88 protein-coding genes (2 of these 88 running past the window's edge) are annotated in these 115343 nt (G+C 66.5%); 66 read left to right on the forward strand and 22 right to left on the reverse strand.

Features of this window, described 5'->3' with window-relative positions:
• The 18 genes from GW587_RS18200 to GW587_RS18285 form a co-directional block, all read left to right on the forward strand.
• Window positions 1–523, forward strand: partial view of a LamG domain-containing protein gene (locus tag GW587_RS18200; RefSeq protein WP_166105806.1) — the final stretch only. 626 nt of this gene lie to the left of the window's left edge; only the last 523 of its 1149 coding nucleotides appear in the window; its start codon lies off the left edge, out of view; it ends in the stop codon at window positions 521–523.
• A gap of 10 nt (window positions 524–533) precedes the next feature.
• Entirely contained in the window at window positions 534–1628 is a 1095-nt protein-coding gene (locus GW587_RS18205) for a sensor histidine kinase (RefSeq protein WP_166105808.1), read from the forward strand.
• Window positions 1615–2412 carry a LytR/AlgR family response regulator transcription factor gene (locus tag GW587_RS18210; RefSeq protein ID WP_207393549.1) on the forward strand — a complete coding sequence of 266 codons (798 nt, stop codon included), beginning with the start codon at window positions 1615–1617 and terminating at the stop codon, window positions 2410–2412. Before GW587_RS18205 ends, GW587_RS18210 begins: the two co-directional genes overlap by 14 nt.
• A gap of 16 nt (window positions 2413–2428) precedes the next feature.
• Window positions 2429–2911 (forward strand): nuclear transport factor 2 family protein, encoded by a 483-nt coding sequence (locus tag GW587_RS18215; RefSeq protein ID WP_166105812.1) that lies wholly within the window; start codon window positions 2429–2431, stop codon window positions 2909–2911.
• A 109-nt stretch (window positions 2912–3020) separates the two neighbouring features.
• Entirely contained in the window at window positions 3021–4910 is a 1890-nt protein-coding gene (locus GW587_RS18220) for a CocE/NonD family hydrolase (RefSeq protein WP_166105814.1), read from the forward strand.
• A 122-nt stretch (window positions 4911–5032) separates the two neighbouring features.
• Window positions 5033–7549: a TonB-dependent receptor gene (locus GW587_RS18225; protein WP_166105816.1), complete on the forward strand. Its 2517-nt coding sequence runs from the start codon at window positions 5033–5035 to the stop codon at window positions 7547–7549.
• Window positions 7549–9795, forward strand: a complete 2247-nt coding sequence (locus tag GW587_RS18230) for a serine hydrolase domain-containing protein (RefSeq protein WP_166105818.1) — start codon at window positions 7549–7551, stop codon at window positions 9793–9795. The genes GW587_RS18225 and GW587_RS18230 overlap by 1 nt, the downstream gene beginning before the upstream one ends.
• A 21-nt stretch (window positions 9796–9816) precedes the next feature.
• Window positions 9817–11814 (forward strand): serine hydrolase domain-containing protein, encoded by a 1998-nt coding sequence (locus tag GW587_RS18235; protein WP_166105820.1) that lies wholly within the window; start codon window positions 9817–9819, stop codon window positions 11812–11814.
• A gap of 7 nt (window positions 11815–11821) precedes the next feature.
• On the forward strand, window positions 11822–13147 hold the full coding sequence (locus GW587_RS18240; RefSeq protein ID WP_166105822.1) for an MFS transporter: 1326 nt from the start codon (window positions 11822–11824) through the stop codon (window positions 13145–13147).
• Window positions 13144–14790: a serine hydrolase domain-containing protein gene (locus tag GW587_RS18245; RefSeq protein WP_166105824.1), complete on the forward strand. Its 1647-nt coding sequence runs from the start codon at window positions 13144–13146 to the stop codon at window positions 14788–14790. The genes GW587_RS18240 and GW587_RS18245 overlap by 4 nt, the downstream gene beginning before the upstream one ends.
• A gap of 1 nt (window position 14791) precedes the next feature.
• A complete protein-coding gene (locus GW587_RS18250; protein ID WP_166105825.1) occupies window positions 14792–16255 on the forward strand; it encodes a M81 family metallopeptidase in 1464 nt (487 codons plus the stop codon).
• A gap of 78 nt (window positions 16256–16333) precedes the next feature.
• On the forward strand, window positions 16334–17053 hold the full coding sequence (locus tag GW587_RS18255; RefSeq protein WP_166105828.1) for a helix-turn-helix domain-containing protein: 720 nt from the start codon (window positions 16334–16336) through the stop codon (window positions 17051–17053).
• A gap of 147 nt (window positions 17054–17200) precedes the next feature.
• Window positions 17201–18334 (forward strand): NAD(P)/FAD-dependent oxidoreductase, encoded by a 1134-nt coding sequence (locus GW587_RS18260; protein ID WP_166105830.1) that lies wholly within the window; start codon window positions 17201–17203, stop codon window positions 18332–18334.
• Window positions 18335–18343: 9 nt separating this feature from the next.
• Complete coding sequence (locus GW587_RS18265; RefSeq protein ID WP_166105832.1) at window positions 18344–19156, forward strand: APH(3')-I family aminoglycoside O-phosphotransferase; 813 nt, start codon at window positions 18344–18346, stop codon at window positions 19154–19156.
• 79 nt (window positions 19157–19235) lie between these two features.
• Complete coding sequence (locus GW587_RS18270; RefSeq protein WP_166105833.1) at window positions 19236–21821, forward strand: glycoside hydrolase family 3 C-terminal domain-containing protein; 2586 nt, start codon at window positions 19236–19238, stop codon at window positions 21819–21821.
• A gap of 200 nt (window positions 21822–22021) precedes the next feature.
• Window positions 22022–24982, forward strand: coding sequence for a TonB-dependent receptor domain-containing protein (locus GW587_RS18275; protein ID WP_166105835.1), 2961 nt, complete (start codon window positions 22022–22024; stop codon window positions 24980–24982).
• A 13-nt stretch (window positions 24983–24995) separates the two neighbouring features.
• The gene (locus tag GW587_RS18280) at window positions 24996–26303 is read left to right on the forward strand and encodes a GntT/GntP/DsdX family permease (protein WP_166105836.1); all 1308 of its coding nucleotides are present in this window, start codon (window positions 24996–24998) and stop codon (window positions 26301–26303) included.
• 18 nt (window positions 26304–26321) lie between these two features.
• A complete protein-coding gene (locus GW587_RS18285) occupies window positions 26322–29345 on the forward strand; it encodes a glycosyl hydrolase family 28-related protein (RefSeq protein WP_229259527.1) in 3024 nt (1007 codons plus the stop codon).
• Window positions 29346–29412: 67 nt separating this feature from the next.
• Here the strand turns inward: GW587_RS18285 and GW587_RS18290 are convergent, their stop codons facing one another.
• The gene (locus GW587_RS18290; RefSeq protein WP_166105838.1) at window positions 29413–30198 is read right to left on the reverse strand and encodes a hypothetical protein; all 786 of its coding nucleotides are present in this window, start codon (window positions 30196–30198) and stop codon (window positions 29413–29415) included.
• 271 nt (window positions 30199–30469) lie between these two features.
• On the opposite strand from GW587_RS18290, the gene GW587_RS18295 reads away from it, so the two are divergent.
• The 5 genes from GW587_RS18295 (at window position 30470) to GW587_RS31045 (ending at window position 32460) form a co-directional block, all read left to right on the forward strand.
• Window positions 30470–31072, forward strand: a complete 603-nt coding sequence (locus GW587_RS18295; protein WP_166105840.1) for a transposase — start codon at window positions 30470–30472, stop codon at window positions 31070–31072.
• On the forward strand, window positions 31063–31284 hold the full coding sequence (locus GW587_RS31875; RefSeq protein ID WP_371875614.1) for a transposase: 222 nt from the start codon (window positions 31063–31065) through the stop codon (window positions 31282–31284). The genes GW587_RS18295 and GW587_RS31875 overlap by 10 nt, the downstream gene beginning before the upstream one ends.
• Before the next feature lie 196 nt (window positions 31285–31480).
• The gene (locus GW587_RS31035; protein WP_207393550.1) at window positions 31481–31879 is read left to right on the forward strand and encodes a hypothetical protein; all 399 of its coding nucleotides are present in this window, start codon (window positions 31481–31483) and stop codon (window positions 31877–31879) included.
• A 3-nt stretch (window positions 31880–31882) separates the two neighbouring features.
• Entirely contained in the window at window positions 31883–32071 is a 189-nt protein-coding gene (locus GW587_RS31660) for an alpha-L-arabinofuranosidase C-terminal domain-containing protein (protein WP_371875622.1), read from the forward strand.
• Entirely contained in the window at window positions 32062–32460 is a 399-nt protein-coding gene (locus tag GW587_RS31045; RefSeq protein ID WP_207393552.1) for an alpha-L-arabinofuranosidase C-terminal domain-containing protein, read from the forward strand. Before GW587_RS31660 ends, GW587_RS31045 begins: the two co-directional genes overlap by 10 nt.
• Before the next feature lie 326 nt (window positions 32461–32786).
• Here the strand turns inward: GW587_RS31045 and GW587_RS18310 are convergent, their stop codons facing one another.
• Window positions 32787–33416, reverse strand: a complete 630-nt coding sequence (locus tag GW587_RS18310; RefSeq protein WP_229259528.1) for a response regulator — start codon at window positions 33414–33416, stop codon at window positions 32787–32789.
• A gap of 161 nt (window positions 33417–33577) precedes the next feature.
• Here GW587_RS18310 and GW587_RS18315 point away from each other — a divergent pair, with 161 nt between their 5' ends.
• Window positions 33578–34522, forward strand: coding sequence for a LysR family transcriptional regulator (locus GW587_RS18315; protein WP_166105844.1), 945 nt, complete (start codon window positions 33578–33580; stop codon window positions 34520–34522).
• Window positions 34523–34525: 3 nt separating this feature from the next.
• Here GW587_RS18315 and GW587_RS18320 read toward each other — a convergent pair whose 3' ends face one another.
• The 3 genes from GW587_RS18320 to GW587_RS18330 all read right to left on the reverse strand — a co-directional run bounded on the left by GW587_RS18320 (window position 34526) and on the right by GW587_RS18330 (window position 42149).
• Window positions 34526–37489 (reverse strand): sensor histidine kinase, encoded by a 2964-nt coding sequence (locus GW587_RS18320; RefSeq protein WP_166105846.1) that lies wholly within the window; start codon window positions 37487–37489, stop codon window positions 34526–34528.
• 43 nt (window positions 37490–37532) lie between these two features.
• The gene (locus GW587_RS18325; protein ID WP_166105848.1) at window positions 37533–38945 is read right to left on the reverse strand and encodes a glycoside hydrolase family 28 protein; all 1413 of its coding nucleotides are present in this window, start codon (window positions 38943–38945) and stop codon (window positions 37533–37535) included.
• A gap of 114 nt (window positions 38946–39059) precedes the next feature.
• Window positions 39060–42149, reverse strand: coding sequence for a TonB-dependent receptor domain-containing protein (locus tag GW587_RS18330; protein ID WP_166105850.1), 3090 nt, complete (start codon window positions 42147–42149; stop codon window positions 39060–39062).
• Between the two features lie 204 nt (window positions 42150–42353).
• Here GW587_RS18330 and GW587_RS18335 point away from each other — a divergent pair, with 204 nt between their 5' ends.
• The 4 genes from GW587_RS18335 (at window position 42354) to GW587_RS18350 (ending at window position 49587) form a co-directional block, all read left to right on the forward strand.
• On the forward strand, window positions 42354–42938 hold the full coding sequence (locus tag GW587_RS18335) for an RNA polymerase sigma factor (protein ID WP_166105852.1): 585 nt from the start codon (window positions 42354–42356) through the stop codon (window positions 42936–42938).
• Window positions 42925–43923 (forward strand): FecR family protein, encoded by a 999-nt coding sequence (locus tag GW587_RS18340; RefSeq protein WP_166105854.1) that lies wholly within the window; start codon window positions 42925–42927, stop codon window positions 43921–43923. Before GW587_RS18335 ends, GW587_RS18340 begins: the two co-directional genes overlap by 14 nt.
• 86 nt (window positions 43924–44009) lie before the next feature.
• On the forward strand, window positions 44010–47345 hold the full coding sequence (locus GW587_RS18345; protein WP_166105855.1) for a TonB-dependent receptor: 3336 nt from the start codon (window positions 44010–44012) through the stop codon (window positions 47343–47345).
• 91 nt (window positions 47346–47436) lie between these two features.
• The gene (locus GW587_RS18350; RefSeq protein ID WP_207393553.1) at window positions 47437–49587 is read left to right on the forward strand and encodes a galactocerebrosidase; all 2151 of its coding nucleotides are present in this window, start codon (window positions 47437–47439) and stop codon (window positions 49585–49587) included.
• Here GW587_RS18350 and GW587_RS18355 read toward each other — a convergent pair.
• The gene (locus GW587_RS18355) at window positions 49569–51131 is read right to left on the reverse strand and encodes a family 43 glycosylhydrolase (RefSeq protein WP_166105858.1); all 1563 of its coding nucleotides are present in this window, start codon (window positions 51129–51131) and stop codon (window positions 49569–49571) included. The genes GW587_RS18350 and GW587_RS18355 overlap by 19 nt on opposite strands.
• Before the next feature lie 100 nt (window positions 51132–51231).
• Window positions 51232–52119, reverse strand: coding sequence for a LysR family transcriptional regulator (locus GW587_RS18360; RefSeq protein WP_166105860.1), 888 nt, complete (start codon window positions 52117–52119; stop codon window positions 51232–51234).
• Window positions 52120–52220: 101 nt separating this feature from the next.
• On the opposite strand from GW587_RS18360, the gene GW587_RS18365 reads away from it, so the two are divergent.
• Together GW587_RS18365 and GW587_RS18370 are read left to right on the forward strand one after the other, a co-directional pair.
• On the forward strand, window positions 52221–53096 hold the full coding sequence (locus GW587_RS18365) for an SDR family oxidoreductase (protein WP_166105862.1): 876 nt from the start codon (window positions 52221–52223) through the stop codon (window positions 53094–53096).
• A gap of 11 nt (window positions 53097–53107) precedes the next feature.
• On the forward strand, window positions 53108–53584 hold the full coding sequence (locus tag GW587_RS18370) for an AtaL-like protein (RefSeq protein ID WP_166105864.1): 477 nt from the start codon (window positions 53108–53110) through the stop codon (window positions 53582–53584).
• Window positions 53585–53613: 29 nt separating this feature from the next.
• Here the strand turns inward: GW587_RS18370 and infA are convergent, their stop codons facing one another.
• Window positions 53614–53832: a translation initiation factor IF-1 gene (infA, locus tag GW587_RS18375; protein WP_166105866.1), complete on the reverse strand. Its 219-nt coding sequence runs from the start codon at window positions 53830–53832 to the stop codon at window positions 53614–53616.
• Window positions 53833–54003: 171 nt separating this feature from the next.
• Here infA and GW587_RS18380 point away from each other — a divergent pair, with 171 nt between their 5' ends.
• The 5 genes from GW587_RS18380 to GW587_RS18400 are packed head-to-tail and all read left to right on the forward strand — an operon-like array spanning window position 54004 to window position 59214.
• Entirely contained in the window at window positions 54004–54459 is a 456-nt protein-coding gene (locus tag GW587_RS18380; protein ID WP_166105868.1) for a MarR family winged helix-turn-helix transcriptional regulator, read from the forward strand.
• Entirely contained in the window at window positions 54456–56648 is a 2193-nt protein-coding gene (locus tag GW587_RS18385; RefSeq protein ID WP_166105869.1) for an FUSC family protein, read from the forward strand. Before GW587_RS18380 ends, GW587_RS18385 begins: the two co-directional genes overlap by 4 nt.
• Complete coding sequence (locus tag GW587_RS18390) at window positions 56645–56854, forward strand: DUF1656 domain-containing protein (RefSeq protein ID WP_166105871.1); 210 nt, start codon at window positions 56645–56647, stop codon at window positions 56852–56854. Before GW587_RS18385 ends, GW587_RS18390 begins: the two co-directional genes overlap by 4 nt.
• Before the next feature lie 13 nt (window positions 56855–56867).
• Window positions 56868–57755, forward strand: a complete 888-nt coding sequence (locus GW587_RS18395; protein ID WP_166105873.1) for an HlyD family secretion protein — start codon at window positions 56868–56870, stop codon at window positions 57753–57755.
• A gap of 13 nt (window positions 57756–57768) precedes the next feature.
• Window positions 57769–59214, forward strand: coding sequence for an efflux transporter outer membrane subunit (locus GW587_RS18400; protein WP_166105874.1), 1446 nt, complete (start codon window positions 57769–57771; stop codon window positions 59212–59214).
• Here GW587_RS18400 and GW587_RS18405 read toward each other — a convergent pair.
• Window positions 59208–60296, reverse strand: coding sequence for an NADH:flavin oxidoreductase/NADH oxidase (locus GW587_RS18405; protein ID WP_166105876.1), 1089 nt, complete (start codon window positions 60294–60296; stop codon window positions 59208–59210). The two genes, GW587_RS18400 and GW587_RS18405, sit on opposite strands and share 7 nt — an antisense overlap.
• Window positions 60297–60385: 89 nt before the next feature.
• Here GW587_RS18405 and GW587_RS18410 point away from each other — a divergent pair, with 89 nt between their 5' ends.
• Window positions 60386–60688, forward strand: a complete 303-nt coding sequence (locus GW587_RS18410; RefSeq protein WP_166105879.1) for an ArsR/SmtB family transcription factor — start codon at window positions 60386–60388, stop codon at window positions 60686–60688.
• Window positions 60689–60702: 14 nt separating this feature from the next.
• Here the strand turns inward: GW587_RS18410 and GW587_RS18415 are convergent, their stop codons facing one another.
• Complete coding sequence (locus GW587_RS18415; RefSeq protein ID WP_166106213.1) at window positions 60703–61404, reverse strand: GntR family transcriptional regulator; 702 nt, start codon at window positions 61402–61404, stop codon at window positions 60703–60705.
• A gap of 144 nt (window positions 61405–61548) precedes the next feature.
• Between GW587_RS18415 and ilvC the strand changes: the two genes are divergently transcribed.
• The 7 genes from ilvC to GW587_RS18450 all read left to right on the forward strand — a co-directional run bounded on the left by ilvC (window position 61549) and on the right by GW587_RS18450 (window position 72761).
• A complete protein-coding gene (gene ilvC / locus GW587_RS18420; RefSeq protein WP_166105880.1) occupies window positions 61549–62565 on the forward strand; it encodes a ketol-acid reductoisomerase in 1017 nt (338 codons plus the stop codon).
• Window positions 62566–62595: 30 nt separating this feature from the next.
• A complete protein-coding gene (locus GW587_RS18425) occupies window positions 62596–64122 on the forward strand; it encodes a Rieske 2Fe-2S domain-containing protein (RefSeq protein WP_166105882.1) in 1527 nt (508 codons plus the stop codon).
• Between the two features lie 53 nt (window positions 64123–64175).
• Window positions 64176–65174: a PDR/VanB family oxidoreductase gene (locus GW587_RS18430; RefSeq protein WP_166105883.1), complete on the forward strand. Its 999-nt coding sequence runs from the start codon at window positions 64176–64178 to the stop codon at window positions 65172–65174.
• A gap of 22 nt (window positions 65175–65196) precedes the next feature.
• Window positions 65197–66039, forward strand: coding sequence for a class II aldolase/adducin family protein (locus tag GW587_RS18435; protein WP_166105885.1), 843 nt, complete (start codon window positions 65197–65199; stop codon window positions 66037–66039).
• Between the two features lie 118 nt (window positions 66040–66157).
• Entirely contained in the window at window positions 66158–67471 is a 1314-nt protein-coding gene (locus tag GW587_RS18440; RefSeq protein ID WP_166105887.1) for an MFS transporter, read from the forward strand.
• 9 nt (window positions 67472–67480) lie between these two features.
• A complete protein-coding gene (locus GW587_RS18445) occupies window positions 67481–68551 on the forward strand; it encodes a porin (RefSeq protein ID WP_166105889.1) in 1071 nt (356 codons plus the stop codon).
• Window positions 68552–68633: 82 nt separating this feature from the next.
• Window positions 68634–72761, forward strand: a complete 4128-nt coding sequence (locus GW587_RS18450; RefSeq protein WP_371875615.1) for a CheR family methyltransferase — start codon at window positions 68634–68636, stop codon at window positions 72759–72761.
• Between the two features lie 8 nt (window positions 72762–72769).
• On the opposite strand, the gene GW587_RS18455 is transcribed toward GW587_RS18450, so the two are convergent.
• Entirely contained in the window at window positions 72770–73180 is a 411-nt protein-coding gene (locus tag GW587_RS18455; protein ID WP_166105893.1) for a response regulator, read from the reverse strand.
• A gap of 256 nt (window positions 73181–73436) precedes the next feature.
• Here GW587_RS18455 and GW587_RS18460 point away from each other — a divergent pair, with 256 nt between their 5' ends.
• Complete coding sequence (locus GW587_RS18460; RefSeq protein WP_267878119.1) at window positions 73437–73817, forward strand: response regulator; 381 nt, start codon at window positions 73437–73439, stop codon at window positions 73815–73817.
• A 4-nt stretch (window positions 73818–73821) separates the two neighbouring features.
• Here the strand turns inward: GW587_RS18460 and GW587_RS18465 are convergent, their stop codons facing one another.
• The 5 genes from GW587_RS18465 to GW587_RS18485 form a co-directional block, all read right to left on the reverse strand.
• A complete protein-coding gene (locus GW587_RS18465) occupies window positions 73822–74043 on the reverse strand; it encodes a hypothetical protein (protein WP_166105897.1) in 222 nt (73 codons plus the stop codon).
• Between the two features lie 50 nt (window positions 74044–74093).
• Window positions 74094–74609, reverse strand: coding sequence for a DUF4142 domain-containing protein (locus GW587_RS18470; protein WP_166105899.1), 516 nt, complete (start codon window positions 74607–74609; stop codon window positions 74094–74096).
• Window positions 74610–74679: 70 nt separating this feature from the next.
• A complete protein-coding gene (locus GW587_RS18475) occupies window positions 74680–75201 on the reverse strand; it encodes a hypothetical protein (RefSeq protein ID WP_166105901.1) in 522 nt (173 codons plus the stop codon).
• A 12-nt stretch (window positions 75202–75213) separates the two neighbouring features.
• A complete protein-coding gene (locus tag GW587_RS18480) occupies window positions 75214–75612 on the reverse strand; it encodes a BON domain-containing protein (RefSeq protein ID WP_229259530.1) in 399 nt (132 codons plus the stop codon).
• An 84-nt stretch (window positions 75613–75696) separates the two neighbouring features.
• A complete protein-coding gene (locus GW587_RS18485) occupies window positions 75697–76674 on the reverse strand; it encodes a methyltransferase (RefSeq protein ID WP_166105902.1) in 978 nt (325 codons plus the stop codon).
• Between the two features lie 158 nt (window positions 76675–76832).
• On the opposite strand from GW587_RS18485, the gene GW587_RS31665 reads away from it, so the two are divergent.
• The 4 genes from GW587_RS31665 to GW587_RS18505 are packed head-to-tail and all read left to right on the forward strand — an operon-like array spanning window position 76833 to window position 80861.
• The gene (locus GW587_RS31665) at window positions 76833–76946 is read left to right on the forward strand and encodes a DUF3606 domain-containing protein (RefSeq protein ID WP_166105904.1); all 114 of its coding nucleotides are present in this window, start codon (window positions 76833–76835) and stop codon (window positions 76944–76946) included.
• Complete coding sequence (locus GW587_RS18495; protein ID WP_166105906.1) at window positions 76943–77500, forward strand: (2Fe-2S)-binding protein; 558 nt, start codon at window positions 76943–76945, stop codon at window positions 77498–77500. The genes GW587_RS31665 and GW587_RS18495 overlap by 4 nt, the downstream gene beginning before the upstream one ends.
• Window positions 77497–78570, forward strand: coding sequence for an FAD binding domain-containing protein (locus GW587_RS18500; RefSeq protein ID WP_166105908.1), 1074 nt, complete (start codon window positions 77497–77499; stop codon window positions 78568–78570). The genes GW587_RS18495 and GW587_RS18500 overlap by 4 nt, the downstream gene beginning before the upstream one ends.
• The gene (locus GW587_RS18505; protein ID WP_371875616.1) at window positions 78567–80861 is read left to right on the forward strand and encodes a xanthine dehydrogenase family protein molybdopterin-binding subunit; all 2295 of its coding nucleotides are present in this window, start codon (window positions 78567–78569) and stop codon (window positions 80859–80861) included. The genes GW587_RS18500 and GW587_RS18505 overlap by 4 nt, the downstream gene beginning before the upstream one ends.
• Here GW587_RS18505 and GW587_RS18510 read toward each other — a convergent pair.
• Entirely contained in the window at window positions 80858–82030 is a 1173-nt protein-coding gene (locus tag GW587_RS18510) for a sensor histidine kinase (protein WP_166105909.1), read from the reverse strand. The genes GW587_RS18505 and GW587_RS18510 overlap by 4 nt on opposite strands.
• Window positions 82031–82141: 111 nt before the next feature.
• Here GW587_RS18510 and GW587_RS18515 point away from each other — a divergent pair, with 111 nt between their 5' ends.
• Window positions 82142–82630 carry a VOC family protein gene (locus tag GW587_RS18515; protein WP_166105911.1) on the forward strand — a complete coding sequence of 163 codons (489 nt, stop codon included), beginning with the start codon at window positions 82142–82144 and terminating at the stop codon, window positions 82628–82630.
• Window positions 82627–83841: an alginate lyase family protein gene (locus GW587_RS18520; RefSeq protein WP_166105913.1), complete on the forward strand. Its 1215-nt coding sequence runs from the start codon at window positions 82627–82629 to the stop codon at window positions 83839–83841. The genes GW587_RS18515 and GW587_RS18520 overlap by 4 nt, the downstream gene beginning before the upstream one ends.
• Window positions 83842–83845: 4 nt before the next feature.
• Here GW587_RS18520 and GW587_RS18525 read toward each other — a convergent pair whose 3' ends face one another.
• A complete protein-coding gene (locus GW587_RS18525) occupies window positions 83846–84256 on the reverse strand; it encodes a DUF3597 domain-containing protein (RefSeq protein ID WP_166105915.1) in 411 nt (136 codons plus the stop codon).
• An 18-nt stretch (window positions 84257–84274) separates the two neighbouring features.
• Window positions 84275–84784, reverse strand: coding sequence for a hypothetical protein (locus GW587_RS18530; protein ID WP_229259532.1), 510 nt, complete (start codon window positions 84782–84784; stop codon window positions 84275–84277).
• Window positions 84785–84992: 208 nt separating this feature from the next.
• Here GW587_RS18530 and GW587_RS18535 point away from each other — a divergent pair, with 208 nt between their 5' ends.
• The 7 genes from GW587_RS18535 to GW587_RS18565 all read left to right on the forward strand — a co-directional run bounded on the left by GW587_RS18535 (window position 84993) and on the right by GW587_RS18565 (window position 96691).
• Window positions 84993–86753 carry a glycoside hydrolase family 2 protein gene (locus tag GW587_RS18535; protein WP_166105917.1) on the forward strand — a complete coding sequence of 587 codons (1761 nt, stop codon included), beginning with the start codon at window positions 84993–84995 and terminating at the stop codon, window positions 86751–86753.
• An 11-nt stretch (window positions 86754–86764) separates the two neighbouring features.
• Complete coding sequence (locus GW587_RS18540) at window positions 86765–90616, forward strand: NAD(P)-binding protein (protein WP_166105919.1); 3852 nt, start codon at window positions 86765–86767, stop codon at window positions 90614–90616.
• Window positions 90613–91722, forward strand: coding sequence for a UDP-glucose 4-epimerase GalE (gene galE, locus GW587_RS18545; protein ID WP_166105921.1), 1110 nt, complete (start codon window positions 90613–90615; stop codon window positions 91720–91722). Before GW587_RS18540 ends, galE begins: the two co-directional genes overlap by 4 nt.
• Before the next feature lie 85 nt (window positions 91723–91807).
• Entirely contained in the window at window positions 91808–94198 is a 2391-nt protein-coding gene (locus GW587_RS18550) for a PAS domain-containing hybrid sensor histidine kinase/response regulator (RefSeq protein WP_166105923.1), read from the forward strand.
• Window positions 94195–95466: a phosphatidylserine decarboxylase family protein gene (locus tag GW587_RS18555; protein ID WP_166105924.1), complete on the forward strand. Its 1272-nt coding sequence runs from the start codon at window positions 94195–94197 to the stop codon at window positions 95464–95466. Before GW587_RS18550 ends, GW587_RS18555 begins: the two co-directional genes overlap by 4 nt.
• An 11-nt stretch (window positions 95467–95477) precedes the next feature.
• Window positions 95478–95663 carry a hypothetical protein gene (locus tag GW587_RS18560; protein ID WP_166105926.1) on the forward strand — a complete coding sequence of 62 codons (186 nt, stop codon included), beginning with the start codon at window positions 95478–95480 and terminating at the stop codon, window positions 95661–95663.
• Window positions 95660–96691 (forward strand): alpha/beta hydrolase, encoded by a 1032-nt coding sequence (locus GW587_RS18565; RefSeq protein WP_166105928.1) that lies wholly within the window; start codon window positions 95660–95662, stop codon window positions 96689–96691. Before GW587_RS18560 ends, GW587_RS18565 begins: the two co-directional genes overlap by 4 nt.
• Here GW587_RS18565 and GW587_RS18570 read toward each other — a convergent pair.
• The gene (locus GW587_RS18570; RefSeq protein ID WP_166105929.1) at window positions 96614–97549 is read right to left on the reverse strand and encodes a YihY/virulence factor BrkB family protein; all 936 of its coding nucleotides are present in this window, start codon (window positions 97547–97549) and stop codon (window positions 96614–96616) included. The genes GW587_RS18565 and GW587_RS18570 overlap by 78 nt on opposite strands.
• Before the next feature lie 125 nt (window positions 97550–97674).
• On the opposite strand from GW587_RS18570, the gene GW587_RS18575 reads away from it, so the two are divergent.
• The 7 genes from GW587_RS18575 (at window position 97675) to GW587_RS18605 (ending at window position 109784) form a co-directional block, all read left to right on the forward strand.
• Window positions 97675–99459, forward strand: coding sequence for a YbhB/YbcL family Raf kinase inhibitor-like protein (locus GW587_RS18575; protein ID WP_166105932.1), 1785 nt, complete (start codon window positions 97675–97677; stop codon window positions 99457–99459).
• Between the two features lie 9 nt (window positions 99460–99468).
• Complete coding sequence (locus GW587_RS18580) at window positions 99469–101787, forward strand: FdhF/YdeP family oxidoreductase (RefSeq protein WP_166105934.1); 2319 nt, start codon at window positions 99469–99471, stop codon at window positions 101785–101787.
• Window positions 101787–102662, forward strand: coding sequence for a cyanophycinase (locus tag GW587_RS18585; protein ID WP_166105936.1), 876 nt, complete (start codon window positions 101787–101789; stop codon window positions 102660–102662). The genes GW587_RS18580 and GW587_RS18585 overlap by 1 nt, the downstream gene beginning before the upstream one ends.
• The gene (cphA, locus tag GW587_RS18590) at window positions 102649–105291 is read left to right on the forward strand and encodes a cyanophycin synthetase (protein ID WP_166105938.1); all 2643 of its coding nucleotides are present in this window, start codon (window positions 102649–102651) and stop codon (window positions 105289–105291) included. The genes GW587_RS18585 and cphA overlap by 14 nt, the downstream gene beginning before the upstream one ends.
• Before the next feature lie 103 nt (window positions 105292–105394).
• Window positions 105395–106903, forward strand: a complete 1509-nt coding sequence (locus GW587_RS18595) for an iron-containing redox enzyme family protein (protein WP_229259534.1) — start codon at window positions 105395–105397, stop codon at window positions 106901–106903.
• Between the two features lies 1 nt (window position 106904).
• Window positions 106905–107897, forward strand: a complete 993-nt coding sequence (locus GW587_RS18600; protein WP_166105940.1) for an isoaspartyl peptidase/L-asparaginase — start codon at window positions 106905–106907, stop codon at window positions 107895–107897.
• Window positions 107898–107915: 18 nt separating this feature from the next.
• Entirely contained in the window at window positions 107916–109784 is a 1869-nt protein-coding gene (locus GW587_RS18605) for a glutamate ligase domain-containing protein (RefSeq protein ID WP_166105941.1), read from the forward strand.
• 52 nt (window positions 109785–109836) lie between these two features.
• Here the strand turns inward: GW587_RS18605 and GW587_RS18610 are convergent, their stop codons facing one another.
• Window positions 109837–111465, reverse strand: coding sequence for a sensor domain-containing diguanylate cyclase (locus tag GW587_RS18610; protein WP_166105943.1), 1629 nt, complete (start codon window positions 111463–111465; stop codon window positions 109837–109839).
• 148 nt (window positions 111466–111613) lie between these two features.
• Here GW587_RS18610 and GW587_RS18615 point away from each other — a divergent pair, with 148 nt between their 5' ends.
• A complete protein-coding gene (locus GW587_RS18615) occupies window positions 111614–112816 on the forward strand; it encodes a TerD family protein (RefSeq protein WP_166105945.1) in 1203 nt (400 codons plus the stop codon).
• A 2-nt stretch (window positions 112817–112818) separates the two neighbouring features.
• On the opposite strand, the gene GW587_RS18620 is transcribed toward GW587_RS18615, so the two are convergent.
• Window positions 112819–113442: a helix-turn-helix domain-containing protein gene (locus GW587_RS18620; RefSeq protein WP_166105947.1), complete on the reverse strand. Its 624-nt coding sequence runs from the start codon at window positions 113440–113442 to the stop codon at window positions 112819–112821.
• A gap of 135 nt (window positions 113443–113577) precedes the next feature.
• Between GW587_RS18620 and GW587_RS18625 the strand changes: the two genes are divergently transcribed.
• Window positions 113578–115343 carry the 5' portion of a serine hydrolase domain-containing protein gene (locus GW587_RS18625; protein ID WP_166105949.1) on the forward strand. Its footprint extends 208 nt past the window's final position, so the window shows 1766 of its 1974 coding nt (coding positions 1–1766); its start codon is at window positions 113578–113580; its stop codon lies off the right edge, out of view.

Raw genomic sequence — 115343 nt, forward strand, 5'->3', positions numbered from 1 at the left:
CGATACCGACCGCCGCTTTCTGCGGTTCTGGCAGGTGTCGGCGGCGACGACGCTGGCGCGCGGCGCCGAGGTCGATTATGCGCAGCGGCCGGCCGCCGACTCGCCATGGCATGCGATCAGTGCAGAGAGCAAAGGCTTCGTCAACATCGGCCGCCGCCTCGGCACCGCGCGCGGCGTGCCGGACCTGGTGTGGCTGAAGACCACCTTGCGATCGGACCGGGCGCAGGCCAAGCACGTGGCGCTGGGTTGGGCGCGGCAGATCTGGGTCTTCGTCAACGGGCACCAGGTCTACGCGGACCGCAACGGCTATTATCCGGCGTCCGCGCGCAAGCCGCCGCTGGGACGGATGGCGCTGGAGAACAGCGGCGGCGGCTTCGACCTGCCGCTGGCCGCCGGCGATAACCAGATCGAGATCGCCATCAGCAACGACCTGGGCGCAACGCGGCACTGGGGCTGGGGCTTCGAATTTCGCCTGGACGATGTCGATGGGGTTACCATGCCAGCTCCGCGATCGGCGATGTAAAAAAAACCTCATGAAAAATCTCCGCCACCGTTGGCACTGGATCGTGCCGGCGTTTTTCCTGTTCTGGACCTGCATCGGGGTGGTGTTCGCGCTGCCGTTGATGGACGGCGACGCCGGCTGGCGCCGGCCTTTGCTGGCGTCGCTGACCAACTGGTGGGCGTGGGGCGCGATGACGCCGCTGATCGTCGCGCTGGACCGCCGGCTGCCGTTCGGCAGCGCGGCGGCGGGGCGGCGCCTGTGCGCGCAGCTGGCGCTGGGTCTCGCCGCCAGCGCGTTGCACGTGTACCTGCGCGCGCTGCTGGCGGCGTCGCTAGGCGCAGCGCCATGGTCGGCGCTGGCCGATATCCATCTGCTGACGCGCGCCGCCGGGGAGGGCATGCTGTGGTCGATGCTGGTGTACGGCCTGATCGTGGGCGGCTGGTGGGCCTATCAATCGCATCACCGCTACGCCGAAGCCGAGTTGCGCATGGAGCGAATGGAGCGCAACTACACCGAGGCGCGCCTGAACGCGCTGCGCTTGCAGCTGGATCCGCATTTCCTGTTCAATACCCTCAACACGATCTCGGCGCAGGTGCAGGCCGAGCCGAAGCTGGCGCGGCAGATGATCGAACACTTGGGCGATCTGCTGCGGCTGTCGCTGGATCCGAAAAGCCGCGACGAGTTCACTCTGTCGGATGAACTGGATTTCCTCGACCTGTACTTGTCGATCCAGAAAATCCGCTTCGGCGATAAGCTGCGCGTGACGCTGGACGTCGCGCCCGAGGTGCGGCGCGCGGCGGTGCCAAGCCTGTTCATCCAGCCGCTGGTGGAGAACGCGATCCGGCACGGCATTTCGCGCCGCGCCGCCGGGGGAACGGTCGCACTCTCTGCGCGCCGCGTGGACGAGATGCTGGAGATCACAGTGCGCGACGATGGCGTCGGACTGCCGGCCGATTGGCAGCAGCGGCCGGCGGGACTCGGCCTGCGGCTGACGCGCGAGCGCATCGCCGGTTTTCATCCGGACGGAGCGACGCAGCTGACCATCGCCAACCATCCCGAAGGCGGAGCGCAGGTGACGCTGCGCTTCCCACTACAACTATTGGAGAATGTCGATGCCGCCTCATGAAAAAATGCGCGTGCTGATCGCCGATGACGAAGCGCCGGCGCGCCAGCGGCTGACCGAGCTGCTGCGCGAGGATCCGGACGTCGGCGAGATCCAGCAGGCCAGCGATGGCGCCATGGCGCTGCGCATGATCCTGGAGCGGCGCCCGGATCTGCTGCTGCTTGACGTGCAGATGCCGGAGCTGACCGGCATGGAACTGATCGCGGCGCTGGGGCCAGAGCGCCTGCCGCTGACGATCTTCGTGACGGCCTACGACCAGCATGCGATCAATGCCTTCCAGGCCAACGCGCTGGACTATCTGCTCAAGCCTTTCAGCGACGAACGCATGCAGGCCGCGATGGCGCGCGCCAGGCTGCGTCTGGCGGACCGGCAGCTGCGTGAATTCGGCGAGAACGTCATGCGCATGCTCGGTAGCGGGCAGCATCAAGCGCAGCAGCCGGCGCAGGCGGCACGGCCGGATCGCTTGATCGTCAAATCGGCGCGCGCCACGCAGTTGGTGCGGATCGCCGATATCGACTGGATCGAAAGCGCCGGCGTGCATGTGATCCTGCATGTGGGCGGCAAGGAGGTGCTGCACCGCATGTCACTCAGCGAGCTGGCGGCGCAGCTCGATCCGCTGCGCTACGTGCGGGTGCACCGCTCGGTGATCGTCAACATCGACAGCATCGCGCAGCTGGAACCGCTGTCGCATGGCGAGTTCGACGTGGTGATGACGGATGGCGCGCGGCGCCGCGTCAGCCGCACTTACCGGGCCGCGCTGGAGCAGCGCCTCGGCCATTCACTTTAATCTGGAGAAATAAACTATGAAACGCATTTTCCTGGCGCTGACGCTCGCCGTCACGAGTCTGACCGGCCATGCAAGCGTCGACAGCGATACCGTCGACGTGCGGCACCTGATGGACGCTTATCACGAAGCGGTGCTTGGCCATGACGGCGAGCGGCTCGCTTCCTTGTTCCTGCCGAAAGGCGGCGTCTGGCTCAACGTGCTGTCGGAGCAGGCGTATGCCGCCGCCAGGGCGAAGTCGCCCGATGCGGTCAAGGTCAGGGTGGGCAGCTTTGCCGATTTCGCCAAGCTGGTGTCGACGTCGAAAAGCAGCTTTAATCCGATCCACAGCGATCTCAAATTGAGCAGCGATGGCACCATCGCTTCGGTGTATTTCGACTTTGTCTTCCTGATCGACGGCAAGGAGCAGAACCGGGGCAGCGAAGCGTGGCAGCTGGTGAAGGGCGCCGATGGGTGGCGCATCGCCGCGCTCATTTACTCATCCTCTCCGGCGACGAAATAAACCGACACCGCCGGCGCGCGTCATGATCGCATTGTCATTTTTTCTGAAATAGCATACATTTCAAATATGGAATAAATTTCATATTCAGAAAATAATGATTGAGGCGCCCATGAATTACCGAAATGGATACAACACCCTGCTGGTGGCGTTGGGCTTGGCCCTGCTTGCTCCGGCTGCGGCGCAACAAGGTACGCCGGCCGGTGCGGAAGCGCCGGCCGGGCAACGCGCCAAGGCGTGGACGATCAGCGACGCCATGATTCCCATGCGCGACGGCGCCAAGCTGCACACGCGGGTCTTCGTCCCGGCCAGGCCAGGGCCGGCATTGCCGTTCCTGCTGCTGCGGACGCCTTACGGCGTGGATGATTCGGAGGAGGCGCTCAATTCCCGCTACAGGGAACTGGCGGAGGACGGCTACATCTTCGCCTTCCAGGACATACGCGGCAAATTCGCTTCTGAAGGAAAGTTCGAGATGTTGCGCGCCCGGCGTGCGGCCGGCGACGCGAACGCCATCGACGAAGCCACCGATGCCTATGACAGCATCGAGTGGCTGATCAAGAACGTGCCGTCGAACAATGGGCGCGTCGGCATGCTGGGGAACTCCTATCTCGGCTGGACCACGGTCATGGCCAGCCTCGATCCCCATCCGGCGCTGAAGGCGGTCGCGCCGATGGCGTCGCCGGCGGACATGTGGATGGGCGACGATTTTCATCACAACGGCGCGTTTCGTCTCAGCTATGGCTTCGAGTATGCGTACATGATGGAGAGCGGCAAGGGCAGCGCTCAGTTCCCGTTCGACCGCTACGACACCTACAGCTGGTATCTCGCGCTCGGCGCGTTGGGCAACGTCAACCGGCGCCTGTTCAAGGACCAGATCACAAGCTGGAACGACTTCGCGGCGCATCCGGACTATGACGCCTTCTGGAAACGGCAGGCATTCTCCGCCCACGGACGGGAAACCAAGGTGCCGACGCTGAGTGTCGCGGGATGGTGGGACCAGGAGGATTTCTATGGCCCGCTGACGATCTACCGGGAGCTGGAAAAGGGCGATCGTCGGGGCTTGAATCATCTGGTGGTGGGGCCGTGGCGGCATGGCGGCGCCCGCTTCGGGCCGGGAGACGCGCTGGGTGCGATTCAGTTCGACAGCGCCACGGCCAAATACTTCCGCGAGCAGATCGAGGTGCCGTGGTTCGGCTTTTACCTGAAGGATAGGGGCGCGTTGGACCTGCCCGAGGCGCTGACCTTCGAGTCGGGCAGCAACCGCTGGCGGCGCTGGGATGCATGGCCGCCGAAGACGGGTGTCGAGCAGCGCAATCTGTATCTCGGTGCGGCGCGCTCGCTGTCGTTCTCGGCGTCGAAGAACGACGACGGCGGCCAGTTCGACAGCTACTTGTCCGATCCGGCGCATCCGGTCCCGTACCGTCACCGCCCGATCCAGGCGACCTATTTTCCGGGCGGCTCGGGCTGGTCGACCTGGCTGACCGAGGACCAGCGCTTCGTCGACGGACGGCCGGACGTGCTCAGCTGGGAGAGCCCGCCGCTGGAAGCGGATCTGACCATCGCCGGCGACATCACGGCCCATCTGTTCGCCTCGACCAGCGGCAGCGACGCCGACTGGATCGTCAAGCTGATCGATGTCTATCCGGAACATCTGAGCAGCAACTGGGCGCTGTCGGGGTATCAGCTGATGGTCGCCAATGAGATCTTCCGGGGACGTTACCGCAGGAGCTTCGAGACGCCGGAGGCGATCGCGCCGGGCGCCGTGGTCGAGTATCCATTCAGTCTGCACGCGCAGAACTACACCTTCCGCCAGGGCCACCGGCTGATGGTGCAGGTACAAAGCAGCTGGTTCCCGCTGATCGACCGCAACCCGCAGACCTTCGTGCGGAACATCTTCGAGGCCGGCGATGGCGACTTCCGGCCGGCGACGCAGCGGATCTACCGCTCGGCGTCGCACCCCTCTCACGTGACCCTTCCGGTGGTGGTATCTCCGCAGCAATGACTTGGGTCGTGATTTTCTACAACAGAAAATAATTAATAAAATTTTCTGATTGATTAATATACTGAAAAGAATATACTAATTTGAAAATTCGTTGACCGACGTGCCATTTCCAGGAGTGCATCATGTACCGAAGCGTTTTGCAACTGTCCCAGACCACGACACCCCACCGCGTGAGCGGGCAGTCGTCCGCCGGTGCGGCTCCGCGCCGCAGGGCGGTGGCGCTGGCCGTCGCCTCGCTCGTCGCGCTGACCTGCGCCCATGTCGCCGCACAGGAGACCGTCGCCGCCAGCGCCGAACAGCAGCCGGCGCTCGCCGCGACCGTCGCCGTCAGCGCCGAGCAGCAGCCGTCACCCGCCGCGACCGTCGCCGTCAGCGCCGAGCAGCAGCCGTCGGCCTCCGCGACCATCGCCGTCAGCGCCGAGCAGCAGCCGTCGGCCTCCGCGACCGTCGCCGTCAGCGCCGAACAGCAGCCGCCAGCCTCCGCGACCGTCGCCGGCAGGGCCGAGCAGCAGCCGGCCGCAGCCAGCGCCGCCCCTGCAGCCAGCGCGGCCCCCGGCGTCGGCGCCGCGATGCGGACGGACGTGGTCACGGTCACCGCCACCCGCCGCCGCGAGCCGGTGCGCGACGTGCCGTTGCGTGTTGAAACGCTGGGCGCGGAAGCGCTTGAGCGCTCCGGCGCTGCCTCGCTGACCGATTACGTCGGCACCTTGCCGGGCGTGCACGTCTCCAGCGACGGCGGTCCCGGACGCGGCCAGGTCGAGATCCGTGGCGTCGGCGTGGGCAGCGGCGGGGCGCCGACGGTCGGCACCTATGTCGACGACGTCGCCTTCGGCTCCAGCACCGGCCTGGTGGGCGAGGCGGTCGCATCGCTGGACCTCGCGCTGCTGGACCTGCACCATGTCGAGCTGTTGCGCGGTCCCCAGGGCACCCTGTACGGCGCCGGCGCGATGGGCGGCTTGCTCAAGTATGTGACCAACGATCCGGATTCATCCGGGTTCTCCGGCAAGGCCGGCCTGGCGCTTCGCCAGAGCAAAAACGGGGCGCTCGGACATGTCGAGAACGCCGTCATCAATGTACCCCTCAGCGAGGGCGTGGCGGCGATGCGGGTGGCGGCCTTCAACGAGCATGACGGCGGCTACATCAAGGCGGTCGGCCGCGCCAGCGGCGACAACGTCAACGACGGCGATACGCGCGGCGGCCGGATCTCGATGCTGTTCGATCCGAGCAAGGACCTGCGGGTGCAACTGACCGCGACCCAGCAGAACATCGAACGCAACGGCACCGGCATCGTGCAATACGACGTCGCCACCGGCCAGCCGCTGCACGGCGACCTGACCCACATGCTGTACCGCGATGAACCGTATTCGATCAAGACCGGGCTGGTGTCGGCCACCGTCGAATACAACCTGGGCTGGGCGCGGCTGAACGTGATCGGTTCGGCCCAGCGCTTCAGGGCGCAGACGCTGCTCGACGCCACCGACATCGTCGGCAGCGACGGCTTGAATTTCGGCGCGTTGGCAAACCAGACCAAGCTTGATAAACGCACTGCGGAAGTCCGGCTGACTTCCGATCGCGGCCTGGTCGAATGGCTGGTCGGCTATTACCATACCAAGGAAACCGGTATGCGCGATCAGCGCCTGTACGCCCAGCTGGTCGACAACACGGAGATGGACTTCGTGCGCTCCGGTCAACCGTCGCGTTTCGTCGAGAACGCGGTGTATGGTGACCTGACCTGGAATCCGCTGCGGGATTGGTCGTTCACGGCCGGCGCCCGCGTGGCGCGCAACAGCCAGACCTATGGCACGCTGACCAACGGCGTCAAGGACTTCGAATCCAGCGGCAAGGACAGTTCCCGGACATACCTGGCGACCGCGCGCTATGCGATCGACAAGGTCAGCAACGTGTACTTCCGCGCCGCCAGCGGCTACCGTCCGGGCGGTCCGAACCCGCCGGCCATCGATCAGAACGGCCAGGTGGTGCCGGGCGCGCCGCTGCAGTTCGATCCGGACAAGCTGTGGAGCTATGAGCTGGGCTACAAGGCGGATCTGCTGGACAAGCGGCTGTCGGTCGAGGTGGCGCTGTTCGAGATCCGCTGGGACAAGCTGCAGCAGCCGATTGCGGTTGGCGCCACTACCTTGACCGGCAATGCCGGCAAGGCCGAGTCGAAAGGGCTGGAGCTGGCGTTGCGCTACAAGCTGGATGACAATTTCACCATCGACGGCAGCCTCGCTTATACGGACGCCAAGCTGACCGAGGATGCGCCGGCGCTGGGCCTGTCCGGTTCGCGCTTGCCTAACAGCGCCAGGCTGTCCAGCAATATCGGGGCGCGCTACACGTTTGAGGCGGCCGGCAAGCCTTCCTATGCGGGCCTGACGCTGCGCCAGGTCGGCGAGCGCAACGCCGGTTTCGATTCGCCGGGGACGTCGGTGCCGAATTTCCGTTTGCCGGGGTATGCGATGGTAGATCTGCAGGCGGGTGTCGAGATTGATGGATGGGAGTTGGGGGCCTTCGTGCGTAACGTGGCCGACAAGCTGGCGCTGAGCAGCGCCGACACCGCCTTGACGGCATTCGGCGGGCCGCTGCGCGCCACCCCGTTGCAGCCGCGCACCGTCGGCATCAACCTGTCGCGGTCGTTCTGATGACGACGGCGACCGCGCGCCCGCCGGCGATCGCCGCCTGGCCGGCATGGCGGCGCGGCGTGGCGGCGGCGCTGTGCGCGGGCATGCTGTTGCCGGCGTTGGCGCAGACGCCGTCTCACGCGCCGGCCCCCGCGCCTGCCGCCGCCGCCGTGCCGTCGGCCCCTGGGCCTGCGGCCGCCACCGTGCCACCGTCTCGCGCGCCCACCACTGCCGCCTTGCCGCCGGTCCCCGCGCCTGCGGTCGCCGCAGCGCCGTCCGTTCCCGCGCCTGCGGCCTCCACCGTGCCGTCGTCTCCCGCGCTCGCCGCCGCCGTGCCGCCGTCTCGCGCGCCCGCCGCCGCTGGTCCGCCGCCGCCTGCGGCAGCTGCCGTGCCGTCGTCTCGCGCGCCTGCCGCCGCCGCTGTGTCGCCGCCGTCGAGGGCTGCGGTGGCGCTGACCGCCGCTGACGCTGAAACCTGGCTCGACGGCCTGATGCCCACCGCGTTGCGGATCGCCGGCGTGCCCGGCGCCGTGGTGGTGCTGGTCAAGGACGGCAAGCCGTTGCTGCAAAAGGGCTACGGCTACGCCGACTGGGACAAATCCACGCCGGTCGATCCCGAGTCCACCTTGTTCCGGCCGGGCTCTATCTCCAAGCTGTTCACCTGGACGGCGGTGATGCAGCTGGTCGAGCAGGGCAAACTGAACCTGGACACCGACCTCAACCGCTATCTGGATTTCAAAGTGCCTGCCTACAAAGGCAAAGCGCTGACGCTGCGCCACGTGATGACCCATACCACCGGCCTGGAGGAAGCGGGACGCGGCTTGATCGTCTACGATGCGCCCACCCCGGACCTTGGCCAGGTCCTGCAGCGCTACATTCCGCCGTATCTGTACGAGCCGGGCACCACGCAGGGCTATTCGAACTGGGCCTCCGCATTGGCAGGCTACATCGTGCAGCGGGTCAGCGGCCAATCCTTCGACGACTACATCGAACAACACATCTTCGTCCCGCTGGGCATGAAGCATTCCACGTTCCGTCAACCGCTGCCTGCGGCGCTGCGCGGCCAGATGTCGCAGGGCTATGGCAGCGTCGACGAGCAGCCCAAAGGCTATGAGGTGGTCAACCTGGCGCCGGCCGGCAGTCTGGCGGCACCCGGTGCCGACATGGGCAGATTTATGCTTGCCTACCTGGGGCAGGGCAGCCTGGACGGCCAGCAAATTCTCAAGCCGGAGACGGTCCGGCTGATGCATACGCAAATCACGCGCGGCATGCCGGACCTGAACGGCATCGGCCTCGGTTTCTACCAGCAGGACACGAACGGCCACCGCGCGCTCGGCCACGGCGGTGATGTGAACATGTTCCACTCGGAGCTGTATCTGCTGCCCGACGACGGCATCGGCCTGTACGTGTCGGTGAATTCGCCCGGCCGTCACGACCAGGGGAAATGGCTGCGCGAACGGCTGTACCAGGGATTCACCGACCGCTACCTGCCCGACCAACGTCAGGGCGCCGGCGCCGGCGTCGACATGGCCACCGCCGAAGCGCACGCTCGGATGATGGCCGGCGCCTACCGCAACACGCGGCGCGAAGACTCGACCTTCATGTCGGCGCTGCAGCTACTGAGCCCGGTACGGGTCAAGGTCGCCGAACGAGGCCAGGTCGCGATCGAGATCGGCGGCGGCCGCAATGTCTTCCGCGAGGTCAAGCCCTTCCTGTGGGAAGAGGTGCATGGCAAGCGACGCCTGCAAGCGATCGTCGAAGACGGCAAGGTCAAGCGCTGGGGCCTGGAGCCGTATGTGTTTGCCTTCGTGTTCGAGCCGGTGCCGTTCATGGCCAGCACCCCGGTGCTGCTGCTGACGCTTGGCGCGCTCGGCGTCGCAGTGCTGACGGCGCTGGCGTGGCCGGTCGCGGCGCGGGTGCGGCGCAAGCATGGCCTGGCGCGTCCCGCCCGCCCACTGACGCTGGTGCGGGTGGCGGCCTGCCTGGTGCCGGTCAGCCTCCTGCTGTGGATGCTGGCGCTGGAGGCGACCGATGGCAGCGATCCCGGCTGGCTGCTGATGCTGGCCCAAGGCGTCACCATCGTCGCTTTTGTCGGCGGACTGCTGGCCAGCGCATGGCATGTGCGCAGCGTGTTCGCCGGCGCCGGCGCCGATGCCGGCGGCGGCAGGGCGGCGCGAGCGCTGGCGGCGCTTTGGCTGCTGTCCTTCGTGGTACTGGTGGCGGTGGGTGCCTGGCACCACCTGCTGAGCTTCAATCCCAATTATTGATATGGACCGAAAGATCACCCGATGAACGCACGCAGCCAACTCTTGTCCCTGTTCACCACCGCCGCCGTACTCTGCGCGTGCGCGGTCCCCGCCGCGTCGGCGCAGAAGGCGCCCACCGACCTGGTCGCCGCGCCCGTCCCCGGCGCCGCCGTCCCGGCCAACGTCGCGCCTGCGGTCGCGGCGCACCCGCTGGAGGCCGCCGACCTGACGGCCTGGCTCGATGGCCGCGTGCCCTATGCGCTGAAGACCGGCGACATCGCCGGCCTGACGCTGGTCGTGGTCAAGGACGGCAAGGTGCTGCTGCAGAAAGGCTACGGCTACGCCGACGTCGCGGCCAAGGTGAAGATGGATCCGGAACAAAGCCTGGTGCGTCCCGGCTCCACCTCCAAGCCGTTCACCTGGACCGCCGTGATGCAGCTGGTCGAGAAGGGCAAGATCGACCTGGACCGCAACGTCAACGACTATCTCGATTTCAAGATCGAGGAGAAGTTCGGCAAGCCGATCACCATGCGCCACTTGATGAACCACCGCGCCGGCTTCGAAGAAGGCCTGAAGGACTTGCTCAGCTACGACCCGGCCCGTTCGCCGACCACCGAGCGCTACCTGAAGGACCATCCGCGCCCGATGCTGTTCGAACCGGGCAAGGTGCCGGGCTATTCCAACTACGGCGTGGCGCTGGCCGGCTACATCGTGCAGCGCGTGTCGGGCGAGCCTTTCGAGGCCTACGTCGACCGCCATATCTTCCAGCCGCTGGGAATGCGTCATTCGACCTTCGCACAGCCGGTGCCGAAGAACCTGCCCGGCCTGATGTCCAAGGGCTACGACACCGCCAGCGGACCGCCGTCGGAATTTGAAATGGTCATCACCGCGCCCGCCGGCTCGCTCACCACGACGGCGGCCGATATGTCGCGCTTCATGCTGGCCCACTTGCAGCAGGGCAGCCTGGACGGCGCGCAGATCCTGACGCCGGCCACCACGGCGCTGATGCACAGTCCCACCGAAGACGCGGACCCCGGCTTCGGCGTGATGGCGCATGGCTTGTTCCACGAGTCACGCAACGGCCACAAGGTGATCGGCCATGGCGGCGACACCATCGTCTACCACACCGAGATGCAACTGCTGCCCGACGATGGCGTCGGCATCTTCTTCACCTACAACAGCCGTGGCAAGGACGCGGCAGTGTACGCGGCGCGCAAGGAACTGTTCGACGGCTTCATGGACCGCTACTTCCCGGCGCCGCCGAGCGTGCAGCCACCCACGCTGGCCTCCGCCGCCACCGACGCCCGGCGCATCGCCGGCCGCTATGAAGGTTCACGCCGCGTCGAACACGGTTTCCTGACCGTGCTGTACCTGCTGCAGCAGACGGTGATCACCGCCAATCCGGACGGCACCGTCAGCGCGCCCGAGCCGACCGGCGGCAGCGCGACCTACCACGAAGTCGGTCCGCAGCTATGGCGCGAGGTCGGCGGCACGCAGTTGATGGCATTGAAGGAGATCGATGGCGTCAAGACCGTGATCAACAGCGACAACCCGATTTCGGTGTTGCAGGAAGCGTCGTTCGCACGCTCGGCGCCGCTGAACCTGACCCTGCTGGTGTTCTCGACGCTGGTGTTGCTGGCGACGCTGGCGGCGTGGCCGCTCGGCGCGCTGATGCGCCGCGCCGACCGCGCCACCAGCGGCGCCTCGGTCGAGCAGCGGCGCCTGCGCCGCGTGCAACGCATCGCCGTCGCCGTCAGCGTGGTTTATTTGCTGGCCTGGTTCCTGCTGATCAAGCCGGTGCTCAGCACCGACGTCGGCGTCTACAGCTACGCCATCGACTGGCTGGTCGGCCTGCTGGAAGTGAGCGGCTTGCTGGCGCTGGCCTCGGCCGGAGCCGGCGTATGGGCCGCCTGGCGCATGTTCCGCATCGACGCCTCCGGGCTGGCGCGCTGCTGGAGCGTGGTGGCGGCGCTGGCGCTGCTCGGTGTGGTCTGGCTGGGCGTGGTGGGCCAGCTGATCACCTGGAACCTGAACTACTAAGGCGGCCATGCAGCCCATGCAGCTTGCCCAGGTCGCGCCGCGCAGTGAGGGCCGCGTCCGCAACACGGCCATCGGCCTGATCGCCCTTGCGGTATTCACCGGCACGGCGGCGCGCTACGCGCTGAGCCCGATGCAGGAACTGGTCAAGGCCGACCTCGGACTTGGCGACAACCAGGTGGCGCTGCTGCAGGGCATGGCGATCGCGCTGCCCACGGCGCTGATGTCGATTCCCATCGGCCGGCTGGTCGACCGCGCCAACCGTACCCGCCTGCTGGTCGTGCTGGCGCTGCTGTGCGCGCTGGGCAGCCTGATGACCGCGCTGGCGCATGGCTTCGGCGCCACCTTCGCCGCGCGCATGCTGGTCGGCGCGGCGGTGGTGGCGGCCCAGCCGGCGGCGCTGTCTCTGGTGTCGGACCTGACCGAGCCGGCCCAGCGCGGGCGCATGATCACCGTGGTGTCGCTGGGCCAGGCGTTCGGCGGCACCGCCGCCTACATGTCGGCCGGCGCGCTGCTGGAATGGCTGCCGCGACAGGTGGCGGCCGGTGGCCTGCTGGCCGGCCTGGCGCCGTGGCGGCTGGTGCAGCTGGCGTTCGCGCTGGCCGTGCTGGCCGCGACCGTTGCGCTACTGGCGATGCGCGAACCTGTGCGGCGCGAGGCCGGTTCCGGCGCCGGCGCCGCGTCCGAGGGGCTGGGCATGACGCTGCGCGCGCTGGCGGCACATCGCCGGCTGCTGCTGCCGCTGGCGGTCGGCATGGTCAGCATCGGCATGGCGGATGCGGCGGCCGGTATCTGGGCGGTGCCGATCCTGACCCGCGTGTTTCACCAGAACCCGGCCGACTTCGGCGCCTGGCTGGGCATGCTCAATCTGGGTTCGGGCATCGTCGGCGCCATCGTCGGCGGGCTGGCGGCCGACCTCGGCCAGCGCGGCCGGGGGCCGGGCGGCGCGCTGTTGGGAGCGGCGTTCGGCGCCGCGCTGTCGGTGCCGGCCGCGCTGTTTCCGGTCATGCCGAGCGTGGGCTGGTTCGCCTTTCTGCTCGGGGTGCTGCTTGCGGCCGGCGCCTGCGTCAACATCGCGGCCACCTCGGCGGTGATGGTGTTGCTGCCGAACCGCTTGCGCGGCATCTGCATGAGCATGCTGGTCGCCATCATCGGCCTGGTCGCCTTCGGCATCGCCCCGTTGTTGGTGAGCTTTTCCGCGCATTGGTCGGCGCGCGGCGGCGATCTCACCGCGCCGCTCGCGGTGGTCGGGGTCGCAACCAGCCTGGCCGCCGTCGCGGCCTTCGTGCGGGCGATGGCGGTGGTCCGTGATTTCAAACAGGAAGAATCGACATGACTGATCAAGATTTCGATAGCGCCAGCCTTGCCGCGCTGTTCGCACCGTTCAATCGCGGCGACGCGCCGGGCATGGTGGTCGGGGTGGCGCGGCATGGCGCCACCTTGTTCCGGCGCGCCTTCGGTTTGGCCAGTGTGGAACACGGCGTCGCCAACAGCGTGCGCACGCGCATGCGCATCGGCTCGACCAGCAAGCACTTCGCCTGCCTGGCCGCGCTGCTGCTGGCCGAGGAGGGCAGGCTGGACCTCGACGTCGGCGTCCGCCGCTACCTGCCCGAATTGCCGCAACGCCGGGACGACGGGCAGGAGCCGACGCTGCGGCAACTGATGACCCATACCGGCGGCATGCGCGACAGTCTCGACGTCGGCTTCCTGGCGTCCGGGATGACGATCAAGCCGAAAGGCGAGTCGATGGCGGTGCAGCTGCGGCAGCAGGATATCAACTTCGCCCCCGGCGACAAGACCGTCTACAACAACGGCGGCTATCACATGCTGTCGCACGTGATCGCGCGGGTGGCCGGCATGCCCTTCGAGCGCTTCCTGGCCGAGCGTATCTTCACGCCGCTGGGCATGGTGGACAGCGCATCGGTGCCCAGCGATTTCATGATCCTGCCCGGCGTCGCCACGCTGCACGTGCCGCAGCCGGACGGCGGCTGGCGGCGCGGCATGTTCCCCAGCGAGGAAGTGCTGGGCGAAGGCGGTATCGTGTCGACCGTCGACGACATGTTGCGCTGGCTGGCCCACCTGCGCGCGCCCGGCATTGTCGGCGGCGCGCACAGCTGGGAGCAGATGCTGGCGCCGGCGCGGCTGAACAACGGCCTGCTCACCACCTATGCGCTCGGCCTCATGGTGGAGCAATACCGGGGCGTCGATGTGATCCATCATGGCGGCACCGTCATCGGCGGACACTGCCAGATGCTGACCGTGCCCGGCCATGGGCTGGACGTGATCATCATCTCCAACGGCGCCCAGGTCAGCTTGTTCGACCTCGCCAACCAGGTGATCGAGGCCGTGTTGGGCGAGGAGACGTTCGCGACGGCGCCGCACACGCCGGCCGCGACGGCCGATTTCGCGCCGCTGGCCGGCGCTGTCTATGCTTCGCCGTCCGGCGACCTGGTGGTCGGCTTCGCCGACGCCGACGGCAAGCTGGGACTGCTGGTCCACAATTCGCCGCCGCTCGCGTTGCGGGTGGAGCCGGGCGCACTGCAGCTGGATTTCAATCGCAGCGCGACTGGTCCGTACCGCATCGCCATCGAGCCCTCGCGGCAGGGCGACGCCGCGCCCGCGACATTGATGTTCGAAGACGCCGGTACGCCGCATCAGCTGGAACGCCTGCCGCCTCCGCCCGCGTTGGCGCAGGCGGGCGAGGCGCTGCTGGGACGCTACCTGTCGCCGGACCTGAACGCGACCGCCGCGATTGTGGCCGACGGCGAGCGCCTGTTGCTCAGGATCGCCGGCGAGTTCGGTTCCAATGTGCTCGACCTGACGCCGTATTCGGCGGAGCTGTTCGGCTGGAAGTTCGTCGGCGACCTGGCGCCGCTGGGCGGCACCTTGCGCGTCGAACGCGATGGCGGCACGGTCACCGGCGTGCGCCTGAACACCTTGCGCACCCGTCATATGTACCTGCAACGCATCGGAAGCTGACATGAAATTTTTCATCGCCCACCTGGCCACGGAAACCAACACCTTCGCCGCCGCGCCGACCGGGTGGGGCGCATTCGAGGAAGTGGGCATCTTCCACGGCGACGCCAGCGTGCGCGAGCCCGAGGGCGCGGGCGCGTTCCTGCATTTCCTGCGCGGCCTGATCGAGGCCGACGGCAACGAGGTGGTGGAAAGCCTGTGTACGCTGGCGCAACCGGCCGGCCGCACCGTGCGCGCGGTGTACGAGGCCCTGCGCGACGAGATCCTGGCCGACCTGCGCGCGGCGCTGCCGGTCGATGCGGTGCAACTGCTGCTGCACGGCGCGATGGCGGCCGATGGTTATGACGACTGCGAGGGTGACCTGGCGGCGCGGATCCGCGCGCTGGTCGGGCCTGACGTGCCGATCGGCCTGGAGCTCGACCTGCATTGCCATTTCACCGAACTGATGCAGCGGTCCGCCGACGTGATCGTCGCCTTCAAGGAGTACCCGCACATCGACACCGACGAGCGCGGGCGCGAGCTGTATCGGCTGCTGGTCGCTACGGCGGCCGGCCGCGTCAAGCCGGTCACCGCGGTGTTCGACTGCAAGATGGCCGGCCTGTGGCACACCACGCGCGAGCCGATGCAAGGCTTCGTGCGGCGCATGCAGGCGGCCGAGCGCGAGCCCGGCGTGCTGTCGGTCTCGCTCGGCCATGGCTTCCCCTGGGGCGACGTGCCGCAGGCGGGAGCCAAGCTGTGGGTGGTCAGCGACAACGACCCGGCGCTGGCGCGCGCGGTGGCGGACAGGCTGGGCGCGGAGTTCTGGGCGCTGCGAGAGCGCATCGGCGCGCAACCGATCGGCATCGACGAGGCGCTGGACGGCACGTGGGCGGGGCAGGGGCCGGTGGTGCTGGCCGATATCGCCGACAATCCCGGCGGCGGCGCGGCCGGCGATTCCACCTTCATCCTGCGCCGTCTGGTCGAACGCGGCATCGGCGACGTCGCGCTCGGCGCGCTGTGGGATCCGGGCGCCATCCATATCTGCAAGAGCGCGGGCGTGGGGGCGCAACTGGCGCTGCGCATCGGCGGCAAGTGCGGGCCGGCGTCCGGCCAGCCGGTCGACCTGCGGGTCAGCGTGCGCGCCATCGTTGAGAACCATAGCCAGCGGGCGCTCGGCACGCGCGAGCGGCTGGGCGATTGCGTCTGGGTCGAGGCGGCGAATGGCCTGCACATTTTGCTGGCGTCGATCCGCACCCAGACCTACGGCGCCGACGCCTTCACCGGCGCCGGCATCACGCTTGCGGACAAATCCTTCGTAGTGGTCAAGTCGACCCAGCACTTCCATGCCGAATTCGCGCCGCTGGCGAGAAAAGTGCTGTACGTGTCGACGCCGGGGGCGATGAACTTCGACTTCGCCGCCATTCCGTACGCGCTGCGTTCGCCCGACTACTGGCCGCGCGTCGCCGCGCCGCACGGCGCAGGAATTTAGCGTCCTGGAAATTAGACCATGTCTGGTTTTCAATTTCCGCAAGCCCGATCTATAATAGCGGTTCTTGAGAGGACTAGCATGGCGACAAAGCGCGCGATCAATCACGGAGCGGAACGGGACGGAAACCTGGGCGAATCGCTCAAGCGGATCCGTAAGGAACGCGGCATGACGCTGATCGAGGCGGGCGAGAAGAGCGGCATGCCGATGTCCACCATCTCCAAGATCGAAAACAACAAGATGTCGCTCAGCTACGACAAGCTGCTGCGCATCTGCACCGCGCTCGACATCGACATCTCCGAGTTGTTCAGCGGCGCGCCGGCGGCTGAAAAAACGCCGCCGCGCGCATCGACCGGACGCAGGAGCATCAACCGGCGCGGCACCGGCTACGCCATCGACACCCCCAACTATTCGCACCTGTACCCTGCGGCCGACTTGCTGAACAAACGCTCGGTGCCCATCTTCGCCCAGATCCACGCGCGCTCGCTGGCCGAGTTCGGCGAGATGATCCGCCATCCCGGCGAGGAGTTCGCCGTCGTCCTCGAAGGCACGGTCGACCTGTACACCGACCTGTACGCGCCGGCGCGGCTGCAGACCGGCGATTCCATCTACTTCGACAGCGGCATGGCGCACGCCTACATCGCGGTCGGCGACGCGCCGTGCCGGATACTCTCGGTCTGCACCTCCGACGAGCCGAATTCCGAAGTGATGTTCGGGTCGCTGGCCGACCAGCCGGCGGCCGAAACGGCACCCGCCGCCGAGGCGCCCGCCGCGCCCGCCCGGAAAAAAGCCAGGAAGTAAGTCGCCCATCCCGCACGGTCGTCCTGACCAATGTGGAAAAATTTTCTAATTCGGAAATTATAAGCATAAAGTCCTTGCCTGCGCGTTCGCAGTCGCATATCTTTCATGTACAGAATAATTTTCTTAATTTGAAAATATGGGAATTCCATGGGTCACAAGACTGCAGACTTCATCGTCATCGGCGCAGGCATAGGCGGCGCGTCGGTCGCCTACTGGCTGTCGCAGCAGGCGCGCGTCATCGTGCTGGAAGGCGAGGCCCAGCCGGGCTATCACAGCACCGGACGGTCTGCGGCGTTGTTCATGGAAAGCTATGGGCCGGCGCAGGTGCGGGCGCTGACCCGGGCCAGCCTGGACTTCTTCAGGAATCCCCCGGCCGGGTTCTGCGACCAGGCACTGATGTCGCCGCGCGGCGCGTTCGTGTTCGCGGGACCCGGCCAGGAGCGGGAACTCGACGCACACGAGGCGTCGGCGCGCCTGACCTCGTCGATGGTGGAGCGGCTGGACGCGCAGTCCGCGCTGGCATTCCTGCCGGTGTTGCGGCCTGGTGAGGTGATCGGCGGCGTGCTGGAAAAGGATGCCGCCGACATCGACGTCGACGCCCTGTTGCAGGGCTTCCTGCGCGGCGCCCGGCGGCACGGCGGCCTGACGGTCAACGATGCCGCCGTGACCGGCATGCGGCACAGCGCCGGCGTCTGGACCGTGGCCACCGCCAAGGGCAGCTACCAGGCACCGGTGGTGGTGAACGCGGCCGGCGCCTGGGCCGACGAGGTGGCGCGCCTGGCCGGCGCCGATCCGGTGGGACTGGTGCCGAAGCGCCGCTCGGCCTTCATCTTCGCGCCGCCGGAGCACATCGCCAGCGCCCACTGGCCGCTGTTCCTCGACGTGCTCGAATCCTTCTACATCAAGCCGGACGCCGGCATGCTGCTCGGCTCGCCCTGCAACGCCGATCCGGCGCCGCCGCACGACGTGCAGGCGGAGGATCTCGACATCGCGATCGCGATCGACAACATCGAGCGCCTGACGACATTGCGCATCCGCCGTCCGAGCCACGTGTGGGCGGGTTTGCGCAGCTTCGTGGCCGACGGCGAGCTGGTGGGCGGTTTCGACAGCAAGTTGCCGGGTTTCTTCTGGGCCGCCGCGCAGGGCGGCTACGGCATCCAGTCGGCGCCGGGTGCGGGGCGCTGTTATGCTTCAGTGCTGCTGGAGCAGGGCATCCCCGCCGGGATGAGCGCGTTCGGCTTCGATCCGGCGCTGATCAGTCCCGCGCGCTTCCAACCCTGAGGGGGAGTAATGCAAATAAATCGAGAACGAGCTTGCACCGCCATTCCGGCCCCGCCGAGCCTGGCCGCCGTGCTGGCCGAATATGCATGGGCGCGCGACACGGTTGGCGAATCCGGCGCCGCAGTGTATCGGCTGCACGGCAAGCCTGCCGCGCCGGAGTTATTTCTGAAGCACGGCCGGGACGCTGTTGCCGACGACATCGGCCAGGAGGAGTCGAGACTGCGGTGGCTGGCGCAACATGTCGGCGCGCCGACGGTCGTACAATTCCATCGCACGCACAATGAAGCCTGGCTATTGATGACGGCGATGGCGGGCCAATCGGCGTATCAGCTTTTGACGGCACGTCCAGAAATGTCCGTCGCCGTTGTCGATGCGCTCGCGGCGTTCCTGCGCCGGCTGCACGCGATTCCAGTCAGCGCATGCCCATTCAGCGCCGATCATACCCTCCGGCTGGCGGTCGCCCGGGCACGAATCGATGCAGGTCTGGTTGACGAAGACGACTTCGATGAAGCGCGGGACGGCTGGACCGCCGAACAGGTATGGGACGCCATGCAGCGCCTGCTGCCGCTTGTGCCCGACCCGGTCGTCACGCATGGCGACTATTCGCTGGACAATCTGTTTCTCCGCGACGGGGAAATGGTCGGCTGCATCGATGCCGGGCGGGTCGGCATCGCCGATCGTTACCAGGACCTGGCCATCATGTGGAATTGCCTCGGCGAGTTCGACGCTTCACTCCAACAGCGATTCTTCACGCAATACGGCATCGACACACTTGACCAACGCAAGCTGCAATTCCACCTGATGCTGGACGAATTGTTTTAATTCGTCGGCTCCTGCGATATCGATTGTGGTATCGGCGGCGACAAATAAGTTATTGGTGCGAGCGGCGGTCGGTGCGCTCATGGTGGCGGCCGTGTTTCCGCTGGCCGCCCATGGCGCCGATCCGCAGGCCGAGGCCGAAGCGCTGGCGCGCGGACTGGTCGCGCAAATGTCGCTGGACGAAAAAATCGATCAACTGCTGAACGTGGCGCCGGCCTTGCCGCGTCTCGGCGTTCCAGCATACAACTGGTGGACCGAGTCGCTGCACGGCGCGCTCGGGCCGCTGCCCACCACCAATTTCCCCGAACCGATCGGCCTTGCCGCCAGCTTCGACGCGCCCTTGCTGCAACAGGTGGCCGCTGCGATCAGCGTCGAAGTGCGCGCGCTGCACACGCTGGGACGCGAGACCGGCCACCTGGGCCGCATCGGCACCGGCCTGGACACATGGTCGCCCAACATCAATATCTTCCGCGACCCGCGCTGGGGAAGGGGCCAGGAAACCTATGGCGAAGATCCGCACCTGACGGCGGCGCTGGGCGTCGCCTTCATTCGCGGCATGCAGGGGCCGAACCCGGACCTGCCGGACGTGGTCGCCACGCCCAAGCACTTCGCGGTGCACAGCGGCCCGGAGTCCACCCGCCACACGGCCGATGTGTTCGTCTCCGCGCACGATCTGGAAGACACCTATCTGCCGGCCTTCCGCGCGGCGATCGTCGACGCCAGGGCCGGCTCGATCATGTGCGCCTACAACCGCATCAACGGCCAGCCGGCCTGCGGCAGCGATCTGCTGATGAAGCAGCATCTGCGCGGCGCCTGGGGTTTCAAGGGCTATGTGGTGTCCGACTGCGATGCGGTGACCGATATCGCGGAGCAGCACAAGTACGCGCCCGATCCCGCCGCCGCCGTGGCGGTGGCGCTGAAGGCCGGCACCGACAACGAGTGCAACACCAGGACGCTGAACGAGACCCCGGGCCTGGGCGCGCGCTATCGCGAAGCCTGGCAGCGCGGCCTGATCGGCATGGGCGACATCGACCAGGCGCTGGTGCGGCTGTTCTCGGCGCGCTACCGCAACGGCGACCTGGCCGGCCTGCCGCAGCGCGAGCGCAAGGCGGTGCCGGTCAGCGCGATCGGCACGCCGGCGCACCAGGCGCTGGCGCTGCAGGCGGCGACCCGCAGCCTGGTGATGCTGAAGAACGATGGCGTGCTGCCGTTCAAGCCCGGCCTGAAGCTGGCCGTGATCGGCCCGCTGGCCGACGCCACCCGCGTCCTGCGCGGTAATTATTCGTCGACCTTGTCGGCGCCGCCGGTGTCGGTGGTGGACGGCCTGCGCCAGTTGCTGCCGAAGGCGCAGATCACGCTGGTGCCGGCCGGCCCGTCGATCACCGACGGCGACCCGGTGCCGGCGACCGCGCTGCGCACGCCGGACGGCCGACCGGGCCTGCGCGCCGAGTACTATAACCGCAACGGCGAGCAGTACGACGGCAAGCCGGCCGTGACCCGCGTCGAACCGGGGATGGCGTCGCGCGGGCTGGAATTCAAGGCGGTGGCGGACCATCACAAGATCGTCTGGAGCGGTTACCTGCTGGCGCCGGAGACCGGCTTGTACCGGCTGGGCGTCAGCGGCGTGAAGGGCGCGCTGAGCTCCGGCGCCGAGCGCCTTGTGGAAGCCAGCGCGTATTCGCAATGGGCCGAACCGCTGCAACTGCGTGACGTGCGGCTGGAGAAGGGACAACGCTACCCGCTGCGCTTCGAGGCGGAAAGCGGCAACAGCGGCGTGCCCGGCCTGTTTTGGAAACGCATCGCGGCCGACGCCGACGCCGAGCTCCGGCAGCGGACCGCCAATGCCGACGCCATCGTGGCCGTGGTCGGCCTGACCTCGGACCTGGAAGGCGAGGAGATGGCGCTGAAGGTCGACGGCTTCGCCGGCGGCGACAAGACGTCGCTGGACCTGCCCGCCGACCAGCGGCGCCTGCTGGAGCGCGCCAAGGCGCTGGGCAAGCCGCTGGTGGTGGTGCTGATGAACGGCAGCGCGCTCGATCTGTCGTGGGCCAGGGACAACGCCTCGGCCATCCTGGAAGCCTGGTATCCCGGGCAGGCGGGTGGGCTGGCGGTCGCCAATGTCCTGACCGGCCGCGCAGATCCGGGCGGGCGCTTGCCGCTGACCTTCTACCGCAGCCTGGCGGACCTGCCGCCGTTCGACGACTACGGCATGCGCGGCCGAACCTATCGTTACTACACCGGCACGCCGGTATATCCCTTCGGCGCCGGCCTGAGCTACACCAGCTTCCGCTATACGCCGTTGCGGATCGTGCCATTGGACGCCGCGGCGGAAAACGGAGTCGAGGTCAGCACCGAGATCAGCAACACCGGCGGGCGCGACGGCGACGAGGTGGCGCAGCTGTACCTGACGCCGCCGCAGTCCGAGGGCGCGCCACGATTGGCGCTGCGCGGTTTCCAGCGGGTGACGCTGAAGGCGGGCGAGCAGCGCCGCATCAGCTTCCGCCTGTCGCCGCGCGACCTGAGTTTCGTCAGCCGCGATGGTGTGCGGCAGCTGACGCCGGGACAGTACGGCGTCAGCGTCGGCTCCGGCCAGCCGGGCACCGGCGTGGCGGGACAGCAGGCGCAACTGGTGCTGAACCAGGGCGCGACATTGGAACTCGGGCGCTAGCCGCCACTGCAATTCTCAACACCGATGGCTGCCTGTGGTTAAACGGCAACCTTAAACGCGCGAATCGGTGAGATTATTTGTTAACGCTAACATCATTTGGAGGAAGACCGCCCACATACCCCGTAGCACCCAGAAGCATCAGCGCGCCGGCTCACCGCCGGACGACGCCGCTCTTAAATAAAATAACAGGAGATTTCACCATGCAGACACCATTTCAGCGCAGCATAATCAACCTCGCCGTGGCCAGCGCCTGCGGCATCCTGGCGATGTCCGCCCACGCCCAGCAAGCGCCGACCGACGCCGCCGCCGCGCCCGCCGCCGCACCGGTCGCCGCACCGGTCGCCGCCGCGCCGGAGGCCGACGAGGCGGTCAAGACCGTCGTCGTGTCCGGCTCGCGCATCGCCGCGCGCGGCTTCTCGCAGCCGACGCCCACCACGACCCTGTCGTCCGCCGACCTCGACAAGGCCGCCAAACCCAACATCTTCGAATCGCTGATCGAACTGCCGGCGTTGCAGGGCAGCACCGGCCGCACCACCAACACCTTCAGCACCTCCAGCGGCATCCAGGGCCTGAGCTCGCTGAGCCTGCGCGGCCTGGGCACGCTGCGCACACTGACGCTGCTCGACGGCCAGCGCGTGGTCGGCGCCAACGTCACCGGCGTCACCGACGTCAGCCAGTTCCCGCAGCTGCTGGTCAAGCGCGTCGACGTGGTCACCGGCGGCGCCTCGGCGTCCTACGGTTCGGACGCGATCGGCGGCGTGGTCAACTTCATCACCGACAAGAAATTCGAAGGCTTCAAGGCCAACATCGCCGGCGGCGAGACCAAATACCACGACGACAAGAGCGGCACGCTGCAGGCCGCCTGGGGCAAGGGCTTCGCCGACGACCGCCTGCATGTGACCGTCAGCGGCGAATTCACCAAGCAGAACGGCATCGACTCGCCCGGCTTCGGCCAGGTGGGCGCGGGCGGACGCACCTGGTACAACAATCCGGCCCTGCAGGAGTCGACCAAGGAGATGCAGGCCGCCGGCGCGCCGCGCTACAAGAGCATCGTCAACGCGCAGCACATCCAGTACGCCAAGTACGGCCTGATCGTCAACGGTCCGCTCAAAGGCACGGCCTTCGGTCCCGGCGGCACGCCGTATCCGTTCCAGTACGGCACCGATTGCGTCGGCAACTTCTGCATCGGCGGTGACCGCGACGGCAGCGTCGGCGCCGGCACCAACCTGGCGATGAACTTCAAGCGACAAGTGGCCTACAGCCGCGTGTCGTGGGATCTCGACGCCGACAATGAAATCTACGTCACCGGCAACTGGGCGCAGGTCACCTCGGTGTTCTCGCCGAATCCTGGCGCGGCCAAGCAGGGCAATCTATCGATCAAGTGCGACAACGCCTATCTGCCGGCGTCGGTGGCGGCCGGTTGCGTCTCCGGCTATCCGAGCGGTCTGATGTCGGTCGGCACCTCCAACGGTGAGTTCCCGGCCAACATCAACGTGCATCCGACCCGCACCCAGCGCCGCGTGGTGGTCGGCGCCGACGGCAAGTTCACGCTGTTCGGCAAGGACTGGTCGTACGACGCCTACGCCGAGCACGGCGAGAACAAGACCGTGATCCACGTGCAGGACATCACGCTCAATCCGCGCTACAACTTCGCCATCGACGCGATCAAGGACGCCAACGGCCTGATCGTCTGCCGCAGCGTCGCCGCCCGCGCCGCCGGCTGCCAGCCGATCAATATCTTCGGCAACGTGCCGATCAACATGGCCGGATGGAACTACATCGCGCCGAGCAACGGGCCGATGCAGCACACCGATTCGACGCAGAATGTTGTTAGCGCTAACATCAATGGCGAACTGGCGCAGGGGTGGGCCGGTCCGATCTCGATCGCGTTCGGCGCCGAATGGCGGCGCGAGGATTACTCGGTGTTCGGCGATCCGTACGGCGCCGGCGTGGCCTACGAGTCGCCGTACACGCCCGCCTATCCTGCCGATCCGACCTTGTCGGTCACCGGTGACAACTGGTTCGCGGGCAACTACCACAACGGCAAGGGTGCGTTCAACGTCAAGGAAGCGTATGTCGAACTCAACATCCCGTTCCTGAAGTCTGACACGCTGGGTGAAGCCAACCTCAACATCGCCGACCGCGAGGAGAAGTACAGCACCGCCGGCAAGGCGCGCGCCTGGAAGCTCGGCGCCACCTGGAAGACCCCGATCGACGGCCTGCGCCTGCGCGCGGTCAGCTCGAAGGATGTGCGCGCGCCGAATCTGTCCGAGCTGTATGCGGCGACCACGGTGACCAACCAGGCGGTCAACAACAACACCGGCACCTCGGTGCAGATCCAGCAGCGCAACGTCGGCAACCCGGCGCTGAGGACGGAGGACGCGCGCAACAACTCGTTCGGCCTGGTGCTGAGCCAGCCGAGCTGGGCGCGCAACTTCAACTTCTCGGTCGACTACTACGACATCAAGGTGCAGAACGTGATCAGCTCGCTGAGCGCGCAGCAGGAAGTCGACCTGTGCTACGGCGGCAACCAGGCGGTGTGCTCGGCGGTCTCGATCAACGGTCCGACCGGCACCAACTATGTGCTGGCGCAGAGCTTCAACTTCGCGTCGCTGCACACGCGCGGCGTCGATTTCGAGCTGGCCTATCGCAAGAACATGAACGACTACGGCTTGCCGGGCAGCGTGACGCTGCGCGGCCTGGCCTCGCGCATGATTCATTCGATCTCCGATCCAGGCGTGCCGGGCACCACCCCGATCGAAGGCGCTGGCGCCATGACGGGCGCCACGCCGAAGTGGAAGGCGCTGGTGTCGCAGTCGTGGGATGGCCTGCTGGGCAACAAGCTGGGCCTGACCTTGACCGAGCGCTGGATCGGCGCCGGCGTGTTCAATAACGAATACATCGAGTGCCAGACCAACTGCCCGTTGCCGACGGCGGCGCATCCGACCATCTTCGACAACCACATGCCCGGCGCGGTGTACTTCGATCTGGGCGGCACCTACAACGTATCGAAACAGGTATCGGCCTACTTCAAGGTCGACAACCTGGCCGACCGCGCGCCGGTGCTGGTGCCGCAAACCAATCTGAGCCTCGCCCTCAATCCCGCTGTGTATGACTCGGTGGGCCGTACCTACCGCGTCGGCGTCCGCGTGAACTATTAAGGGAGCGCCGGCTGTGTGGAGTTTATTTTCCGTACTGCTGGCGGTCGGCCTGCTGACCATCATGATCGCCTGGGGCAAGGTTCAGCCCCTTCTGGCGTTCGTGGTGGCGGCCATGGTCGCCGCCCTGATGCTCGGCATGCCGCTGGCGAAGATTCCCGGCGCCATCGAGAAGGGCATCGGCGATTTGCTCGGCTCGCTGGTGGTGGTGATCTGCCTGGGCGCCGTGTTCGGCAAGCTGATCGCCGACAGCGGCGCGGCGCGCCGCATCGCCGTCAGCCTGATCGGCACGCTGGGACCGGGCCGGATGCCGATCGCCATGACCGTCACCGGTTTCGTGGTCGGCCTGCCGCTGTACTACAACGTCGGCTTCGTGCTGATGATTCCGCTGATCTTCTCGCTGGTGTACCAGTCGGGACGGCCGGCGGTGGCGCTCGGCATGCCCTTGCTGGCCGGCCTGTCGATCGCGCACGGCTTCCTGCCGCCGCATCCGTCGCCCACCGCGCTGGTGGCGGCGGTGCACGCGGACATGGGCAAGACGCTGCTGTACGGCATGTTGGTGGCGATCCCGACGCTGATCATCGCCGGTCCGATCTTCGCCATGACGCTGAAGAACATCCGCGCCCAACCGGCCGCCATCTTCCGTGGAGAGCCTAAGCCGGATCATGAGTTGCCGGGTACCTTCGCCAGCTTCTTCACCGCGCTGTTGCCGGTGGCCCTGCTGGGCGCGCTGACCTTGATCACCCTGCTGCGGCCCGAGCTGAGCCACGCGCTGGCGTTCTACGCCAATCCGATGGTGGTGATGCTGGTGTCGTACGTGGTGGCGATCTATACGCTGGGCCTGAACCGGGGGCAGAGCCTGCCGCAGGTGATGGGCTCGGCGCAGGAGGCGCTGCGCGAGATCGCGCCCATCCTGCTGATCATCGCCGGCGCCGGCGGGCTGAAGCAGGTGCTGACCGAATCCGGCGTCAGCGCCCAGCTCGGCACGCAGCTGGCCAGCCTGCCGGTGCCGCCGCTGTTGCTGGGCTGGGCGGTGGCGACCCTGATCCGGGTCTGCCTCGGATCGGCGACCGTGGCCGGTGTGACGGCGGCGGGCGTGGTCGGGCCGCTGGCGCAAACCTCGGGCGTCGATCCCAACCTGATGGTGCTGGCGGTCGGCGCGGGCAGCCTGATGTTCAGCCACGTCAACGACTCGGCCTTCTGGATGTTCAAGGAGTATTTCGGCCTGTCGCTGAAGGATACCTTCCGTTCATGGACGCTGATGGAAACCCTGGTCGGCAGCTTCGGCATCGTCTTCGTGCTGCTGCTGTCGCTGTTTGTCTAAAGAATTTTGGAGACTATATTGTATAAATTATTTACCAGATTGCGCTGGTTGGCGCTAGCCATGTTCGGCGCGCACGCCGTCGTGGTCCAGGCGGCCGCGCCGCCGTCCATCTCGGCGTATCAAAGCGCGCCGGACGATCCGCGCGCGGTGACCGTGCGCGCCAAGGGCGATGGCGTGGCCGACGACAGCGACGCCATCCAGCGCGCCATCGACGACGCCGCGAACAAGGGAGCGGGCGGGCTGGTGTTCCTGCCGTCGGGCCGGTATCGCATCAGCCGCAGCATCCTGGTCCCGATCGCGGTGCGGGTCTATGGCGTCGGCAAGACGCGGCCGGTGCTGCTGCTGGCGGCTAATACGCCCGGCTTCCAGAAGGGCGTGGCCAATATGGTGATCTTCACCGGCACCGACACCTACAACATCGGCAAGGTGGCGATGCCGGTGCCGAGCGCGGTGCCGTTCAGCACCGAGTCGGGCAAGGCGGTGCGGGACGCGAACTCGTCGACGTTCTACTCGGCGTTGTCCAACGTCGACTTCGAGGTCGGCGACGGCAATCCGGCGGCCAGCGGGGTGCGCATGCATACCGCGCAGCATTCCAATTTGTCGCACATCGATTTTCATATGGGGTCCGGGTTGGCGGGCGTTTATCAGGTCGGCAATATCGCTTACAACCTGCGCTTCTACGGCGGGCGCTACGGTATCCTGGCGGAGAAGACGTCGCCGGCCTGGCAGTTCACGCTGCTCGATTCGGTGTTCGATGGCCAGCGCGATGCGGCCATCCGCGAGCATGAGGCGGCGCTGACCTTGGCCAATACCGAGATTCGCAATACGCCGGTCGGCATCGAGATCGATCGGGGGTATGGCGATTGGTTGTGGGGGCATGATGTGCGCTTCGAGAACGTCTCCAGGGCGGCGGTTGTCATCAGCAATGAGAACAATGTCTATACGCAGGTGGGGTTCGAGCGCATCAGCGCGCGCAATGTGCCGGTGTTTGCGCACTTCCGCGACAGCGGCAAGCAGCTGGCGGGCAAGGGGGGCGAGTATCAGGTGGCGGAGTTCAACCATGGGTTGAAGCTGCCGGGGCTGGGGGAGCCGGGGCGCTTCGACACCAACTACCGCGCCGTGGCGGGGGCGGCCAACGGCGGCGCGCAGCGCGTGATGCGGGCATTGCCGCCGACCGGCGACTGGGCCAGCGTGCGCGCCTTCGGCGCCAAGGGCGACGGCGTCAGCGACGACACCGCCGCGATCCAGAAGGCGATCGACAGCCGCCGCGTGGTCTATCTGCCGCTGGGCTTCTACGCGGTCAACGACACCATCCGCCTGAAGCCGGACACGGTGCTGATCTCGCTGCACCCGGGCCTGACCCGGCTGGTGCTGCCGAACGGCTCGCCGCTGTACCAGGGCACCGACACGCCGAAGGCGCTGCTGGAAAGCGCGCGCGGCGGGGACGCCATCGTGACCGGGCTTGGCCTGGCCACCGGCGAAGTCAATCCGCGCGCGGTGGCGCTGCTGTGGCGCGCCGGCGAGCAATCGCTGGTGGACGACATCCGCATCCAGTGGGGCTACGGCTCGTCCACCGACCCGTACCGCAAGGGCGAGCGCTTCGACACCTCCGATTGGTGGGATCGCCAATACCCGAGCATCTGGGTGACCGACAACGGTGGCGGCACCTTCACCGGCGTCTGGTCGCCGGCCGGGCACGCGCAGGCCGCCTTCCTGGTGACCGACACCCGGACCCCGGGCCGCGTGTATGAGCTCTCGGCCGAGCACCACATCCGCAACGAGATCGTGCTCGACGGCGTGGAGAACTGGTCGTTCTACGCGCCGCAGACCGAGGAAGAAGTGCGCGACGGCGCCGACTCGGTGTCGCTGGATATCCGCAACTCGAAGAACATCCTGCTGGCCAATTATCACGCCTACCGCGTGACCCGCTCGATGAAGCCGGCGCCGACCGCCGTCAAGCTGACCAATTCGAGCGACATCCGCTTCCGCAACGTCGCCGTCAACGGCGAGAGCGGCTTCCCCACCTGCGACGAGCAGGGGTGCGTGGCCGACGTGCGCGCCTCCAAGTACGCCTACGAGAACGCGATCACCGACGTCACCAACCGGCTGGAAGTACGCGAGCGCATGTTCTCGGTGTTGGACTACAGCGGCAAGCAGCACACCGCCCCGTCCGCGCCGCCGGCCAAGGTAACCAAGCTGGAAGAGGGCTTTTACTCCATCGCCGGCGGCGCCGTCGATTCGAAGGGCAAACTGTACTTCATCGACCGCCACTTCCAGCGCATCTTCAGCTACGCGCAGGGCGCGGGCTTGAAGACGGTCAGCGATTTTCCGGTGGATCCGGTCAACCTGGCGGTGGACGGCAGCGACAATCTGATGGTGTTGTCGTCCAGCGGCAAGGAAGGCAGCGTGTACGCGCTCAAGCCGGACGCGCCGGGCGCCGTGATCTCGCTGATCAAGCCGACGCCGCTGGCGGCGAACGCCAAGGCCCGCATCGCGCTGCCGGTGAACTACTGGAACAACGGCGAGTTCCAGGACCAGCTGAACTTCGACACCTACGAGTTCACCACGCTGGCGGAGATGTTCGCGCGCGACGCGGCGACGCCGAAGCGGCGCGAGTACGTCTCGCCGGACGGCAGCCTGGTGCTGCCGGCGTTCCGCGTCACCCGCCACGGTTCGCTCGACCATCTGGGCCACCGCTGGTCGGACACGCTCGACACCCACGGCTTCGTCTACGGACGGTTGGGCCAGCGGGTGGTGTTCACCAACAGCTCGCGCAATCTGACCTTCAGCGGACTGGTGGGCGAGGGCGGCGCGATCACCGATCTGAAACAGGTGGCCGACCGTGGCGGCGAAAGCGCGGCGCTGGGTCCAGACGGCAAGGTGTACGTGGCCAACGGCCAGGTCTTCATCTACGGCGCCGACGGCAAGCAGAGCGGCCGCATCGACGTGCCGGCGCGTCCGTTGCAGCTGATCTTCGGCGGCCCGGACCGGCGCACGCTGTACATCCTGACGCATCACGCGCTGTTCTCGACGCGCATCTGACATGTGCTCCCCGGCCTCCCCGAGGCCGTTCGCCGCTCGCCATCCGGCGTAGCGGTTTTTTTTGGGTTCATCGCGGATCGGCGGGAATTTTCCTGCCCGCGCGGCGCTTGCGGCGCGCACTGCGTCCCGAGGCTTTTTTGCGTTGAACCTGATTGCCATGCGTCGCACCCGCCGCTCCACTTGGATCGACTTCGCCTGGTTCCGGCCGGGATCGGCGCAATGGGGGTTGCGCTACCGCTCTGGCGACTGCGCCGTCACCGGCTCGCTTGGCATCTGTTCGGCGCGGCGGCGGGTGTTTGCCTTGCTGGCTGGCGGTTTGTTTGTCCGGCTGTTTGCAGGCATCTTGCGGCCCAGCCGGAACGGCTGGCATCGATTGGCCTCCCTGGTCCGCATCGCCTGCCATCAGGCGCGCGATCGCGGCTTTGCGCGCCGAGCGGCAGACATCGGCCAGCAACCATTCAGTGCTTCCCGGCAGGCGCAGCCACACGGCTTTCCACGCGTTGCGGTTGCCGCTGCCGAACAAATTCGCAAAGCACGACGGCGAGATGGCGTGCTCGCCGTATTTGATTTCCGCGCCCGCCACCACGGCGAAGTACTGCTTGCGATCGAAGCTCGCGCGCAGCCTGGTTCCCTCCGGCAGAAACACCTCCTTCCATTGGTAGCCGGACTCGGTCGGCGCCACCGCTTGCTCCTGAGCGGCAGGCGCGGGATTCATGTAGTTGCGGAGCGCTTCGCAGACGAAGGGCTCCATCGAGAACGTGTCGTTCCAATGAAGGCCGGTGAATTTCCCGAATTCCACCAGCAAATTGTCTGGAACACGAATGGGGAAAGCGAAAGGAAGGTCAGTACACATGGTGGGGGCTCCTGAAAATCGGTTTTTACTAGGTGCTGATAACCACTGCGAAGCATTACTACCGCACGCTACCGCTTACTAAAAGTTCTACAGCCTATAAACGTTAGAGCCAGATATCGCCGTTTAGTTCCCCAATTAGTGGCCACTCTGATGAAATATCGGCGGTTATCTCAAGTAAGCATGAAATCGTAAGCTTTAGAGAAAACCGAAAAAACGACACCCCTTCCACATATACTCCTCCCCCCTCCAAAAAAAGGTTCATCGCGGATTATTGCGCCTGATTGCCGATCCGGCGTGCCCGCTGATTTGCTCGCATTGTGACGCCCAGGGGGCCAGCATCCATGAAGCTTGTTGCCGCCTCGTGCGTGACTTGCCGATGGCCGGCATGGCGGTATTTCTGCATGTACAGGTTAGCCGCCTGCGCTGTGCAAATTGCTGCCGTTGCTGTATCCAACGTATTAGCCGGCTGGACCGCCATGCGCGGGTAACGCGTCGCTCGGCCGAATTCGCGGCGCGCTGGAGCGAGCATACGGCGTTCGATCTGGAGGTGAAGCGCCATTGTCGGAAGGCCAAAGTTGTCTATGACCTGTTCCATGTCATCGCCAAATATGGCCGCGAGGTGATTGACCGGGTACGGGTGGATGCGGCGAACCGGCTGCGGCACGACAAGACCAGCAGTCCATATGTGAAGCGGGCAGGTTGGCTGTTGCTGCGCAGCCCAGCCAATGTGCCGGCGGAACAAGCGCCCAAACTTGCCGAGCTATTAGCAGCAAACCAAGCTTTGATGGCAGTCCACGTGATGAGGGCGAGCTTGAGGAACTCTGGCAGCCGACGGCTCCACGGTGCTGGCGCGCGTGGCAGAACATGGCATTGAGCAGTGCCATTGAGCCACTGGTCCGCTTTGCCAAACGCCTTAAATTGTACTGGAGGGGCATCCTCCCCCGCATGCGCTGGCCCATGCATATCGGGCAGCTCGAAGGTATCAATAACCGTATCAAGGTTATGAAGTGCATGGCCTATGGGTATCGCGACTCTGATTTCTTCTTCCTGAAGATCAAAGCCGCGTTTCCCGGTAATCCGCGATGAACCTTTTTTTTAACGATCAACCGTATCCTGTGATGAAAAAAATACTTCAGCTCGTAGGGTGCCTGGCGCTGTCGGTGGCGGTGACCGCCGCCGCGGCGGAACAGGTCACCGTCCAGCATCGCCGCCGGCGCCGCCGGTCCCACCTTCGACCGGCATATCTTCGGCCGGTTCGCCGAGCATTTGGGCCACGGCGTGTATGGCGGCGTCCGGGTCGGCGGCGATTCCACCATCCCCAACACGCGCGGCATCCGCAACGATGTGGTGGCGGCGCTTCAGCCGCGACTACAATCCGCATCAGCAGATGCGGCAGATCGCGGTCGGGCCGGACGGCGCCAAGACCGAGTACACCGAGACCATCATGCGCGCCTGGAAGAACAAGGTGTGGAGCTGGAACATCGACGGTTTGTCGCTGCACTCGAACACGCTGAACGGCTGGCCGCCGTCGGTCAAGGCCACCCGCTTCGGCGAAGCGGAGTATGCCCGCTTCATCCAGCAGACGCTGGGCATGGATGGACTGATCCGCAAGCATGCGGCCATCATGGACCGCTACGATCCGCAGAAGAAGGTGGCGCTGGTGGTCGATGAATGGGGCTAGTGGCTGGCGCCGACGCCGGGCACCGATCCGGGCTTCCCGATGCAGCAGAATTCGCAGCGCGACGCCATCGTCGCCGCGCTCAACCTGAACATCTTCGCGCGCCGCGCGGCGCGGGTGCGGATGGCCAACATCGCGCAGATGATCAACGTGCTGCAGGCGATGATCCGACCGACCAGGAGAAGATGGTGCTGACGCCGACCTATCACGTGTTCCGCATGTATCTGCCGTTCCAGGACGCGACGCTGGTGCCGGCCAGCTTCAGCGCCGGCACCTACCGCCACGGCAAGCACGCGATGCCGCGCGTGGATGCGATGGCGGCGCGCGACGCCAGCGGCAAGTTGTGGGTCGCGCTGACCAACATCGACTACAACCTTCCGTTGGAGATCGCGCTGGCGGTCAAGGGTGGGGCGGTGAGCGAGGTGTCGGGCCAGGTGTTGTCCGCGCCGCGTGCCGACAGCGTCAACACCTTCGCCGCGCCGGACGTGGTGACGCCGGCCGCGCTGGACGTCAAGCTGGTGCGCGGCAAGCCGGTGCTGACGCTGGCGCCGCGCCCGTTGGCGGTGATCGCCGTGAGCCAATAAGGCTGGTGGGCGAGGTGGTGTTCTGACTTCCATCCTTAGAAAAGGATCATCGCTGATCGGCGGGTATGTGCTGCCGGGCACGGCGCTTGCGTTGCGCGCCGCGCGGCAGACATCGGCCAGCAGCCAGGTATCAGTTCCCGGCACGCGCAGGCACACGGCTTTCCAAGCGTTGCGGTTGCCACTACCAAACAGATTTGCGAAGCACGACGGCGAGATGGCATGCTCGCCATATTTTGATTTCCGCCCCGGCCACCACGGCGAAATACTGCTGGCGGCCGACAGCCGCCGCCGCTGGTGCCGTTCCCGACGATGTGATTGGCGTAGCCTCAACTCTCCCAGTATCCCCGCCGCAAGGCTTTCATCACCGCGTGGGTGCGGTCGCGGGCGTCGAGTTTCATCAAGATCGTTTTCATGTGGGCCTTGATGGTGTCCTCGCGCAAGCCGAGTTCGATGCCCACGCGCTGGTTCGACCTGCCGCCGGCGACCAGCCGCAGCACTTCGATTTCCCGCTTGCTCAGCGAGTCGGACTGGAAGCTGCGGGCCAGGCTGCAGGCCACCTGCGGCGGCAACTCGCGCTTGCCGGCATGAATGGCGATGATGTAGTCGCTCAGATCGGTGCGGGCCAGGTTCTTGAGGATGTAGCCGCTGGCGCCCGCCTGCAGGCTGCGGGTCACCTGCACATCGCCGTCGAAGGTCGACAGAATGATGATCAGCGCCTGCGGATCGAGATGGCGTATGGCCTTGGTCGCCTCGATGCCGTTGACGCCGGGCATTTGCAGATCCATCAGCGTGACGCTGGGCCGGCGCTGCTGGAACAGTTCCACGGCGGCGGCGCCGTCGTTCGCCTCGGCCACCACGCAGAAGCGCGGATCGGACGCCAGCACGGCGGCGATTCCGCTGCGCAGCAGGGGGTGATCGTCGGCGATCATCACGCTAATCGGCAGGTCTCTTTTCATATCGTCCCATCCTTTCCCCGCAACTTTACCATTCGCCGCCCGGGCCGGCATCACTCTATGGGGTGTAACCCGAAAGTGCATTGTTGCCCGATATTTTGTGCGGAATAATGATCTCCGCACAATCATGTGCGGACTGTAAGGTATCTCGTCAGGAGCAGGCCATGGATCAGATTCACCTAATGAATGTGTTTGTCAGTGTCGGCGAGGGCAAGAGCTTTGCGGCGGCCGCGCGCCGGCTCGATCTGTCCCCGGCGGCCGTCACCCGCGCCATCTCGGGGCTGGAGGATCAGCTGGGCGTGGAATTACTGTTGCGCACGACCCGCAACGTCCGGCTGACCGAGGCCGGCACCCGCTACCTCGACGACTGCCGCGGCATCCTGGCCAGCATCGCCGACGCGAACGAGGCCGCCGCCGCCGTCAACTCCGAGCTGAAGGGGAATTTGTCGGTGGCGGCGTCCGACGCGTTCGGCAAGGACTTCATCATGCCGTGCATCGTCAAATTCCTCAACCGCTATCCGGAAGTGGAGGTGTCGGCGTATTTCCTGGACCGGGTGGTGAATCTGGTGGAGGAGGGGATGGATGTGGCGGTGCGCATCGGCCACCAGCCGGACTCCAGCCTGAAGGCGCTCAGGGTGGGGCAGGTGCGGCCGGTGTTGTGCGCCTCGCCCGGCTACCTGGCGCGGAACGGCCTGCCGCTGCACCCGGCGGACTTGCTGCGGCACACGATGATCGCGGCCAGCGGCGTGTCGCCGCGTGTCGAGTGGAAGTTCGGCGCGCAGGATGATCCCACCGTGGTGCGCATCAAGCCGCGCCTGACCATCACCAGCAGCGAGGCGGCGATCGACGCGGCGGTGGCCGGCCTGGGGATATGCCGGCTGCTGTCATGCCAGGTGGGCAACGAGGTCGGCGACGGCCGCCTCCAGCTCATCCTGGCGAATTACGAAGAGGCGCCGCTGCCGGTGTACGTGCTGCACCGGGGGAACAAGTTCGGCGCATCCAAGGTGCGCAAATTCATCGACCTGCTGGTCGAGCACCTGCGCACGCATGCCTCGCTCAACGCCGGCCAGGCCATGCAAGAGCGCAAGCATGAATTGATCTGCGCGTGAGCCCTAGGCCAGGGCCTCGAAGTAAGCCAGGTTATTGTTGAGCGTCAGCTCCATCGTCGTGCCCTTGCCGCTCTTGCCGCTGATGCTCAATCGGGCGCCGATGCGCAGGGCGCGCTCGCGCAGGCCGATGATGCCCCAGTGCTGCGCCTTGATGCGGTCCGCCACTTCGGCGTCGTCGATGCCGCGTCCGTTGTCGACCACGCGCAGCACCAGCACGGCGCTGCCGTAGTCCAGGCTGACCATGACCGCGCTGGCCTGCGCGTGCTGGAAGGCGTTGTGCATCGCCTCCTGGCCGATCGCGCACATATCCTCCAGGATGCTCGGCTCCAGCGCGTGGCGCTTGCCGCTCACCGCCAGCGTGAAGGCGGTGCCGGTGTAGATGGCCGACAGCATCTCGCCGGTGCGGGTCAGGCATTGCTCGATATCGGGACCGTTGCGCAGCTGTTGCACCTGGCGCCGCCCCTCATCGATCGCATGGTCGGCGTTCTGCAGGATTTTCTCCAGCCGCTCGCGCGGCTCGCTGCCTCCCGGCAGCTTGAGCGCGACATGGTGCACATGCAGAATCAGCGCCTGCACCGTTTGCAGGATGGTGTCGTGCAAGGTGCGCGCGATGCGTTCCCGTTCGTCCTGGCGCACCTGCAACTGGTGCGAGATGGCGTCGGTGGCGTTCTTCAGCCGGTATTTATACACGCTGTACAGGACCAGCAGGCCGGCGCCGACGCAGGCCAGCTTGAACCACCAGGTTTGCGTCACGGTGGGGGCGACCTCCAGTTCCATCGCGGCGACGGCGTCGCTGACGATGCCGTCTTCGTTCACCGCGCGCGCCTGGAACACGTAGCGGCCGGGCTCGATGTTGTTGTAGTAGGCGGCGCGGCGCGTGCCGGCGTCCTGCCATTGCTGGTCGACGCCCTGCAATTGGTACTGGAAGCGAATCGCCTCCGGCTTGCGCAATCCCGGCGCCGTGTACTGGATATTGAAGTTGCGCGAATCCGGCGGCAACAGCAGCCGGCCGCCGGCGGGATGGCTGCCGGCGTCCGTGTTCACGCGCAGCAGCCGCACCGTGGGCTTGACCGTATTGGGCCGCAGCGCCTTGGTGTCCAGCCGCACCGTGCCGCCGGTGGCGCGGAACCATAGTTGGCCGTTGCCGGCGTTGAACACCGAGGGCAGGCGGTTGACGATCGCGGCCCGGCCCGGATAGCCTTCCAGCGCGTCGATCACCTCGTACACCAGCGGCGTGGACGGCTGGCGCACCGACGCTTCCCACGCATCGCGGCGGATGTGCACCACGCCGCGCGCGCCGTTGAGCCAGCGGTCGCCTTCCGGCGTGATCGCCATGCCGGTCACGTTGCGCAGGACTTCCGCATCATGCGGCGCCAGCGCTTCGAATTTCTGGCCGCGCAGCACGGCGATGCCGCGGTCGCCGCCGATCACCATCTGCGGCCCGGGGAAGATGCCCGATTCCTGGCCCACCATGCCGATGTCGTAGCGGGTCAGCTTGTCGTTGTCGTACAGGCTGAGGAAACCGTCGCTGTGGCTCAGCCACATCTGTCCGGTGCCGCCCGCCGCCGTCATATTGATGCGCTTGGGCAGCTTGAACGCCGAGCGCGGCTTCCACTCGCCGTTGACCCGGCCCATCAGGCCGGTCTGGGCCGAGGCCATCCACAGCACCTTGCCGTCGTCGGTGATGCCGAGCACGTGCAGGTCGGCCGGCTTGCCGCCCGGCGCGGGCAGGGGAATGCGGCTGGAGCGGCCCTGGTAAATCCGTTCGATGTCGCGTTTTCCCGCCAGCAGCAAGGCGCCGTCGCGGTCGGTGATGAGCGCGCTGACGTCGCGCCGGGGATCGGCCACCGCCGTGCCGTCCTCCGCGAGATGCCAGAGCCGGTTGTGCTCCTCTTCGCGCATCCACAGCCGGCCTTCGCTGTCCTTGACCATGGTGGAGATCACCGAGGGCGCGGCCAGCGGCAAGGGCAGCAGCTTGTTTTCGCGGAAGCGGTCCAGGCCGGACGCGGTCATCACCCAGATATTGCCTTCGCGGTCTTCCATGACTTCCGTGGTCGGCATGGCGCTCAGCTGCCAGCTTTGATCCAGGCGGTCGGTCGCCAGCCCGGCGACGTTGATCGGCTGGCTGGGCAAGTCGCCGGCGCGCGCGATGCGGCACAGGCCGCGCGGACAATGCGGCGCCCAGAAATTGCCGTCGCGGTCGAATTGTCCGGAGGAGCGGGATTGCAGGTGGTTGAACTCCGGCGAACGCGGCAGGGCGGCGCCGGCCGCCGGCGCCGCCACCGGATACAGCGTGCCGTCGGCGCTGGTCCAGATGCGGCCGTCCGGGGACTGGATCAGCGGCCCGCGCTTGCCGCGATCCGGCATCCGCATCAATTTCCCGCTGTTGCGGTCGTAGCGGTACAACCCTTGCCCGTCGGCGTACCAGACCCGGTCGTACTGGTCGACCAGCACCTGGGAGGCCAGCGTTGCCCAGTCCGGGCTGCTGCCGATGTTTTCCCACTGGCCCTTGCGGTGGCGGAACAGCCCCTTCATGCTGACCGCCCAGATCGCACCCTCGCGGTCGGCCATCATGCCGCTGAAGTTGCCCATGCGGTAGGTGTCTTCATTGCCGGCCAGTTCGGTGGTGCTGCCGTCGGGATGCAGCGCGATCAGGCCGTCCCACACGAAGGCGATCAGCAGATCGCCGTTGGCCAGCGCGCTCAGGGAATTGATGCGGCTGGACTTGAGCGGCACGCGTTCGAAGCTGATGCCGTCGAAACGGTACAAGCCGTCGGTGGTGCCGAGCCACAGCCAGCCGTCGACGGTCTGCGCCATGCAGCGGACGTCGGAGGGGATGCCGTCCTTCTCGCTCCAGCTGGCGTGGTTGAGATTGCCGAGCTTGATGGCCGGATTCAGCGCCAGCGCGCATTGGCACCATAGCGTCAGCACCAGTCCAACCGTCAGCCTTCTCAAACGCTTGGACATGTACCGGTCCTCTGTGATCAAAAAGCTATTTTACTTCACCTCCTCAAGCGTTGTTGATGAATCCCTCGACGTTATCGGTGCGTATCGCTTGTTCCAGCAGCTTCGTCACTTTGATGTTGGCGAGCGAGACATTCTTCACGGGCATGTCCTTCTCCGCCTTGATGCGGCAGACGAAGGCCGCCTCGCCGATCTCGATATTGCTGACATGCAGACCCTCGATCGGCGTCAGGCGGCGTTCGTAGGTCGGCACCAGGTCGCGCCACTGGTAGAGCACATCGGTCTCGACGCTGAGCGCGCCGCCGGCGATCCGGGTGGCGCTGACGTTGGAGACGAAGATGTTCTTGACGTAGCCGCCGCGCCGCTCGTTGGTCTTGACGAACAGGATGTTGTTGATTTCGCTGCGCCGGGTGGAGTTCTCCTGATCGAAATGGCAGTTGTCGACGAAGACGTTTTCCACGCCGCCCGACAGCTCGCTGCCGATCGCCATCAGCTGATGGCCGTTCTTGATCCGGCAGTTGCGCATGACGATATTCCGCGAAGGCATGCCGATGCGCCAGGCATCCTGGTCGCGTCCGGACTTGACCGAGATCGCATCGTCGCCCTGGTCGAAGACGCAGTCCTCGATCAACACGTTCTGGCTCATCTCCGGATCGACGCCGTCGTTGTTGTGGCCGTTCGCCGTGATCTTGACGCGGCGGATGACGACGTCGCGGCACAGATACGGATGCAGCACCCAGAACGGGCTGTCGACGATGCTGATGTCTTCGATCAGCACATTGCGGCAGCGGTTGAACTGCACGAACTGCGGCCGCAGGTTCGCGTTGTCGCCGACCATCCGGCGCTCGCCCACCGGAACGCTTTTGGCGGCCATGTGATACAGGCGCACCAGCGCGTCCATGTGCGGCTTGGGACGCGCGTACCAGATTTTCCAGACGTCGAGCTTGGCGGTCAGCGTGCCCTCGCCGGTGAGCGCCACGTTGTCGCAGTCGTAGGCGTACACCAGTGGCGAGTAGTTGTAGCACTCCAGACCCTCCCAGCTGGTGAAGACCGCCGGCAGATACTCTTCAGGGCGCTCGGAAAACAGCAAGGTCGCGCCGCGCGCGACATGCAGGTTGACGTTGCTCTTCAAATGTATTTTGCCGGTCAGCCAGACCCCGGCCGGGACCACCACGATGCCGGCCCCGGCCTGATTGGCGGCCGCGATCGCCTGCGCGATCGCCGCGCTGGTCTTGCGCAGGTCGCCCTGCACGGCGCCGAAGTCGGTGATGAGGAAGCTCGGGCTGGACGAGAAATCCGGCACGTCGATGCCGGGCATGTCGAAAGGCGCCGTGGCGCGGACCCGTTTGTAGCTCAGTTTGTTCGCCGCAGGCGCCCGCAGCGGCGCGCAGCCGACCAGCAGCGGCGCCGCCAAACCGGCCAGCACGGCCTTTCTGCGGGAGAGGGAGATGGTAGCCATGGATTTTTTCCTGTGTCACATGTAAAAAAAGAGTCCGATGCGCGGCACCGGACTCAAACAAGAACGCAGGCGCTGGAGGCGCATGCGTTCCGCCTGGAGGGAGACTCCGCCAGGTCAAAACAATTTTTTGAGGCCGAGGAAGAAGCTGCGGCCGTACAGTTCATAGACGCCCGGCGCCGTGCCCACGCCCCAGGTCGTGGAGCCGGAGCCGAGGATAGGCGGGGCCTTGTCGAACATATTGTTGACGCCGCCGTGGATTTCGATCTGCTGCGGCAGGTTCAGCGCGAACGACAGGTCGAAGTATTGCTGCGCCTTGATCTTGGCCGCGCTGATGTCCGCCGGGTTCGGCGCCGTGGCGCCCTGGCGCAGCGGGATCAGATAAGTGTCGCGCATGACTTCGCCGGTGTAGCGGTCATGCAGCGACAGGGTCAGCGGGCCGGTGCGCCAGCTGATGCGCGCCACGCCTTTCCATTTCGGCGCCGGCGCGCCGCAGATGGTGCCGAACGCGCCGACGCAGTAGTTCTTCAGGTTCGGCAGATCCTGCACCGGGGTGAAGGTGTATTCGCGGGTGTAGCTCCAGTTGGTGCCCAGGTCGACGCGGCTGGCGCCGCCCAACGGCGCATAGCCGACGTTGAGGGAGTAGGCCGCGTTCAGGTCGACGCCGGAAGTCTTGATGCCGCCGGTGTTGGCCAGGAATTGGTCGACATAGGCGCTGCCGCCGGTCAATGCGCCGGTGATCGGATCGCGGTGGATCGCTTTGCAATACGCGCTGCCGGCGTCGGCGAACACCTTGTAGCACAGGTCGAACACGTTCTGCAGATTGCCGCCGAAGGCCGCGACCGCGCCGTCCAGCTTGATCTTGTAGAAGTCGGCGCTGAAGGCCAGGTTGGGGATGCTCTGCGGCGTATACACCAGGCCCACCGTGGTGGTGTCGGCGGTTTCCGCCGACAGCTTGGGATTGCCGCCGGTGAGCGTGGCGATCTGCGGATTCGGCTGCACGCCGGAGCTGAACACTGCGCCGGCCGGCACGCCGGTGGCGACGCACAGCGCGCGGATCGCCGGGGTCTGGGCCGAGGAGGCGACGCGGCTGGAGCACGGATCGTTCAGCACCGGGGTGGACGGATTCTGCGCGCCGTAGAGTTCGCCGATATTCGGCGCGCGGATCGCTTTCTGCACCTGGGTGCGGATCGTGAAGTCGCGTACCGGCTGCCATTGCAGGCCCACCGAATGGGTCCACACGGCGCCGATGCCGGACAGGCTGTAGTCGGAATAGCGGGCCGCGCCGTTCAAGGCCAGCTGCTTGACGAACGGCAGGTCCTTCAGCAGCGGCACGCGGACCTCGGCGAACAGCTCCTTGACGTTGGTGCTGCCCGCGACCGGCAGGATGATGCCCTGGCCGGAGACGTCGCCGCTGGCGTTGAGCGCGTCGGGCGTCAGCACGATTTTATTCGAGCGCCATTCGAAGCCGGTGTTGAAGTCGACCGGGCCGGCCGGCAGCTCGAAGGCCGAGCCGCTGATATTGCCCGCCGCGACCTGCTGCTCGTTGGTCGAGGTGTTGGTCGAAGTCACCGTCACCGCCTGCAACGCGGCCGCCGACAGCGTGTTGGGACCGAACGGATTCAGCACCGGCGCGGCGCCGCCGACGGACAGCATGGCGTTTTGCCAGCGGCTCAGCGAGAAGTTGCCCGTTTGGGTTTCGTTTTGCGTGGTGCGGGCGTAGGAGTAATACACGTCGTAGCTGAGGCTGTCGAACAGGTCGCCGCGCACGCCGAGCACGGTGCGGAAGGCGTTGCGCTCCAGTACCGAGGCGCGCGGGCCGGCTTCGAGCGCGCGGCGGTTGATGCCGAGGATCGCCAGTCCGTCGCCGGGCGTGGTGGAGTAGGACGAGGTGCCCTGCTTGAAGCTGGTGGTGCCGGTTTCGGCCAGGTCCATCTGGCGCAGCACTTCCTGGTCGGCGGCGGACAGGTAGGGATTGTTGGTGTTGACCAGCACGTTGTTGGCCATGCCGCCCGGGGCGATCGCGATCTCGGCACGGTTGTTGGAGAAGTGGGTTTCGATGTAACCGGTGGCGCGCTCGTTGAATTTATAGTTGACGAAGCTGTTGGCCATCACGCGCCGCAACGGCGTTTGCATGAAGTTGGCCGGCGTATTGTTGTAGCGGTCGGCGGGGTCGAGCGCCGCGCGCGCCGCGTTGCTGCCCGGGTCGAAGGTGGTGCCGAAGCTGGTCATGTTGCGCAAGCCGGCCGCCGCCAGGGCCGCGTTCAGTCCCGGCGTCGATTGCGCCGAGCCGTAGGTCGGGATGTTGAAGAAACGGCCGGCGGCGGTGGAGGCGGAATTCGACGCCACGAAGCCGGCGCGGCCGCCGGCGCTGGAACAGGTCTGGCCGGCCGGCACCGCCAGCGGCACGCCGGCGGCGCTGTTGCTGAACGACGCCGGGGTGACGCAACCGTCGGCCAGGCCGGTGGCGGCCCACGGGAATTGGCCGCGGGTGATCGCGCCCCGGTTGTAATAGTCGAGCGAGACCACCGCGTTGCCCCGGTCGTCGGCGAAGTTGCTGCCCATGGTCAGCGTGGCCTGGTTGGCCGAGGTCCTGGTCTGCTGGTCGCGCTTGGTTTCCGAGGTGATCTCGACGCCCTTGAAGTCGTTGCGCATGATGAAGTTGACCACGCCCGCCACCGCGTCCGATCCATACACGGCGGACGAGCCGCCGGTCACGATCTCGACCCGCTTGATCAGCGCGGCCGGAATGGTGTTCAGGTCGGTCAGCGAGTCGGTGCCGGTCACGGTGTAGCGGCGGCCGTTGACCAGCGTCAGGTTGCGCTGCTCGCCCAGGCCGCGCATATTGAGCGCGGAGACGCCCAGGTTGCCGCCGTTGCCGGCGGCGTTGTAGGTGTTGCCGACGAATTGGGGACTCTGCACCAGCAGCGTCTCCACCGTCTGCGCGCCGGACAGCTTCAAATCCTGCGCATCCACCACCGACACCGGCGACGGCGCCTGGTAGCCGCGATTGACCAGGCGCGAGCCGGTGACGATCACTTTCGTGCCTTCATCCGTCGGCGCCGCGCCGGCGGCCGGGGCGTCGGCATTGGTGATGACGGGTTGTTCGGCGGTCTGGGCAAACGCCGTGCCGATCGACAGCGCCATCGCGGTGAGCCCCACGCCCGTTGCGAGGCTGATCGCCCGCAGGGTTTTCATTTCAGTCATGCTAATCTCCATTTGTAATTTTTTTGGCAACACGGGCAAGCTCCCCGTTATGGATAAGATGATTCGCCGGTTTTTTTCCTAGGCGTAAAATCAGCGGTCGGCGCAATCGATCACCGATCTGATCGTTTGGAATTTATTTTGTCTGCGGCCGTAGGAAATTCGCGCGCCAAGCATCTTATTCATCAGGAGGATGCGAGAGCTGTTATGGATCCAGAAATAGTTGAGTGGGTGACATCGAATTTCCTGCCGTTCGAAGCCGAGCTTCGCCGGCTGCTGCGGCGTGTCTGCAACGGATCGGCGGAGATCGACGACGTGATCCAGGAGGTGTATTACAAGGTCCTGACCATGGGCAGCATGGATCACGTCCGCGACGCGCGCCCGTTCCTGGTGCGGATGGCGAAAAACGTGGTGCTGATGCGGATCCGGCGCGACGCCATCGTCGACATCGAAGCGGTGGCCAATCTGGAGGAGCTGCAGATCGCCGACGCCTCGCCGTCCCCGGAACGGGTGGCGCTGGCCCGCGCCGAGCTGAAATGGGTGCTGGGCTTGATGGCGAACCTGCCGGACCGTTGCAAGGAAGTGTTCAACGCCCGCCGGATCGAAGGGCTGTCGCAGCGCGAAACCGCCGAGAGCCTGGGGATTTCGGAAGGCATCGTGGAACAGGAGACCATCCGGGGCATTAAATTAATTCAGAAAATGGTGGCGAACATCGGAGTCAACGACGAACTATTCCAGTCCAGGGCGCATGCCGGGAAATTCCCTCTAAGGAAAAATCATGGCTACGATTGATGATCAGGCGGCGACCTGGATGGTGCTGCGATCGGAGCGGGAACTCGGCGCCGCCGAGCTTCAGGAATTCGAGGCGTGGTACCAGGCCGACATCCGCCACCAGGGCGCCTATCTGCGCGCCATGGCGGTGAACAACGCGCTGAACCGGGCGACGATGCAGCACGACCTGCGGCCGCAGGCGTCGAGCGCCGTGCCATCCTACGACGCGCCGCGCCGGTGGCGCAGTGCGATGGCCGCCGTCGGCGGCGTCGCCGCGGCCTTGCTGGTGGCGGTCGCCGTGTTCCTGGCGCCGAAGGGCGCCACCAAGGTCGAGCTGGCGACGGCGAAGGGCGAGCTGCGCCAGTTCCAGCTCGCCGACCAATCCGTCGCCAGCCTCAACAGCGGTAGCGAGGTCGAGGTGACCTTGACCGACACCGCGCGCCAGGTGCGTCTGAAGCAGGGCGAAGCCTGGTTCCAGGTGGCCAAGGACAAGCGCAAGCCTTTCGTGGTGGAAGCGGGGGAAATCCGCGTGCGCGCGGTCGGCACGGCATTTTCCGTGCGGCGCTACAAGCAAGGGGCCGATGTGCTGGTCACCGAGGGCGTGGTCGAAGTGTGGAGTAACAAGGGGGCCGGCTATCGCACCCTGGTGTCGCAGGGGGAGCAGATCTTCATTCCGGAATCGGCGTCCGACATCAAGGCGATGCGCCTGCCGGGCGAGATCGAGCGCAAGCTCGCCTGGCGCACCGGCAAGGTCGTCTTCACCAACCAGACCCTGGGCGAGGCGGTCGCCGATTTCAATCGCTACAGCCCGCGCAAGATCATCATCGTCGACCCGGAACTGATGCGCATGAAGTTCATCGGCCAGTACTCGGTGGATGCGCCCGAGATCTTCGCCAAGGATGTCAGCACCTACCTCAATGTTCCGTTGGTCATCACGGCCGATGCTATTATGATCGGGCAAGCCAAACCGGCGCCGGGCCGCCCGCAGAGCAAGGAAATACGATGACGCGCAGCTGATAGGACGACGATCGTCGGGAGATTCTGTGAGTGACAGGGCAATATAGCCCTGCGGATACAATCAAGGAGACACGCGTGCCGGCATCATTTGGACGCAGTACGACGCTGGCATTGGTCGTCGGAGCGGGCTTGTTCGCCTGCTCTCGGCCGGCCAGCGCGCAGGAAAGCCGGAGGCCGTTCAACGTCGCGCGCGGCGCGGCGGAGCAGTCGATCGCGGAATTCGCCCGGCAGGCGGACGTCAACGTGCTGGCGTCGACGCGCAACCTCGCCGGCGTCGTGACCAACGAGGTCGCCGGCAACCTGTCGGTGAACGAGGCGCTGGCCAGGCTGATCAAAGGCACCGGGCTCTCCAGCCGGGTGAACGCCAACGGCGGTATCTTCATCATGGCGCCGCCCGCCGCTGCGGGCGAGCGCGTCCTTGCTCCCGTCCATGCTCCCGCGCATGCCGAACCGGCGCCGCCGCCCGACGAGGACGCGGAGGCGACGCAAATCGTGGTGACCGGCTCGCGCCTGGTGAGCCGGGGCTATCAGGCGCCGTCGCCGGTGTCGGTGGTCGACGGCGAGGAGCTGCGCTTGTCCGGCGCGCAGACGGTCGAGACGCTGCTGGTTCAAAGTCCTCAATTTTCCGGCAACATCTACAACGCCGCCGGCAACGGCGGCAGCCTGGGCGTGGTCGCGCTGAACATGCGCGGCCTGGGCGAGCAACGCAGCCTGACCCTGGTCAACGGGCGCCGCTACACGGTGACCGGCGCCGACGCACTCACCGACCTGAACACCATTCCCGCCGCGCTGGTCAAGCGGGTCGAGATCGTGACCGGCGGTTCCTCCGCCGTGTACGGGTCCGATGCGATCGCAGGCGTGATCAACTTCATCCTGCGCGACGACTTCAAGGGTGTGGAGCTCAGCTCCGAAACCAGGCGCGACCTGCACACCAACACGCCCGCCAACCAGCTGACCTTGACCGCCGGCGGCAACTTCGCCGGCGACAAGGGCAACGCGGTGATATCGGTCGACTACTTCAACCGTGGCGGGATGCTGCGCCAGCAGGTCGGCTGGGCCAGGGTCGGCTTCGCCGACGGTTGCGTGACGCCGGCGTCGTTCAGCGACCGCGCCGCCGGCGTGCCGTTGCCGGTTCCCGCCGGGCAGACCTGCTCCGGCGCGGGCGGACGCGCCGGCCTGATCGTGGCGAATTCCGCCGCCACGCCGGCCGGCCGCTTCTTTAACATCCCGACCTACGGCGCCGCCGAATCGAATCCGGCCTTGAACGGCGCGCTTGCCGCCGCCGGCTTGCGGAATATGTCGAGCTTTGGCGTCACGTTCGACCCCGGCAGCGATGCGGCGCGCGCGGCCATCGACCCGGACGACCGCTACAACAATACCGCCGCCAACTATATGCAAACGCCGCTGCGGCGGGCCATGGTCAACAGCTTCGTCAACTACAAATTCGACGACCGCAGCACCGGCTACATCGAGGCGCATTATTCCAGCAATCGCGCCGACACGGCCATCGCGCCGGGCGGGGTGGCCAACAACGTCCTGGTCGACACCAACAATCCTTATTTGTCGGCGCCGGACCGGGAGGTTTTGCGGCAAATGGACTTGGCCGAAAGCGGCACGACGACGATCGCACAAGGGACCGCAAGCTACAGCACCACCCCGGGCGACGGCCTGGCGGTCCTCGGCATCAATCGGCGCAACGCGGAGGCGGGGCCGAGGGTGTCGGCCTACGAGCGCAATGTGTTTCGCAGCGTGATCGGCGCCCGGGGCACGCTGCTGGAGGATCTGCGCTACGACGTCTATTACTCCTACGCCCGCACCATGCTGACGGAAAGGCAAACCGGAAATTTCTCACTGAGCGGATGGCAGAACGCCATGCTCTCGGTCGGCGGCGCCGCGCCGCTGCTGAATCCCTTCGGCGCCAATACTCTGTCGCCGCAGGCTTTGCAGGCGGTGACGGTATCCTCGAAAAACACCTCCGTGTACGAGCAGCAGGTAGCCGCCGGCAACCTCGCCGGTTCGCCGCTCGATTTGCCGGCCGGGCCGGTCGACGTCAACACCGGCTTCGAATTGCGCTCCAACCGGATCGCGTTGACGCCCGATGCGCTCAACGTCACCGGCGATATCTCGGGGCAGGGCATCATCCTGCCGGTGGCCGGCAGCACCAATGTCAAGGAGCTGTACGCCGAGATGCGCGTGCCGGTGCTGCGCGACGCGCCGTTCGCCAGGCAACTGTCGCTGAACGGCGCGCTGCGCTATTCGGACTACAGCATGAAGGGCAGCGGCGGCGTCTGGACCCACTCGCTCGGCGCGCAATGGGAACCGGTGCACGACGTCACGGTGCGGGCGCAGATACAACGTGCGATCCGCGCACCGAATATCGGCGAGCTGTATGGGCCTCGCAATCCGCTGACCCCGGTCGCCAACGATTCCTGCTCCAACCGCGTATCGGCCGCCGCGCAGACGGCCGCGTTGCGCGCGCTGTGCGTGGCGAGCGGCGTGCCGAACGCGGCGGTGTTCACGGCCGGCGTGCAACCGAACGCGCAGGTGGCCACGCTGGCCGGCGGCAACCCCAGCCTCGCGCCGGAAACCGCCGACACCACCACGTTCGGCCTGGTCTACACGCCGCACAGCATCCCCAATCTGGCCTTCAGCGCCGACTTCTACAAGATCAATGTGGACGGCGCGGTCGCTTCGCTCGGGGGAACCCTGCAGAACCTGTTCGACCTTTGCTACAAAGTGTTTGCCGATGCGAACAGCGTCTATTGCAAGGCCATCCATCGCGATCCGGTCACCGGCGCGATGGGCGGCGGCAACGCCTACGTCGATCAATCCTTGTCCAACACCGGCGGCATCAAGACTTCCGGCATCGACCTGAACGCGGTGTACTCGCGCGATATCGGCTATGGGCCGTGGCCCGGCGCCAGCCGCATCGAGATCGGCGGCAACTGGACCTACACGCGGGAATACACGTTTACGCCGGTGCAGGAATTTCCCAACCTGAAGAATTTCTGCGTGGGTTCGTTCGGCGCGATTTGCGGCGCGCCGGCGCCGAAGTGGAAAGGCATAGGCCGGATCAACTGGCGCAATGGCCCGCTGACCTTGTTGCTGCGCGGCCGCTACACCGGCGAGGTCCTGCGCGACACCTACCTGCTTCCGCTGCGCCAGGGCAGCGCGGCGCCCGCCATGGAAGATGTCAGCGTCGCCAGGATCAAGGCGCAACAATATGTCGATCTGTCGCTGTCGCTCAAGCTTGCCGACCAGATGGTGGTCCACTTCGGCATCAACAATCTGTTCAACCGCGATCCGCCGTTGCTGGGGTCCGGCGCCGTGACCTGGGCGCTGGGCACGGCGCCTGGTACCTACGAGCTGTATGGCCGCAGCATGTTCTTCGGGCTGGCCAAAAGCTGGTGATCAGCAACATGACTATTTGCGTGCGGCGCATAGGAAAGCTCAAGCCGGATCATCTTATCAATGACGTATAACTATTGATTGGAGACCGCACGTGCGTACCAGCCTGTTCCTGCTGTCTGTCGTGATCCCGGCCGCCGTTTGCTGCGCCGCCGAAGTGCAGACGGTGCAAGTCAACGGCGATGCCGGCGGCAAGCGCTTCGACGGCATCGGCGTCGTCGATGGCGGCGGCGCCACCTCGGTGCTGCTGAAGGATTATCCCGAACCCCAGCGCAGCCAGATCCTCGATCTGATGTACAAGCCGAAATTCGGCGCCTCGGTCAGCGCGCTGTACGTCGAGATTCCGGGCGATGGAAACTCCACCCAGGGTTCCATGCCCAGCCATATGCACAGCCGCGACGATGTGAATTACTCGCGCGGCTACACATGGTGGCTGATGAACGAAGCGCGCCGGCGCAACCCGGTCTTGTCGCTGGACGGCGCGGCGTGGAGCGCGCCCGGATGGATAGGCGACCAGGGCAAGCTGTACGCCGGCAGCGACGGCGACGCCAGATTCTTTTCTCCCGACACCACGGAATACTATGTCAAGTGGCTGCAAGGGCTGCGCGCGGTCTACGGCCTGGAGCTCGATGCGATCGGCATGCGCAACGAAAAGGGCGTGAGCTACGATCTGGTCAAGGCGCTGCGGTCGCGCCTGAACGCGCAGGGTTTTTCCGGCGTCAGGCTGCATGCGTTCGACAACTGGCCGGATGCGTGGAAATTCGACTTCGTTAAAGACCTGCAAGCCGACGCGGCGCTGCGCGACGCCGTCGATATCATCGGCGCCCACATCAATTCCGACAAATCCGTGGTGCCGGCGAGCGTGCGCGCAACCGCCGAACGGCTGGGCAAGCCGATCTGGAATACCGAAGGCCATGTCTACAAGGCCGGCTACGACGGCTTGATCGGCGTGGTCGAGTCGTTCAACGAAAACTATATCCGCAGCGGCGTCACCAGGATCATCAACTGGTACGGCATCGCCGGCGTCTACACGATGGAGCCGTACTCTGGCGAGAAGGAGGCCGCCGTGCGCGCCAACTGGCCGTGGAGCGGGCATTTCGAATCCAACCCCAGCCTGTGGGGCTACGCCCACTACGGCCAGTTCACCGGCATCGGCTGGACCTATCTGAATGGCGCCAGCGGCGATCTGGGCGGCGGCGGGACCTTCGTCACGCTCAAGTCGCCGCAAGACGATTACAGCATCATTGTCGAAACCAGCAAGGCTTCGGCGCCGCAACAGGTGCGCTTCCAGGTGGGCGGCGGCTTGTCGACGAACGCGGTCGCCGTCTGGCGCAGCGATGCGCGGGAATATTTCATCCGCCAGCCGGACATCAGCGCCGTCGATGGCGCCGTGACGCTGACGCTCGCTCCCAACGCCGTCTATTCACTGACCACCACGCGCGGGCAGCAAAAAGGCGAATTTTCCGATGTGCCCGCGTTGAAGGCATTTCCCTTCCCGTATCGGGAAGACTTCGAACGATATGCGGAACCCGCCCGCTGGGGCTATCTGCCGCGCTATTTCGCCGACATCTCCGGCGCCTTCGAGCTGGCGGACTGCCCGGCCGCCAAGGGCAAGTGCCTGCGTCAGGCCGTACCGGTGCCGACCATCTCCTGGGCGCCGGACTGGAAACCCTACACGATCATCGGCGACGATGGCTGGTCGGATTATGAGGTCAGCGCGGATCTGTACCTGGCCGCAGGGGAGTCCGCCGCGGTGATGGGGCGCATCAACCATGTCGGCACCGGTTACGGCATCATCCCCAAGGGCTATTACCTTCAGCTCGACAGCGCAGGGCAACTCAGCCTGGTCGTCGCGCGCGGCAAGGCGGACAAGAAGGCGCTGGTGGGCGACGCCGAGCAGCAAGCCCTGATCAAGCTGCGCAACGATGCGGGCGAGGGCGGCGAAAAAGTGCTGGCCACGACGGTGGCGCCGGGCATCACCGCGAACAGCTGGCACAAGCTGACACTGCGTTTCAACGGCGCCCGCATCACCGGCCATCTCGACGGCAAGCAGATGCTGGCCGCGACCGACACCCTCTACGGGCGCGGCATGGCCGGCCTGATGGCGGGTCCGTCGGGCAAGGGATTGAGCATGCCGTACTTCGATAACGTTCAAGTCGGCGCGATCGGCGCCGCGCCGTCGGACACGCGGGAAGCGCCGGCGGCGCAAAGTCCGCTGTATCCGTCCTATGGCAGCGCCCGGTAGCGGAAATTCCGGAAGCGTACCTCGCCCCGGCCGGCGGCATAGATGGCGGGGCGCAGGCTGATGAAGCCGTCGGCCACGTTGTGGTGGTAGCCGGACACCTCGATGGCGTTGCTGAAGCGCGTCCACTGCTTGCCGTCGGTGCTGGAGAACAGCGTGACGACATTGCGGTCATTGACCAGCCGCAGATGCAGCTTGCGCGGCACGGCGGCCCGCTGCGGCCGCTCCGTGCCGTAGCGGTGCATGATTAGGCCATCGCGGTCGAAGCCTAGGCCGGCGTACAGCTTCTCGTTGTAGAACACCAGCAGACCGGCCTTGGCGTCTTCGCCGATCTCGACTTCCACCTCAAGCTGGTAAGCCTGGTCGCCGGCCTGGAACGTCATCGGCGACGCATTCCGTGGTGAATCCCCTTTGGCCTGCAGCACCAGCGCGCCGTGGTCGTAGCGGTAGCGCGCGGCGTCGGCGTCGTCACCCTGATGGAAGCTCCATTGCACGCCCATTTTGTTGGTGCTGAAATCGTCCGACAGCGCCATGCCATGCGGAACGGTGTCATTGCCCGGTTTGGGAATCGGTTGGCCGACGTCATAGCCGGCCGACTTGAACCAGCCGTCGCTGGTCCATTCCACCGGTTCAAGCAGCGTCTGGCGGCCCAGCGTCCAGAAGCCGTTTTCATAGGCGTGGTACATCAGGTACCACTTGCCGTCCGGCCCCTCGACCAACGTGCCGTGCCCCTTGGACCACCAACGCTCATCCTTGCTGCGCGTATGCACGATCGGATTGTAGGGCGAGTTTTCCCATGGGCCGCGCAAGGTCCTGGCCCTGGCGGAGACCACCATGTGGCTGGTCGGCGGGCCGGCGGTGCCGCCCTCCGCGACCACCATGTAGTAGTAACCGTCGCGCTTCAACAACTTCGGCCCTTCGAGGGAAAAGCTGCCGACCACCCAGTCGGACGGATATTTCCAGCCGTCGTAGACCTTGCTCATCGCGCCTTGCACCGACAAACCGTCGTCGGCCAGCGGCACCATGTTGCCGCCGTCGAGGAACAGATAGCGCTTGCCGTTTTCATCCACCGCGTGGCCGGGATCGATCTGGCCCAGGATGTTCAGGTCGATCGGATCGCTCCACGGCCCCTGGATCCGGTCGGCGTGGATGACGTAGTTGGTGGTGCGGCCGTCCTTCAATCCCGGGAAATAGATGTAGTAGCGTCCCTTGTGCTTGATGAGATCGGGCGCCCAGACGCTGCCGACGTTTTTCTTCAGCGCCGGCAGGAGAGGCTGCCAGTTGACCAAATCCTTCGAATGCCAGATCAGCAGCCCGGGATAGGAAAAGAATGAGGAATGCGTCATGTAGTAGTCGGCGCCGTCCTTGAGGACCGACGGGTCGGGCCGGTCGCCGGACAGGACCGGGTTCAGGTAGCTGCCGTTGTTCTGGTCCGGGACGCGCTGGTTCTCGATTCCGCGCAGCCAGGGGTGCTCGCCGGCGTCCGCCGCCCAGGTGGTGGATGCGCAATAGAGAAGGACTGCGGAGGCGAGGCGAGTGAGGTACATGGCGGGCGATCCTTCGTTGTGTTGGTCTATAACGAAGATGATCGCCTGACGCTTTTCCTATGCCGAAATGCCGCGCTGGCCGAAGTAGTCAAATAATTGACTAGATGAACGCAGCCAGTTCGTCCGGCGTCCCGTTGGGAAAGGCCTCCTTCAGATAGCCGAGGAAGGCCGACACGCGCGCGCTCAGCAGGCGCCGCGACGGATACAGCGCCCACAGCGCGGTCTCCGGGCCGTCGACGTCGCCCCAGCTGACCAGCGTGCCGGCGGCCAGATCGGGACTCACCAGCGACAACGGCAACCGCGCGGCGCCGATGCCGAGCCGCACCGCGTCGCGCACCATGAAGTGCGAGGACAGCGACAGCACCGGTTCGACTTCGATTTCGGATGTTCCGGCGGCGGCCAGCACGCGCCATACCGCCGGCTGGGCGCCGGTGTCGCGCACGACCGCCGGCGCCGCCGCACCGCCGGCGGGTCGCGGCAGGGCGGGGCTGGCCGCGACCACCATGCTATCCCGGAGGAATATGCGCCCGATCAGGCTCTCGTCGGGAGCCGGGTTGACCCGGATCACCAGGTCGTAGCCTTCCTCGACCATGTCCACCGGGCGATCCTCGGTGGTCACCTCCAGCCGGATCTCGGGATATTTCAACGCGAAGCCGGCGGCCAGCTTCCCCATCGCCGCCTGCGAGAACAGCAACGGCGCGCTGATGCGCAGCCGGCCGCGCGGCCGGTCGCCGCCCAGCGACAGCGCGGCGGCCGTCTCGTCGATCTCGGTGAGCAGCACCGTGGTCCGCTCGTAGAGCGCCTTGCCTTCCTCGGTGAGCTTGAGCACCCGCGCGCCCCGTTCGAACAGCCGCAAACCGAGGCTGCCCTCCAGTTCCACCACGCGGCGCGACAGCGTCGCCTTGGGACGCCCGGTGGCGCGCGCGGCCCGTCCGACCCCTCCGTGCCGGGCGACGAGATTGAAATCGACCAACGCCAGCAAATCCATGTGTTCCACCCTTGAGACAGTATGTCTAAATATACCGTCTTTCGGACCAGCTGTGGGATGACTATCATACGAAGTACCTTAACCCACAACGGAGAAACACCATGACCATCCTAGTTACCGGAGCAAGCGGCACCATCGGCCGTCAAGTGATCGAACAACTCGTCCAGCGCGGCGTCGCGGTGCGCGCGCTGGTCCGCGATCCCGCCAAGGCCGATTTTCCGGCCGGCGTCAGCGTCGTCCAGGGCGACCTGATGGACCCGGATTCGCTGCGCGGCGCGTTCGCCGGCGTTTCCTCGCTGTTCCTGCTGAACGCCGTGGTGCCGGACGAGTTCACCCAGGCGCTGATCGCGCTCAACCTCGCCCGGGAGGCCGGCGTCGACCGCCTGGTCTATCTGTCGGTGATCCACAGCGACCGCTTTGTCAACGTGCCTCACTTCGCCGGCAAGTTCGGCGTCGAGCGCATGATCGAGCAGATGGGCTTCAACGCCACCATCCTGCGCCCGGCCTATTTCATGAACAATGAGCTGACCATCAAGGACGCGGTGCAGGCCTACGGCGTCTATCCGATGCCGATCGGCGGCAAGGGACTGGCGATGATCGACGCACGTGACATCGGTGAGATCGCCGCGATCCAGCTGATCCGGCGCGACGACGCCGGCGCGCCGCAGCCGCTGGAACGCATCAACCTGGTCGGCCCGGATACGCTGACCGGCGCGGACGCCGCCGCCATCTGGTCGGAAGTGCTGGGGCGCCCGATCGCGTACGCCGGCGACGACACGGCCGCTTTCGAGCAGAATCTGCGGCAGTTCATGCCGAGCTGGATGGCCTACGACATGCGCCTGATGAGCGAGCGCTTCCTCAGCGACGGCATGATCCCGGAAGCGGGCGACGTCGAACGCCTCACCGCGATGCTGGGGCGGCCGCTGCGCAGCTACCGCGACTACATCGCCGAAATCGCACCTCAAACCCAGGCATAAGGAGTGACATCATGATTTATTCGACTGCGACCGTTCCGGTCAATCCGCAAGGCGAAGTGACGCTGACCCGCGCCCAGGCATGGGCCGGTCTGGTCATGAAAGCCCGTGACGCGCGGCTATTCCTGCCGCCGGGCCTGTGCACGCGCTGCGACGTGGTGGAGGAAAGCGCCACGCACATCGTGCGCGAAGCGACGATCGCCGGTGACGATCTGCGCGAGATCATCGCCTTCGACGCGGAAAACAAGGTGTCCTTCTTCCAGGCCACGGGCCCGCGCGAAGGCGTGATCATCAACGAGCTGTTCGAGGATGAGGCCGGGGCGCTGCAACTCAAGTTCTATTGCTACACCGGGCTGCGCGGCAAGACCCCGAACGGCCCGGAAGAGCAAGCCGAACAAGCCTGGATGGACGGTGACAAGGGCTACAAGAGCGCCTTGCTGTCGACACTGAAGCGCACGCGCGAACTGCTCGCCGAAGGCAAGCTTGCGTAATCGCCGTGGTTTCGGTCAGGTAAGACCGCTTACTTGGTGCGGAATACGATCCGCGCCTTGCTCAGGTCATACGGGGTGAGTTCCACGTTGACCTTGTCGCCAGGGAGAATGCGGATGTAGTTTTTTCGCATTTTTCCCGAAATATGACCGAGTACCAGGTGGCCATTTTCGAGTTTGACGCGAAACGTAGCATTGGGGAGATTCTCCAGAATCTCGCCCTGCATTGCGATGACATCATCTTTTGCCATTGAATTCCTATAGTGATGCGGCTGCGCGGCGGCAGCCGAAGTTTGCCGGATGGGGACGACAGGATACCAGCAACGCGGCATTTTGGCTTGAAATGATGGATTTCAGCGCCTTCAGCACGATTTTGCGTTTGATGCTAATATTTAGCATCCTATGTAAAACCGAGCGCGCCGATGACCAGTTACGATAAAACCCTGATGTCCCTGACCCACACGCTGATCCACGTGGCGCGCGCCTACAAGGCGGCGGCGGACCAGGTGGCGGGCGACTTCGGCCTGTCGCACGCCAGCGCCTGGCCGGTGCTGATGATCTCACGGCTGGGCGACGGTTCGCGTCCCGGCGTGGTGGCCGACGCGGTCGGCATCGAGGCGCCGTCGCTGGTGCGCATCGTCGATCAGCTGGTCGGCGCCGGCCTGGTGCTGCGCCAGGACGACCCCAGCGACCGACGCGCCAAGACCTTGTCGCTGACGGCCGAGGGCCGCCGCATCGCCGATCTGCTGGAGCGCGCGCTGGAGCCGTTCCGCCGCGCGCTGTTCAAGGACACGCCGCAGGCCGACGTCGAAGCCTGCCTGCGCGTGTTGACCCGGCTGGACCAGCAACTGGCCGGCGAGGACCGGGCGCCGCAATGAAGCTGCCCAGTTCCAGCGACCTGCTATTTTCCGGCAAGTGCTTCATCGCCTCGATGCTGGCGCTGTACGTCTCGCTGGCCGCCGGTCTGCCACGCCCGTTCTGGGCGATGATGACGGCGTATATCGTCGCCAGTCCGTTTTCCGGCGCGGTGCGTTCCAAGGCGCTGTTCCGCGTCTGCGGCACGCTGATCGGCTCCGCCGCGACCATCTTCATCGTGCCGCGCATGGCCAACGCGCCGGAGCTGCTGTCGCTGGCGCTGGCGTGCTGGGTCGCCGTATGCCTGTACGTGTCGCTGCTTGACCGCACGCCGCGCTCCTATGTGTTCATGCTGGCCGGTTATACGGCGGGCCTGATCGGCTTCCCCGCCGTGACCGACCCGTCGGCGATTTTCGATACCGGCCTGGCGCGCGTGGAAGAAATCACCATCGGTATCCTGGCCGCGACCGTGGTGCATTCGCTGGTGTTCCCGCAGGGTGTGGGGCCGGTGCTGCTGGCCCGTCTGGACCGCGCGCTGGCCGACGCGCAGCGTTGGGTGGCCGAGGCGCTGGCGCCCGCCGCCGACGGCGCGCGGCCCACGCACACCCGGCTGGCGCTGGCCGGCGAGATCAGCGAATTGCGGGTGATGTCGACCCATCTGCCTTTCGACACCTCGCACCTGCGCTGGACCTCCGGCATGGTGCACGGCCTGCATGACCGCTTGACCTTGATGGTGCCGTTGCTGCTGGCGGTCGAGGACCGCTTGCGCGCGTTGCGCGAAGTCGATCCGGCCAGTCTGACGCCGCGCTGGGAACGGCTGCTGGCCGATATCGTCGCTTGGGTGGAGGCCGGCCAGGACGCCGATCCGGCGCGCGCCGCCCAGCTGCGGGCGGAACTGACCCAACTGACGCCGGCGCTGCCGTCCGACGCCGATTGGAGCGCGATCCTGCGCCTGAATCTGGCGCAGCGCCTGGATGCGCTGATCGCGGCCTGCGAAGAGGGCCTGGAGTTGCGCACCAACGTCGATGCAGTGATGCGGGGCGGGACGGCGGTCTACACGCCGCACCTGACGCCGTCGGTGCTGCATCGCGACCACGGCATGGCGCTGCGCTCGGCGCTGGCGGCGGTGCTGGCGATTCTGGTCTGCTGCGGCTTCTGGATCGCCACCGGCTGGCCTTCGGGCGCGGCGGCGCCGATGATGGCCGGCGTCTTCTGCTGCTTCTTCGCGACGCAGGACGATCCCACTCCGGCCATCAGGATGTTCATCAAGTGGACGCTGATTTCGGCGCCGGTGGGGGCGCTGTATATCTTGTGTGTGCTGCCGGCGGTGCACAGTTACGAGATGCTGGTGTTGACCATCGCGCCGGTGTTCCTGCTCGCCGGCGCCTATATGCCGCGTCCGGCGACGGCAGGGCAGGCGCTGGCTTTCCTGATCGGTATCGCCGGCACCTTGTCGTTGCAGGATACCGGCACGCTGGATATTCCGAGTTTCCTGAACGGGATGGTGGCGCAGCTGTTCGGCTATATCGCGGCGGGCGCCATCACCGCCGTGGTGCGCACCGTCGGCGGCGACTGGATGGCGCGGCGCATGCTGCGCATCGCCCGCAAGGATGTGGCGCAGATGGCGCAATCGGCGACGCCGGCGTCGCTGTTGCATATCTCGGCGCGCATGGTGGACCGTATCGGCCTGCTGATGCCGCGTCTGGCGATGGCGCAGCCGGCGCCGGAGGCGCACGCCGTCGCGCTGGAGGCGCTGCGCGAATTGCGCGTCGGCCTGCACATCGCACAACTGCGCGGCATGCAGTGGCAATTGGAGCAGGCCGGCGTGGCGCTGCGGCCGCTGCTGCAAAAGCTCGCCGGCTACTTCGGCCACGGCGCGTCCGATGCCGCCGCCACTGCGTCATCAGCGCCGCCAGTGCCATCAGCGCCTCCGACGTCGGCGTCGCCAGCGGCTCCGGCGTCGCCAGCGGCAGCGGCTTCGCCAGCGGCACCGGGTTCGCCAGCGGCTCCGGCTTCGCCAGTGGCGGCGGCATCGGCGGCATCGGCCGCATCGACGGCCCTGCTGGCGCAGTTGGACGCCACGCTGCGCGCGGTCTGCGGCGCCGCCGGCGACACCCGGCCGCTGGCCGCCGCCGCCCTGGCCAGCATGCGGCGCGACCTGTTCCCGGGCGCCGCCCTCTATCAACCCACCGCCGTGGAGCAACCCGCATGACCGCCGAACTGAGTCTGTACGGACTATACATCCCCACGCTGCTGCTGCTCGCCATCGTCGCGCTGATCTGCACCCGGGTGCTGGGCCGCTTCCTGATGCGGATCGGCTTCTATCGCCTGGTATGGCATCCCGCGCTGTTTGAATTCGCGCTGTTCTTTATCCTGCTGGGCGGCTTCTCCATGCTGCTGACCAGCCGCGGCTACTAATCGGAGCTATCGCATGAACCTCACCTCCCTGAAAACACCCCTGATGGCCACCGGCCGTCTGATCGTCACCCTGGCCGCCGTCGCCGTGGCGGCCGCGCTGGCCTGGCGCCTGTGGCAGCACTACGAAGTCGAACCCTGGACCCGCGACGGCCGCGTCAAAGCCGACGTGGTGCAGGTCGCCCCGGACCTCACCGGCCAGGTGACCGAAGTGCTGGTGCGCGACAACCAGCAGGTCAAGATCGGCCAGGTACTGTTCGAGATCGACCGCGCCCGCTTCGAGCTGGCGCTGCGCCAGGCCGAAGCCGCCGAACAGGCGCAGCGCGCCGCGCTGGACCAGGCCATCAAGGAATCGCGCCGCAACACCGAACTGCGCGACCTGGTCGCCGCCGAGACGCGCGAGCAGGGCGTCTCGCACGTCGACCAGTTGCGCGCCGCGCTGGCGCAGGCGGTGGTCAACCGCGACGTGGCCAAGCTCAATCTGGCGCGCACGCGGGTGGTGTCGGCGGTGAACGGCATGGTCTCCAACCTCGACCTGCGCGCCGGCTCCTACGTCAGCGCCGGCCACGCGGTGATGGCGCTGATCGACACCGACTCGTACTACGTCGAAGGCTATTTCGAAGAAACCAAGCTGCCGAAGATCGCCCTCGGCGACGCCGCCACCGTGCTGCCGATGGGCGGCAAGCAGCGCCTGATGGGGCACGTCGAAAGCCTGTCCGGCGGCATCGCCGACCGCGACCGCACCACTTCCGCCAATCTGCTGTCCAGCGTGAACCCGACCTTCAACTGGGTGCGCCTGGCGCAGCGCATCCCGGTGCGCATCAAGCTCGATCCCTTGCCGGCCGGCGCGCGCCTGGTCGCGGGGCAGACCGTGACGGTCGATGTGCGCAACGGACATTCGTGAGATGGAGGACCAGATGAGGACCACACTTTTACGCCGCTTCGCGCCGCTGGCGCTGGTGGCCGCCTTGAGCGCCTGCGGCACCGTCGGCCCGGAATACCGCGTGCCCGAGCAGGCTGCGGTCAAGCGCCCGGAGGCCGCCGCGCCTTTCCTCGGCACGGACGAACCGGCCTACAGCGCCGCAGCGCTGCCTGAACATTGGTGGCGCCTGTACGACGATCCGGTGCTGGACCGCCTGATCAAACAGGCACTGGAAGCCAACACCGACCTGCGCGTCGCCGCCGCCAACCTGGCGCGCAGCCGCGCCGTGTTGCAGGAAGCCGATGGCGCCGGCAAGCCGGCGATCGGCGTCTCCGCCGTGCCGTCGGTGGGACGCTCGTCGGGCGCGGCGAAAGGTTCGCCGAGCGCGTTGCCGGACGTGTGGAGCTACGACGCCGGCGTCAGCGTCTCGTACCAGGTCGACATGTTCGGCAAGATCGCGCGCGCGGTGGAATCCGCGCGCGCCGACACGCAGGCGGCGCAGGCCGGCGTCGACCTGGTGCGCGTCACCGTGGCCGCCGACACCGCGCGCGCCTACGCCGACGCCTGTTCGGCGGTGCGGCAGATGACGGTGGCGCAGCAGTCGGTCGACTTGCAGCAGAAATTCGTCGCGCTGACCGACGAACGCACGCGCGGCGGACGTGGCACCGCCATCGACGGCGCGCGGGCGCGCAGCCAGCTGGCGCAATTGCAGGCGGCGCTGCCGCCGCTGCAGGCGCAGCACCGCACCGCGCACTACCGCCTGGCCGCGCTGACCGGGCTGACGCCGGCCGAGATGAATATGCACCTGCTGACCTGTGAAGCCGCGCCGCGCCTGACCACGCAGATCCCGGTCGGCGACGGCGCGGCGCTGCTGCGCCGCCGTCCCGACATCCGCCAGGCCGAACGCAGCCTGGCCTCGTCCACCGCGCGCATCGGCGTCGCCACCGCCGATCTGTACCCGAGCATCAGCCTGGGCCTGTCCGCCGGCAGCACCGGCCTGCTGGACCACTTCGGCGCCGGCAATACCGCGCGCTGGAGCTTGGGCCCGTTGATTTCATGGAGCGTGCCGTCGAACGGCGTCGCCCGCAGCCGGATCGCGCAGGCCGAGGCGGGCGCCGACGGCGCGCTGGCGCATTTCGACGGCGTGGTGTTGAACGCGCTGAAGGAAGTGGAAAGCGCGATGACGGTATACGCGCGCGAGCTGGATCGCAACGCGGCGCTGAAGACCGCGCGCGACCAGAGCGCGCTGGTGTCGCAGCAGTCGCACCAGCTGTACCAGTACGGCCGCACCGACTTCCTGTCGGTGCTGGACGCCGACCGCACGCTGGCCGCCACCGATGCGGCGTGGGCGGCGTCGGACGCCCAGCTGGCGGGCGATCAGATCACGCTATTCCTGGCGCTGGGCGGCGGCTGGCAAAGCCCGGAGCGCAAGGCTCAATAACGTTCGAGCCAATGCGCGTAAGGCGCCGGCAAGGTCCACGAAGCGCGTTCGACGCCGAGTTCCTTGGCGGCGAAATACGCCCAGTGCGGATTGGCCAGGTGCGCGCGGCCGACCATCACCAGGTCGAGCTGCTGCTCGCGCACCACGCGCTCCGCGATCTCCGGCGTGCCGAAGCCCCAGGCCGACGACACCGGCACGCCGGCTTCGCGCCGCACCCGTTCCGCCACCGGTCCCATGAAGGCCGGGCCCCATGGAATCGACGTGTCCGGAATCGTGAAGCCGACGCTGACGCTGATCATGTCCATGCCGGCGTCCTTGAACTGGCGCACCAGGCCGATCGAATCGAGCAGCGTCTGTTCGTCGCGGCCATCGTATTCGATCACGCCGAAACGCACCGTCAGCGGCAGGTGCTCGGGCCATACTTCGCGCACCGCCTTGAGCGTCTCCAGCAGGAAGCGCGAGCGGTTTTCCACGCTGCCGCCATAAATGTCGTCGCGCTGGTTCGAGTGCGCCGAGAAGAAACTCTGCGCCAGGTAACCGTGGGCGAAGTGCAGCTCCAGCCATTCAAAGCCCGCCTCCAGCGCGCGGCGCGCGGTGTCGACGAAGTTCTGGCGCACGCGGGCGATGTCGTCCAGCGTCATCGCGCGCGGGGTTTTCGGCAGGTTGCCGCCGTAGGCGATGGCCGACGGAGCGATGGTCTGCCAGCCGCGCGCGTCGCCTTCGGCGATATGGTCGTCGCCCTCCCATGGACGGTTGGCGCTGGCCTTGCGGCCGGCGTGGCCGATCTGGATCCCCGGCACCGCGCCGGCGGCCTTGATCGCGCGCACGATCGGCACGAAGGCCTGCGCCTGCTCGTTGTTCCACAAGCCGGTGCAGCCCGGCGTGATGCGGCCCTCCGGCGCGACGGCGGTCGCTTCGACGATCACCAGCCCGGCGCCGCCGCGCGCGATGCTGGCGTAGTGCGACAGGTGCCAGTCGTTGGCGACGCCGTCGACGGCCGAGTACTGGCACATCGGCGGCACCGCGATACGGTTACGCAGCGTGACATCTTTCAATTTGTAGGGCTGGAATAAAGCGGACATGGGTTTCCTTTGCAGAGGAGAGAGAAGGATATAGTTCGAAAATATACGAACAATGGAACAAGTATAACCCAAGGTGTATGATGTTGCTTATGCGCCCTTATAAACATCCTCCCGCCAGCGATCTGGTGCTCGAACGCGTGCTGTACGCGCTCAGCGATTCGATTCGTCTGGAAATCGTCCGGCACCTGGCCGGCGTGGACAACGCCACTTGCGGCGAGCTCGATGGCGGCCGGCCGAAATCGACCGTGTCGCATCACTTCAAGGTGTTAAGGGAATCGGGGCTGGTGCTGACGGAAGGCGTCGGCACCGCCCATATCAACACGCTGCGGCGCGATGACATCGACCGCCGCTTCCCTGGCCTGCTGGCGGCGATCCTGGCGCAGCCGGCGTAACCCAGTCGCGTGGATCAGCCGGCGCGGCTGTTGGAACGTGCCGGCGGCGTCGCGCCGGTTTGTAGCACTTCGTTCAGCCGGGCCACCAGGTTTTCCCGCGCGACCGTCGAATGCGCGTCCGACAGCGACGCGGCCAGTTGGGCGTCGCCGGCCGCGATGGCGTTGACGATGCGTTCGTGCTCGTCCCAGATCGCTTCCCGCTGCGCCGATTGCAGCACCGCGCCCATCACGCGCCGCAGGTGCACCCAGTGCAGCTGCGTGGTCTGGAAGATCAGCGGATTATTCGACGCCATGTAGATGGCCGTGTGAAATGCGATGTCGGCCTCGATCATCGCCTTGACGTCCTTGCCGCGCGCGGCGACGCGGCCGGCCTTGATGATGGCCGGATCGATCACCGCCTTGCGTTCGGCGGCAAGCCGGGCCGCCAGCGCGTCGAGCGCGCCGCGCACCTGGTACAGGTTGCCGATCCATTCCGCATCCATCTCGGCGATCAGCACGCCGCGGCCGGGCGCGTCCTGCACCAGCCCGTCCTTCTTCAGCAAGCGTAGCGCCTGCAACACCGGCGAGCGTGAGACGTTCATCTGTTCCGCGATCTCTTCCTGCGTCACGCGCGTGCCGGGCGGCAGGGTGCCCGCGCTGATCGCATCCAGCAGCGATTGATAAACCTGATCCACCAGATCCGGCGTGCTTTGTATTTTTGAGAGTCCGCTGAGCATCATGTATTCAGTATACGTTTAATAAGCGCAAAGTCAATTTGAGCGGAACGCCGCTGCAAAAAGCGCTTGACTTACGCCCGATAACTGACAATACTGAACTCTGTATACAGAACACAGAACACAAAATAACCGCCAGGAGACCTCATGAAAGTGTTTTACGATAAAGACTGCGACCTCTCGCTCATCCGCGACAAGAAGGTCGCCATCATCGGTTACGGCTCGCAGGGCCACGCCCACGCGCAGAACCTGTCGGAGTCCGGCGTCAACGTGGTCGTCGGCCTGCGCAAAGACGGCGCCTCCTGGGGCAAGGTGGAAAAGGCCGGCCTCAAGGTGGCGGAAGTGAACGAGGCCGTGCGCGGCGCCGACATCGTCATGATCCTGCTGCCGGACGAGCATATCGCCCAGGTCTACAACGAGAACGTGGCGCCGCACATTCGCCAGGACGCGGCATTGGCCTTCGCCCACGGCTTCAACATCCATTACGGCCAGGTGGTGCCGCGCGCCGACCTGGACGTGTTCATGGTGGCGCCGAAAGCGCCGGGCCACACCGTACGCAATACCTACCAGCAGGGTGGCGGCGTGCCGACGCTGATCGCCGTCCACCAGGACCGATCGGGCATCGCCCGCGAGCTGGCGCTGTCGTACGCGGCGGCGAACGGCGGCGGCAAGGCCGGGATCATCGAGACCAACTTCCGCGAAGAGACCGAGACCGACCTGTTCGGCGAGCAGGCGGTGTTGTGCGGCGGCGCGGTGGAGCTGATCAAGGCCGGCTTCGAGACGCTGGTCGAGGCGGGCTATGCGCCGGAGATGGCGTACTTCGAATGCCTGCATGAGCTGAAGCTGATCGTCGACCTGATCTACGAGGGCGGCATCGCCAATATGAACTACGGCATCTCCAACAACGCCGAATTCGGCGAGTATCTGACCGGTCCGAAGATCGTCACGGCCGAAACCAAAGAGGCGATGCGCGAGTGTCTGCGCTACATCCAGACCGGCGAGTACGCCAAGAGCTTCATCCTGGAAAACAAGGCCGGCGCGCCGACGCTGCTGTCGCGCCGCCGCCTGAACGCCGAACACCAGATCGAGCAAGTAGGCGAAAAACTGCGCGCGATGATGCCGTGGATCGCCGCCGGCAAGCTGGTCGACAAGTCGCGCAATTGAAACTCAGTAATTCATTAGAGGAGACCCATCATGAACACCCGCGATAAAACCATCGAGGCCGGCCAGCCCGTCATCAAGAAACTGATCCCGTTCGGCGGCTATCACACCAACAAGGTGCCGGGCCACGATCCGGAGCTGACCGAAGTCGGCCCCGGCACGCCGATGGGCGAATACATGCGGCGCTTCTGGCATCCGGTGTGCATGTCGCTGGAATTGACCGATACGCCGCACTTCCTCAAGATCCTCGGCGAAGAGCTGGTGGCCTTCCGCGACGGCTCCGGCCGCATCGGCCTGCTGCATGCGCACTGCGTGCACCGTGGCGCGTCGCTGGAGTACGGCGCGATCCAGGAGAAGGGCATCATGTGCTGTTACCACGGCATGGTGTTCGACATCGACGGCACCTGCCTGCACGTGCCGTTCCCGAAGGGCGAGGAAAAGGAAGGCGAGAAGTACGCCTGTTCCATCAAGCAGGGCGCCTACAAGGCCTTCGAGCGCAACGGCCTGGTGTTCGCCTACATGGGACCGCCGGAAGAGGAACCGCCGTTCCCCGAGTGGGAAGGCAACTTCACCGTGGCCGAAGGCGATGAGCTGGTCCCGTACAGCAATTTCCAGCACTGTAACTGGTTGCAGGTGCAGGACAACGCGGCCGACAACTTCCACCCGACCGCGCTGCACTCGGCGAAGAACGTCGTCAACGGCAATTACCAGGGCACGACCTTCGATGAAGTCGGGGCGGCATCGATGGAGGTGGCGCCGGACATGCAGTTCATCCCTATCCACCAGGGGCGCGGCCTGGCCTGCGCCGGCGCGCGCCGCGTCAACAAGGACAAGCTGTTCGTCCGGGTCCAGCACCAGGTGCTGCCGAATCTGAGCCTGCATGCCTACACTTCCGAGGACGGTTCGCAGAAAAAACTGTTCAGCCGCTTCCACATCGTGCGCTGGACGGTGCCGGTCGACGACGTCAACGCCAAGATGATCGGCTGGCGCGTCATGGGCCCCGGCATCGACACGCGCGGCGTCGGCGACAAGAACATGGTCGGCTACGAGACCATCGACTTCCTCGAAGGCCAGGTGGCGATGCGCCGGCCGGAACGCTTCGGCAAGTACAAGCTGGAAGACCTGCCGCCGATTCCATCCGACCACCGCGCCCGCGAGAACTACAAGGACTGCCAGTACGCGCCGGGCGATTACGAGGCCATCATCAGCCAGCGGCCGATCGCGGTGCACGCGCTGGAAAACCCTACCAAGTTCGACGCCGGCGTATTTTTGTTCCGCAAGCTGCTGCGCGACGCGGTGCGCGGCACCAATCCGGCCGCCGGCCCGCAGCAGTTCGCCGCCTGGCTGCGCGACAACGCCGCCGCGCCGAACAGCTACTGCACCGGCAACGTGCTCGAAGTGCCGGAAGGCGCGACCACCGAGGAAGAAGTGGCGCGGCGTCGTCACGTCACGCGCCAGATCGTCGCCATCCTGACCGAGAGCGAAGGCCTGAAGGGCGAGCAGCGCGACGGCTTCGTGCGCGAACGTTTCGACGCGCTGGAAAAATCGACGCAGGGTTGAGGTGTGCATAAGCCCGGCCGCAGAGCCGGGCGTTTCAGGAGACTGCAATGGAAATGAGCCAACAATTCATCGACACCGCGCGCCAGCCGACATCGTTGTCGCTGCTGGTGCGCCAGGTGCGCTACGAGGCGGAGGGCATCAATTCGTATGAGCTGGTGCATCCGCTGGGCGAGCAACTGCCGCCGTTCACGGCCGGCGCCCACATCGACATCCACCTGCCGAACGGGATGACGCGCCAATACTCACTGTGCAATGCGCCGCACGAACGGCACCGCTATGTCATCGCGGTGCTGCGCGACGAAGCGGGGCGCGGCGGTTCCAAAGCGCTGCACGACACGCTGCAGGTGCAGGGCCTGACGACCGTCGGCGCGCCGCGCAACAACTTCCACCTCGCCGCCGACGCGAAGAAGGTGATCCTGCTGGCCGGCGGCATCGGCGTGACGCCGATGAAGTCGATGGCGCACGCGCTGGAGGCGGCCGGCGTGCCGTTCGAGCTGCATTACTGTGCACGCAACGAGGGCTGTGTCGCCTTCCGCGAGCAGTTCGACACCGACTGGGCGCACGGACAACTGCACTTCCACCACGATCGCGGCGTGCCGTCGGACGGGCTGGATATCGCCGGACTGCTGCGCGAGCCGGAAGCGGGCACGCACGTGTACTACTGCGGCCCGTCCGGCTTTATGAAGGCCTGCGCCGCCGCGACCAGCCATTGGGCGCGCGGCACCGTCCACTTCGAGCACTTCAAGGCGCCCGAGCCGGAGCCGGCGTCCGTCAGTCCGGCCCCGGCGCCGGGCAGCTTCCAGCTGAAGATCGCCAGCAGCGGCGTCATGCTCGACGTGCCGCCGGATAAAAGCATCGCCGAAGTGCTCGACGAGGCCGGTATCCACATCGAGACCTCGTGCCAGGCCGGCCTGTGCGCCACCTGCAAGATCCGCTACCTCGAAGGCGAGGTCGATCACCGCGACTACATCCTCGACGAGGCCGAACACGGCCAATGGCTGACCGCCTGCGTGTCGCGCGCGACGTCCGGCGTGCTGGTGCTCGACCTGTAACCCATTAACCCAAGGAGTCATCATGCTAGACAAAGTCAAAACGACGCTGTCGCCCCAACAACAGGCGGCCGCCATCTCCATCTATCAACCCAAGCAAGCGGGCCTGATTTTCCCGCAGATCCCGTCCTTCGACAACCACGCCGAGGAACGCCAGCACCGCAAGGAACGGCTGGTGGCGGCCTGCCGCGCCTTCGCCCAGCAGGGCTACGACTACGGCTTCGCCGGCCACCTGACGGTGCGCGATCCGGAGTTCCCGGAACTGTACTGGACCAATCCGATGTGCGTGCATTTCTCGCAGGTGCGGGTGTCCAACCTGATCCTGGCGGACCACAAGGGCAAGGTGGTCGAAGGCGACTATGCGATCAACCGTGCCGGCTTCGTGCTGCACGCGGCGGTCCACGAGGCGCATCCGGACATCATGGCGATGTGCCATGCCCACACCGTGTACGGCACCGCCTTCGCCGCGCTGGGCAAGCCGCTGGAGCCGATCAGCCAGGACGCGGCCGCGTTCTTCGAAGACCACGTGGTGATCAGGGACGAGGCGGGGCAGGTGGCGGTCGAGGAGAAAGCCGGGCTGGCCGTGTGCGACTGGTTCAAGGACGTCAAGGCGGCAATCCACCAGAACCACGGCCTGCTGACGGCGAGCCGCCACAGCATCGAATCCGCCGCGTTCTGGTTCATCGCGCTGGAGCGCTGCTGCCAGCAGCAGCTGATGGTGGAGGCCACCGGGCAGACGCCGCTGCTGGTGTCGCCGGACCGTGCGCGCTACAGCCGCGAGCACGTGGGCAGCGACTACATCGGCTGGCTGCATTTCCAGCCGATCTGGGACCAGTTGTCGAAGACCCAGCCCGACATGTTCGACTAAGACAAAACGCATTATCCAGGCTTCCGCCTCACGGCGGACATTCCGGGCGCCAGACTTCGGGAGCGGCAGCATGCCGCTCAAACCGGGCACGTCCGAATCAAATCTCAGGAGACAAGTAATGCTTAATTCAACCACCACCATCGGTGGCGCCTATCTATCCGACGACAAGGCGCAAGCGGTATACGCCAAAGTCACCTGGCGCCTCCTTCCTTTCCTGTTCCTCTGCTACGTGTTCGCCTATCTCGATCGCGTCAACGTCGGTTTTGCCAAGTTGCAGATGATGAGCGACCTCGGTTTCAGTGAAGCCGTCTACGGCCTCGGTGCCGGCGTGTTCTTCGTCGGCTACCTGGCGTTCGAAGTGCCCAGCAACCTGATCATGCTGAAGGTCGGCGCCCGCGTCTGGATCGCCCGCATCATGGTCACCTGGGGCCTGATTTCATGTTCGATGATCTTCGTCACGACCCCGACCTCGTTCTACATCCTGCGCTTCCTGCTCGGCGTGGCGGAGGCGGGCTTCATCCCGGCCATCGTGCTGTACCTGACGTACTTCTTCCCGGCCACGCGCTGCGGCAAGGTGACCGCGCTGTTCTTCACCGGGATACCGATGTCGGGCGTGCTGGGTGGCCCGGTGTCCGGCTGGATCATGAGTTCGATGGACCAGGTCAACGGCCTGGCCTCCTGGCAGTGGCTGTTCGTGCTCGAATCGATACCCACCGTGATTCTGGGCGTGACCGCCTGGTTCTACCTGAGCGACAAGATCGGCGACGCGAAGTGGCTGACCAGCGACGAGAAGGCGCTGCTGGAATATAACCTGAACCAGGACCAGCACGGCAAGCATCTGCACTCGCTGCGCGACGGCTTCGTCAATCCGCGCGTCTGGATGCTGAGCTTCCTCTACCTGTTCTTTACCATGGGCCTGTACGGCATCAGCTTCTGGCTGCCCACCATCGTCAAGGACAGCGGCGTCAAGAACCCGCTCGACATCGGCCTGTTGACGGTGATCCCGTACGCGGCGGCGACCGCCGCGATGATCCTGGTCGGCCGCAGTTCCGACGCGCGGCACGAACGCCGCTGGCACCTGGCGCTGGCCGGCATCGTCGGCGCGGTGGGCCTGGCCGGCAGCGTCGCCTACGCCCATGACACCGCGATCGCCATGTTCGCCTTGACGCTGGCGACGATGGGGATCATGACCACGATCTCGCAATTCTGGACCTTGCCGCCGATGATACTCAGCGGCGCGGCGGCGGCCGCCGGCCTGGCCGTCGCCAACTCGGTGGGCAGCGTCTCCGGGCTGATCGCGCCTTACCTGCTCGGCATCGTCAAGACGGTGACCAACAGCACCAACAGCGGTGTACTGGTGCTGGCTGGGTGCCTGCTGATCGGCAGCTGCATGGTGTTCGCCATTCCGGCAAAACTGGTCAACCGAAAGTAAGGCGATCCGATGAAAAAAACAATCATGATTGCGGCGCTGGGCGCCGGTTGCTCCGGCGTCGCCTGCGCGCAAAGCGCGGTCACCGTCTATGGCCTGATCGACATGGCGGTGGTGCGGGAAGGCGGCGCCGCCGCCGGCTCGGTGACCAAGTTGAGCAGCGGCGTCACCGCCGGCTCGCGCATCGGCTTCAAGGGCACGGAAGACCTGGGCGACGGCTTGTCGGCCGTGTTCCTGCTGGAGAGCGGCTTCCAGGCCGACACCGGCGCCATGGGACAGGGCGGGTTGCTGTTCGGGCGGCAGGCGTATGTCGGCTTGCAGGGCAAGTTCGGCTCCGTACTGGTCGGCCGCCAGTACACGCCGGAATACCTGGCGGTGGTGATGGCCGATCCGTTCGGCTCCGGCTACGTGGGCGACACCAAGAACATGGTGGCCACCACCGGCAACTCGTTCAGCCGGATGGACAACACGGTGAAATATATCTCGCCGAAAATCGGCGCGGTGACGGTGGAACTGGTGGCGGCGCCGGGCGAAGTGGCCGGCGACAGCGCCGCCGGCCGGCAGCTGGGCGGCTCCGTCGACTACACCGCCGGCCCGCTGCGCCTGCGCTACGGCTACCACAACCGCGACAACGACAGCGCCACCACGCACGGCGTGTCGAGCGCGCGCAACCACGTGCTGGCGGCGGTCTACGACTTCGGCCCGTTGATGGTGCATGCTCTGTACGGCGTCAATCGCGGCTTCAACAGCGCGGTCTGGCGCAACACCGCCAATCCGTTCGGCTATGCGTCGATGCCGGCCGCGTCGACCGACAGCAGGGACGCCATGCTGGGTGTAACGGTGCCGTTCGGGCCGCACGCGCTGATGGCGTCCTGGATCCACAAGGACGACCGCGACGCCGCCAACCGCGACGCCAACCAATGGGCGCTCGGTTACCGCTACCGGCTGTCGAAGCGTACCGACCTGTATGCCGCCTACGCGCGGATCGACAACCGCAACGGCGCCAGCTACACCGTCGGCAGCGCGATCGAATCCGGCTCGGGCGACCGCGCGGCCAGCGCAGGCATCCGGCACACGTTTTAAGACGGGGGGCTACCGTGCGCGCGTGGCGCACGGGAATGTTATACTTTGCTAATATTAACGCTTGGCAAACAAGGATGGCGCCGTGTCTCAACTTTTCCATCCTGATATCCCTTCCGGGAGCCTGAGCGATTTCGCCATCGTCGGCCTTGGCGCTTCCGCAGGCGGCCTGCAAGCGCTGATAAAGTTTTTCGAGCAGATGCCGGCCGATTGCGACATGGCCTTCGTCGTGATCCTGCACCTGTCGCCCAGCCACGCCAGCAACGTCTCCTCAATCCTGCGGCGGGCGACCCGCATGCCGGTGTCCGAAGTAACCGAGGACCGGCGCGTCGAGACCGGCCACGTATATGTCATCGCCCCCAATCGCCAGCTGTCGATGAGCGACGGCATGCTCCATGTGACCGCGTCAGAGAAAAAGCCCGGCTCGCACGTCACCATCAACCATTTTTTCCGTACCATGGCCGACGCACACAGGCAGCGCTGCTTGGGCGTGTTGCTTTCCGGAACCGGATCCGATGGCGCCCTAGGCATGGCCGACATCCGTGCCCAGGGCGGTTTGACCATCGCCCAGCATCCCGCCGACGCCGAGCATGGCGCGATGCCAGCGGCGGCGATCCGAGCCGAAGCGGTCGATTTCATCCTGCCGGTGGCGGAGATCCCGCAAAAGCTGCTGCAATTGCGCGACAACGCCCGCCGCATCAGCATTTCCGGTCTCAGCGACTCGGAGGTGATCGAAACCGCGCACCAGAACGCGGAACGTAATCCGAACGAAGAGGCCGCACTGCGCGAGATCATCGCGACCTTGCACGAGCGCACCGGGCATGATTTCAGCCAATACAAGCGCGCCACCGTGATGCGCCGTCTGCAACGGCGGCTCCAGGTCCGCACCGTGCCCGACCTGCCGTCCTACCGCGACCTGATCAAGACCGATCCCGCCGAGAGCGAGACGCTGCTCAAGGACTTGCTGATCGGGGTGACGCAGTTCTTCCGCGACCGCGAGATTTTCGAGGTGCTGGAGCGCGACATCATGCCCTCGCTGTTCGCAGAACGCGATCCGGCGCATCCGGTGCGGCTGTGGGTGGCCGCCAGCTCCACCGGCGAGGAAGCGTATTCGCTGGCGATGTTGTTGAATCAGCAGGCCGGCCTCGGCGCCACGCCCATCGCGGTGCAGATCTTCGCCACCGATATCGACGAGCGCGCGATCGCCATCGCCCGTGCCGGGCTGTACCCGGAGGAGAGCGCCGGCGACCTGCCGCCCGGCATGCTGCAACGCTATTTCGATCCGAGCGGCCAGGTCTACCGGATCAAGAAGCACCTGCGCGAGAGCGTTTCGTTCGCGCTGCACAACTTGCTGCGCGATCCGCCGTTTTCCAAGCTGGACATGATCAGTTGCCGCAATTTGCTGATTTACCTCGACCGCGAGGCCCAGACCAGGATCCTGGAGACCTTCCACTTCGCGCTGAAACCCGACGGCATCCTGCTGCTGGGAAGCTCCGAGTCGGCGGACATGCTGGCGGAGCATTTCGCTCCGATCGATAAGAAGAACCGCATTTACCGCGCGAAAGCCAGCCGAGTGAACATCCGAGTCCCCGCCGTGATTCCCGCGTTTAATCCGCTACGCCAACCGGTCCGGCTGCGCGACAACGCCACCGAGCGGCGCCAGTCCGCCTACGCCGACCTGCACGACCGCGCGTTGGCGAGCACCGCCGCGCCCAGCCTGATCGTCAACGCCGGCGCCGACATCATCCATATGTCGCCGGAGGCGGGGAAATTCCTGCGCCTTACCGGCGGCGAACCTTCGCGCAACGCGCTGAACCTGGTGATTCCCGAATTGCGGCTGGATTTGCGCACCGTGCTGTTCCAGGTGGAGCAGAACGGCGTCCGCGCCCGCATCTTCGTGCCGTCGGTGGTGCGGGACGGAAAAATGTGGGATGTCGAAATCTGCGCCACGCCCTACCAGGATGAGGCTTCCGGCGAACGTATCGTGGTGGTGATGTTCGAGGAGCGGCAGTCGGTTGCGCGCGTCGCCGACAAGCCGGAACAATCCGTGGAACCGAACGACGCGGTGCTGCTCAGCCTGGAAAAGAATCTGCAGCGCACCGCCGCGCGTCTGCAGGATACGATAGAACAGGCGGAGGCCTCGGCCGAGGAGCTGAAGGCGTCCAACGAGGAACTGCAGGCGATTAACGAGGAACTGCGCTCCGCCAGCGAGGAGCTGGAAACCGGCAAGGAGGAGCTGCTGGCGCTCAACAGCGAACTGCAGCGCGTCAACAACGAAATGCAGAACAAGGTCGACGAGACCACAAGGGCCAACGACGACTTGCAGAACCTGATCGTCTCCAGCGACGTCGCCACGCTGTTTGTCGACCGCGAGATGCGGGTGCAGCGCTACACGCCGCGCACCACCGACATCTTCAACATCATCCCCGGCGACCTGGGGCGACTGCTGGGCCACATCACGCACAACCTGGAGTTCGACGAGCTGGCCAGCGACGCCGCCAGAACCTTCGAGACCTTGCGCCTGGTCGAGCGCGAAGTGCGCAGCCTCAACGGCAGGCATTACCTGGCGCGCATGCTGCCGTACCGCACGCTGTCGGACCGGATCGAAGGCGCGTTGCTGACGTTTATCGACGTCACCGAGCTACGGCGCGCGGAGGAACGCCTGCGCGCGGCCGATGCCCGCATGCGGCTGGTGGCGGCCAGCACCATGGACTACGCCATCATCACGCTCGATACGCACGGCGTGATCACTAGCTTCAACAAGGGCGCCGAGCGCATGTACGGCTACCACGAGGGCGAGGTGATCGGCCAGCTGGTCGACCTGCTGTACACGCCCGAGGACAGGGAGGCCGATGCGCCCGGCGCGGAACGCCAGCGCGCGCAGGCGAGCGGCCGGGCCGAGGACGAGCGCTGGCACGTCAGGAAAGACGGCGGCCGCTTCTTCTGCAGCGGGGTCATCACGCCGTTGCTGGAGGGGCAGTTCCAGGGATACGCCAAGATCGGCCGCGATCTGACCGGACGGGTCGAGGCGGAGAAGCTGCGCAGCAGGCAGCTCGGCGACGAACAGCGCAAACGCGCCGAGGCCCAGGCCGCGAACAATCTCAAGGATGAATTCCTGGCGATCATGTCGCACGAGCTGAAGCACCCGTTGAACCTGATCCACCTTAACGCCGAGCTGCTGCGCCGGCTCGCGGGGCCGAACGCCAATCCTGCGATTCCGAAGGCGGCCAGCGCCATTCTCGCGGCGTCGGTCAGCCAGGCGAAGATCATTGATGACCTGCTGGACTTTTCGCGCATCAATACGGGCAAGCTCAGGCTGGCGATGAGCGAGGTGAATCTGTGCGAGTTGGTAAAGTTGCTGGTGCCGACCTTCGAAGCCGATCCCACCGCCAAGGGGCTCAAGATCATCTGCGATCCCGAGCATGAAGTCTGGGCGGTCGCGGACGCGGTCCGGGTTAGTCAGATGGTCGCCAACCTGCTCAGCAACGCCATCAAATTCTCGCGTCCCGACGGTTGCATCGTCATCCGCATCGAGGAAGACGGCGGGGCCGCGCGGATCGAGGTGATCGACGACGGCCAAGGCATCGCGCCGGAGGCGATCGCCACCATATTCGATATGTTCAAGCAGAGCCAGCTCAGCACGACCCGTAGCGCCACCGGCCTTGGCATAGGCCTGGCGCTGGTGAAGCAGATCGTCGATCTGCATGGCGGCAGCGTGGATGCGCGTTCGAACGGCCTGGGCAGCGGAGCGCATTTCACCATCCGCTTGCCACTGGGACGCGGGCCGGCGGCGGCCCGCGCGCCGGGCGGCGCCCTCACGGCCGGCCTGCGCGTGCTGATCGTCGACGACAGCCCGGATGTGGTCGAGTCCTTTCAGATACTGCTGGAGATGGAAGGGGTGATCGTCAGCACGGCGCTCTCTGGCCGCGAGGCGCTGAAGCTGATCGACGCGCAGGTGTTCGACATCATCATCTCGGACATCGGCATGCCAGAGATGGATGGCTACAGCTTTATGCGGCAGGTGCGGGCCAGGCCGGCTGCGGCGGGCATTCCAGCGATCGCGCTGACGGGATTCGGCAGGTCGAAGGATGTCGAGCTGGCGCGCGGCGCCGGATTCACCAGCCACCTCAGCAAGCCGGCATCGGTGGAACAGCTAATGCAACTGATGGTCTCGATCGCGAACGACGGCGCCCGCGCGCGGCCGGGCGACTAGCTGTCGGGTCAGCCGGATCGCTCGACTTGGCGCGAGGCGGCGGCGGCCAGCAGGTTTTTCAGGCGGTCCAGGTTCAGCGGCTTGTGGATATAGTCGTCGAATCCCGCGCTCAGGGCCTGCGCCTCGCCGTTCGGCGATCCGCCCGTCACCGCGATGACCAGGGCGCGCTCGCCGCCCGGCCCGGCTTTCAACGATCGGCCCAGGGTAATACCGTCCAGCCCCGGCAAGCCGACGTCGAGCAGGAACAGGTCCACGTCATCGAGATCGCGATACATCCACACCGATTCGGCGTTGGCGAAGGTAACCGCTTCGTGGTCGAGCGCGCCGAGTAGCTCGGCCATCAAATGACGCGCTTCGGCGTCGTCGTCGACCACCACGATCCGCATTGGACGCGTGGGCGCATGAACATCCAGATCCATAAAATAGCTCCGTCATAGGAATCAAGAGAGACGTAGCACAGGGTTTAGGTGCGGGGAGGGCGCGGCCAATATAACGGCGCCAGCGTAAACATATCATATTTCCATGGCGAAATGAGTGTAATTATTTGCACATGTTTAGGTCCGACGTCCACACCGCTGCGTCTCCTACGCGCGCCAAGGCGCGTCTCCTACGCGATACGCCCGGCGCTTCGCTTAAGATGTCTTTCAGACATCGCCTAGCGAACCGGGAATAACATTGAGAACGATATTAATCATAGACGACAACCAGGATGCCGCCGACATGTTGCGCGAGCTGCTGCAGCTCGAAGGCCATCAGGTCACGGTGGCGTATGGCGCGCGGCATGGTCTGGAGAAGCTGCGCGCGCTGTCGCCGGAAATCGTCTTCATCGATATCGGCATGCCGGAAATGAACGGGTACGAATTGGCGGCGGTGATCCGCCGTGATGAGGGGTTGCAACAGCCGTATCTGATTGCCTTCACCGCCTGGGACGACATGCTCTCGATCAGCAGCGCTATAAAAGCCGGCTTCGATCGTCACCTCAAAAAAACATCCAGCTTCGAACAACTGATGTCCGCCGTCCGGGAGATCGGCAATACGCCGTTGGCGACGGTGTGACGCATCAATAGGTGAGCGCGCGCGCGACCAGGTGTCTGTGCTGCAAACTCAGGAACAGAAGGTTTTCCGCGGTCTCGTTCCCATCGTCGGGTTCGTCGTTGAAGCTCAGAAAAAATACCGATTCAGCCACCGACAGGCCGGCAAGCACTTCTTCGCCTTCCCTGTCGACCGCCAGAGCGCCCATCAGGCGCAACCTCGATCGCGCTATTTCTTGTAGTGCCAGCATGGTGATAGCTCCTATACGGCGCAGGGCAGCCGGGGGCTGCCCCGGTCGCGTTATTTAACGGCCGCGTTCAGGGTCTTTGCCATCTCGCCGTGATGCGCGACGATAGGCTCCAGCTTGGTGGCCAGCGCTTTGACGTCTGCGTCCTTGGCGTTGGCGATATCGCTCTTCAGCGCCGCGTGCACCTTGGCATGGTCGGCCACGCCGGCCTTGCTGACGTATTCCTTGTCGAAGGCGGCGCCGGACAGCTTGGTCAGATCGGCGGCCATTTTCTTGTGCGCGGCATCCGGTTCGGTCGGCAGCGTCACGTTCTTTGCGGCGGCGACCTTTTTGGTCTCGTCCAGGCCCTTGCCGTGATCGTCGATCATGTTCTGCGCGAATTGTTTGACCGAGGCGTTGGAGCTTTTTTCGACCGCCATCTTGCCGGCTTCCACCTCGGCGAGGTTGGCCTGCGCGATCGCGACCAGGCGGTTCGCATCGGCCTTGTCGATGGTGGCGGTTTGCGCGCCGGCGTGCTGCGCGAACGACGCGCCGACGGCCAGGATGGCCAGCAAGTGGGATGTTTTCATTTGTAATCTCCAGGAATTGAAAGTATGAAGGGCAGCACATGGCTGCCCCGGCTGCTGGCCCAGGCTGGGCTTAGGTCGGTACGCTGGCTTCCGAGGTCGAACGGATGTCGTCGGCCTTGGCGTCCTCGAAGATCTGCTTGGCGGCCTTGACCTGGTCCGAGTTCTCGGTGTGGACCGAAATCAGGATGTTGCCGCTGCGGACTTTGCCGTCGTACAGCTTGGCTTCATACTCAGGGATGCCCATGCCGACCAGCGCGCCGATGATGCCGCCGGCCGCGCCGCCGACAGCGGCGCCACCCAGCGCCGCCAGGATAGGACCGGCCGCGATGAACGGACCGACGCCCGGAATCGCCAGCGTGCCGATGCCGGCCAGCCAGCCCAGGATGGCGCCGGTGCCCATGCCGGCGACGCCGCCGGTGGCCGCGCCTTCAGGCATCTTGGTGTTTTGCTCGTGCGCGAAGTCGCGCGTGCCGCCCTTGTCCGGGAACAGCACGGAAATGTCGCTCGGTGCGAAACCGGCATCCTTCAGGCGGGAGACGATGGTCTCGGCGTGTGGGTGGTCGAGGGCGATGCAGTAGACGGCGTTGCTCATATGAACTCCTGTTTAATTGGTTTTGATGTCGAGATTGTTCTGCACGGACGTCACGCCCGCGACCTGCTTGGCCAATGCTTCGACCTTGGTCTTCTCTTCTTCGCTGGTCACCGGACCGCGCAAGGTGACCACGCCATTGGCGGCCAGGATCTTGACGTTATGGGCGCTGATCGACAGCGATTTGTCCTTGACCACGGTGCGGCGCACGGCGGCCAGCAATTCGCGGTCGCCCTTGGCGTTCGATTGCGATTGCGCGGTGTCGCCGGTGCTGCCTTGATCGCGGTTGTTCATGCGGGTGTTGTCCGCCGACGGGGTCACCTGTCCTGCGGGGGCGACGGGCGTGGTCTGGGCCAGCGCCGAACCACCCGCCAACGCCATTGCCCAGGCTGTGGCTATTGCTACTTGTCGCATAAGATCTCCTTGGTTGAATTCGACGCCTTGTTGCCATCGATGAGACATCCTCGCTTAATTTTCGGCGTGGCTCTGTACGATGGCTTACGTTCGCTCAAATGGTTTGCTCGCCACCAGCGCCACCGCCGCGATGCGGTCGGTGCGTTCATGACCGCTCTCGCTCAACTCGCCGCCGAACACGTCGGGATCGATTTCGCGGTAGTCGCAGGTCAGCCCGGCCGCGCCCAACACCGTTTCGACATGTTCACGGAACAGGTCGACGCCGTCGACCACTGCGACGCAGGTGTACATCACCAGCCGCCCGCCGGGCGCCAGCCGTTCCAGCGCGGCATTGACGATGGCCACCGACAAGCCCTCGCCAAGCACGCCGCCGCCGTCGCAATACAGGCGGTTGCCGACGCCGATCATGAACGGCGGGTTGGCGACGATCAGGTCGAACCAGCCGTCGACGCCTTGCAGCAGGTCGCTGTGGGCGATGTGCAGGTTGCCGATGCCGGCCAGCGCCGCATTGCAGGCGGTCAGCTCCAGCGCCTTGGGATTGATGTCGACCGCCCAGACTTCGGTCTGCGGCAATTTCAGGGCGATGGTGATCGCGCCGGGGCCGGCGCCGCAGCCGATGTCGACCGCGCGCCGTACCTGGCGTGACGGCGCGAGCAAGGTTTGCTCGGTCAGTTCGGCGTGCAGCACCTGCACGTAGCGATAGGTGTCCGGGCCGAAGAACACCGAGTCGGGGTCGCGGGTGGGGAAGGCGGAGTGGAAATACAGTTGGCCGTCCAGCGTGGAGGCGCGCAGCGTGCTGCGGTGCACGCCGTTGTGGTCGTCGACGATGCCCGCCTCGCGCATCGCCGTCAGGGTGTCCGCGTCGAGCACGCCGTCGCCGAAGGGGCGGCTCCAGCCGAACACGCCGCGCGCGTCGCTCGCGGTCTCGTTGCCGTCGCGGCCGTTGACGCGGCGGTGGCTCGGCGTGGAAATGGTGACGAAGGCGTAGCCGGCGCTCTTGAGCAGCGCGCCGAGTCGCAGCAGGGCCGGCTGCGAGCGCCCCGTGTTGGGAGTAGGGAACAATTCGTTGTCCTTGTCGAGGTGTCGGGGCAGGCTGCCCGCTGTGCACGCATTATGTTGTATCGGACCTGACGCAAGGGTGTGCCGCCGCACATTGCGGCGTTCATCCGGCGTGCAAGATGGAAGCTTGTCGCATCGCACATCAAGCCAAGGAGAACAGCATGTCGGACGATCTGAATAATCGCGGAGCGCAGGACCTCAGTCGCATCAGCCTGAACGCGCCGCGCGCGCTGGGCGTCGGCGCGCAAGCCGCCAGGAAGGCCTTGACGAAATGAACGCTCCCATCCAAGTTCCGCCTGCCGGCGCGGCCATTCGCACCTACCCGGTCAAGCTGCGCATCAACGGTCAGGATCTGCAACTCCATGTAGAGGCCTGGGTCACGCTGCTCGACCTGCTGCGCGAACGGGTCGGCTTGACCGGCTCCAAGAAAGGCTGCGACCACGGCCAGTGCGGCGCCTGCACGGTGCTGGTCGACGGCCGGCGCATCAATTCCTGCCTGACGCTGGCGGTCATGCAAAACGGCAAGGAGATCACGACGGTCGAAGGCCTGGCCGACGGCGCGCAACTGCATCCGCTGCAGCAGGCCTTCATCGAACATGATGCGTTCCAGTGCGGCTACTGCACGCCGGGCCAACTGTGCTCGGCGATGGGACTGATCAACGAAGGGCAGGCCGGCAGCGCCGCCGAGGTGCGCGAGCTCATGAGCGGCAACATCTGCCGCTGCGGCGCCTATCCAGGCATCGTCGCCGCCGTCACGCAGGTGATGGCGCTGCCGGAGCGCGGAGACCATCCGGATCGTCCCTATCTGCCCGGCACGGTGCCCGCATGAACCCGGTCGCCTATCTTCCCGCCGCCGACATCGGCGCCGCGCTGGCGCATGCGGCGCCGGCTTACGACCTCGACGCCGCCGGCGGCGAGGCCCGCTTCATCGCCGGCGGCACCAATCTGATCGACCTGATGAAGGCGCACGTCGTGCATCCGCAGGCGCTGGTCGACATCAACGCGCTGCCGCTGGACGACATCGCCGCCACCGATGACGGTGGCCTGCGGCTCGGCGCCACCGCGCGCAACGCCGACACCGCCTACCATCCGCTGGTGCGGCGCGACTATCCGCTGCTGACCGCCGCGATCCTGGCCGGCGCCTCGCCGCAGATCCGCAACATGGCCAGCAACGGCGGCAACCTGCTGCAGCGCACGCGCTGCCATTACTTCTACGATCCGGCGGCGCCATGCAACAAGCGCACGCCCGGCGCCGGCTGCTCCGCCCTCGGCGGCCTGACGCGGCAACATGCCATCCTCGGCGCCAGCGCGCATTGCATCGCCACCCATCCGTCGGACATGTGCGTGGCGCTGGCGGCGCTGGAGGCGGTGGTCGAGGTGCGCTCGGCCAACGGCACGCGCCGCATCGACTTCGCCGACTTCCACCGCCTGCCCGGCGAGCATCCCGAGCAGGACAGCACGCTGGCGGAAGGCGAGTTGATCACCCATATCGAACTGCCCCCGGCCGCGCATTTCGCCGCACACTCGGCCTACCTGAAATTCCGCGACCGCGCCTCGTACGCCTTCGCGCTGGTGTCGGTGGCGGCGCTGCTCGACATCGACGCCGACGGCGTGATCCGCGAAGCCCGGCTGGCGCTGGGCAGCGTGGCACACAAGCCGTGGCGCGTGCCGGCCGCTGAAGCGCTGCTGGCTGGCCATCGTGTCGGCAGCGCCGGCGCGGTGGACGTGTTCGCCCAGGCGGCGGACCTGATGCTGTCCGGCGCGCAAGGGCAGGGCGCGAACGACTTCAAGATCGCGATGGCGCGCCGGGCCGTGATCCGCGCGCTGAAGCAGGCCTCCGAAGGCACGCACGACAATTCCCATGACTATGCAGCACCCGGCGGCAAGGAGCCAACGTGACAGATCTCATCCCAGCACTCCGCACCCCGGTCGCGGACGAAGGCACCGGCCCGGTCTCGATCGGCATGGCGGTATCGCGCGTGGATGGCCGCGACAAGGTGACCGGCCAGGCGCGCTACGCGGCCGAATATTTCCCCGAACCCGATCATGAAGCGCTGTTGTACGGCGTGGTGGTCAGCGGCGCGATCGCCAAGGGCCGCATCGCGGCGCTGGATGCCAGCGCGGCGCTGGCCGTTCCCGGCGTGGTCGAAGTGATCTGGCACGGCAACCGGCCGCGCATCCGTTCCTTCGACATCTTTTACAAGGACATGACCGCGCCGGGCGGCTCGCCGTTCCGGCCGCTATACGACGACAAGATCGTCTACAGTGGCCAGCCGGTGGCGCTGGTGGTGGCCGAGACTTTCGAGGCGGCGCGCTATGCGGCGGCGCTGGTCCAGGTCGATTATGAGGTCGAACCGCACGAGACCAGCCTGTTGCAGCATCGCGGCCGCGCCCACAAGCCGAGCCGGCTCAAGGCCGGCTACACGCCGCCGCCGGACCAGAAGGGCCACGCCGATGAAATGTGGGACAAGGCGGCGATCAGGATCGAGGGCGAGTACTACAGCGGCGTCGAGCACCATAATCCGCTGGAGCTGTTCGCCTCCACCGTGATCCGCGACGCCGACGGCCACCTGACCATCTACGACAAGACCCAGAGTTCGCAGAACAGCCGCTGGTATGTGTCGCACGTGTTCGGGCTGTCGAAGGACAAGGTCACGGTGCGCAATCCGTATGTGGGCGGCGCGTTTGGTTCCGGATTGCGTCCGCAGTACCAGCTGCCGCTGGCGGTGATGGCGGCGCTCAAGCTGGAGCGCTCGGTGCGGGTGGTGCTGACGCGCCAGCAGATGTTCACCTTCGGCCACCGGCCCGAGACGCAGCAACGGGTGCGGCTGGCGGCGGAGCCGGACGGCACGCTGAGCGCGATCATCCACGAAGCCGTCGCCGAAACCTCACGCATCGAAGACTACGTCGAAGTGGTGGTGAACTGGTCGGGCGAGTTGTATGCGTGTGAACACATCCGCCTCGGCTACAAGTTGGTCGCGCTGGACCATGCCAGCCCGATGGACATGCGCGCGCCCGGCGCCGCGCACGGCGTGCACGCGCTGGAGGTGGCGATGGATGAATTGTCGTATGAACTGGGCATGGATCCGCTGGCGCTGCGCCTCAAGAATTACGCCGAGATCGATCCGACCCATGGCTTGCCGTATTCGACCAAGGAACTGCGCGCCTGCTATATGCAGGGCGCGGAGCGCTTCGGCTGGCACAACCGTCCGCTGCAACCGGGCAGCATGCGCGAAGGGCGCGAGCTGATCGGCTGGGGCATGGCGACCGGCATGTGGGACGCGATGCAGATGTTCGCCCGCGCCAGCGCCGTGCTGCACGCCGACGGCAGCCTGGTGGTCAGCAGCGCCGCCACCGACATCGGCACCGGCACCTATACCGCGATGAGCATCATCGCCGCCGAGGCGATGGGGCTGCCGCTGGAGAAGGTGCGCTTCCAGCTGGGCGATTCGACCTTGCCGGTGGCGCCGATCGAAGGCGGTTCGTCGCATGTGGCCACGGTCGGCTCGGCGGTGCAGGGCGTCTGCGAGAAGCTGCGGAAGACCTTGTTCAAGCTGGCGAAGAACCTGCCGGACTCGCCGCTGGCGAAGGCCGCCTTCGCCGACGTGGAGTTCGCCGGCGGCGCGCTGCGGCTGACCACGCGGCCCGAGGCGCAGGTCACGCTGGCGCAGGTCTTGGACGGCAGCGGCAAGCGGCGCGTGGAAGAAAAATACATGATGCTGCCGAATATGCTCAAGCAGATGAAGTATCAGCGCGCCACCCACTCGGCGGTGTTCTGCGAGGTGCGGGTCGATCCGGAATTCGGCACGGTGCGGGTGACGCGCGTGGTCAGCGCGGTCGCGGCCGGGCGCATCATCAACGCCAAGACCGCGCGCAGCCAGATCATCGGCGGCGTGGTGTGGGGCATCGGCCAGGCGATGCACGAGGAGACCCATTGCGATCATCGTCTGGGCCGCTTCATGAACCACGACCTGGGCGAGTACCACGTCTCGGTCAACGCCGACATCCACGATATCGACGTCATCTTCGTGCAGGAGGACGACCGCATCGTCAGCCGCCTCGGCGCCAAGGGCGTCGGCGAGATCGGGCAGGTCGGCGTCGCGGCGGCGATCAGCAATGCGATCTTTCACGCCACCGGCCGCCGCGTACGCAGCACGCCGATGACGCCGGATAAGGTGATGCGGCCTTAGTCGGCGGTACCGACAGTCTCCGGCGCTGCCGTTGCCTCCGGCGGCTTCGCCGGGATGCGCAGGACGATGCTGGTCCCGTCGTGTTTGGTCGAGGTGACGTGGATCTTGCCGCCATGGGCCACCACGATTTCGCGCGTGATGTAGAGTCCCAGGCCAAGGTTGCTGGTCTGGCTCGCGCTGCGTTCGCTGGGGGTGCGGATGGCGAAGCTGCGCGCCGGATCGAACATGTTCCGGAGCATGCTCGGCGGAATGATGTCGCCTTCGTTGCGGATCACCATGATCACATCCTCTTGCACGCGGTTGACCGACACCCACAACGGACTGGTCGCCGAGCCGTGCTGGATCGCGTTCGCCATCAGGTTCGACAGCCCCTGGCTCATGCGCGCGCGGTCCCAGACCACGCTGATGTCGTCTTCTATGTCCACCCTGAAATTGCGTTCGGGGTGGAACAGCTTCATTTCCTGCACCACCGAGCGGCACTCCGGCGACAGATCGTATTCGGCCGGCGTCACCGGGATGCCGCCGCCGAGGTGGCTGGTGGAGTAGTCCAACAGGTCGGCGACGATGTCGGTCACTCGTTGCGTGCTGCGCAGCACCTGCGCCGCCACCTTCAGATGCCTGGGCGGCAGCGTGGTGTCGTGCATGATCAGCTGCGTGCCCATGATGATGGCGCCGAGCGGATTCCTGACGTCGTGGCCGAGGATGGCGAGGAACACGTTTTGCGAGTCGCGCAACATGGCGGAAAAGCGCGCGATCGATTCCGCCAGCGATTGATCGATGGCCTCGTTGAAGCGGATCACATCCTGCAGATCGGCGTGGCTGGCGGCCTGCACGCTGGCTTGCCATAACCGCAGCACGCTGGCGCGCAGCGCCCGGTATTCGGCGGTCAATTCCTCGACGGTGAAGCCGGCCTGAAGCCGGTCGATGGCGTGCGCTTCGGCGGCCGTGTCGTCGGCGGCGTCGGGCGCGTTGCCCTTGGATTTTTCAATGCTTTCCTGGATGCTCTGGTCTGAATCGAGGTCCAGGCAGATCACCGCCAGCATGGCCTTGGCGTGGTCGCGCAGCTGCACCTTGTTGGCGCTGTCAAGAACTTCCAGCGTGCCGGCGAAGTCCTCCCACTCCTGCAAGATAATTTCGATGTTCTCGCTAATAAATTTAGATAGACGCATGGATTCCTTTATCGATCCGGTGCAGTCTACGCTCATTTCCCGATCTGCCGGATTCGCCACAAAAAATGTAGAATTGACGCTCCCCCACGCAGCCAACCAAGGAGAGTGACCATGAACAAGAACACGATCTGCCTGTGGTACAACAAGGATGCGGAAGAAGCCGCGCGTTTTTACGCCGGCGTCTTTCCGGACAGCGCAGTCGGCGCGGTTCATCGCGCGCCGTCCGATTTCCCCGGCGGTAAGAAGGATGCCGTGCTGATCGTCGAATTCACGGTCTGCGGCATTCCGTGCCTGGGCCTCAACGGCGGCGACGCCTTCAAGCAGAGCGAAGCGTTCTCGTTCCAGATCGCCACCGACGATCAGGCCGAGACCGACCGGTATTGGAACGCCATCATCGACAACGGCGGCACCCCGAGCGCCTGCGGCTGGTGCAAGGACAAGTGGGGCTTGTCGTGGCAAATCACGCCGCGCGTGCTGAGCGAAGCGATGTCCAAGGGCGGCGACGTGGCCAAGCGCGCCTTCGAGGTGATGATGACGATGGGGAAAATCGATGTCGCCAGGATCGAAGCGGCGGTGCGCGGCGAGGCCGGGCCGGCATGAGGTCGCGGCTGCCTGCTTGCTTCCTGGCGTTGATCTGCTGCGCCGTCGACGCGGCGACGCCCGCGCGCCCGGCGTCGACTGCCGCGCTGGCGGCGGTCATCGCCCCGGCGCCGGCCGGCGCGCAGTTCGACGTGGCCGCGCTGGACCGTCAGCGGATACTGGCCGCCGCCGGGCAGGCCCTGGGCGAGACGCCGCTGACGATCACCGCGTCGCGCAGCCCGCGCAGCGCCGGCGGCCCGCATGATTTCTACTCCGAAGGCGATTACTGGTGGCCGGACCCTGCCCATCCCGGCGGCCCCTACGTGCAGCGCGACGGCCTGTCCAACCCCGACAACTTCAACGACCACCGCCGCGCGCTGATGCGCTTCAGCGTGCAGGTCCCGACGCTGACGGCCGCCTGGAAAATCACCGGTGACCGGCGCTACGCCGACCACGCCGTCGCCCACCTGCGCGCCTGGTTCATCGACGACGCGACACGGCTCAACCCCAACCTCGAATACGCGCAAGCCATCTTCGGCCGCAGCACCGGTCGCGGCATCGGCATCATCGACACCATTCATTTAGTGGAAGTCGCGCGCTCGATCGAAGTCCTGCACGCCTCGGGCGCGCTGCCGGCCGCCGACGAGGCGCGCATCAAGCAGTGGTTCGCCGACTACCTGCAATGGCTCACCCACAGCAGGAACGGCATGGAGGAACGCGACGCGCGCAACAACCACGGCACCTGCTGGCTGATGCAGGTGGCCGCGTTCGCACACCTGACCGGCGACCAGGCCCTGCTGGCCTACAGCCGCGACAGGTTCAAGACCGTGCTGCTGCCCAACCAGGTGGCGGCCGACGGCAGCTTCCCGCTGGAGCTGAAGCGCACCAAGCCCTATGGCTACGCCCTGTTCAACCTGGAAGCGATGGCGGCGCTGAGCGAGATCCTGTCGACGCCGTCGGACAATCTGTGGACCTACACCACCCCCGACGGCAAAGGCATGCGCCAGGCGATGGCCTACATGACGCCCTATATCCGCGACAAGAAGACCTGGCCACTGCCGCCGGACGTGATGTACGACGGCGAGTGGCCAATGCGCCAGAGCAGCCTGCTGTTCGCCGGCCGCGCCCTGAGCCAGCCCGACTACATCGCGCTGTGGCGCACCTTGCGCGCCGATTCCACGGTCGATGAAGTGGTGCGCAACTTCTTCATCCGCCAGCCGGCGCTGTGGTAGAAAATCAATCCTTCAGATCGGCCGGCACCTTGCCGCCGTTCTGCGCCAGCTTGGTCATCACCTGACGATGCAGCCAGACGTTCATCGAGGCTGAATCGTTGGTGTCGCCGCTGTAGTGCAGCTCCTGCGCCAGTTCCTTGCGCGATTGCAGGCTGCTGTCCAGCTCCAGCAGCTTCAGCAGGTCGACGATCGAGGTACGCCAGTTCAACGGCTGGCCGGATTGTTGCGCCTTGGCGTTGAGGATGGCCTCGACATCGACCTCGCTGAGTGCGGCGGCGGGTGCGGCGGCCGGCGCCGGTGCTGCGGCGGTGCCCGCGGGCATCGCTGGTGGCGGGGTCGTGCCTTGCGGCGCCGTGGCGACGGCAGGGTGCGACGAAGGGAAGATCTTGTGGAAGATATTGCTCAGAATGCCCATGTGTGTTCTCCAGAAAAATTAGTTACGGTTCGAATCGGCCATCTTGCTCATGACGATGGCCAGCGCGATGCCGCCCAGCGCCTTCACCAGCGTCGGATGCTCGGCGTAGAAAGACCCGATGCGGTCGACGATGCCGGGATTGTGCTGCTCGGCCGTGGCGGCGATCTCCTCCACCTGCGCCGGCGTGATCTGCTCCGCCTGCTCCGGCGTCACCTGCGGCTGCGAACCCTGGTTGAGGAAGCTGCCGACGCTGCCGGCCAGCGAGGTCAGCATCGCGGGACTCACATGCGCCAGCAGTTGGTTCAGCAGGCCGGCGCGCTGGTTGGGATCGCTGCGTCCGAACAGCTGGCTGACCATTTGCGCGAACGGCGGCGTCTGATCGGAGCGGAACGCTTCGGTCACGCCCTGCGCCACGGCGGCCGACGGCGCGTGCTGCCCCACCTGCGCGAAGTCCTCCTCCGCCTTGGCCGGATCAGCCTCCAGCCCGCTCGCATATTGCTTCAATAAACTTCCAAAATCGAATGCCATGACATGCCCCTCGTTAGATGCGAACAGCCAGCGTAGCGCGTTTTGGCGGAGGACTCTGTTCGCGCGCTAACGTGCGGCGTGTAGTCCTGCATGCGGTAGGACCGTTCCTACCATTATTGAAGGTTAAATCCCACCGTTGCAATCGTAAAACTTTTGATAAAATAATTATAACAATTTGCCGCCGGCGAATTCTTTCAGAGAGGAACGAATGCGCCAGTTCGAATATCCCCGGCCGCAACTGGTGCGACCCGAGTGGACCTCGCTGAACGGTGAATGGGAGTTCGCGTTCGACGACGCGCTGCGCCATGCCGGCCCGCACGACGACATCGATTGGCGCCAGCGTATCGAGGTGCCGTTCGCGCCGGAAGCGGCGGCCAGCGGCATCGGCGACGAGGGCTTCCATCCCTGCGTCTGGTATCGGCGCCGCTTCGAGGCGCCGGCGGGCGGCGGACGCACGCTGCTGCACTTCGGCGCCGTCGACTACGCCGCCAGCGTCTGGCTCAATGGCCAACTGGTGGCGACGCATGAAGGCGGCCATACGCCGTTCAGCGCCGACATCACCGGCGCGCTGGTCGCCGACGCGCCGCAGTCGCTGGTGGTGCGCGCCGAGGACGATCCGGCCGACCTGCACAAACCGCGCGGCAAGCAGGACTGGCAGCGCGAACCGCATTCGATCTGGTACCCGCGCACCACCGGCATCTGGCAGACCGTCTGGCTGGAAGCGGTGGGCGATACCTATATCAAGACGCTGCGCTGGACGCCGCTGTTCGATGGCTTCGAAATCGGCTGCGAAGTGCTGGCGGCCGGCACGCAGAAATCCGGGCTGTCGGTCGAAGTACGGCTGTGGCACGGCGACAAGCTGCTGGCGGACGATGTCTACATGCTGGTCGGCCAGGAAGCCAACCGCAAGATCGCGCTGTCCGATCCCGGCATCGACGATTCGCGCAACGAACTGCTGTGGTGCCCGGAGCGGCCGACGCTGCTGGACGCCGAACTGGTGCTGCGCGACGGCGCGCGCATCCTCGACACCGTACGCTCCTACACCGCGCTGCGCTCGGTCTCGCTGAACCGCGACCGCTTCATGCTGAACGGCCGCCCCTACCAGTTGCGGCTGGTGCTGGACCAGGGCTATTGGCCGCAATCGCTGATGACCGCGCCGTCCGACGACGCGCTGCGGCGCGACGTCGAACTGGCCAAGGCGATGGGCTTCAACGGCGTGCGCAAGCATCAGAAGATCGAAGACCCGCGCTATCTGTACTGGGCCGACCGACTCGGTCTGATGGTGTTCGAGGAAATGCCTTCGGCCTATGCCTTCAGCCCGCTGGCGGTGTCGCGGCTGGTCAAGGAATGGACCGAGGCGATCGAGCGCGACTACAGCCACCCGTGCGTCATCGTCTGGGTGCCGTTCAACGAATCGTGGGGCGTACCCAACCTGACGGCGATGCAGGCGCACCGCAACGCGGTCGAAGCCTTGTACCACCTGACGCTGGTGCTGGACGCCACCCGCCCGGTGATCGGCAACGACGGCTGGGAGGCCTCGGCCACCGACATCCTCGGCATCCACGACTACGACAGCGATCCGCAGCGCCTGCGCGCGCGCTATGAATTGAACGGCTCGGCCCACACGCTGTTCGATCGCCGCCGTCCCGGCGGGCGCATCCTGACGCTGGACGGCTTTCCGCATCGCGGCCAGCCCATCGTGCTGACCGAGTTCGGCGGCGTCGCCTACGACCCGCGCGCGCCGGAGCACCACACCTGGGGCTATTCGCGCGCCAACACGGCGGCCGCGTTCCATGAGCTGTACCGGGCCTTGCTGCAAGTGGCCAACGAGAGCGCGATGTTCAGCGGTTTCTGCTACACCCAGTTCGCCGACACCTTCCAGGAAACCAACGGCCTGCTGAACGCCGACCGGACGCCCAAGCTGCCGCTGGAGCAGATCAGCGCCGCCACCCGCAACGCCCAACCATGAGAAAGATCCCGATGCCAGTCCCGCACAGCGTCCCCGCGTCCGCAGCGTCGCCGCCGACCCCGCACTTCGCCACCTTCTGGCAGGCCGGCTACGAAGGCGCCGACCACGTCAACCGCGCCGGCCGCGCGCTGGACATGAACGCGGCCAACGGCCACGTCGACCGCGCCGCCGCCGACTATGCGCTGCTGGCCGAATTCGGCATCCGCACGGTGCGCGAGACGATCGGCTGGCGCCTGGTCGAGCGCGACGGCGTGTTCGACTTCAGCATCCTCGACGCGCGGCTCGACGCGGCGCGCGCGCTGGGCCTGGAAATCTGCTGGACCTTCTGCCACTACGGCTGGCCGGAGGAGATCGATGTCTACGGCCCGGAATTCGTGCCGCGCTTCGCGCGCTTTTGCCGCGCCGCCGCCGAATACCTGGCGCCGTACGTCGGGCCGGCGCCGGTATATTCGCCGATCAACGAAATTTCCTATACCGGCTGGGGCCTGTCGGTGCACATGTTCCAGACCCGGAACATGGAGCGACAGCACGACGCCAGCGAAGCGAAACGGCAGCTGGTGCGCGCCACCATCGCCGGCTGCGACGCCATCTGGGCGGTGACGCCGGGGGCGCGCATGTTGCAATGCGACCCGTTGATCCATGTGGTGCCGCCGTCCGCAGGCGCCGCCTGGAGCGCGCAAGCCGCCGGCTGGACCGAGGCGCAGTACGAAGCCTGGGACATGCTGTGCGGCCGGCGCGAACCCGAATTGGGAGGCGCGCCGCGCTATCTGGATCTGATGGGCGCCAACTATTACCAATCGAGCCAGTGGGAGACCGGCAGCGAAACCTGCCTGTGGTGGCACCTGGCCGATCCGCGCCGCCGGCCGCTGCACCTGATGCTGCTCGACCTGTGGCAACGCTATCGCCGCCCGCTGCTGCTGGCCGAAACCAGCCATGTCGGCAGCGGCCGCGGCGCCTGGATCCGCGAGATGGCCGCCGAGACCGCGCTGGCGATGCAGCACGGCGCCGAGCTGACCGGCATCTGTCTGTATCCGGCCATCGACCGCCCGGACTGGGAACAGGAACATCACTGGCACCGCAGCGGCCTGTGGGACCTCGACCGCGAGGGCGCCGATCCGCTGGCGCGCCACCTGGTGCGGCCGTACGCGGCGGCGCTGAAGCTGGCGCAACGTCTTACCGACCAATTATGCACAACCAACGCCCCACAAGGGCATAACCAGGAGAGAGCCATGGAAACCGTCGTCGTCTTTTGTCATCTGCGCTGGGATTTTGTATTTCAACGTCCGCAGCAGCTGTTGACCCGTTTGGCTCACCATTACAAAGTGCTGTTCGTCGAAGAGCCGATATACGATGCCGGCCCGGCGCGCATGGAAACGTATAGCCCCGCGCCCAACCTCACCGTCTATCAGCCGCATACCCCGGTTCCCGCCACCGGCTTCCACGACGACCAGTTGCCGGTGCTGCAAACCCTGCTGGAATCGCTGGTGCCGGACGGCGAGGATCCCATCGTCTGGTTCTACACGCCGATGGCCTTGCCGCTGCTGGCGCAACTGCATCCGTCGCTGGTGGTGTACGACTGCATGGACGAACTGTCCGCTTTCAAGAATCCGCCGAAGCAGCTGCTGCAGCGCGAAGCCGGCCTGCTCAACATCGCCGACCTGGTGTTCACCGGCGGTCCGAGCCTGTACGAGGCCAAGCGCAGTCGCCACGACAACGCGCATTGCTTCTCCAGCAGCGTCGACGCGATCCACTTCGAGCAGGCGCTGGACCGCAGCAACGGCCATCCGCTGCAACAAGGCATCGCGCGGCCGCGCCTCGGCTTCTACGGCGTCATCGACGAGCGCTTCGACATCGGGCTGATCGCCGCCATGGCCGACGCCCATCCGGAATGGCAGATCGTGCTGGTGGGGCCGGTGGTCAAGATCAATCCGGCCACGCTGCCGCAACGGGCGAACATTCATTACCTGGGCCAGCAGTCCTACCAGGTGCTGCCGCAGTTCCTGGCAGGCTGGGACGTCTGCCTGCTGCCGTTCGCGCTGAACGAATCGACCCGCTTCATCAGCCCGACCAAGGTGCTGGAATACATGGCGGCGGCGCTGCCGATCGTCAGCACCGCGATCACCGACGTCGAGAAGCCATACGGCGGCATCGTCGCCATCGGTCACAATCATGCCGAATTCATCGCCTGCTGCGAAGCGGCGCTGACGCAGACCGCCGGGCAGAAAGCCGCCATGGCCGCCGCGATGCGCGAAGTGATCGCCGCCACCTCGTGGGACACCACCGCCGACGCCATGCGCGCGCTGATCGACGGCGCCGAGCGCAATCCGTCCAGCCGCGTGCCGGCCGCGCAGGCGCCGCTGGACAGCACGGTCGCCGCCAGCTATGCCGAACCTGGCAAGATCAATCCCTTGCGCGGCGGCGCGGCGGTGCAGGGCACCGGCTGCCTGATCATCGGCGGCGGCCCGACCGGCCTGTCGGCCGCCTACCATGGCGACGCCGACACCATGCTGTTGGAGCGTAATTCCACCGTCGGCGGCTGGTGCCGTTCGATCGAGGACGCCGGCTTCACCTTCGACTACGCCGGCCATATCATGTTCTCCAACGATCCCTACGTGCTGAAACTGTACGACATCCTGTTGGGCGACAACCAGCACTGGCAGATGCGCGAGGCCTGGATCTACAGCAAGCAGGTGTTCACGCGTTATCCGTTCCAGGGTGCGTTGTACGGCCTGCCGCCGGACGTGATCAAGGAGTGCATCGTCGGCGCCATCGACGCCCGCTACGGCGAGACGCCGGCCAACGACGCCGCGCCGGCCTGCGCCGCCGAAGCGGTCGAGGATTGCTGCGCCGACGGCACCGCCGACGCGGCCAATGCCGGCGCCAGCGCGCGCCAGCAGAAAACCCAGAGCTTCGAGGAGTTCATCTACAAGGTCTGGGGCGCCGGCATCGCCAAGCACTTCGCGATCCCTTACAACAAGAAGATCTGGACCGTGCCGCTGAGCGAGATGGAAACCTCGTGGCTGGGCGGCCGGGTGCCGCTGCCGGACCTGGGCGAGATCATCGACGGCGCCTTGCAGCCGGTGGCCAAGCCGCAGGGACCGAACGCGCGCTTCGGCTATCCGCGCAAGGGCGGTTTCCAGGCGCTGGTGTCGGGCTTCCTGCCGCACATCCGGGGCAAGGTCGAGCTCAACGCCGACGTGGTGCAGGTGCTGCCGGGCGAGCACGCGGTGGCGCTGGCCGACGGCCGCCGCATCCAGTACGAGCATTTGATCAGCACCATGCCGCTGCCGGAGCTGGTCAAGCTGATCGGCCCGGAGGCGCCGGAAGAGGTGAGGGCGGCCGCGCGCGGCCTGCGCCATATCTCCATCCGCTGCGTCAACATCGGCATCGCCCGCACCGACGTCACCGACAAGCACTGGATCTACTATCCGGAGGACAGCATCTTCCACCGCATCTTCGTGCAGGGGAACGCCAGCCCGGAATGCAACGCCCCCGGCGGCTTCGGCTTCACCTGCGAGATTTCCTACTCGCCGTGGAAGCCGCTGCCGCTGGACGGCGACGCGCTGATCCAGCGCTGCATCGCCGATTGCATCAAGGTGGGCATGATGAACGCCGACGACAAGATCATGGTCGCCAACCAGGTCGACATGCCGTATGCCTACGTGGTCTACGACCACGCCCGCGCGCGGAATGTGGCCACGGTGCGCGACTGGATGGAGCAGCACGACATCGTGCTGGCCGGCCGCTACAGCGAGTGGGAGTACTACAACTCCGACCACGCCTTCCTGGCCGGCCGCAAGGCGGCGGACAAGGTGCGCGCGCTGCAGTCCGGCGGCACCCCGAACCAGGCGGCGGAATCATGAAACCGGCCGACGCAGGCAAGACGCCGCATTTGCCGCATATCCTGGTCGTGGGCGGCGCCGGCTATATCGGCTCGCACATGGTCAAGCGGTTGCGGCGCGCCGGTTACCAGCCGGTGGTGCTGGACAACCTGTCGCAGGGCCGGCGCGACGCCGTCGGCCCGGCGCAGCTGATTGTCGGTGAACTGGGCGACGACAGCGTGCTGGACGTGATCTTCCAGGCCTGGCCGATCGCCGCCGTGATGCATTTCGCCAGCTATATCCAGGTCGGCGAGTCGGTGGCGCAGCCGGCCACCTACTATGAGAACAACGTCAGCAACACGGTGGCGCTGCTGCGGGCGATGGTGCGCCACAACGTGCCGCGCTTTATCTTCTCGTCGACGGCGGCGGTGTTCGGCAATCCCGATTACGTCCCGATCGACGAACGGCATCCGAAGGCGCCGATCAATCCCTACGGCCATTCGAAGCTGATGGTGGAGCAGATCCTTGGCGATTTCGACGCCGCCTATGCCTTGCGTTCGTGCTGCCTGCGGTATTTCAACGCCGCCGGCGCCGATCCGGAGGGGGAGCTGGGCGAGTGCCACGAGCCGGAGACCCATCTGATTCCGCTGGTGTTGCAGGCGGCCTCCGGCCGGCGCGCCGCCATCACCGTCTACGGGCGCGACTACGATACGCCGGACGGCACCTGCATCCGCGACTACATCCACGTCCAGGATCTGTGCGACGCCCACCTGCTGGCGCTGGAGGGCTTGCTGGACGGCGCCGGCAGTTCGCGCTTCAACCTCGGCAACGGCGCCGGCTATTCGATCGATCAGGTGATCGCGGCCGCGCGCCGCGTCACCGGGCGCGACATCGTGGTGCTGGACGGTCCGAGGCGCCCCGGCGATCCGGCGCGGCTGGTGGCCGATCCGCAGCTGGCGCGCGATGTGTTGGGATGGACGCCGCAATACGGCGACCTGGACGCCATCATCGCCCACGCCTGGGCGTGGGAGCAGCAATATCAGCGCTGGGGACGCGGGTTGCTGCCGCATGCCGGCCCGGCGGCCAACGCGGCGTCGATGCTGGCCAGTGACGGCGGCGAGCGGCGCCGCCAGGACCGGCGCGCATGACACGGCACAGCGACGCGGGATTGCCGATGCAGCCGCCGTGGCCTGCGCGGCGCGGCATTCGCGTCCGCTCGTGCGAGAATCGGACATGATGAATCTCACCCACTACCAGGCGCTGCTGCGCGCTTCGCCTTACCCGTATCTGGTGATGACGCCGGACCTCACGATCGTCGGCGCCAGCGGGGCCTATCTGCGCTCGGTGCGGCGCAGCGAGGAGGATATCGTCGGGCGCTACGTCTTCGACGCCTTCCCGCCGGATCCCGACAAGCCCGACGCGACCGACGTCGCCGAGGTGAAAGCCTCGCTGCTGCGCGCGCTGGCCAAGCGCGAGCCGGACACCACCGCCTTCGTGCGCTACGCGGTGCCGGTCGAAACCGCGCAGGGCACGCGGTTCGAGGAGCGCTACTGGAGCACCGTGCACACGCCGGTTCTGGGCGACGACGGCGAACCGATTCTGGTGGTGCAGAACCCGGTCGACGTCACCGAACTGTATCTGTTCGACGAGCAGTCGGCGACGGCGAAACTGCAGCTGAACGCGGTCGGCGATACCGGACACTTCAACCGGGCGCAGATGCACGAGGCCCTGACCCGCATCCTGAACAACGAGCGCGAGCACTTGCGCAGCCTGTTCAACCAGGCGCCTGGCTTCGTCGCGGTGCTGATGGGGCCCAAGCAGGTGTTCGAGATGGTCAACGAAGCCTACTACCAGCTGGTCGGCCACCGGGAACTGATCGGCAGGGCCCTGTGGGAAGCGCTGCCCGAGGTGGCCGGCCAGGGTTTCGAGGAGCACCTGGACCGGGTCTACCGCACCGGCGAGCAGTGGGCGGCGCGCGCCATGCCGATCGCGGTGCAGGTCGACCCCAGCGGTCCGGTGGTGCAGCGCTACATCGATCTGGTGTATCAGCCCTACAAGAACCAGTACGGCACCACCATCGGCATCTTCGCCCAGGGTTACGACGTCACCGAGAGCGTCGAGGCGCAGGCCGCCAAGCGCGAAAGCGACGAGCGGCTGCGCGACGGCATGGACGCCGCCAGGATGGTGGTCTGGGATTGGAACATCGCCAGCGGCGAGTTGGCGTATTCCGACAACATGCTGCTGGTGCTCGGCTGCTCGCCCGAGGTAATGCCGGCGCTGAACCAGTTCGTGCACGCCGAGGACCGGCCGCAAGTGGCGAGCGCACACCTGCGCGCCTTGTCCGAGACCGGTTCGTACCACGAGGTGGTGCGCTTCATCCGGCCGGACAACAACAAGGAAATATGGGTCGACAGCCGTGGCAGGGTGCAGTACGGCCCGGACGGCAAGCCGGCCAGCATGCGCGGCGTGACGATGGACGTGACCGAACGCTATCGCGCCGAAATCGAGCTGCGCGAAGCCAGTCGCAAGAAGGACGAATTCCTCGCCATGCTGGCGCACGAGCTGCGCAATCCGCTGGCGCCGATCGCGACGGCGGCCGAGATGCTCAAGCTGACCGCCGCCGACGACCCGCGCACCCGGCGCGCCAGCGAGGTGATCAACCGCCAGGTCAAGCACATGACGACGCTGATCGACGACCTGCTCGACGTTTCGCGCGTCACGCGCGGGCTGGTCGAGCTGGAGCGGCAGCTGGTGGACGTCAAGGGCGCGGTGGCCAGCGCGGTGGAACAGGTTCGGCCGCTGATCGAAGCGCGCCGCCACACGCTGACCGTGCGCACCGACGGCGCGGCGGCCATCGTCAACGGCGACCACACGCGGCTGGTGCAGGTGATCACGAACCTGCTCAACAACGCCGCCAAATACACGCCGCAGGGCGGTGCCATCACGCTGGACGTCGGCGTCGCTGGCACGCAGGTCAAGCTCTGCGTCATCGACAACGGCATCGGCATCGAAGCGGCGCTGCTGCCGCACGTGTTCGACCTGTTCACGCAGGCCGAGCGCACGCCGGACCGGGCGCAGGGCGGGCTGGGCATCGGCCTGGCGCTGGTGAAGACCATCGTCGCGCTGCATGGCGGCGACGTGGTGGCGCGCAGCGAAGGGCCGGGCAGCGGCAGCACGTTCAGCATCGCGCTGCCGGCCGCCGCGCCGGGCGAGGTGGCCGCGCTGCGTCAGCGGAATCTGGCTGGCGAGGCCGACGCGGCGCCGCTGTCGATCATGATCGTCGACGATAATCTGGATGCGGCGGAGTCGCTGGCGTCGTTGCTGGAGGCGCAGGGGCACAAGGTGGCGGTGCTGGCGCACCCGCTGCAAGCGCTGGAGGCGGCGGAACGCGATCAGCCGCGCGTGTACATCCTGGACATCGGCTTGCCCGGCATGGACGGCTACGAGCTGGCGCGGCGCCTGCGCGCCAAGGCCGACGGCAGGCCCGCGCTGTTCATGGCGCTGACCGGCTACGGCCAGGCGCACGACCGCATCCTGTCGCGGTCGGCGGGCTTCGAACATCATTTCGTCAAGCCGATGGATATCGAGAAGCTGAACATGGTGTTGCGCGGGGTGCTGCCATGAGCCGCTTTTGCGTCGGAGAGTGGCTGGAAAGCGATCAAGCGGTGTTCGCGGACTGGATGAAAAGCCTGGGCGAGCACGCGGCGGCCCATCCAGCGCCGCTGCTGCCGCCGGTCAAGGCGCTCGAGGAATGCGTGGCGCGCAGCCCGCGACTGAGCGCGCTGGTGGCGCAGATGTTCGTGCAACTGCCGGTGGGATCGCCGCCGTGCGACCGCGATCCCACCGGCAGGCCGCAGGCGGGCAGCTTCGCGCAGGCGCTGCACATGATCAGCGTGGCGCTGGGGCGGCCGCCCGAATTCAACAAGACCGGCCTGACCGGCCTGCCGATCAACGCCATCCTGGACTGGCTGCTGCCGACCGAGGCCGGCCACGCATTCTTCCTGGACGACGATGTCAACCGCTGCCTGAAGGACATCCTGGACTACTGGGGCGAGTTCCTGCGCTCGGCGGCGTCGCTGCCGGCGTTGACCGACCGGCCGCGCAAGGGCTGGTTCAGCCTCGACGCCATGGCGCGCATGCCGGACTTCGACCGCGAATTCGAGTGCGATCCGGCGCTGCCGCATCGCGGCTTCACCTCGTGGGACGATTTCTTCACGCGCCGCTTCTGGCCGGGCCAGCGCCCGGTCGAGGCCATCGACGACGACGCGGTGATCGTCAACGCCTGCGAATCGGCGCCGTACCGGCTGGCGCGCGAGGTCAAGCTGAACGACCGGTTCTGGATCAAGGCCCAGCCCTACGCGCTGGAGCGCATGCTGGCCGGTGACGAATTGGCGCCGCGCTTCGACGGCGGCACCGTATATCAGGCGTTCCTGAGTTCCTTCAGCTATCACCGCTGGCACAGTCCCGTCGCCGGCCGCATCGTCAAGGCGTACGTGGTGGAGGGCAGCTATTATTCCTCGTGCATCGAGGAGGGCCTGGACCCGTGCGGGCCGCGCCGGTCGCAAGCCTATATCACGCAGGTGGCGACGCGGGCGCTGGTGTTCATCGAGGCCGATCATCCCGGCATCGGCCTGATGTGCTTCATGGCGGTCGGCATGGCCGAGGTGTCCGCCTGCGAGATCACGGTGCGCGCGGGCGACCGCGTCGGCAAGGGCCAGCAGATCGGCATGTTCCACTTCGGCGGCTCGACGCACTGCCTGATCTTCCGTCCCGAGACGGAGCTGGACTTCGACCTGCGCGGCCAGACGCCGGGCTTGGACGCCGAAAAAATCAAGCTGGGTGAACGCATCGCCACCGTGCGCCGGCGCACCGACGTATCGGACGAGGTGTGAGATAGTGCATCATGAACACTAAAATCATTCCCCGTTCCGATGCGCAGCAGGCGTCGGTCATCCGCCAGGGCATCGAGTGGTACCGCACCTATGGGCAGCGCAGCGCCGCCGCCTTCATGGTGTACCGCAACGTGCCGCGCCCGGTGATCGAGCGCGTGCTCGCCGCCGCCTGCCGTCGCGAAGACCTGGCGGCGTGAACGCCATCCCGCTGGACGCTGAAACGCTGGCCGACGCCCGCCGTTTCAACCGCAAGCTCGCCTGGGCGCCGCGCTTCAAGATCAGCAACCGTGTCGTCCCCATATTGATTCAATCGCTGCTGCGGCTGTCGCAGATCGGCGGCGGCCTGCGCGCGGCCCGCTCCGGCCTGCGCGTCGAACGGCGCGTGGCCGAAGTGGATTGCATGCGGGTGCGTGTGCGCATTCTGCGCGGCGCCAGGCCGCCGCGCGGCGTGGTGCTGGATTTCCACGGCGGCGGCTGGGTGATCGGCAACGCGCAGATGAACGACCAGCTCAACGCCGCCATGATCGCGGCCTGCGATGTGGCCGTGGTCTCGGTCGACTACCGGCTGGCCGGTGCGACACTCATCTCTTGCATCATGGACGACTGCCTGGCGGCGGCGCGCTGGCTGCTGGAGGGCGGACTGCCGGAATTTGAAGGACTGCCGGTCTACGTGCTGGGCGAATCGGCCGGCGGCCACCTGGCCGCCGCCACGCTGCTGCGGCTGAAAGCCTGGCCGCGACTGCTGCGCCGCATCGACGGCGCGGTGCTGTATTACGGCGTCTACGACCTGGCCGGCACGCCGAGCGTGCGCGAAGCCGGCGCCGAGACGCTGGTGCTGCACGGCCCCAGCATGCTCGATTCGCTGCGCCTGCTGACGCCGGGTCTGACCGACGAACAGCGCCGCCGGCCTCCGCTTTCTCCGCTATACGGCGATCTGGCGCAGCTGCCGCCCGCGCTGCTGATCGCCGGCGAGCGCGATCCGCTGCGCGACGACAGCATCGAGCTGGCGCGGCGCTGGCGCGAGTTCGCCGACGTGGAACTGCACCTGCTGCCGGAGGCGCCGCATGGCTTCATCCGCTTCCCGACCCGCATGGCGGCGGGCGCGCTGGCCCGCGTCCACCAGTGGCTGCGGGAGCGGATCGCCGCGTCATCCCTTGCGCCGGCTGCCCAGGGTGGTCGCGTATTCGTGGGTGAACAGCGCGCCAAAGAAGAAGATCTGCGCTGAATAATAAATCCAGGTGATCAGCGCCACGATCGATCCCGCCGCGCCATAGGAGGTGCTGAAGTCGCCGTGGCCGAGGTAAAGGCCGATCAGCACCTTGCCGCCCATGAACAGGATCGCGGTCAGGATCGAGCCGACGATCACGTCGCCCCAGGCGATGCGGGTCGCCGGCAGGAACTTGTAGATGAAGGCGAAGATGACGGTGACGATCACCATCGACAAGGCGGCGAACGCATACTGCAGCAGCTTGCCCGGATCGGTCGGATCGACCCAGCTGCCCTGGAACGCGGCCAGCCCGGCGTTGATCGCCAGCGACATCATCAGCATCAGCGCCAGCACCATCACCAGGCCGAACGACAGCATCCGCTCCTTGATGAACAGCCACGCGCCCGAACCCTTGTAGGGCGGGATCTGCCACAACTCGTCCAGGCTTTCCTTGAGTTCCGCGAAGGCGCTGGTGGCCGTCACCAGCACGATCATGCCGGAGATCAGGCTGGCCGCCAGGCTGTCGTTTTCCTGCTTGGCGCCGGCCAGGATGGCCTTCAGCGCCTCGCCGCCCTGGGCGCCGGTCAGCGCGCCGAGTTGGCTCAGGATGGCGCCGCGCACGGTTTCCTCGTCGAAGATCAGGCTGGCCAGCGCCACCACCAGCATCAGCATCGGCGCCAGCGAAAACAGGACGTACAGCGTCAGCGCCGCGCCCTTGCTGGCGGCGCGGCGGCTGAGCCACGCGTTGGCGGCGGCGCCGGCCAGCTTCGGCAACGCCGCCAGGTAGAGGCGCCAGCCGCCGCGCTGGACGCTGGCGCCGATATTCTCCCTGCGTTGTGCGGTGGCGTGGCGTTCGATTTCGGGGATCGGTTTCAATGGCTGCTCTCTTTAGGGGACGTGACCGCAACGATGAGGGTTTTCAATTGATTCTTCGGTGCGCGGGCGTACGGTGGAGTGGTGATGTCCCTAGCAAACTGGATGCCTACCATAAAGGGGCACACATGCGACTCATTCTTCCAGCGCTGATCGGCGGCATCGCACTTTCCATCTCCGGCGCCGGCCAGGCGCAGCAAGGGGACGGGACGCGGGTGGCCATCGCGACCGCCATCGTCAAGCCGGACAAGGTGGCGGCGACGCCGGAGCGCATCGCCGCGCTGAAAGCGCCGCCGGGCTTCGCGGTGTCGGCGTTCGCCACCGGACTGAAAAACATCCGCATCATCGCGGTGGCGCCGGACGGCACCATCTACGTCAGCCGCCGCGACCAGGGCGATGTGCTGATGCTGCGCGACGTCGACGGCGACGGCCGCGCCGACGGCCCGCCGGTGACGGTGGCCAGCCGCGCCGGCGCGCACGGCCTGGCGATCCGCGACGGCAAGCTGTATCTGGCCACGGTCAAGGAAGTCTTCGTCGCCGACATCCTGAAGGACGGCCGGCTGTCGCCGCTGAAGCTGATCATCGGCGACCTGCCGGACGCCGGCCAGCATCCGAACCGCACCCTGGCCTTCGGCCCTGACGGCATGCTGTATATCAGCGCCGGCTCGACCTGCAACGACTGCAACGAGAGCAATCCGGAAAACGCCACGCTGCTGCGCGCTTCGCCCGACGGCAAGCAGCGCGGCATCTTCGCCACCGGCCTGCGCAACACCATCGGCTTCGACTGGCAGCCGCGCACCGGCGAGTTGTGGGGCATGGACCACGGCATCGACTTCCTCGGCGACGACGAGCAGCAGGAGGAGCTCAACAAGCTGGAACTGGGCAAGATGTATGGCTGGCCGCACGTCTACGGCAACGGCACGATCTACCCGCAAAGCACGCCGGTGGGGGATATCACCAAGACCGAGTGGCGCGAGCGCAGCGAACCGATGAAGCTTGGCTACACCGCGCACGCGGCGCCGATGCAGCTGCTGTTCTATCGCGGCGGCAGCTTCCCGGCCGAATTCCAGGGCGACGCTTTCGTCACGATGCGCGGCTCGTGGAACCGCAGTACCCCCTCCGGCTATGAAATCGTCCGGGTGCGCTTCGACGGCGGCCAGGCCAAATCGATGGAGCCGTTCGTCACCGGCTTCCTGACCGACGGCGGCAAGACCCATATCGCGCGGCCGGTGGGGCTGGCGGTGAACAAGGATGGCTCGCTGCTGATGGCGGACGACGCCAACGGCGTGCTGTATCGGGTCGCCTACACCGGCGCCACCGGTACGGCGTCCGCGCTGGTGGCGCCGCCGGCCGGGCCGATGCAACAGCAGGCGGCCAAGGGCAGCAACGTGCCGCTGGCGCTGGCGCGTCCGGAATCGAGCGGCGGCGCCAGGCTGGCGGTGCAAAGCGCCGGCTTCGGCAACGGCGCAGTGATGGCGGCCAAATACAGCGAATACGCGGACGGCGTGTCGCCGCCGCTGTCGTGGGCGGCGGTGCCGGGCGCGAAATCGTACGCGATCCTCATGGAGGACCCGGATGCGCCGCAAAAGCCTTTTGTCCACTGGCTGGCCTGGAACGTGCCGGCCTCGGTGACCGGTTTGCCGGAGGGCTTGCAGGAACAGCCGCGCCTGACCGAGCCGGAAGGCGTGCTGCAAGGCCGTAACACGCGCGGTTCGGTGGGCTATTACGGACCGCGTCCGCCGGTCGGCGATCCGGCGCACCATTATCACTTCCAGGTCTACGCGCTGGACGCGGTGCTGGCGCTGCCGTTCGGCTCCGACCGCGACCAGCTGCTGAAGGCGGTCCAGGGTCACGTGCTGGCCAAGGGCGAAGTGGTGGGCCGTTACGCGCAATCGCAGCAACCGCAAAAATAAGGAATGACAATGACGGAAGCCAGTATCGCCGATCCCTATCCGCATCCGTCCGGCGGCTGGGGCTCGGTCAAGGAGGTCGGCACCGCGCTGCTGAAGGAGCACGTGTTGTTCAAGGGCGGCGGCGTGCTGCTGCACCAGAATAAGACCGAGGGCTACGCCTGCGTCAGCTGCGCCTGGGCCAAGCCGGCCAATCCGCATCCGTTCGAATTCTGCGAAAGCGGCGCCAAGGCCACCGCGTGGGAGATCACCAACAAGCGCATCGACGCCGATTTCTTCCTGAAGCATTCGGTGGCGGAGCTGCGCACGTGGAGCGATCACCATCTGGAGGCGGCCGGCCGTTTGACCGTGCCGCTGCGCTGGGATGCGGCCAGCGACTGCTATCTGGAAGTAACCTGGCAGTCGGCGTTCGACGAGATCGGCGCCGAGCTGCGGGCGCAGCACGGGCAGGATCCCGCCGGCGTGGTGTTTTACAGCTCCGGCCGCGCCTCGCTGGAGACTTCGTATATGTACCAGCTGGCGGCGCGCATGTACGGCAACAACAACCTGCCGGACAGCTCGAACATGTGCCACGAAAGCACCTCGGTGGCGCTGCCGCCGGCCATCGGCGTACCGATAGGCACCGTGGTGCTGGACGATTTCGAGCAGACCGATTGCATCCTGTTCTTCGGCCAGAACGTCGGCACCAACAGTCCGCGCATGCTGCACCAGTTGCAGGCGGCGCGCAAGCGCGGCGTGCCGGTGATCACCTTCAATCCGCTGCGCGAGACCGGGCTGCTGCACTTCGCCAATCCGCAGTCGCCGGCGGAGATGCTGAGCCCCGCCGAGACGCAGATCACCACGCAGTATCTGCAGCTCAAGGCCGGCGGCGACAGCGCCGCGCTGATGGGCCTGTGCAAGGCGCTGATCGAGGCCGACGACGCGCAACTGGCCGCCGGCGGCCCACGCGTGCTGGACTCCGACTTCATTGTCGAACACACCTCGGGCCTGGACGGCTTTGCTGATGCCGCGCGCGCCACCGGCTGGGCGGCGATCGAGGCGGAATCGGGCCTGACGCGCACCGCGCTGGTGGAGGCGGCCGCCACCTACGCCAACGCCGACAAGGTGATCGGCATCTTCGGCATGGGCATGACGCAGCACCGCAACGGCGTGCAGAACGTGCAGATGCTGTCCAATTTGCTGCTCTTGCGCGGCAATATCGGCAAGCCCGGCGCCGGCATATGTCCGGTGCGCGGTCATTCGAACGTGCAGGGCCAACGCACCGTCGGCATCACCGAAAAACCGGAGCTGGCGCCGCTGGACAAGCTGAAGGAACAATATCGTTTCGAGCCGCCGCGCGAAAAGGGCCTGAATACGGTCACGGCCTGTCGCGGCATCCTCGACGGATCGGTGCGCGCCTTCATCGGCCTGGGCGGCAATTTCGTCCGCGCCGCGCCGGATACCGACCGGCTGGAGCCGGCGTGGGAGAAGCTGCGCCTCAGCGTGCAGATCTCCACCAAGCTGAATCGCAATCACCTGGTGCATGGCGCGGTGTCGTACATCCTGCCTTGCCTGGGCCGGATCGAGATCGACCGCCAGGCCGGCGGCGAGCAATCGGTCTCGGTCGAGGACAGCACCGGCTGCATGCACGGCTCGCGCGGGCGGGTCGAGCCGGCGGCCGACTCGCTGCTGTCCGAGCCGGCCATCGTCGCCGCGCTGGCGAAGGCGATGCTGGCGCCGGAACAAGCGGCGCTGGCGCCGTGGGACGCGTGGGTCGCCGATTACGCCAAGGTGCGCGACGCGATCGCGGTCACCTACCCGGAGATCTTCCACGATTTCAATGCACGCATGTGGACGCCGGGCGGCTTCCGCCGGCCGGTGCCGGCCGCGCGGCGCGAGTGGAAGACGCCCAATGGCCGCGCCAATTTCATCACGCCGCCGACGCTGGTGGCGGACCCGGACCAGGCGCCGGTCGGCGGCGAGGTGCTGCGCCTGTTCACGCTGCGCAGCGACAGCCAGTTCAACACCACCATCTACAACGAGGACGACCGCTTCCGTGGCATCTATGGCGGCCGCCGCGTATTGCTGGTCAACCCCGCCGACATCACGCGTCTGGGCTTCGCCGAAGGCGACGAGGTCGATGTGCGCGGCGTGTCTGGCGACGGCGACGGCGTCACCCGCCGGGTGAGCGGCCTGCGGCTGGTGGCCTACGACGTGCCGCGCGGTTGCATCGGCGGCTACTACCCCGAATGCAATCCCTTGCTGCCGCTGGAACACCACGCGGTGGGCAGCATGGTACCTGCGGCGAAATCGATCTCGGTGGTACTGGAACAGCGAAACAAGGAGATGTGATGGAAACCAACCACGGCCACGGCCACCTTGTCATTATCGGCGGTCATGAAGACCGCACCCACGACAAGGCTGTATTGCAGCGCTTTGTCGAGCTGGCGGGCGGCCCGGAAAAGAAGATCGTGGTGATCTCGGCGGCCAGTGGCGTCGCCGAAAAGATGTGGGCAATCTACGACCAGGCTTTCGCCGACCTTGGCGTGGCCAGGCGTGCCCACCTTCGCATCGAATCGCGCGAAGACGCCAACGCCGACACGGTGCTGCGCGAACTGGCCGACGCCGGCGGCATCTTCATGACCGGCGGCGACCAGAAGCGCCTGATGGCCAATATCGGCGGCACCGCCTTCGACCGCGAGCTGCACGCCGCCTACCTGAAGCGCGGCGTCTGCATCGGCGGCACCAGCGCCGGCGCCTCGGCCATGTCCGGCCATATGCTGGCCACCGGCCACGCCGGGACCACGCCGGAGAAGGGCGCCGTCAATCTCGGCGCCGGCCTTGGCCTGGTGCGCGGCGTGGTCATCGACCAGCATTTCTCGGAACGCCACCGGCTGTCGCGGCTATTGACCGTGGTGGCGCAAAACCCCTATCTGCAAGGCGCCGGCATCGACGAGGACACCGCGCTGGTGATCGAGCGCGGCGTCGGCATCGAGGTGATCGGCCAGGGCGCGGTCACCATCGTCGACGGCCGCACCATGCACTCCAACATGGCGTCGGCCGCCAGCGGCGAATGTCCGCGCCTGGTCGACGTGCGCCTGCACCTGCTGCCGACCGGCACCCGCTACGCGCTGTCCGGCCCCGGCGAGGACGGCGACGTCCCGGCCGCGCTGCGGGACTTCATCAACACAGTCACCAAACGGATCGATTACCATGAAAATCACTAAGCTGCGCTATCTGCGCGGCGCCAACCTGTATGCCGCCCATCCATGCCTGCTGGCGACCATCGACCTGCAACAGCTGAAGAACGCATCGACCGCGGACCTGCCGGACTTTGGCGGCGGCCTGCTGGCGCTGATGCCGTCGCTGCGCAAGCGGGAGCGCGCCGGAGGCCGTCCGGGCGGCTTCGTCGAGCGGCTGGAACAGGGCGCGCACTTCGCCGATGTGGTCAAGCACGTGACAATGGAGCTGCAACAGCTGGCCGGCCACCAGGTCGTCTTCAGCCACGTCGGAGAAGTGCGCGGACAGGACAGCTGCTATAACGTGGTCTGTGCCTATGTTTCCGAGCGTACGGTGACCGCCGCGCTGGAGATGGCGCTGGAACTGGTGCCGGCGCTGGCGAGTCGCCAGCCCTACGCCTACGCCGACAAGCTGGCGCAGTTGCGCCGCCTGGCGCAGCGCAGCGCGGTCGGCACCAGCACCGGCGCGGTGGTGGGCGCGGCGCAGCGGCGCGGCATCCCGGCGCACCGCATCACAGAAAGCGCCAATCTGTTCCAGCTTGGCTGGGGCAGCAAGCAGAAACGCCTGCAGGCGACCATGACCGGCGCCACCAGCCACATCGCGGTCGGCCTGGCCAGCGACAAGCACCTGACCAAGGCGCTGCTGGAGGAGGCGGGACTGCCGGTGCCGCAGGGTGAAACCGTCACCGACATCGAGGAGGCGCGGCAGGTGGCGCGCCGGCTGCACTGCGCGGTCACCATCAAGCCGCTGGACGCCAACCAGGGCAAGGGCGTGACCACCATCTGCAACAGCGACGAGGAAATCGCCGCCGCCTTCGAGCACGCGCGCCAGTACAGCCGCCATGTGATCGTGGAGCGCCATCTGAAAGGCCGCGATTATCGCGTGCTGGTCGCCGGCGGGGCCATCGCCGCCGCCTCGTACCGCCGTCCGCCGCTGGTGACGGGCGACGGCGCCAGCACCATCCGCGAGCTGGTCGAGGTGGAGAACCGGAACCCGGCGCGCGGCGAGGGCCACAGCAATATCCTGACCAGGATAACGCTCGACGATCACGCGCTGGCCGCGGCGAGCAAGCAAGGCTTCGATTTCGATTCGGTGCCGCCGGCCGGCGTCGAAGTTGAATTGCGCGGCAACGCCAATTTGTCCACCGGCGGCACCGCCGAAGACGTGACCGACCTGCTGCCGGCGTCCACCGCCCGCATCTGCATCCGCGCCGCCAGCAGCATCGGGCTGGATGTGGCGGGCATCGACATCATCTGCGAGGACATCTCGCAGCCGCTGGCGGAGCAGGGCGGCGGCATCATCGAAGTCAACGCGGCGCCGGGCATCCGCATGCACCAGTACCCGAGCCGGGGCACGCCGCGCGATGCAGGCGACGCCATCGTCGAAGCGATGTTCGGCGACAGCGATGGCCGCATTCCGGTCGTCGCCATCACCGGCACCAACGGCAAGACCACCACCACCCGCCTGATCGCGCACGCGGCCGGATTGACCGGCCTGCATACCGGAATGAGCACCACCGAAGGCGTCTACATCGACGGCGTGCTGCTGGAGCAGGGCGACTGCACCGGCTACCACTCGGCGCGCATGGTGCTGAGCGCGCCGGAGGTGGAATTCGCGGTGCTGGAGACGGCGCGCGGCGGCATTCTCAAGCGCGGCCTGGCGTTCGACCGTTGCGACGTCGGCGTGGTGCTCAACGTGACCGAGGACCATCTGGGCATGGACGGCGTCGATACGCTGCAAGACCTGGCGCGGGTCAAGCAGGTGGTGGCCAACGCCGCCGCCGGCGCGGTGGTGCTGAACGCGGAAGATCCGTTGTGCGTGGCGATGGCGGCGCAACTGCGCAGCGGGGTGGAGTTGCTGTATTTTTCCCTCGACGCCGAAAACCCCGAGCTGCTGCGCCACCTGGAACAGGGCGGCCGAGCGGTCTATCTGCAGGACAGCATGGCGATCCTGGCCGACGGCGAACGGCACCAGATGCTGCTCGACGTGCGCCGGATGCCGGTGACCCTGAGCGGCGCGGCGCGCTACAACGTCGCCAACGCGCTGGCCGCCGCCGCCGCGCTGACGGCAGCCGGCTTCACGCCGGAACAAGTGGTGCAGGGCCTGGCGTCGTTCGTGTCCGACGGCCGCAGCAACCCGCTGCGTTCCAACATCTTCGATGTCAACGGCATCAAGGTGGTGGTCGATTTCGCCCACAACGGCGCGGCCTACATGGCGCTGTCCGAGATGGCGCGCGGCATGACGGCGGGGAAGGTGGTCGGGGTGGTCTCGGTGCCCGGCGACCGCCGCGACGAGGACCTGGTGCAGATCGGCAAGGTCTGCGCCGCCGGCTTCGACGATCTGGTGATCTACGAGTCGGAAAATCGCGGCCGCGCCCAGGGCGAGACGGCGCGGCTGCTGACCAATGGGGCGCGCAGCGCCGACGTCGACACCGGGCGCCTGCACTGCAAGCTGGACGTGCACCGCGCGATCCGCTTCGGCTTGGGCATGTGCAAGCCGGGCGACGTGCTGGTGTTCGGCTGTGGCTCGTCGATGAGCGAATTGATCGAGGCGCTGCGTCCGGAGATGCCGGCCATCGCCGAACGCATCGCCAGCGAGACCGAGACGCCGGCGTGAGCGTGTAAGCGTGTTCTTACGTCAACACAGGGGGCGCACTGATTCGTTGCCGCCCCCGCGCCGCCCATAATGAGGTATCAGCATCGCCCGGCGACTTCGCCGCATGCTTCACCTTTTTTGGGAATACACCATGTCCAATGTGGCGCAAGCCTTCCCCGTCACCACCGCCGCCGCCGAAGCGGCCGCGCCGATGACGGCACAACACCTGTATATGTCATTGAGCCAGGGCGCCGGCGATGAGGACACCCGCCAGTCGGCGCGCGCCAGCCTGGAAGATTATCTGGACCAGGCGCGCGGCCTGCCGGACGATCTGCCGGCCGATATCGGCGACATGGCGGCGTGGATCACCGCGCGGTCGGAGGCCGTCGGGGCCGAGTACCACGCCTATCTGCAAAGCCGCCGCGCCGGCGCGCCGCGCCGCTATTTCACCAGCAAGGCGCATGCGCTGTACTTCATCCGCGCCGCCGCGCCGACCAAGCTGGCCGACGGGTCCTGGCTATTCGGCCTGCTGGCGCGCTGGGACGATCCCGATTTCCGGCCGCTGATCCAGACTTACCTGGAGGAGCTGGGCGACGGCGTCGCGGAAAAAAACCACGTGGTGCTGTATAAGAAACTGCTGGCCGCGCACGGCTGCGACCAGTGGCACGACCTGCCGGACGACCACTACACCCAGGGCGCGATCCAACTGGCGCTGGGCTACGACGCCGAGCGCTTCCTGCCGGAGATCATCGGCTACAACCTCGGTTACGAACAGTTGCCGCTGCACTTGCTGATCACCGCCTATGAACTCAATGAGCTGGGCATCGATCCATATTATTTCACGCTGCACATCACCGTCGACAACGGCGGCACCGGCCACGCCTTCAAGGCGGTGCAGGGACTGGAGCAATTGCTGCCGCGCTGCGGCGACGCCGCTGCCTTCATGCGCCGGGTGCGCGACGGCTACCGGCTCAATGAACTGGGCGCTTGCACCACGTCGATGATCGCGGAATTCGACCTGCAAACGGAGCTGGTGCGCATCCTGGCCGCCAAGAGCGTCGTGGGCAAGAACATGCATTCGGACTATTGCCGCGTCGGTGGCCGCAGTATCAACGACTGGCTGGCGGAGCCGGAACAGATTCCCGCCATGTTGACGGCGCTGGAAAGCGCGGGCTGGATCAAGCGCGGCGAACCGGCCGAGAACAGCCGCTTCTGGAAACTGATCCAGAGCGAGCGGGCGGAGATGTTCGGCGTGTTCAGCGATTATGAGCAGCAGGTGCTCAGCGACTGGATCGCCACCGCGCCAGCCGCCGCAGCCGCCAACCCTGCCGCCGCGCCGCGCGTGTTGAGCCACCGCGCCAAGCATCGTGCGCTGGACGCGCTGGGGCTGCACCACAGCCCGCGTCCGCAGGGCGGCGGTGTGCGCGGGGTGTTCCGTCACCATCTGCAAACCGAGGACAGCGCCAACGACGCCGGCTTCGGCAACGCGCTGCGCGAGCTGGAACAGCGCCTGGCCAATCTCGGCAGCAAGCAGGCGGCGATGACTCTGCTGCAATCGCATATGACGCCGGCCGCGCACCACAGCGCGCTGGGCCTGATGGCGACCCGCATGTTCTGCCGGCTGATCGATTGATATGGCGCTCCAGACTCCATTCCAACCCTGTGTGCTGGTGCACGGCGGCGCCGGCTCGCCACTCGCCTACCGCGATGGCTGCATCGCCGCCGCTGAGCAAGGGCTGAACGCGCTGCGCGCCGGCGGCGATGCGCTGGCGGCCGCCGTCGCCGCCGTCGTGATGCTGGAGGACGACCCGCGCTTCAACGCCGGCACCGGCTCCGCCCTGCGCATGGACGGCCGCACCATCGAGATGGACGCCGCCGTCATGGACTCGCTGGGCGCGCTGGGCGCCGTCGCTTGCCTGCAGCGGGTGCGCAATCCGGTGCTGGTGGCGAAGGCCGTCACGCACACGCCGCACTGGCTGCTGTGCGGCAGCGGCGCGCAGCGCTTCGCCCACGACATCGGCGCGGCGGAACACGATGTGGCCACGCCGCAGGCGCGCGCCCGCCACGAGGAAATGCTGCAACAGCTACGCCATGGCGAACCTGTGCGCCACGGCAGCGACAACGCCGATTTTCTCGACTACTGGAATTTCGCCATGCCGCCGCCGTCGCTCCATGATGCCGCTGCGGTAGCCGGCGCTGCGGCCACCGACGGATCCGGGCAGGGCGGCACGGCGCCGCCCACGCGGCGGGATGCCGCATGCGACACCGTCGGCGCGGTGGTGCGCGACGGCGCGGGACATTTCGCCGTCGCCGGCTCCACCGGCGGCGCCACGCCGTCGCTGCTGGGGCGTGTCGGCGACACGCCCATCATCGGCGCCGGCTTCTACGCCGGCCCGCAAGCGGCGATCGCGGTCACCGGCATCGGCGAGCAGATCGTGCGCCATCTGCTGGCGCGCACGGTGTACGACTGGCTGGCCGGCGGCATGCCGCTGGCGCTGGCGCTGGAACGCGCCGTGGCGCTGTTCGACCCGGCCGTCGCCATCGGCGTGATCGCGGTGAGCCGCGACGACAGCGGCAGCCGCAGCAACAATCCGATGCCGACCGCGCTCGCCTGCTACGCGGAATAACAATCCAGAGACAAGAACATGCACATCATCGAGCAGCGGTTTTTACGCGGCCCTAACCTGTACAACTCCAGCCGGTCGCTGATGACGGTGCTGGAATTCGCCGCCGACGCCCCGGCGCCGCTGCACGCGCGCCTGGTGCGGCTGCTGCCGGAGCTGGAGACGCATGCGGTCGACGCCATGGCCGGCGCCTTGCTGCGGCGGCTGCGCGCTGGCGCGACAACCGGCGTGTCGTCCGATCTGCCCTACATCCTGACGCTGGTCCAGCGCGAGCTGCAACGCCTCGCCGGCGCGCCCACCGCGACCGACCGCACCCACGCCGTGCGCGGCATGCCCGGCCGCTATCGGCTGGTCTGCGGCTACCACTGCGAAGCCGTGGCGGCGGAAGCGATGACACTGGCGATCGCGCTGCTCGAAGCGCTGCTGACCAACCGCCCGTTCGAGCTGTCCGCGCCGCTGGCCGCGCTGCGCGCGACCGCCGCGCGCCAGGCTCCGGATCCACAGATGGCGGAGGCGCTGGAAGCGGCGGCGCAGGCCGACATCCCCGTGTTCAAGGTCGGCGACGACGCCAACGAATACCAGCTGGGCTGGGGCAGCCGGCAGCGCCGTCTGCGCGCCGAGGACGCGGCGAGCATCGGCCCGGACGCGCTGTACGCGCTGGGCGACGGCCGCATCCCGGTGATCGCCGTCACCGGCACCAACGGCAAGACCACCACCGCGCTGATTCTGGCGCACGGCATCCGGCAAAGCGGGCTGCGTTGCGGCCTGACCACCACCGAGGGCGTGTTCGTCAACGGTGAGCGGCTGAGCAAGGGCGATTGCTCCGGCTACTGGTCGGCGCGCAAGGTGCTGATGTCGCCCGAGGTCGATGTCGCGGTACTGGAGACGGCGCGCGGCGGCATTCTCAAGCGCGGCCTGGCCTTCGACCGCTGCGACATCGCCATCGTGCTCAACGTCAGCGCCGACCATCTCGGCCTGGACGGCATCGACACCGTGCGCGACCTGGCGCGGGTCAAGGCGGTGGTGGCGCGCACCGCGGCTGGCGCGGTGGTGCTTAACGCCGAAGACCCGCATTGCGCGGCGGTGCGGCGGCGGGTGCGGCCCGGCGTCGAACTGCTGTATTTTTCGCTGGACCCGGAACATCCGGTGCTGCTGCGCCACCTTGACCAGGGCGGCCGCGCCGCCTACCTGCAGGACGGCGCGCTGGTGCTGGCCGACGGCACGCGGCGTCACGCTTTGCTGCGCGCCGACGCGATGCCGGCCGCGCTGGGCGGCCACGCCCGCTACAACATCGCCAACGGGCTGGCGGTGGCGGCGGCGATGCTGGCCGGAGGCTTCACACGCGCGCAGATGGCGGCGGGGCTGGCGAGCTTTGTCTCCGATAACCGCAGCAATCCGCTGCGCTCCAATGTTTTCCAGTTGCCCGATAGCGGCATCACGCTGATCGTCGATTATGCCCATAACCCGGCGGCGTACACGGCGCTGGGCCAGGCGGCGCGGTCGCTGGCTGGCGGGCGTGTGCTGGGCGTGATCACCGCGCCGGGCGATCGCCGCGACGTGGACCTGCGCGATGTCGGGCGGGTTTGCGCGGCGTATTTCGATGGACTGATCGTTTATGAATCGGCGCGGCGTGGCCGTGATGCTGGCGAGACCGGCGCGCTGATAGTCGACGGCATCGCGCGCGCGGGTGGAGTGTGCCGGCAGTGGCGGCAGATCGACGATGTGCGCGCAGCGCTCGACCAGGCGCTGGCACAGTGTCAGCCGGGCGATGTGCTGGTCTATGCCTGCCCGTCGACGCTGGAGATGCTGGCGGCGGCGCTGCAGACGCGCGATCCCGGCGGCGCCGCGCTCGTCGCCCTTGCGGCCGGGCTGGAACTGGCGGCCCCATAGCCCATAGCCCATAGCGCATAGCGCCGCCAGTCACACGCCTCCGCCGCGCCCCCTAATTGGCGCCGCGCACCCGCAGCAACCGTTCCGCGCCGACGCGGTTGACCGCGAAGCCGTTGCGCCCCGCCGCCTTGACGCCATACAGCGCCTGGTCCGCCGCCCGCATCACGTCGTCCATGGCGACGTTGGCGTTGGTGGTCATCGCGATGCCGACGCTGGTGGTGACCGTGCATTGCGCCTCGCCGGCCGCGAACGGCGCGCGCATCTCGTCCAGTATCTTCCTGCCCAGCAGATCGGCTTCCGCGCCGGAGGCCAGTTGTTCGAACACGATCACGAATTCGTCTCCGGCCAGGCGGGCCACGGTGTCGGTGCAGCGCACGGCGGCGGTTAGCCGGCGCGCGAACTCGCGCAGCACCGCGTCGCCGGCGGCGTGGCCCAGTGTGTCGTTGATCTGCTTGAAGTGATCGATGTCGAGGAAGGCCAGGCCGACTTGTTGACCGGACCGCGCCGCCCGCGCCAGCGCCTTGGGGAAAAAGTCGTCGAACATGCGGCGGTTGTTGATGCCGGTGAGGACATCGGTGGTGGCCAGCTGATGCAACTCCAGCTCGGCCTGGGCGCGCCGTTGCGACAAGGCGAAGAAGGCGCGGCTCAAGTGGCCGAATTCGTCGGCGCGGGTGACGTCGAACACGCCGATGTCGGCGCTGCCGGCGCTGAGATTTTCCACATGCTGCCGCAGCTTGCCCAGCGGCCGCAGCAGTTTGGCGGTCACCACCCAGCCGAACACGCCGGCCAGCAGGGTCAGCACGGCCGCGCCGATGAACGCCCGCAGCCGCACGCTTTGCATCGGCGCGAACGCGCTGCGGACCGGATACGACAGGCCGATGGTCCAGTCCACCAGCCGCAGGTGCTTGTGCACCAGCAGCGTCGGCACGCCGTCGTCGAGCAGGTCGTCCTGCCAGCCTTCGCCGCCCTTCAGCGCGGCCTCGCCGAGGGTGCCGGCGCCGTCGTCGATCTTGCTCAGGATCAGGCTTTTGTTGGGATGGTGGATCACGGTGCCGTCGTCGGTGACCATGAACAGATAGCCGTCCGCGCTGGTGCGCAGCGCGTCGAGCTGGTCGGAGAACGACGGCCGCTGCAGGTCGATCGCGCCGAGGATGATGCCGATGACGTTGCCGCCGGCGTCGCGCAGCGGCTGGGTCAGCACCACCACCGGCCGGCCCGACAGCGCGCTCTTGAACGGCGCCGAGATCAGCCCCTCGCGCGTGGCGAGGGTTTGCTGGAAGTAAGTTCGCTCCGCAACGTTGATGCGCTTGGCGTTCTTGTCGCGCAGGCTGGCGACCAGATTGCCGGCGGTGTCGAAGGCATTGACGTTGAAAAACTCGTCGCGCAACGTTTCGTGCGCCTCCAGCAGTTCCTGAAGTTGGCCCAAGCCGAGCTGCTGGCCGGGCGGCTGCTCGGTCAGCGCGCGCAGGAGTTGCCGCTTGTGTTGCAAGTCGTTGTCGATCAAGGCAGCCGCGCTGTTGAGCAGCGACAGCTCCTGGCGCGCGATCACATGCCGCAGCTCGGATTCGGCGATGAGTAGCGATATGCCACCCGTGCCGATACCCGACACCAGCACCAGCGCGATCACCAGCGCGGTGATCTTGAATTTGAAACTCAATAGCAAGCCAAGCAATGGCCGCATGCGGACACTCCCGTCGCGCCGGGCGGACCCGGCTGATTGATTGGTTCTGCGCGCCAATTATATGCTCAACCGGCGAAAACGTAAGATCATATCGAAGCGGCGATTTGCGTGGCACAATCCACCCATATCTTTGACGAGGGCGGGGCCCATGAATACTTTCGTACGCGGACAAAAAAGCAAATTATCGGACCTGGGATGCGGCACCGTTTTCGAGGTCGTTGTCGCGCTGCCGTCCTCCGGCGTGACGCTTGACCTGTCCTGCTTCGGGCTGGACGCGGCGGACCGGCTGGCCGACGACCGCTACATGATTTTCTACAACCAGCTGGCCAGTCCCGAGGGCGCCATCAGGCTCGAATTGTCGGCGGGGCGCGCGGTGTTCCAGGTCAACCTGGACGCCTTGCCGGCGACCGTCGCCAAGCTGGTCTTCACCGGCGCCATCGACGGCGCCGGCACCATGCGCGACATCGGCAGCGGCAGCCTGAGCGTCGGCAACGCCGCCAGCTTCCCGTTCGCCGGGCCGGACTTCGCCGACGAAAAGGCCATCATCCTGGGCGAGCTGTATCGGCGCGACGGCGTATGGCGCTTCGGCGCCGTGGGGCAGGGCTTCAACGGCGGGCTGTCGGCGTTGCTGAGCCACTTCGGCGGGACCGAGGCGGCGCCCACGCCGGCGCCGGCCCCCGCTCCCGCGCCCGAAAAGAAAGTCTCGCTGTCGAAAGTCACGCTGGAGAAGCGCGGCGACAAGGTGTCGCTGGAGAAAAAACAGGCGCAGGGCTTCGGCAAGATCCGCGTCAACCTGAACTGGAACCAGCGTCCGGTGGCGGCCGAGAAGACTGGCTTCTTCAGCAAAATGGGCGGCGGCAAAACCGACGCCATCGACCTCGACCTCGACCTCGGTTGCCTGTATGAGATGGCAAACGGGCAAAAGGGCGTGGTGCAGGCGCTGGGCGACTGCTGGGGCAAGTACGAGCAGCGCCCCTTCATCCATCTGGCCGGGGACGACCGCAGCGGCGCGGTGAGCGAGGGCGAGAACCTGTTCATCAACGGCGATTCGTTCGACCAGATCCGGCGCGTGCTGGTCTACACCTTCATCTATCGCGGCGCGCCGAACTGGGCCGCGACCGACGGCGTGGTCACCATCGAGCTGCCGAACCAGCCGTCGGTCGAAGTACGGCTGGACCAGGGCGGCGGGCAATCGATGTGCGCCATCGCCATGATCGAGAACGTGGGCGGCAAGCTGCAAGTGACCAAGCTGGTCGACTACATTCCCAACCAGGGCAAGGTCAGCAGCCACGAAGAGATGGACAAGAAGTACGGCTTCGGCTTGCGCTGGCGCACCGGCTCCAAGGACTAAGCCTACTCTCCGGCGTGCTGCGACAACAGCGCGTCGGCGTGCTCCTCTTCGCCGCTGGACATGACGGTCAGCAGCAACGCCTCCTCGCAGCCCTCGGCCGTCAGGTAGGCGTGTCCCATGCTTGAATCGAAATAGATCGACTGCCCCTCGTGCAGCACCACCGGGTCGTAGAACTCGGTGTTGATCAGCACACTCCCTTTCAGCACGTATGAAAACTCCTCGCCCGAGTGATGGGTCAGGCTGCCGAACTGCCGGGCGGTCTTGGCGCGCACCTTGGCGATGACCGGAATCATGCGCTTGCGGCGCAACTCCGCGCACAGGTAGTGATAGTCGTAGTTGGGCGTCTCGACCCGCACCGCGTTCTTCAGGTCGCCCAGGCTGCGGCGCGCAGTTACCGCCGGCGCCGCGTCCTCGCTCTCTTCGGCGAACAGTTCCGACATGCGCATCCCCAGCCTTTGGCTTAATTGATACAGCTTGTCGTAACTTAACGTCAGCCGGTCATGCTCGACCTTCGACAGCGTCGAGACCGGAATCCCGCTTTCCACACTCATTTGCTTCAGGGTCCAGCCCTTGCGCGCGCGCAGGCCGGCGATCAGTGCGCCCAATGTAGGCGAATTTACAGACATATTAAATTTTCCATATGTTGACAAATTATCCGTTTGAGATAATTATGTCCTGATTAGAGAAAAATTATTCGAATTAGCAAACCGCATTCTAAAGCTTGCATTAGTCAATAGCAAACACGTCAAGAGGGAGAGTCCATGGAATTCCGTAAGGTATTACTGTTGGGGGCATTGTGCCTGACCGCGATCTGCACCACAGGCATGGTGGCGGCCCAAGCGGTCAAACCGGCGCCGCTGGCGCAGGGCTTGACCAAGACCGATGTCGACAGCTGGCTCGACGGCTACATGCCGTACGCCTTGCAGACCGGCGACATTCCCGGCGCCGTGGTGGTGGTGGTCAAGGATGGCCAGATCCTGACCGCGCGCGGCTTCGGTTACGCCGACGTGGAAAAACGCAAGCCGGTCGACCCGGAGCGCACCTTGTTCCGGCCCGGCTCGGTATCCAAGCTGGTGACCTGGACCGCCGTGATGCAGATGGTCGAGAAGAACAAACTTGACCTCGACGCCGACGTCAACACCTATCTCGACTTCAAGATCCCGCCGTTCGAAGGCGCGCCGGTCACGCTGCGCCAGATCATGACCCATACCGCCGGCTTCGAAGAGGCGGCCAAGGAGATCATCGACTACGTCCCGGCCAAGACGCCGAAGCTGGGCGACCTGCTGAAGGCCTGGACCCCGCACCGCATCTATCGCGCCGGCACCACGCCGGCCTATTCCAACTACGCGACCGCCGTGGCCGGCTACATCGTCGAGCGCGTGTCCGGCCAGCCGTTCGAAGTCTACGTCGAGAAGAACATCTTCGCGCCGCTGGGCATGCGCGGCGCCAGCTTCCGTCAGCCCTTGCCGCCTGAACTGGAGCCGCATATGTCGCGCGGCTACGGCAAGCCCGGCGAGCCGGCCGAACCATTCGAGATCGTCGGCCCCGGCCCGGCCGGCGGACTGTCGGCGTCCGGCACCGACATGGGACGCTTCATGCTGGCGCAACTGGCGTATGGCGAGCTGGACGGCCAGCGCATCCTGTCGGCCGCCACCGCCGCCACCATGCTGAACAGCCCGCTGGACAAGATCAATCCGAAATCGCTGGTCGGTCCGCTGAACCGGATGGAGCTGGGCTTCTTCGAAACCAACATCAACGGCCGCGCCGTGGTCGGCCACCTCGGCGACACCGAAGCCTTCCACACCTCGCTGCATCTGTACATGAAGGAGGGCGTCGGCTTCTACGTGTCCTTCAACAGCCCGGGCAAGCACGGCGCGGTGGGCGTGCTGCGCACCGCCTTGTTCCATGATTTCTCCGACCGCTACTTCCCCTACGCCGGCGCCGCCGACGGCAAGGTCGACGCCAAAACCGCCGAAGAACACGCCCGCCTGATGGGCGGCAGCTGGGAAAACAGCCGCCGCTCCGATTCGAGCTTCTTCGCCGTGCTGGGCTTGATGGGCCAGACCAAGGTCGGCCTCACCGACAAAGGCGCGCTGTCGATCCCCGATCTGCTGGGCCGCAACGGCCGGCCGCGCGAGTGGGTCGAGATCGCGCCCTTCATCTGGCGCGACGTCAACGGCCACGACCGCATCGCGGCGCAGGTGGTCGACGGCAAACCGGTGCGCTGGAGCATGGACTTCATGTCGCCGTTCATGGTGTTCGACCGCGTCCCGGCGGGCAAGTCCGGCGCCTGGCTGATGCCGGCGCTGTGCCTCGGCCTGCCGGTGCTGCTGCTGACCTTCCTGGCGCTGCCGGTGGGCTGGTTCTGCCGCCGCAAATACGGCGCCGCGCCGCTGCCTGCCGGCAAAGCCCGCAGCGCGTCCCGCGCCACGCAGATCGCCGCCGGCCTCAGCATCGGCGTGCTGCTGGGCTGGACCGGCATGTTCTCGGCCATGCTGAGCAGCCTGAAATACGCGACCGCATTAAG

This window comes from Duganella aceris (genome assembly GCF_011090165.1).
GTDB lineage: Bacteria > Pseudomonadota > Gammaproteobacteria > Burkholderiales > Burkholderiaceae_D > Rugamonas > Rugamonas aceris.

Coding starts and splice junctions, on each gene's coding strand:
- GW587_RS18205 (WP_166105808.1), top strand. CDS start 534: ATGAAAAATCTCCGCCACCGTTGGCACTGGATCGTGCCGGCGTTTTTC.
- GW587_RS18210 (WP_207393549.1), top strand. CDS start 1,615: ATGCCGCCTCATGAAAAAATGCGCGTGCTGATCGCCGATGACGAAGCG.
- GW587_RS18215 (WP_166105812.1), top strand. CDS start 2,429: ATGAAACGCATTTTCCTGGCGCTGACGCTCGCCGTCACGAGTCTGACC.
- GW587_RS18220 (WP_166105814.1), top strand. CDS start 3,021: ATGAATTACCGAAATGGATACAACACCCTGCTGGTGGCGTTGGGCTTG.
- GW587_RS18225 (WP_166105816.1), top strand. CDS start 5,033: ATGTACCGAAGCGTTTTGCAACTGTCCCAGACCACGACACCCCACCGC.
- GW587_RS18230 (WP_166105818.1), top strand. CDS start 7,549: ATGACGACGGCGACCGCGCGCCCGCCGGCGATCGCCGCCTGGCCGGCA.
- GW587_RS18235 (WP_166105820.1), top strand. CDS start 9,817: ATGAACGCACGCAGCCAACTCTTGTCCCTGTTCACCACCGCCGCCGTA.
- GW587_RS18240 (WP_166105822.1), top strand. CDS start 11,822: ATGCAGCCCATGCAGCTTGCCCAGGTCGCGCCGCGCAGTGAGGGCCGC.
- GW587_RS18245 (WP_166105824.1), top strand. CDS start 13,144: ATGACTGATCAAGATTTCGATAGCGCCAGCCTTGCCGCGCTGTTCGCA.
- GW587_RS18250 (WP_166105825.1), top strand. CDS start 14,792: ATGAAATTTTTCATCGCCCACCTGGCCACGGAAACCAACACCTTCGCC.
- GW587_RS18255 (WP_166105828.1), top strand. CDS start 16,334: ATGGCGACAAAGCGCGCGATCAATCACGGAGCGGAACGGGACGGAAAC.
- GW587_RS18260 (WP_166105830.1), top strand. CDS start 17,201: ATGGGTCACAAGACTGCAGACTTCATCGTCATCGGCGCAGGCATAGGC.
- GW587_RS18265 (WP_166105832.1), top strand. CDS start 18,344: ATGCAAATAAATCGAGAACGAGCTTGCACCGCCATTCCGGCCCCGCCG.
- GW587_RS18270 (WP_166105833.1), top strand. CDS start 19,236: ATGGTGGCGGCCGTGTTTCCGCTGGCCGCCCATGGCGCCGATCCGCAG.
- GW587_RS18275 (WP_166105835.1), top strand. CDS start 22,022: ATGCAGACACCATTTCAGCGCAGCATAATCAACCTCGCCGTGGCCAGC.
- GW587_RS18290 (WP_166105838.1), bottom strand. CDS start 30,198: ATGTGTACTGACCTTCCTTTCGCTTTCCCCATTCGTGTTCCAGACAAT.
- GW587_RS31875 (WP_371875614.1), top strand. CDS start 31,063: ATGGCATTGAGCAGTGCCATTGAGCCACTGGTCCGCTTTGCCAAACGC.
- GW587_RS31035 (WP_207393550.1), top strand. CDS start 31,481: ATGGCGGCGTCCGGGTCGGCGGCGATTCCACCATCCCCAACACGCGCG.
- GW587_RS31045 (WP_207393552.1), top strand. CDS start 32,062: ATGGTGCTGACGCCGACCTATCACGTGTTCCGCATGTATCTGCCGTTC.
- GW587_RS18310 (WP_229259528.1), bottom strand. CDS start 33,416: ATGAAAAGAGACCTGCCGATTAGCGTGATGATCGCCGACGATCACCCC.
- GW587_RS18315 (WP_166105844.1), top strand. CDS start 33,578: ATGGATCAGATTCACCTAATGAATGTGTTTGTCAGTGTCGGCGAGGGC.
- GW587_RS18320 (WP_166105846.1), bottom strand. CDS start 37,489: ATGTCCAAGCGTTTGAGAAGGCTGACGGTTGGACTGGTGCTGACGCTA.
- GW587_RS18325 (WP_166105848.1), bottom strand. CDS start 38,945: ATGGCTACCATCTCCCTCTCCCGCAGAAAGGCCGTGCTGGCCGGTTTG.
- GW587_RS18330 (WP_166105850.1), bottom strand. CDS start 42,149: ATGACTGAAATGAAAACCCTGCGGGCGATCAGCCTCGCAACGGGCGTG.
- GW587_RS18335 (WP_166105852.1), top strand. CDS start 42,354: ATGGATCCAGAAATAGTTGAGTGGGTGACATCGAATTTCCTGCCGTTC.
- GW587_RS18340 (WP_166105854.1), top strand. CDS start 42,925: ATGGCTACGATTGATGATCAGGCGGCGACCTGGATGGTGCTGCGATCG.
- GW587_RS18355 (WP_166105858.1), bottom strand. CDS start 51,131: ATGTACCTCACTCGCCTCGCCTCCGCAGTCCTTCTCTATTGCGCATCC.
- GW587_RS18360 (WP_166105860.1), bottom strand. CDS start 52,119: ATGGATTTGCTGGCGTTGGTCGATTTCAATCTCGTCGCCCGGCACGGA.
- GW587_RS18365 (WP_166105862.1), top strand. CDS start 52,221: ATGACCATCCTAGTTACCGGAGCAAGCGGCACCATCGGCCGTCAAGTG.
- GW587_RS18370 (WP_166105864.1), top strand. CDS start 53,108: ATGATTTATTCGACTGCGACCGTTCCGGTCAATCCGCAAGGCGAAGTG.
- infA (WP_166105866.1), bottom strand. CDS start 53,832: ATGGCAAAAGATGATGTCATCGCAATGCAGGGCGAGATTCTGGAGAAT.
- GW587_RS18380 (WP_166105868.1), top strand. CDS start 54,004: ATGACCAGTTACGATAAAACCCTGATGTCCCTGACCCACACGCTGATC.
- GW587_RS18385 (WP_166105869.1), top strand. CDS start 54,456: ATGAAGCTGCCCAGTTCCAGCGACCTGCTATTTTCCGGCAAGTGCTTC.
- GW587_RS18390 (WP_166105871.1), top strand. CDS start 56,645: ATGACCGCCGAACTGAGTCTGTACGGACTATACATCCCCACGCTGCTG.
- GW587_RS18395 (WP_166105873.1), top strand. CDS start 56,868: ATGAACCTCACCTCCCTGAAAACACCCCTGATGGCCACCGGCCGTCTG.
- GW587_RS18400 (WP_166105874.1), top strand. CDS start 57,769: ATGAGGACCACACTTTTACGCCGCTTCGCGCCGCTGGCGCTGGTGGCC.
- GW587_RS18405 (WP_166105876.1), bottom strand. CDS start 60,296: ATGTCCGCTTTATTCCAGCCCTACAAATTGAAAGATGTCACGCTGCGT.
- GW587_RS18410 (WP_166105879.1), top strand. CDS start 60,386: ATGCGCCCTTATAAACATCCTCCCGCCAGCGATCTGGTGCTCGAACGC.
- GW587_RS18415 (WP_166106213.1), bottom strand. CDS start 61,404: ATGCTCAGCGGACTCTCAAAAATACAAAGCACGCCGGATCTGGTGGAT.
- ilvC (WP_166105880.1), top strand. CDS start 61,549: ATGAAAGTGTTTTACGATAAAGACTGCGACCTCTCGCTCATCCGCGAC.
- GW587_RS18425 (WP_166105882.1), top strand. CDS start 62,596: ATGAACACCCGCGATAAAACCATCGAGGCCGGCCAGCCCGTCATCAAG.
- GW587_RS18430 (WP_166105883.1), top strand. CDS start 64,176: ATGAGCCAACAATTCATCGACACCGCGCGCCAGCCGACATCGTTGTCG.
- GW587_RS18435 (WP_166105885.1), top strand. CDS start 65,197: ATGCTAGACAAAGTCAAAACGACGCTGTCGCCCCAACAACAGGCGGCC.
- GW587_RS18440 (WP_166105887.1), top strand. CDS start 66,158: ATGCTTAATTCAACCACCACCATCGGTGGCGCCTATCTATCCGACGAC.
- GW587_RS18445 (WP_166105889.1), top strand. CDS start 67,481: ATGAAAAAAACAATCATGATTGCGGCGCTGGGCGCCGGTTGCTCCGGC.
- GW587_RS18455 (WP_166105893.1), bottom strand. CDS start 73,180: ATGGATCTGGATGTTCATGCGCCCACGCGTCCAATGCGGATCGTGGTG.
- GW587_RS18465 (WP_166105897.1), bottom strand. CDS start 74,043: ATGCTGGCACTACAAGAAATAGCGCGATCGAGGTTGCGCCTGATGGGC.
- GW587_RS18470 (WP_166105899.1), bottom strand. CDS start 74,609: ATGAAAACATCCCACTTGCTGGCCATCCTGGCCGTCGGCGCGTCGTTC.
- GW587_RS18475 (WP_166105901.1), bottom strand. CDS start 75,201: ATGAGCAACGCCGTCTACTGCATCGCCCTCGACCACCCACACGCCGAG.
- GW587_RS18480 (WP_229259530.1), bottom strand. CDS start 75,612: ATGCGACAAGTAGCAATAGCCACAGCCTGGGCAATGGCGTTGGCGGGT.
- GW587_RS31665 (WP_166105904.1), top strand. CDS start 76,833: ATGTCGGACGATCTGAATAATCGCGGAGCGCAGGACCTCAGTCGCATC.
- GW587_RS18495 (WP_166105906.1), top strand. CDS start 76,943: ATGAACGCTCCCATCCAAGTTCCGCCTGCCGGCGCGGCCATTCGCACC.
- GW587_RS18500 (WP_166105908.1), top strand. CDS start 77,497: ATGAACCCGGTCGCCTATCTTCCCGCCGCCGACATCGGCGCCGCGCTG.
- GW587_RS18510 (WP_166105909.1), bottom strand. CDS start 82,030: ATGCGTCTATCTAAATTTATTAGCGAGAACATCGAAATTATCTTGCAG.
- GW587_RS18515 (WP_166105911.1), top strand. CDS start 82,142: ATGAACAAGAACACGATCTGCCTGTGGTACAACAAGGATGCGGAAGAA.
- GW587_RS18520 (WP_166105913.1), top strand. CDS start 82,627: ATGAGGTCGCGGCTGCCTGCTTGCTTCCTGGCGTTGATCTGCTGCGCC.
- GW587_RS18525 (WP_166105915.1), bottom strand. CDS start 84,256: ATGGGCATTCTGAGCAATATCTTCCACAAGATCTTCCCTTCGTCGCAC.
- GW587_RS18530 (WP_229259532.1), bottom strand. CDS start 84,784: ATGGCATTCGATTTTGGAAGTTTATTGAAGCAATATGCGAGCGGGCTG.
- GW587_RS18535 (WP_166105917.1), top strand. CDS start 84,993: ATGCGCCAGTTCGAATATCCCCGGCCGCAACTGGTGCGACCCGAGTGG.
- GW587_RS18540 (WP_166105919.1), top strand. CDS start 86,765: ATGCCAGTCCCGCACAGCGTCCCCGCGTCCGCAGCGTCGCCGCCGACC.
- galE (WP_166105921.1), top strand. CDS start 90,613: ATGAAACCGGCCGACGCAGGCAAGACGCCGCATTTGCCGCATATCCTG.
- GW587_RS18550 (WP_166105923.1), top strand. CDS start 91,808: ATGATGAATCTCACCCACTACCAGGCGCTGCTGCGCGCTTCGCCTTAC.
- GW587_RS18555 (WP_166105924.1), top strand. CDS start 94,195: ATGAGCCGCTTTTGCGTCGGAGAGTGGCTGGAAAGCGATCAAGCGGTG.
- GW587_RS18560 (WP_166105926.1), top strand. CDS start 95,478: ATGAACACTAAAATCATTCCCCGTTCCGATGCGCAGCAGGCGTCGGTC.
- GW587_RS18575 (WP_166105932.1), top strand. CDS start 97,675: ATGCGACTCATTCTTCCAGCGCTGATCGGCGGCATCGCACTTTCCATC.
- GW587_RS18580 (WP_166105934.1), top strand. CDS start 99,469: ATGACGGAAGCCAGTATCGCCGATCCCTATCCGCATCCGTCCGGCGGC.
- GW587_RS18585 (WP_166105936.1), top strand. CDS start 101,787: ATGGAAACCAACCACGGCCACGGCCACCTTGTCATTATCGGCGGTCAT.
- cphA (WP_166105938.1), top strand. CDS start 102,649: ATGAAAATCACTAAGCTGCGCTATCTGCGCGGCGCCAACCTGTATGCC.
- GW587_RS18595 (WP_229259534.1), top strand. CDS start 105,395: ATGCTTCACCTTTTTTGGGAATACACCATGTCCAATGTGGCGCAAGCC.
- GW587_RS18600 (WP_166105940.1), top strand. CDS start 106,905: ATGGCGCTCCAGACTCCATTCCAACCCTGTGTGCTGGTGCACGGCGGC.
- GW587_RS18605 (WP_166105941.1), top strand. CDS start 107,916: ATGCACATCATCGAGCAGCGGTTTTTACGCGGCCCTAACCTGTACAAC.
- GW587_RS18610 (WP_166105943.1), bottom strand. CDS start 111,465: ATGCGGCCATTGCTTGGCTTGCTATTGAGTTTCAAATTCAAGATCACC.
- GW587_RS18615 (WP_166105945.1), top strand. CDS start 111,614: ATGAATACTTTCGTACGCGGACAAAAAAGCAAATTATCGGACCTGGGA.
- GW587_RS18620 (WP_166105947.1), bottom strand. CDS start 113,442: ATGTCTGTAAATTCGCCTACATTGGGCGCACTGATCGCCGGCCTGCGC.